The sequence below is a fragment of the Paraburkholderia sp. CNPSo 3076 genome (assembly GCF_026343935.1).
In the GTDB taxonomy this organism is placed as follows: Bacteria; Pseudomonadota; Gammaproteobacteria; order Burkholderiales; family Burkholderiaceae; genus Paraburkholderia; species Paraburkholderia nodosa.
In genome coordinates this window covers 169,300-284,642 of record NZ_JAPMAL010000001.1, presented here as the reverse complement: position 1 = coordinate 284,642, position 115,343 = coordinate 169,300, and the positions used below count along the sequence as shown (strand labels likewise).

Genomic DNA, 115,343 nt, shown 5'->3' with positions numbered 1-115,343 from the left:
TGCATCTTGCCTTCGCGCATCAGCGTCACGAGTTCGCGCAGCTCGGGCAGCGTGCCCACGTAGCTGCCCTCGATCTTCAGCGGCCGCATCGGGATGATGGGCAGCGAGAACGTGAGGTCGCCGCCCATCAGCCCGACGATCACCACGTGGCCGCCGCGCGCGCAGGAGTCGAGCGCGAGCTTGACGGTGGGCGTCGCGCCCACGAGGTCGAGCACCGCGCGTGCGCCGCCGCCCGTTGCCGCGAAGACCTGCTGCACGGCGTCGTCCGAGCGCGCGTCGATGGCCGCGAGCGCGCCCGCCGCCAGCGCGGCTTCGCGCTTGGCGGGGTCCACGTCCACGACGATCGCGCCTTGTGCGCCCATCGCCTTGAGCACTTCGAGCGCCATCATGCCGAGGCCGCCCGCGCCGATCACGACCACGGGGCCTTCGTGGATGCGCGCGCCGAACTTCTTCACGGCCGAATACGTCGTCACGCCCGCGCAGGCAAGCGGCGCGGCCTTCACGGGATCGAGGCCGGCGAGATCCACGAGATAGCGCGGATGCGGCACAATCACGTAATCCGCAAAGCCGCCGTCACGCAGCACGCCGAGCGACTGCGGCTTCGCGCAGATATTTTCTTCGCCGCGCTGGCAGGCCGCGCATTCGCCGCAGCCGATCCACGGATGCACGACTGCCGCCGTGCCCGCCGCGAGCGCCTCCGGCGCGCCTTGCGCGTCGGGGCCGAGCGCCACGACCTCGCCGCAGATTTCATGGCTCGGCGTGAGCGGCAGCTTGATGCCGCGGTCGGCGAGCGAGAGCTTCTTGCCGCCGCCCAGGTCGTAATAGCCTTCCCAGATGTGCAGATCGGAATGGCACAGGCCCGCGGCCTTCACGCGCAGCAATACCTCCGTGCCTTTGGGCTCGGGCACGTCGCGCTCGACCAGTTCGAGCGGCTTGCCGTGATGGATAACGCAGTAACAGCGCATTTGCATCGATGTCTCCGTGAGTGTTGTGTACGGCGGCCAGACACAGCCAGGCGAAAAGCGGCGTCTTTGCATCATAGCCGATGCGATTTAAATTCGTCCGGTCGTTCTATTTTTGCTGCTGTGCGCTTGATTCGTCAGCAGGCAGACGTGTGCATTCGGTGCAGATCGTTGCATAGCTAACTATATTGGGTTACCCTGTGCGCATGTTCGATCATTGCCTTTACTTCAACACCACGGCGCTCGCGCGGCGCCTCGAGCGCGAATGGGCGCAAGCCTTCGAGCGCTTCGAGCTAACGCCGCCGCAGGGGTTCATGTTGCGCGCCGTGCTGGAGCGTCCCGGTTTGCCGCAGCGCGAACTGGCCGATCTGCTCTCCATCGCGCGGCCCACGGCCACGCGCGTGCTCGACGGCCTGGAGGCGCGCGGCTACGTGGAGCGCCAGCGCACGGCGGGCGACGGCCGCGAAGTGGCGATCGTGCCCACGGCGCAGGCCGTGGCGATTCGCGAGGCGCTCAATGCCGCGAGCGCGACGGTCGCGAGCCGCCTGAAGCGCACGCTCGGCGGGGAGGCGTTCGTGGATACGGTGTCGCGCCTGCGCACGGCGCGGGCCACGTTGTGCTGAAAGCGCGCGGCGCGCGTTATGCGCAGCCACGCTTCAGAAGGGCATTAAAGAGTAGGGAGTTGCATCATGCGGCGCATCGGCGCTTTCTGTCTTTCAACCTGGCTTGCGGCCGCGGTTCTTTTTCTCGGGCGCCATTCGGTGCCGTTGATTGCGCTCAGCGGTGTGATCGTGTTCGCCGGATTCGACCTCTTTCGTCCTGATTCGGCCGACCAGTAACGCCATGCTGCGAGCGCCGCGCGTAGCACGCGGCGCTCGCGGTCCTTCACATTACATCTCTTCGGCCCACGACATGTTTTCGCGCGCGAGCAGCGCCGACGATGCCGCCGGCCCGAACGTGCCTGCCGTGTAGGTGCGTGGGCGGTCGTTCAGTTCTTTCCAGCCGTTGAGAATCGGCTCGACCCACGTCCATGCGGCTTCCAGTTCGTCGCGGCGCATGAAGTGCGTGAGGCGGCCGCGGATTACGTCGATCAGCAAGCGCTCATAGGCTTCGGCGCGGCGCTCGGGAATGGCCTGCTGCAGATCGAGATTCAGGCTCACGGGCAGCATATTCATGCCGCTGCCCGGCTCCTTCGCGAGCATTTGCAACTGGATCGACTCTTCCGGCTGAAGCTGGATCACGAGACGGTTGCCGTAGTGGCGCGGGCCGCTCGGGAAGATCGAGAACGGCAGGTCCGCGAATTCGATCACGATTTCCGACTGGCGGTTCTGCATGCGCTTGCCCGTGCGCAGGAAGAACGGCACGTTGGCCCAGCGCCAGTTGTTGATGTGCGCGCGCAGCGACACGAACGTTTCCGCCTTGCTGTCGGGCGGCACGTTGTCTTCCTGCAGATAACCCTTCACCGGCTGGCCGTCCACGGCGCCCGCCGCGTACTGGCCGCGCACGGTGTCGCGCGCGATATCGGCGAGCGACATGGGGCGCAGCGAGCGCAGCACCTTGAGCTTTTCGTCGCGCACGGCGTCCGGGTCGAGCGAGACGGGCGGCTCCATCGCCACGATGCACAGCAGTTGCAGCAGGTGGTTCTGCACCATGTCGCGCAGCGCGCCCGTGTGATCGTAGAAGCCCGCACGGCTGCCGACGCCCACCGTTTCCGCCACCGTGATCTGCACGCTGCGGATATACGGCGCCTGCCACAACGGCCCGAAGATCGGATTGCCGAAGCGCAGCACCATCAGGTTCTGCACCGTTTCCTTGCCCAGATAGTGGTCGATCCGGTAAATCTGCGATTCGGAGAAATGCCGGCCCACCGACTCGTTGATCTCCTTGGCCGAGGCGAGATCGTGGCCGAGCGGCTTTTCGAGCACCACGCGCGAGCTGCCGTCGATCAGACCGCCCGCCGTGAGGTTGTCGCAAATCGTCGTAAACAGTTCCGGCGAAGTCGAGAGATAGAACACGCGCAGGGCATGCTCGCGCGACGCCGCCTTCAGGTTCGCGTAATTGACGGGATCGTTCACGTCGATGATCACGTACTGGAACAGGTTCAGAAAGCGGTCCCACGCTTGCGCGTCGAACGCTTTCGCGTCGATGAACGGACGCGACTGCTCTTCCATGAACTTGCGATAGTCGTCGATCGTCCAGTTCTTGCGGCCCACGGCGATGATGCGCGTTTCCGGCGGCAGGTTGCCATGCAGGTGCGCCATGTAGAGCGCCGGCAGCAGTTTGCGCGCGGCCAGGTCGCCTCCGCCGCCGAAAATGATCATGTCGACGGGCTGTTCGGGCAAGGCTTGGGCAGGCTGATTCGTCATGGCAGGTCGGAGGTGACGCGCGCTCGGGCAGCGTGGTTGAGCACGACCACTAGCGCGCGGTTGCAAAACCCGCACCGGTCGCAAGAGCGGGGCGCGGCGAAAACACTAATGGTGCATGGTTTCGCGCGAGTTTGCACGCATGGCGCGAACGAGGCGTTGCGCGAGACGTCTTCGTCGATAAACCGACCGGCCGTTCATGCATGCATCGCGTGGCATTGCGCCGATCTTTACCCGAGCCCCGGCACCGCCACGCCGAGGGTCGTGAGCACCAGCACGACATTGAGCGAGAGCACCGCGGCCGCGCCCGCCAGGGCTCCCGCAGCCGTGAGCGCGCGGTTACGATGGGGACCCATCACGTCGCCGCGGCACGTGAACCACACGAGCGCGGCCATCGGGAACGGCAGGGCGAGACTCAGCACGACCTGGCTCATGACGAGCGCGTCGGTGGCGTTTACGCCCAGCGCCACCACGATGAAACTCGGCACCATCGTCACCGCGCGGCGCAGCCACAGCGGAATGCGGAAGTTCACGAAGCCTTGCATGATCATCTGCCCCGCGAGCGTGCCGACCACCGAACTCGAAATGCCCGAGGCGATCAGCGAGACGAGGAAGATGCTGGCGGCCGCCGCGCCAAGCAGCGGCGCGAGCGTGCGGTAGGCGGTCTCGATTTCGGCGACATCCGCGTAGCCCTGGTGGAACGCGCCGGAGGCCATCACCACCATCGCCATGTTGATGAGCCCGGCCACCGAAAGCGCGACCACGACCTCGACGTTAGAAAACTTCACGAGGCGTTTGCGCTCGGCGTCGTTGCGCGCGAGCACCCGCGCCTGGGTGAGCCCCGAGTGCAGAAAGAGTGCATGCGGCATGACCGTTGCGCCAATGATGCCCACCGCGATCGTCACGGCTTGCGCGTCGGGCAGGCGCGGCGTGGCGAGGTGGCGCAGCAGGCTTTGCCACTCGATCGGCGTGATGAAAAGCTCCAGAACATAGCAAATGCCGATCACACCCACGAGCGCGCCGATCAGCAGTTCGAGCGGCCGGAAGCCCGCGCGCTGGAGAAACAGCAGCGCGTAGGTCACGACGGCCGTCACCGCCATGCCGGCGAGCAGCGGCAAATGAAAGAGCAGCGCAAGGCCGATCGCGCCGCCGAGGAATTCGGCGAGATCGGTGGCCATGGCCGCGATCTCGCTCACGATCCACATGAGCCACACGAGCGGCGCGGGCAGGCTGTCGCGGCACAGTTCGGCGAGATTGCGCCCGGTGGCGATGCCGAGTTTCGCGGAAAGTCCCTGAAACAGCATGGCGATGACGTTGGCCAGCAGCACGACCCATAGCAGCGCGTAGCCGTAGCGGGCACCGGCCTGGATGTTGGTCGCGATATTGCCGGGGTCGATATAGGCCACCGAGACGACCACGGCCGGACCCGCGAGCGGCAGCAGAAGGGCGACGCCGCGGCGGCGTCCTTCGAGCGCTTCGCGCACCGCGGCGGCCGTGTTGCGGGTGAGGCCGTCGGGGGCGCGCTGCGCCTCGTCATCGCGGGTGCGATGATCCATGCAACTTCTCGCGCGATCCGGGGTCTGTAGGCGCAGCCCATCGCCCTATGGCACGCATCGAACATTTGCGAATACGTTGAAAGTGCGTCATCGGAATCGGGCCCTCACGCGTTAAGCAGGCAATCCGCGCGCCTGCCTTGGCACTATCTCAGCACAAACCGGCGCGGCGCGCCTTCGCTGCTCTCTTTCCCTTACGAAATGCCTGAATTCCCGATCTTTTCGTTTACACCGGCTCACATGAAAAAAACGCTCGCGACGGCGCTGCTGATGAGCGGCCCCGCATGGGGCACGCTCGCCCACGCCGACGACAAGGTCATCGTGCTCGACTCGGGCGAGGCGAAGCTCTCGCTCATCGACCAGGCAAGCCGCACCGTGGTCGGCACCGAGCCCACGGGCAAGGAACCGCATCACCTGATGATCACGCCCGATGGCAAGTCCCTCATCGTCGCCGATTCGGTGTCGAACGACCTGCTGTTCCTCGACCCGCATACGGGGCAGATACAGCGCCGCCTGGAAGGCATTGAAGATCCGTATCAGCTTGGCTTCTCGCCCGACCACAAATGGTTCGTGACCGCGGGCCTGCGGCTCGACCGCGTGGACGTCTATCGCTACGACGGCCAGAACCTCGCGATCGCAAAGCGCATTCCGCTCGGGAAAACGCCGAGCCACATCACGTTCGCCTCCGACAACAAAACGGCGTTCGTCACGCTGCAGGACACGGGCGAAGTGGCCGCCATCGACCTGCCGACGCAAACGGTGCTCTGGAAGCTGCAAGTGGGCAACACGCCCGCCGGCCTGTGGATGACCCCGGGCGACAAGTACCTGCTGGTGGGCATGACGGGCGAGGACAACGTGGCCGTGGTGGACTGGCACAACCGCACGGTCGTGAAAAAGATCCAGACCGGCCGCGGCGCGCACAACTTCCGCAACCTGGACGATGGCAAACATATCGCCGTGTCGAATCGCGTGGAGAGCACGATCAGCATTCTCGACTACACGACGCTCACGAAAGTCGCCGACATCACGGGCCTGCGCCCAGGTCCCGACGACATGGAACTTTCGGCGGACAAGCGTTACCTTTGGGTGACGTTCCGTTTCGCGAAGCATGTGGGCATCATCGACCTGAACACGCGCAAGCTGATCGATACGATCGCAGTGGGCCGCTCGCCGCACGGCATCTACTTCGCGAACAGCGCGCCGGTATACGCGCCGAACCCGGATTGATTGAGGAGTCCCGATGCTCGATACGCTGATTTCGCAGGCCGACAACCTCGTTTCGTGGCTGCAGACGCTCGTCTACGTGGACGTGGTGCAGCCGATCTTCTACAAGGTCGGCCTGATGGGCTACGACGAGGACACCTACGACGCGCTCTACTGGGTAATCGTCGGCGCGCTTCAGATCTGCGCCTCGTATGTGCTGCTGCGCCCGCTCGAAGCGCTGCGGCCCGCGGAAGACTGGGGCAATCGCCGCGCGCTGCGCGCCGACGTCTGGTACACGTGGATCGCGAAACTCGGCATTCTGAACATCGCGTTCTTCTTCCTGCTCACGCCATTGTTCAATCACTGGCAGAGCCTGATGGCGATCTACAGCGTGCCGAACATCGACGTGGACAGCCTCTGGCCCGGCGTGACCGACAAGCCGCTCGTGTCGTTCCTGATCTATCTCGTCGTGCTCGACTTCGCGGGCTACTGGTATCACCGCTGGCAGCACCGCTTCGGCGTGTGGTGGGAACTGCACGCCGTGCATCACAGCCAGCAGCAGATGTCGCTGTGGTGTGACGATCGCAACCATTTCCTCGACGACATCGTTCAGGCTGCGTTCTTTGCGGGTATTTCGCTCTTTATCGGCGTGCCGCCCGCGCAGTTCGTCGTGCTCGTGGCCGTGAGCAACTTCATGCAGAGCGTGCAACACGTGAACGCGCGGCTCGACTTCGGCTGGCTGCTCGAGCGCATCGTCGTGAGCCCGGCGTTTCATCGCCGCCATCATGCGATCGGCTATGGCCACGAAGGCACGCGCTATGGCTGCAACTTCGGCGTGCTGTTTCCGTGGTGGGACGTGATGTTCCGCACGGCGTCGTGGAACAAGGAGCATGAGCCTACCGGCATTCGCGACCAGTTGCCCGCGCCGCACGGCCGGGGCGCGAACTATGGCGAAGGCCTGCTCGCGCAGCAATGGTTTGCCCTTGTGCGCATCGCGCGGCGCCTCGCGGGCAAGGGGTATCCGCTGGGGGACGCGGCGCGCTGAGCTTCGCTGCGTTCGTTGTCGTTCCTCATGCGAGGCGGTCTTCGGGCCGCCTCGTTTCGTTTGAGGCTGACGTTTCGGGGTGCGGCCGGCGCGCCGGATGCGATAATCGCGCATTCATCCCCCACACATGCATGATGCGCGCGTCAAAAGCGCAGTTGGAGAACATCTTGAGCCGTATCGATAATCCGCAGCACGACCAGGAAGTCGGCGTGGCCGACGCCACCCAGGACACGACCCGCATCGACGACACGCGCATCGGCGCCGTGCGCCCGCTCATCTCGCCCGCGCTGCTGCTCGACGAGCTGCCGGTGCCGCAGGAGACGCAAACGCTCGTCGAAACGAGCCGCGGCGAGATCGCCGAAGTGCTCGCGCAGCGCGACGACCGGCTCGTGGTGGTGGTGGGCCCGTGCTCGATCCACGACCACGACCAGGCGATCGAATACGCGAAGCTGCTCAAGGCGAAGGCCGATACGCTCGAGGACGACCTGCTGATCGTCATGCGCGTGTACTTCGAGAAGCCGCGCACGACGGTGGGCTGGAAGGGCTATATCAACGACCCGCGTCTCGATGGCAGCTTCCGCATCAACGAGGGCCTGCGCGCCGCACGCCAGCTGCTGCTCGACATCAACGCGCTCGGGCTGCCCACAGCCACGGAATTCCTCGATCTGCTGAGCCCGCAATTCATCGCCGACCTCGTGGCGTGGGGCGCGATCGGCGCGCGCACGACCGAAAGCCAGAGCCACCGGCAGCTTGCCTCGGGCCTCTCATGCCCGATCGGCTTCAAGAACGGCACCGACGGCGGCGTGCAGGTGGCCGCCGACGCCATCGTCGCGGCGCGCGCGAGCCACGCGTTCATGGGCATGACGAAGATGGGCATGGCCGCGATCTTCGAAACGCGCGGCAACGACGACTGCCACGTGATCCTGCGCGGCGGCAAGAGCGGGCCGAACTACGATGCGGCTTCCGTGGCGGCGTGTTGCGCGTCGCTTGCGAAGGCGGGGCTGCGCGAGCAGGTCATGATCGACTGCTCGCATGCGAACTCGAACAAGGCGCATCAGCGCCAGATCGACGTGGCGCGCGATATCGGCGAGCAGCTGGCGGGCGGCGACAAGCGCATTGTCGGCGTGATGATCGAGAGCCATCTCGAAGAGGGGCGCCAGGACCAGAAGCCGGGCGTGCCGCTCAAGCACGGCGTGTCGATCACCGACGCGTGCATTAGCTGGGCACAGACGGCGCCGGTGCTGGACGGGCTGGCGCAGGCGGTGCGGGAGCGCCGCAAGGCGGGGTGAGGGCGCTAACGCCCCTTGCGCGCCCCTTTTTTCGCTGATGTTGCCCGCGGCGCCTCCCTCACCGGCGCCGCAACCCCCACACTCGCATTCAACTGCTCGAGCCACGAAAGCGCATCGGCATAGGCGAGAAATTGCTGCAGATACCCCGGCGACACTTCGCGCATGAGCGAGAGCGCGCGATGCACGAGGCTGCTCGAATTGAGCGGCCCCGCGTTTCTGGGCACCTGGTCCAATGACTGCCGCAGCTGCTTTTCGGAGCGCACGCGCGACCACGTTTGCCGGAAGTATTCGACCAGTTCCGGGTCTGGCTCGTGCCGCACGCGCGTCGCCGGTTGTGCCGGTTCCGGCCGCGCTAGCGAATCGACGAGGCGGCCCAGTTCGCTTCTCGCCGTCTCGTCGCCGAGCCCGTGCGTGATGTTCGATGTCTCGCGCGCGAGGTCGTCGGCGAAGGCGTCGAGCAGTTGTGCGAGTCGCGCGTCGATGAGCCGGCGCGCTTCGCCTGCGTGTGCGGCGGCGCGGCGTTCCAGCGCCTCGATGAAGTGAAAGCGCACCGGGTCGAGCTGGTCCGCGCCGCGGGCGCGCCAGGCGTCGAGCAGGGCGCGGGCGTCAGGCGCGGCGGCTGGTGCGGCTGCTTGCGAGAACCGCGGGCCCGCATCATTGACCATGCTTGCCCTCGCCGACGGTCGGCCGCGGCACCGGCGCGATCTCCACGCGGCGGTTCTTCGCGCGGCCGGCCTCGTCCGTGTTGGCGCTCACCGGCTGCTCGGAGCCGAACGCCGCCGCGAACACCGACGACGCGGGAACGCCGGCGTCGATGAACGAGCGCGTGACCGTCAGCGCGCGTTCGGCCGAAAGCTCCCAGTTGTCGGCGAAGCGGCGGTTGCCTGCGTGCACCTGCTGGTCGTCGGCGAATCCGCTCACCATCAGGATTTCGTCGCGGCTCTTCAGATACGCCGTGAGCGGCCCGGCGAGGCTCTTGAGCAGATCGCGGCCTTGCGGCGTCAACTGGTCCGAGTTCAGCGCGAACAGCACGCTGCCGCTAATGCCGATGCGTCCATTCACGAGCGTCACGCGGCCCGCCGCGAGCGGGCCCGCGAGCGCCTCTTCGAGCGTCTTGCGGCGCTCGGTTTCCGCCTTGCGCTGCTTCACCTCGTTCGCGAGCCGGCTCGACAGTTCGAGCTGCATGCCGACCACGCCCACGAGGATCAGCAGGAACGCGCCCAGCAACACCGACATCATGTCGGCGAATGCGGGCCAGACCGGCGCAGCGGGGGCCGCGCCGCCGTCGATTTCGTCGTTCATGCCGCGTCCGCTCCGGCGGTGGCGCGCTGGTTCGCGAGCTGCTGCAGATTCTCGACGATCTGCTTCTGCGACAGCATGCTCAGGTCGATGACCTCACGCGCCTGCGCCACGTAGTAGGCGAGCTGGTCGTCGCTGCGCGCAAGCGACTTGTCGAGCGCGGCCTCGATGCGCTCCAGATGCGCCACGAGCTTGTCGTTCGATTCGCCAAACACGAGCACGGCCGCGCCGAACGCGTCGCCGAGGCTCGCCACTTCCACGGCGCTGCCGCTCACCTGCGCGGCGATCGCGCCGAGCTTGCCGCTCCCGGCTTCGACGTTCGCGCTGAACTGGCCGCCCACGCGCTCGAGCAGATCCGACGATGTGGAGACGAGCGCGTCGATCGCCGAGCGCTGGTCGGTGGAGGCGCGGTTCACGGCGTCGAGCAGTGTTTCGAGCGTGGCGAGCAGGCGGTTGCGCTCGTCGAGCATCGCGGTGTCGCGGACCATGCTGTCCGACAGTTTCTGGCGCAGCTCGGCGATGACTTCGGCTGCTGCCTGCGGTGCGACCGACGCGGCCTGCACGAGGCTGCCGATTTCGGCGATCGTGCTGGCGTTGTGCGCCTGCGACTGCGTGGTGATGTCGTTGGCGGTTTGGGCGAGCGTTGCGCAGATTTCCTGCTGGCGCTGCGCGGTGGCCGCGCTCGTGGTTTCCCATTCCTCGCGCAAGGCCGCCGACATCGTGGCAAGCGACGCGCTCCATGCTTCGAGGCGTTGCTCGTCGCGCGAAGAGATTTCCGCGTGCAGGTTTGCTGCGGCCTTTGGAGCCTCGGCGGCCGCTTCGACCAGACGATCGATCTCGGCAATCGTCTTGCTGGCGTGCTGTTGCGACTGCGCAGCGATATCGTTCGCGGTTTGCGTGAGCGTCGCGCAGATTTCCTGCTGACGTTGCGCCGTGTGAGCGCTCGTTGCTTCCCACTCTTGACGCAGCCCGGCGGCCATCGTCGCGAGCGATGCGGTCCATGTTTCGATGCGTTGCTCGTCGCGCGCGGAGATTTCCGCGTGCAGGTTTGCTGCGGCCTTCGGCGCTTCCGAAGCGGCATCGACGAGGCGATCGATCTCGGCGATCGTCTTGCTCGCGTGCTGCTGCGACTGCGCGGCGATATCGTTCGCGGTCTGCGCGAGCGTCGCGCAGATTTCCTGCTGACGTTGGGCCGAAACCGCGCTGGTCGCTTCCCATTCCGTGCGCAAGGTGGCGGCCATCGCCGCGAGCGCATCGGCCCAGCTTGCGAGCCGCGCTTCGTCGCGCGCGCCGAGCTTCGTCTGCAGCTCCGCGTGGGATGCATCGACCGCGCGCAGCAGCGACGCCGAGTGCTGCTCGAACGTCGCCGCCGCCGTGGCGAGCGCTTGCTGGTTGCCCGCGGCGAGCTTTTCGCCGGCGCGCGCTTGTTGTTCGAGCGCCGCCTGCCATGCCTGCGACATCGTTCCTGATGCGCTCTCGAAGCGCGTCGACACGCCATCGAGCAGGCCCGAGGCACGCTGCTCGAAGCTTGCGTTGAAGCGCTCCAGCGCGCCGCCCAGGTCGGCGGCAAGCGCCTCGTTGGTCTGGCGGTGCTGCGCGAGCGCGCGGTTCCAGATGTCCGCGACGTTTGCCGTCGAGGCCTCGAAGCCGCGCGAGAGCCCTTCGAGCTGTTGCTGCACCGCCTGCGTGAGCGCGCCCTGCATCGACGCCGATTCGCGCGCGAGGCCCGCCATGGTCGCTTCGACGACGGGCTGCAGCGCCGCGCCCGCGGCGCGCGCGCTTTCGGCGGCGCTCGACTTGAGCGACTGGCCCACGGAAGCCGCGAGGCGGCTCCAGGCGGCTTCGGCGTTCGCGGCAAAGGTCTGTTGGGTCGCGATCTGCTGTTCGTGCTGCGCGGCGCCCTGGCGTTCGATCAGTGTCATCAGCGCGCCAAGCTTGTCGACCAGCGCGGGCATGGCGTCGGCCTGGCGCTGCAGCAGCTTGAACGAGGCTTCGCGCTGATGAACCGGCGAGAAGGCGCGCAGCGTCGTCGCGATCTTCACGTCGAGCTGCTGCGCGGCTTCGATGCGTTCACGGCGGCAAAGCGCGGAGAGCAGGCCGAGCATCGCGGAGGTGGCCACACCCGCGATCGAAGTGCCGAACGCGAAGCCGAGGCCGTTCACCGGCGCGGCGAGCGAGGCGCGGATGGCATCGAGGTCGGTGGCGCTTTCCAGCGCCGCGCCCGTGCCCTTGAGCGTGACGACCATGCCGAGCAGCGTGCCGAGCATGCCGAGCAGCACGAGCAGGCCCGTGAGGTAGGGCGCGAGTGCCGGGCCCGGCAGGGCCACACGCTCGCCTTCGATGCGCGCGCGCACGGCATTGCGCAGGCCCGGATGCAGCGTGTCGAGCCAGCCGGCCAGGCGCGCGGGCGGCGTGTTCAGTTGCGCGACGGCCTGGGCGAGCGTGGTCGTGGCCTGCTGGAAGCGATACAGCTCCCACGCGCCTGTGACATAGCACGCGCCGATCAGCAGCGTGACGGCGCTCGCAAGCGGGTTCGTGACCGCGTAGCCGGCGCCGATCCAGCACACGGCGGCGAGACCCACGACGAAGACAACAGATTCAATGCGAAATCGGGACATAGCGCGGGACATAGCGTTTGGGTTAGCTGGTGCGAAGGGCAGCAAGCAGCCCCTCCACCGGTTGAAACCGAATCTCAAGTTCGGCGAGCAACACGCTCTGCATATCTTTGCGAAAGCCGGCGAGCCAGGCGTGAGGCGCGGCGCTTTCTCCGGCGGACTGCGCCGCGGCCGCTGCGCGCTGCCGCTCGAAATGCGCCCCGAGCAGCGCGGGCACGCCGGCGAGCAGGCTGCGCTCGCGCGCGCCGAGCGCCTGCTCCATCACGGCGTCCACCGTCGCGAGGCGCGCGAGCGCAGGCGCACGGGCGGCCAGCGCGGCACGCAGACGGGCGCGCAGCGTGGCGATGTCGGTCTCCATCGCCTGCTGCAGGGCGACGTAGCGCTGGCGGAAATCCGCGAAATCGGGTTCCACATCGGCTGGCTGGCTGGCGGCCTGCGTGCGTCGTCCGTCGCGCCGCGCAGGCCCGCCTTCGCCCGCAATGGCCTTTCTCAGCGCCGCGCGCACGCGCTCGCTCTGGCTTTGTTCGGAACTGGCGCCCACGCGCGTGGCTGGCTCGCCGCCCGGCGTCTGCACGCTCAGCGCCGTTGAAAGCGCGATGGCGTCCGTCCAGCCGAGCCACTGGCTCAGATGGTCCGAGATCGATTGCCGGGATTCGGGCACTTCGGCATCGCCGAAGCGGGCAAGTAAGCGCACGAGCGTCGGGCCGCTCAACGCAAGGCGTTGCGGGGCTAGCACTTTTCCACCTGGGCAAAAAACCCGCTAGTTTACACGCCCGCGAGGGGGCGGCCGGCATCGGCCGTCTGCCGGGCGCCTGAACGACGGCGCGGCGGCCCGTGAAAGCGGAGTATTCGCGGGCGCGAGGCCGCGCCGCGCGGGGGCTTCAGATGCCTGAGCCGTTCAGGCCTTGGCGCTCTCGGCCAGGATTTGCTGGATCGCCTGCTTGAAGGTTTCGACGGGCTGGCCGCCGCTGACCAGATACTGCTGGTTGAAGATGATCGCTGGGACCGACTGGACACCGGCCGACTGGTATTCGTGCTCTTCGGCGCGCACTTCGTCGGCATACTGGCCACTTTCCAGGACTGCACGCGCTTTATCCGCGTCGAGCCCCACGGACTGCGCCGCCGCGACGAGCACCGCGTGGTCGCTCGTGTCCTTGCCCTCGCCGTGATACGCACGCAGCAGCGCCAGCTTGAGCGGCAACTGCTTGCCCTCGATGCCGGCCCAGTGCAGCAGACGATGCGCGTCGAAGGTGTTGTAGATGTGCTCGCGCGGCCCGAACGCGAAACCGACGCTCGCGCCGCGCTCGCGGATCATGGCCTGCGTTTCGGCGATCTGCTCGGGCGTGCGGCCGTACTTCTTGCTGAGATACTCGACCACGGATTCGCCGCCCGGGCCCATCTGCGGATTCAGTTCGAAGGGGTGCACGACGATCTGCGCATCGACGGTGTCGCGCAGCCGTTCGAGCGCGAGGTTCAGCGACGAGAGGCCGATTGCGCACCACGGGCACGCGATGTCGGAGACGAAATCGATTCTGAGCGGTTGTTTCATGGCTTTCCTGATCCGGTTGAACGCGGGGTAACTGAGGCGCGGTGCAGCGCGGGCGCGCAAGTCGCGTGCGCACCCGGCGTGGATGATTCGTCAGTTCATTCGTCCATCATGCGGGCCTTGACCTTCTTGCCCTTGACCTTGCCCGCATTGAGCTTGCGCAGCGCGTCGCGCGCGATGCTGCGCTCCACGGCCACGTAGGTCGAAAAATCGGTCACGTTGATCTTGCCGATCTGTGCGCCGCTGAAGCCGGCTTCGCCGGTGAGCGCGCCCAGCACGTCGCCGGGGCGGATCTTTTCCTTGCGGCCGCCCAGGATTTGCAGCGTTTCCATCGGCGGCAACAGCGGCGCGTTGCTGGCGGACTTGAGTTCCGCGAGGGGGCTCCATTCGACTTCGCGCTTGAGCGCCTGCTCGATGCCGCCCACCCGGCCCATCTCGTCCATGCTCGCGAGGCTGAGCGCCCAGCCGTCCTGGTCGGCGCGGCCCGTGCGGCCGATGCGGTGCACGTACACCTCCGGGTCGGGCGTGACGTCCACGTTGATCACGGCTTCGAGCTGCGCGATGTCGAGGCCGCGCGCGGCCACGTCGGTCGCCACGAGCACCGAGCAGCTGCGGTTGGCGAACTGGATCAGCACCTGGTCGCGCTCGCGCTGGTCGAGCTCGCCGTGCAGCGCAAGCGCGTGAAAGCCCTGCGCGCGCAGCACGTCGAGCAGGTCGCGGCATTGCTGCTTGGTGTTGCAGAACGCGAGCGTGCTCACGGGACGGTAGTGGTTGAGCAGCATGCCCACGGCGTGCAGGCGCTCGTCTTCCGTCACTTCATAGAAGCGCTGGCGGATCTTGCTGTCGTCGTGATGCTCTTCGAGCTTGACTTCCTTCGGATTGCGCAGGAATTGCTGGCTCAGCTTCGTAATGCCTTCGGGATAGGTCGCCGAAAAGAGCAGCGTCTGGCGCTCCTTGGGGCATTGGCGCACCACGGTGGCAATGTCGTCGAAAAAGCCCATGTCGAGCATGCGGTCGGCTTCGTCGAGCACGAGCGTATTGAGCGCGCCGAGCGCGAGGTTGCCGCGCTCCAGATGGTCCATGATGCGGCCCGGCGTGCCCACGACGATATGCGCGCCGTGTTCGAGGCTCGCCGCCTGCGGCCGCATGGGCGTGCCGCCGCACAGCGTCAGCACCTTGATGTTCTCTTCCGCGCGCGCGAGACGGCGAATTTCCTGCGTGACCTGGTCGGCCAGCTCGCGCGTGGGGCAGAGGATCATGGCCTGCACGTCCTGACGACGCGGGTCGAGACGCGAGAGCAGCGCGAGCGAGAAGGCCGCTGTTTTGCCGCTGCCGGTCTTGGCCTGGGCGATCAGGTCGTGGCCCGCGAAAGCGATGGGCAGGCTCGCGGCCTGGATCGGCGTCATGTCGACGTAGCCGAGGCGCGTGAGGTTGGCGAGCATGGCGGGCGCGAGCGGCAGCTCGCTGAAGGGCTGGGCGTGCGTAGGAGTGGCTTTGTTTGTCATGACGGGGTCTCGCGCCGGACGGGTGAGGGCGACGCGGCCGTTCGGTAGAAGTGGCGTCGATGCGGGTGGTGCGCGCGCAGTGCGCGCGCGTTCCGGGATTTTAACGGATGCGCGCGCCCGCGCCTGCGCGCGTGCCGCGCGAGGGGCGATGTCGAGCGCCACGGAGGAGGCCGAAAATCATTCGCTTGTTAATCGCGATTTCACGCAATAATAATAGCTGTATATAGCAATAATGCACGCGCGCGATAGGACTAACATCATGGTCATAAAGTTTCATCGACCCGGAAATTTTAATCGCGTGATATCGCCCGCAATTAATCCACTTTCCACAATAATCGAATTGCCGCGCTGATCCGGGCGTCGCGTGTTTGCCACACGGCCTATTCGGGCCGATCGATGTATTACTCCATATTTCCCATTGAAGACAAGGACTTACGGATTATTATTCTGATATTTCCAGATTCAGCAAATAACTGTTACAGCAATTGCCAAGGCGATTTAAAGCCTTTGACACGTAGACTTCGCCCGGGATTGCCGGTGTGGCTCCAATACCCGGAGCCGCGTCAGTGCGGTCTGAATGTCATAAGGAAAGTCATGAAGAATACTTTGATTATCGCGGGCGTCCTCGGCGCATTCGCAGCCTCCGCTCACGCACAAAGCAGCGTTACTCTCTACGGCGCACTGGATGCGGGTATCGTCTACGCGAACAATGCAGGCGGCCACGCCGCATGGAACCAGGGTAGCGGCACCGTTGGCGACACGTACTTCGGCCTGAAGGGCAGCGAAGACCTGGGCAGCGGTCTGCATGCGATCTTCACGTTGGAAAACGGCTTCAACCTGAACAACGGCAAGGACACCGAGAGCGGCACGATGTTCAACCGCCAGGCGTTCGTCGGTCTGCAGAGCGACCGCTTCGGTACGTTGACGCTCGGCCGCCAGTATGACTCGATGGTCGACTACCTCGGCCCGCTTTCGGAAACGGGCTCGGGCTACGGCAACAACCTCGCCGCTCACCCGTTCGACAACGACAACCTCGACCACTCGTTCTCGATCAAGAACGCGGTCAAGTACCAGAGCGTCAACTACCAGGGCTTCAAGTTCGGCGGCATGTACGGCTTCAGCAACGACGCTGGCCAGTTCGCGAACAACCGCGCATGGAGCGCTGGCGCATCGTACGGCAACGGCCCGCTGAACTTCGCGGCTGCCTACCTGCAGATGAACAACTCGCCGACGAACACGAACAGCAACGGCGCGAATTCGGCATCGAACGGCAATAACTTCAATCTGTCGGCACAAACGCAGCGCACCTTCGGCGCAGGCGTGAACTACAACTACGGCCCGGCAACGGTCGGCTTCGTGTGGACGCACACGCAGTACGAAAACCTGATCGCTGGCGGCCAGGGCGGCAACACGTTCTCGATCCCGTCGGGCACGAACCTGCACATGGACAACTTCGAGCTGAACGGCGCCTACGCGCTCACGCCGGCTCTCGCCCTGAACGCGTCGTACACGTTCACGGACGGCAAGGTCACGGGTTCGAACGGTTCGGGCGATCCGAAGTGGCACACCGTCTCGCTGACGGCTGACTACTCGCTCTCGAAGCGCACCGATGTCTACGCCGGCGCCGTGTACCAGCACGCTTCGGGCGAACTCGGCGACGCCGGCGCGAACGTTGCGATGATCAACACGCTGTCGCCGTCGACCTCGCAGAACCAGGTCGCCGCAACGGTGGGTCTGCGTCACCGCTTCTAAGCATCAATGGCTCGCTCCCTCGTGGAGCGACGCCGCGCGAGCACCCGATCGGCCGGTCGGGTCCCGCGCTGCACGCGGGCAAGCTACACGAGGCCCGCGGTTTCATCCGCTTTCTACCTGAAGCACGACCGGTTCGCGGTGCGTGGCACGCTCATGAGGCGCGCCAGGCCTGCGAACCGGTTTTTCTTTTGCGGCTCAGGATTGCGTAGCCGCAGTCGTAGGCGCTGTGCCCGCAGGCGCGGCCACGTCACTCGACACGTCTTCCGACGCGCCCCGCACCCGCGAAACCCACAGCACCGCCACGCACGTGAGCGCCGCGGCGATCCAGCCGTTCTGCCCGAAGCCGATGATCGCGCCGTTCGCGCCATTCGTAAGCCACTGGCCGCCCAGCCACGCGCCGATGCCCGTGCCGAGCGCCTGCACCGCGCTGTTGGCGCTCAGGAACGCGCCGCGCCGCGCGGGCTCGGGAATCGTCGTGAGCAATGCCTGCATCGGCACCATGCGGCCCGACATCGAGATCATGAACAGTGCGAAGAACGCCACGAGCGCGAGGAAAGGCAACGCAGGCAGATGCGTGACGAACAGCACCGGCACGAGCGAAACGAGCGCCATCACGCGGAACACGCGGCGCTTGCCGTAGCGGTCCGCGAGACGGCCCACCGCGCGCGAGGTCATGAACGTCGCCGCACCGCCCGCCATATAGAGCCAGGAGAGCTGCTGCGGTGCGATGCCATGATTGCCGACGAGCATCGGCGCGATGAACGGGATTACGAGCATGTGGCCGGCCATCATCGTGAAGGTGAGCGCAAAGGCCTTCAGGTGACGCGGCAGCGTGAGCAGTCGCCAAAGGTTTGGCAGCACTTGCGCGAGCGGCGTGCGCTGGCCGAGATGTCCGGTGAGCGAGGGCACGAGGCGCGAGCCCGCGAGCCAGATCGCCACGGAGAGCACGACGAGCAGCATGAACGGCGCGCTCCAGCCGTAGTGCGCGCCGAGCAGCACGCCGGCCGGCACGCCCGCGATGGCGGCGATGGAGAACGCAGTCATGATGACGCCCGTGGCCCCGCCGCGCCGTGCGGCGGGAATCACGTCGCTCACGATCGCCATCACGATCGAGCCGAGCACGCCGCCGGTGAGACCCGCGAATGCACGCGCGGCGAGCAGCAGATGAAAGTTCGTGGCGAGCGCGCAGGCGAGATTGGAGAGCGCGAACAGTGCGTAGGCCACTTGCAGCAGGCGGCGGCGATCGAAACGGTCGATATACGTCGCTGCAAGGAGTCCTGATAGACCCGAACAGAGCGAATATGCGGAAACAGCCGTCGCGAACGCGGCGGGCGTGATCGCGAACGCGTGCATGATCTGCGGGCCGAGCGGCATCATCACCATGAAATCCATGATGACGGTGAACTGCGTGAGCGCCAGCAGCCAGAGCAGCGTGCGTTCGCGCAGCGGTGTGAGAGAAGGGATCATGTATGGGCTTGGAGCCTGAAAGTAAAAAGGCGCGGCAGTGTTGCCGCGCCAGCGAGATCGATCAGTCGTCGATCGTTTCGTGGGCCGCCTGCGCGCCTCGCCGCCAGTAGGCGGAAGCGCGAATGCGCTTCTTGTCGACGCCGCGCTCGTTGCACAAATGCGCGCGCACCGCGCGGATCGCCGAGGCTTCGCCGGCGGCCCAGACGTAGCCTTCGCCCGGCGGCAGCCATACTTCGGACACGCCGTCTACGAGCGGCTGCTCCGATTCGCTTTCGTCGCGATAGCACCACGTGGCGTAAAGATCGGCTTCGGTGGGCAACGCGATGCGGGCTGCGCGATTCGCCACTTCCACGACCACGGCCACGCGCGCGCCGGCCGGCAGCTCCGTGAGGCGCCGCTGAATGGCGGGCAGCGCCGTTTCGTCGCCGATCAGCAGCTGCCAGTCGAAGCCCGTGGGAATCACCATGGAGCCTCGCGGGCCGCCTACGCCGAGATACTGGCCGGGCTGCGCCTGTGCCGCCCATGCCGTGGCCGGGCCGGCTTCGTGCAGCGCGAATTCCAGATCGAGCTCGTTCGCTTGCGTATCGAAGCGGCGCGGCGTGTAATCGCGCGCGGCGGGGCGCTCGACGCCTTCGGAGAACACGACGCCGTCTGGACCGAAAGTTGGCAGTACTGGCTTTTCCTCACCGGCGGCGGGAAAGAACACCTTGATGTGATCGTCGAACGACGCCGAGACGAAGTCGCCCAGATTACCCGTGAGCGTGACGCGGACGAGCGAGGGCGAGAGCGCCGTGACGCGCGCCACACGCAACAGTCGGAATTTCAGCGGGTGACGCACACGGACGACTTCGAGTTGGGACGGGTTCTGCATGTATGGCTCCGATGATGTTGGGGTGGCGCGGCACGGGCCGCCGCGTGGCGCGCGGAAGCGGGTTGTCAAACCTCGCTGTCGTCGCTGCCGTTTTCGATTTCCTGGGTGGCGCGCGCAAGAATCGCGGCGATGCGGCGCTGCTCCTCCGGCGCGGCGTCGGTGCGGCGCAGGAGCGCGCGCTTGAGCGCGCGGCGCGCCTCGATCAGCTCGCGCACCCAGGCGCTGCCTTCGGCCGGATCTTCGCCGGCCATGGCGCGGCGCATGACTTCCATCTTGCGGCCGAAGTGCGTGAGTTTCGCGAGGATCAGGTCCGCGCGTTCGCGGTTGGTCTCGAGGTACGCGCGGCCTTCGGGCGAGAGCTCGTAGCGCTTGCGGTTGCCTTCGAGCGTCACGCTCACATAGCCCAGTTCTTCCAGGTACGTGAGGGCCGGATAGACCATGCCGGGGCTCGGGCTGTAGAAGCCGTTCGAACGCGCGTCGAGCGCCTTGATGAGTTCGTAGCCGTGGCTCGGGCGCTCGGCGAGCAGCACGAGCAGCATGAGTTGCAGGTCTTCGGACGTGAACTTGCGGCCACGGCCAAAACCGTCGCCGTCGCCGAAACCGCCGAAGCCGCGGCCGAAACCTTCGCCGAAGCGATCGCCAAAGTCGCCGGGACCTTCGCCGCCACGATGGCGGCCCATGGCGTGGCGCAGCGCATGCAGCGCCTGCATGGCCGGGTGGCGGCCGCTGGGGAAGTCGCGCGGATCGCGCGCGGCGTGGCCGTGACGGCCGGTGTGACCAAAGTGCGGATGGTGGCGCATAGGGCCTCCTTGTCTGGTGAGTGTCTTAAAACATGTCTTAAGATATATATCGTAAGAGTGTTTGTCAAAGGGAATATTTGGGGTAACGGGAGACAACAAAGTGTGCGGGAACGCAAAAATTGCGTTTCGGAGACAACAAAGTGTGCGGGAACCGCGAAATTTGATGTGCAGTGCACAATTTTTCTCTGACTTTGCTATCGAGAGATAATTTTGATAGCGTCGAGGTGCGGTGCAATCACACGTAGATTGAGCGCACCGCGGAGCATGGACGCGCATCTTCGCTGGTCCAAAATATAGGGTCGTATCAGCATTTGCCGTCTAGCGCGTTGGGGGCGGCGACTTTCGGCCTTCGGGTTCGCTGGCTGTACGCCATGGCGCGCGTCGAACCGAAGCGATGACGAACAGAAACGCCTTGAAGGTGTTCGCGCAGCTATCGAGAGCGGAAGATTTCCAGGTTTGAAGGAGACGCTGCCCATCCACGTTCCGAAGGGGAAGGGCTCCTGTAAGCATCCCCGACAAGCTAAAGACGACGGAAAGGAGGCTCCTGTCTGGAGCCAGGCCTTCGAAAAGAGCGACTACTGGAAATTCCACGGCGCGACGAAGGAGCATCGCTTCTTCGTCACGCAAAAAGTGCTACCACCGCTCAGGCTGCGACTGGCGTAAAACAGGCTTCGATTGTCTGTGCTGAATGGTCTTCGCTGGGAAGTTCATAACACACGCGTTGCGACAGAAGCCCTAGCGCAACGCAATGAGTGCGCTATGTACGCTGGGGCATAGTAGAGACGCGCAGCGCAGCGACATCTGGAGTGCATAGTGTTAGTACGCCCGATTCGTACCAACATTGCTCATCCCTTACTAGCCATGGTGTCTCGGCACACACGCTCGGATTTTCGGTACGGGGTTTCAGAACACACGTTGTGTAATAAGGGCAGACATTACGGCGCGTCACGGGAATTTCCGATGTGGCGAGAAGTTTCCCTCCTGGACCGGCGTGCAACGCGACGAAGCGGAAAGCTGCGTGCATTCTCCGCCGACCGTCACGGAGTAGCTCATCGTCGTTTTCTGGTAGAACGAACTCTACGAGTATGTCTCGTCCAACGTCGTCTTCAAAACCGTCCCGTTGCTGCTGAACAGTACAGTCTCCAAACACTTTGATGATTTCAGTCAAGTTGTTGACGTCTGCTTTGATAACATCGACTAGCCAAAATTCAACAAGTGGGTTTTTGCGGCGATGGGCGAAATTTCTCCGGAAGACCTCTACTGTGCTTTTTATCGCGCGACCCATTGGTTCGTCGTTGGGGAACCGACTCTCTAGTTCCACGAGGCGCTCTTCAACCCAATCTTTCGAGTCAGATAGGAGACGGATGAGCGTCTCGTTTATCAAATGCATCACATCCTCTCCCGCAGAGCACGCTTGTTCTGCGCGTTTAAGAATGTCGACGAGAACTGTGGGCGGGTCGGATTCTTGCAATGCGGCTAGTCCACATGCAAGAACGCATTCGTCGGTGATGGATGGGGCAATTTTTTTTGCCAACGCCCTGAGAAGATGATACGGCGCAAATTCTAGTGGTCTCGGCTCCGCACCGAGCTTACGCGTCAGTCGCTCTTCAAGCATGCAAGCAACTGACTCGACTATTTCATGTGGCCCAACTTCTACACTCATGTCGAAAAACTCGCCGCTTTCATTTTCGATTTTGAGTTCTGCTTTGATGATTTGTGTTGTGACGGTCAGCTCTGGCAGCGGAAATTCCAGAAGTTCCACTTTCGTCACAGTCACATTTTCAAAGATGATGTTCCCTGGAGCATTATTCTGACGCTGCGAACGTTCCGCTCTAGAAAACGCGAACTTTTGATGAAGCCAGGTGTTCTCTTGGTTCGAAATTGAGGGCGCGCCGCGGCAGAGCCCGTCTTCCCCCATGGCGTAACGTGCATGGCCCCATAGGTGGACCAGATTCGCGAATGCGGACAAGCCGTGAATCGTCGATACGTTGTGAAAGAAGTGAATCCACTCGTGAAAGAAGTAGCCGATTTCATGAGGTCCGACCAGTCCACGCGGATTCTTGTAGTCATTGAAGGCGGGGAGGTCCTTCCCGAGCTTAATCACTAAGAGGTCGGGGAGATAAGACGCGATTGCTTGGTTTGTCATTTTAAGCGTGGGTAGCGGTGGTCTCGAATTGGGTGTGGGCGCTGGGCTCGAGCGCGGTAGGGTCTCGCACGTGCAGCCGCCGTCCGCAACGATAGCAGGAGCACGCGAATCCCATGTTCGACACACACATCTCGTCCGGGGCGTCTGTGTGCAGTGCCTGTTCTCTAGGACGCGTCCATTGCGAGGTCCTGGATAGGGAGGACGGTGTGCGCCGGGCTGCGGGGTGCGGTCGATAACTCTCAACCCGTCAAATTGATTGGATTTGTAGCATATTTGACGCGCTGTGCGCCGTTGGGGTTGGTGGAAATGCCTAGAATTTCTCGCTCGTCAACGAGCCATCGAGCCTGAAATCCACACCTACCGACCCCATGAAAGTATTCAGCCACAGCTTCGTCGACGGTCGAGTTATCCCCGGCGAGTTTGCGTTCGCGGTCGCAGATGCGACGTCGCATATTGCGCTCTCCTCGAACCGGAATCCGCACCTCGCATGGACCGACGCGCCCGAGGGCACGCAGTCGTTCGTTGTCGTCTGCCACGACCCGGATGTGCCGAGCAAGGGCGATGAGTTGAACAAGGAAGGGCGGGCTGCAAAATCCAATGAAAGCGGTGTCGATGACTACGTCAACAGGCTGCTCCGCGCGTCTCAGCCAGGCACTAGCCGCCAGACGTGCGTCCGCGCATCCAGCTACTGACGTTAGCTTCAACTTCATCGGCTGCGGCTAGCGCGCGCTTGATGACTTTGCAGAGTTGCTCATCTGCGAGACCGACGACGGAAGGGTGCCAGATTTCGTCGACGATGCCATCGCCGAGCACGTCATCGAATTCGTACGTAACGAACATGACCTCAAACTCATCCCAGTTCAACGTAGGGCAAAGCTTGAGTTCGAAGCGGTTACCAATCCGCTTTCCGAATGCCAGCTGGAGCCAGCCTCCGGATTCAGCCTTGCCGAGGCCCGGCTCTCCTACGATGTAGCGGAATCGCTGCTCGAGGGCCGTCGACTGGAGGGCAAGGTATAAATCAGCACGCAGTGAAGATTCGCTTTCTCTGCATTCGACGTAGTTCTCGCGGCGCGTTGACCGCTGACGTTCTGCATGTTCCCCGTTATGTGCCCGCCAGACTTGCTCCGGCCAGCAGCATCCGAAGCGTTCCACCCATGTCACCACTGGGATTTCCGATAGCGACCGTTGATAGGATTCAGACCGACGTTCATTGTCTAGGCCGGCGGAAAGCGCACGCGTTCCGCGTGGGTCGAGTTCGGCGGCCAACGAGTTCCAATCGTTGAAGCCACGAAGGCGTGCTACCGCTTCTTGAGCTGTGGAAAGAGAAATGTCGAGTTCTTTCGACTGGAGGAAGCGGCGAAGGATATAAGCGGCATTGCTGGGTGTCGGTTCGATGTTTTTCAATTCTCGCTCCATCGTTAGGGCGGGGGCTTTGCGCATGTTGTCCTCATTACACGCATCCCTCGCACGTACGATTTGCGATGAACTGAAAATCAATAGCCCCGATTCACCATGCCCTTTTCAGGGGGAGGACGGCGCGCTGGAGCGGCGCACCTAGATTATACGTGTGCCGCTCACATCGGCCAACACTGGGTGCGGGGAATACAACGTGGATGCCATTGCGACAGAGGCTGCTTGCGGAGGCGAGCAGGCGTCTATATAGCTACGATGCTGCGACGGCAGTCTACGCGGATAACTTTGCCTGGGTTCGTTCTTCCGGTAGACAAGGACACGGCGCTGGTCATTAGAGAACGCCTGCAGATACGCCTTCGGCACGTAGTGATTTCGCTTCTTGATAGTCATCGCCAGAAACGTATATCGTTGCGGAGTCGACAGTTACCGAACCATCAAGGATATGAGAGTCAATCACTTCACCCGACCGACTGTAGCTGCGGCTGTCGGCGTGCTCGACGCCTCCCTCACCCAGGCGAAATTCGACCAGGTGGTATTCAGGCTGGGATTGGAGGCCAGTATACCGTTCGACACCAGTCTGAGCGTATCGAAGAAGGCAGCGCTGCTCGCACGTGAGGTGGCGAAAGCCCATGAGGAACTTGTCCGGACTGCAGACGGCGTTGTCACGTTGGCTGAAGCGGTTGTCCGAGAGGCGGTGTCGACAATGACTCCGTCCACGCATTCAGAAGGGCAGGAACGGCTGATGCGCGCTCTGGCTCTCGACGGCTTTGTCATACAGTGGAGTGAAGCGTCCAGGGGGCGCGCCGCTCCTTCGCTGCGTGCGGCGCTACCTGACGAGGTAGACCTGCCAGAAACTGACGACGAAGTCCACCAACTCTTGAACCACTACGGCTTCATAGAAAGCAAGGGGCATCTCGACCAAGCCATTGAGGCACATACGCGTGGTGATTGGGCCGCAGCGAACAGCCAGACGCGAACGTTCATGGAAAGCCTGTTCGACGCGATAGCCCGTAACATCGACGACGGCCCGGGTTCTGAAGGGACGTCCGAGAACCGTCGGGCAATGCTTGCGAAGCGCGAGTTCTTATCCGTTCAGCGCAACGAATGGGCAGGCGACGGTAAGGGGTACATCAACGGCCTTTTCAAGATGCTGCACACGGAGGGTTCACACCCTGGGCTTTCCGACGAGGATAGGAGCACCTTCCGTCTGCATCTCGCATTGGTGACCGCGCGAACGTTCCTTCGGCGACTCAAGAACGGCGGATAGCGCTATCGAGTCGCCCCGGGGCTGTTACGACGACCGGCGCGAGCGGAGTCTTGCCGACTTCAAGAATGCTGCTCTCGTCTGCATCCAGGATTTGCAACGGGCGAGAAAACTCACTCTCGTTGGTGTCGGCGCTTGAGGTGGTTGCCATGCGGCGACGGGGCCAACGTGAACGTCTATACCGTACGCGAAAGCCGCTTGATTTTCGGGCGATTCAAGATAGAGAATTGCGGCGCAGCTTTGCGCAAGTTCGCGGTAAATCTCATTGTCGGTCGCGCAGCTGAACAGCAGACCGAAGTGCATCTCTGCGTCTCCGCTTCTGGCGATGACTTTCATCTGGAGGGCCTGTTCGTCCGGTTCACCGACCTCGACCGCCCAGCCAGAGTTTCGGAGCGGGCGTACGAGGTCCTTGATGCACTCCTGCTTCAAATGTGCCTTTCGCAGCCCGACGCCATTGTCGGTCGGCATCGGAGGGACTAACTGACCATATTTTTGGTAGTTCTTCTGCTCCACCATTTTCAGCAGAGTCTGCCCCTGCGCTTGAAGGAGAGCCTGCTGCCATAGTAGGCGGCTGTCGTTGTTCATCTCCGGAAGCATCAGCGGAACGGCGTTCGTCTCATCATGCCAGGACTCGATGACTCCGAAGGTCGCCAATGCGACGACTAGCCGTCGGAAGTTTCCGCCATTCGCCCAATCTGTTGAGGTACCGTGTGCAAAGACGTGCCGATTCAGCCACGTTACGCCATCGTACTTGTCGGTCTGGCGATAGAAGACCTCTTTTAGCCACCGACGGAACGTTTGAAATGCAAAGACTCTCTCGTCTAGCCCATATAGATACTCTTTGGTGCTGTATTCGCCTGGCACCCAGTTATGGTCAAAATGGATGCGGGCTGCGAGCGCGCACGCGCGGTCAATGACGCGGTCAATTTGGTCGGTCACCGACAGGTTGCCGTTCTCCTCCGAGATGCGTTGAAGCGCGCCCTCCATAACAGGAATGAGCGCCGCAATGCTCGATGCGCGATGACCTGCAAAGAAGGCGAGATATGCCTCGCGGGCAATCGGGTAGAACGTGGAAAGGGTGCGCGATTTCGAAATGAACTGCGCGACGCAGATGGCCTGGAACGGGAGCGTGTATATCGTGGAAGTGTGGTAGTCGAAGCGGGCTATAGCTTCTTCCTTCGACCGGTGCTCAATGTCCGCCAATAGCGGCCCGGTCTGACCTCGGGCGACCCATAGAGGCGCAAACCATTCCACTTTCGACCACAGGGCTGCCTCGCGCTCGCGCGCCTTCATGTTCGCGAGCCAGGATGGGTCGTCGGAAGCGGAGACCGTGGGGAAATATGCAGTTTTGCCAGCGACAGTCAGGACCACCGCAGGTATCGGCCGGAAGGCGCCGACCTTCCGTTCAGCCACTTCTTGAACGACGACCCCAGCGTCTTTCGCCCACAGCGAGATTGTTTCGGCGTTGAGGTCGCTCAAACTGGGCAGCTTGCGAGCGCGACACCATAGCCCGGCAAACTTTTTATCCAGCTTCGCGTCACTGTCAATCGGGTTGCCCGCCATATATTCGTCCATTCAACTCAGCTGGGTGAAGTAGTTCGTTCGCGCTCAGGCGAGGTTCGTTTCCCGAGATGACAGAGCACGCTTGGAATTACGCATTTCGTAGCCAACTTCTAACAAATTGCTCGTTCGCATCTCCTCGATTCTCATTCAACTGGCCGAAATGTCAAAGCCACTTGCATCGTGGTGCGCGGGCCGACGAGCGTCTTCGGAACCACGGCCGCTTGAGGCGCCCGGTCGTTGCCCCATGAGTTCAGGGTTTACGTTAGCTTGAACGATGGGTGGCGGCCCGTATTTGCGTTCGTAGCGTCCGGGGGTCTGGGCGCAATAATTGGGCAAAAGAGGACGTCAAATGGCTAGGTTTACCACGCGGGTAGAGTTGCACAGCGCAGTCAGCACAGACTACGACAAGTTGCACGACGAGATGGAGTCCGAGGGTTTCACGAGAACGTGGAAGGCCGACGGCGGCACGGTCTACCAGCTTCCTACGGCGGAATACGACTACCGAGGAGAGAAGACCCGGTTGCAGGTGCTCGAACTCGCAAAGAAAGCGGCGAAACGAGTCAAGTCCAGCTACGAAATCTTCGTCACGGAATCTGCTGGTCGTAGCCACTACAACCTGACGGAGGCTTGACCCTCCGCTTCCTCTTGCGACGGGCCGGTACTGCGCCGGCTTCCCGGCCACGAAGCTGTCTAAGCCGTACGCGTTGCCGAGGGCGCTGACCGTCGCTCGGACGCACCTGGAGGTGCAACTCCCGTCGGTGACGCATGGCTGTTGTAGCAGCGCAGTTTCGCTCGGGTAGGCCGAAAGTCTACGGCGGCGATATTCGGAGCGTCCGGTTCCTCGACGGGTAAGCGCGGGAAGGGCGCTCTGGCCCGTCGAAGGTGACGGCGACGTCGGGATGCCGCAACTGGACAGCTTGCCCGGATTGGCTATCGAAAGCCGGTCGTCCAGGAGATTCACTACCTCTGCGCTACGTACCTTTCCTGAGACTCGAGTTTTACGTAAGCGGCCAGCACTTACTGGGCCGCGGCCGTCGCGCTCATCCACAGGGCGAAACTGGTTGCTTACGGCGACACGAAGCTTTTCGTCGCCTGCGAGGAGAGTTAGTCGGTAAAATCGCAAACCACTAGGAAAAATACACGGGCTCTGGGGACCTCCACGACCGCAGTGCCGCCAAAAATCGGCCCGTGAGATTTGGGGTATGCCAAATGGATGTCTTTGAGTTTCGCGAAAAACTCGTCGCCGATTACGCGACCTTTACGCGCAGTTTTGCGCGTATCCAGTCACCAGACATCAAGGCCTTTGTCGACAAGGCCTATGACTCGGAGCGTTATTGGCCCGCTCCACTCGTTCAGGTCAACCCCAATTTCAAGACGGGGCAGACCGTAGAGTCACTCGCGACGTCGGGCAAATTGCATGCCGATTGCGCCGGGATATTCCGGGCTGGAAAGTCGGCGTCGAGCCCTGGAACTTCGCTCACCCTTTTCCAGCATCAGGAAGAAGCCATCGGGTTGGCTCAGCGCGGCGAAAGCTACGTTCTGACGACGGGGACCGGTTCTGGCAAGTCGCTCTCCTATTTCATTCCGATGGTCGACGCCATCCTGAAAGCGAAGGCCGTCGACAGCGCGCCACGCACTCGGGCCATCGTCATCTACCCGATGAACGCGCTTGCCAACAGCCAGCTCGAAGAACTCGGCAAATTCCTCGACGACTATGGCGACCATCCCCCAGTGACATTTGGTCGATATACCGGACAGGAGGATGACAAGGAGCGCCAAACGCTGGCCTCGAATCCTCCCGACATCCTGCTGACGAACTTCATGATGCTTGAGTTGCTCATGACGCGTCAGGACGACAAGGACAAGGCGGTCATCCGCAATGCCCACGGGCTTCGATTCCTGGTGCTCGACGAACTGCACACGTACCGGGGCCGGCAGGGCGCTGACGTTGCGTTGCTGGTCCGCCGCGTTCGCGAGGCGCTGGCTGACGACCTTCAATGCATCGGCACCTCGGCCACCATGGCTACCGCCGGCTCCGAGCAGGAGCGGAACGAGAAGGTGGCCGAGGTCGCAGGTCGCCTCTTTGGAACCCCCATCGGCGCCGCGAACGTCGTCACGGAGACGCTGCAGCGCGTCACGCCCGAGCACCGGCTGGTTGAACATATCCGGGGCGACCTTGGCAACGCGATTCGGGCAGGGCTTCCGGCCAACCCGTCATTTCCGTCGCTGGCCGCCCATCCGCTCGCCATTTGGGCGGAGTTGAACCTCGGACTGACGCGCGATGAGGGGAAGTGGCGTCGGGCCCGCCCCAGCACGCTCGAGGACGCCAGCAAGCAACTCGCCGCCGATGCCGATGTCCCGCTGGACCTCGCGCGCGCCACGCTGACCGAATTCCTACTGCTGGCCTACCGGACGACCGACAAGCCGGTCAATGAAGGCGGGCGAAGCCTCTTTGCATTCAAGCTGCATCAGTTCATCTCCGGCGGCAGCAAGGTGTTCGGGACTCTGGAGCCGGCAGGCAAGCGCTATCTGACACTGGATGGCAGTCAGTTCGTTCCCGGAGAGCGCCATCGCCGGCTGTTCGCCCTGCATTTTTGCCGGGAGTGCGGCCAGGAGTACGTGCCGGTCTGGGACGAAAGCGCCTCAGGCAGCCGGGTGTTCAATCCGCGAAGCATCGACGAGCGTACACACGACGACGAGGATATCAAGAGCGGCTATTTCATGCCAGATACCACGGGAATCTGGGATGACACGGAAGACCGTTATCCCGAGTCCTGGGTGGAGCAAAAGAAAAACGGTGACAAGAAAAACGGTGACCTCAAGGTCAAATCCACCTACAAGCAGCGGAAGCCACAGCATGTTCATGTTGATACGGAAGGCCGTCACGTTTCCGACGGCACAGCGGGTTGGTACATTCCAGGCAGCTTCGGTTTCTGCCTGAGTTGCGGCGTGGTGCATCAAGCGGCGGGCAAGGAGTCGCTGCGGCTGACCGGCCTGTCGGGCGAAGGGCGTAGCTCCGCCACGACGATGCTTACGCTCTCGGCGCTACGCTATCTCTATGAAGAAGATGCGCACATCAAGGACGAGGCGAAGAAGGTCCTCGGCTTCACCGACAATCGCCAGGACGCCGCCTTGCAGGTCGGTCACTTTAACGACTTCCTGCAGGTTCTGTTGCAGCGGGCGGCATTGCTTTCCTCGATTGAAAAGTCTGGCGGACAGCTCGACGAGGCTGCCGTGTCGCACGCCGTTTTCACCTCGCTGGGATTCGACCGCGATGACCCGGGTGTGCGTGCCGAGTACATGCAGGAACCGGACCTCAAAGGCAATCCGAGGCGCTTGGTGCAGGACGTCATGCGAGCCATGCTCGGGTATCGCGTGTTCGTTGACTTGCGTCGCGGCTGGCGATTTAACAATCCGAATCTCGAACAACTCGGCCTCGTCCGCATCGAGTACCTGGACATTGACGAACTCGCGGCCGATGAAAGCGCATGGGTGAAAGCGGAAGCGCCAGAGGTGCTTCTGGCAGCGTCTCCCGCTGTACGAAAGAGGCTTCTGATTCGGCTTTTCGATACGATGCGCCAGGGTCTGTGCCTGTCGTCCCGCTACCTGGACCCGACGGAACTCGACAAAGTCAACACAGCGAGTTTTAAATCTTTGCGTGAACCGTGGGGCTTCACCGAAAACGAAGCTCCGGTGACCGCCAGCTGGTTCATCACCACGGGCAAGCCGCGCGACGAGGACCCTCGCAACGTCGAGTATCTGGTCTCGGGTAGTGCGCGGTCACGCCTGGGTAAGGAAATCAAGCAGGCGAGCATGTGGCGCGAGACCGACGCGCAGGGCAGCAAGTTTGATAGTAAGCACGCCACCAAACTCAAGGACGACGACTACCAACTGATTGTCACAGCGCTGCTGAAGGCTGCCGAAAAGGGTGGCTATGGGCAGGTCATCTCGGAAGAGACCGAGTTTGGCATGACGGGATACCAGCTCAACAGCTCGAGTTTGGTGTGGAAGCTGGGAGACGGAGTAAGTGGCCGCAGTTCGGACGACAATGCCTTCTTCCGCTCGCTCTACGCCAATATTGCCGGCCTGCTCGGCAATCCCGTGCATCGTCTTTTCGATTTCGAGGCCCGCGAACACACCGCGCAGGTCGAACAGGATGACCGGCTCGAGCGTGAGGCGCGTTTTCGCTTCACGCAGAAAGACCGAGACGACTGGCTTCGCTCGAAGGGCAAACCACTCGAGTGGCTCCCGGTGTTGTTCTGCTCGCCGACGATGGAGTTGGGCGTCGACATATCGTCCCTCAACACCGTCTACATGCGCAATGTGCCGCCTACGCCGGCCAATTATGCCCAGCGCAGTGGACGGGCGGGGCGTGCGGGCCAGCCGGCACTGGTCATTACCTATTGTGCGGCCCAGTCACCACACGACCAGTATTTTTTCCGGGACCCGGTCCGCATGGTGCACGGCCAAGTTAACCCACCGGCGCTGGACCTCGCGAACCGTGAACTCATTGAGAGCCATCTGCACGCTATCTGGCTCGCAGAGACCGGCAAGAAGCTCGACAAAAGCGTGCGCGGGTTGCTCGATATGAGTGACCCTGATGCGCCGCTCACCGATGACTATCGGCAAGTGATGGATGCGGATGCGCCGCAAAAGCGCGCGCATCGACGCGGATTGCGTGTGCTTGCGATGTTGTCAACGGAACTCACCGATGACAAGGCGCCGTGGCTCACCGCGAATTTTGCAGACCACGTGTTTCGTGGAGCGTTCGCGTCGTTTGACAAGGCACTTAAAAGATGGCGCGACCTTTTTGCCGCCACCAAGCGGCAGATGGAAATCAACCAGGCGGTCATGAACCAGCCGTCGGCGTCCGAGCGTGAGCGTCGCGATGCCAAGCAGCGTCACGACGAGGCGTTTCGCCAGCAGTCGCTGCTGCTGCAGGAGTCGGGCTCAACGAACTCCGACTTTTACACATATCGATACTTGGCGAGTCAGGGATTTCTGCCTGGCTATAACTTCCCGCGCCTGCCGTTAATGGCCTACATCCCGGCTCGCAAGGGCAAGATTGGGCGCGAGAACTTCCTGTCTCGCCCGCGCTTTCTTGCTCTATCGGAGTTTGGACCGTACAGCATCATCTATCACGAAGGCAGCCAATACCGGGTTACCCGCGCGATGCTCTCAGTCGCTGCAGAAGACCAAGTTTCCGTTGGCGCTCGCCTCACGACTGAGGTCGCGCGCGTATGCCCGGCGTGCGGCTATGGACATTTCCGCGGTCAGCGAGACGCGGACCGCTGTCTCTCGTGCAACAGCTTGCTCCCTGATGCCGATGTGGTCCAGAACCTCTACCGCATCGAGAATGTCTCAACGCGCCGTGCTGACCGCATTACGGCCAATGAGGAGGAGCGGGTGCGGCAAGGCTACGAAATGCAGACTACGCTCCAGTTTGCCGAGGAAGACGGCCGGTTGCAGGTCAGACATGCGGTCATGGAGGATGCCAACGGTGTCGTGCTTGAGCTTCAGTACGGAGCCTCCGCGACCGTATGGCGCATGAACCTCGGATGGAGACGCCGCAAGAAAAAGTCTCTGAAGGGCTTCAAGATTAACCCGGTGACCGGTCACTGGATGGGCGGTGTAGATGATGCAGGTGAGGCCGAGCCGGATACGGCTGCCGACAAGACGCCGCCTCAGGACATCGTCCCCTACGTTGAAGACCGACGCAATGTCCTCATTGTCCGGCCGCAGGAGAACTTGGACCTGAAGACCATGGCGACACTGCAGTACGCGCTCAAGCGTGGCATCGAGGCCATCTATCAGCTCGAAGAAAGCGAACTGATGGTGGAGCCGCTGCCCAAGGCGGACCTGCGCCGCTCTATCCTGCTCTATGAATCGGCAGAAGGCGGTGCCGGGGTGCTTACCCGGATTGCGACCGAGCCGGGCGCGTTGGCCCGTGTCGCTGCAGAAGCACTGCGCATCATGCATTTCATTCCGCCCGAAGACGGTAACTGGCAGGCACCGCCGACGCAGGAAGTGGACAAGGATGGCAAGCCAGTATGCGAAGCCGGCTGCTACCGGTGCCTGCTCTCCTACTATAACCAGCCAGACCACGTGAACGTCGACCGCCAGGACGTGGACAACGATGGCAAGGTACTAGATATTTTGTGCCGCCTGACCCATTGCCAGGGCTCCGTCGGTTCGTTCGGCCGAACCCCTGACGCCCAGATGGGGGAACTGCAGCGCATTTCCGGCAGCTCCCTTGAGCAGGCGTGGCTCGAGTACGTCCAAACACATGGCTACCGCATGCCGGACCGCGGACAGGAGAGCATCGCCCGCTGCAATACAATGGCGGACTTTTTTTACGAGGATTGGAAGGCAGCCATCTTTATCGATGGGCCCCACCACGAGACGTCTAAGCAGCTCGAGGCAGATGCGGCAATCAACCAATGCCTGGACGGCGCCGGTTTTTTCGTGGTGCGCTTTCCGAAAGATGCCGCGCGCTGGCCAGACATCTTTGCGGCACACGCTGACCTCTTTGGACCTGGAATTCACAGACAATGACCGCTCAGCCCTCGTTTCAGCCCGGCAGCCTCGTTTCCGCGCGGGGCCGCGAATGGGTCGTCCTGCCCCAGTCAACGGATGACACGCTACATCTTCGCCCCCTCGGGGCAAGCGAAGAGGATGCGACGCTTATCTACCTGCCTATCGAGCCGAATCCTGTCGGACCTGCGACTTTTCCGTGGCCCACTGTCGACCAGGCGTCGAATTTTGCAGCGGGCAAATTGCTACGCGACGCGCTGCAGCTGAAGTTGCGCATGGGCGCCGGGCCATTCCGCAGTTTCGGCAATATCGCCGTCGAGCCGCGAGCGTACCAGTTGGTGCCGCTGCTAATGGCGCTCAAGCAGGACGTGGTGCGCCTGCTCATCGCGGACGATGTGGGTATCGGCAAGACAATCGAGGCAGCTCTCATCGTCCGTGAACTCCTTGACCGGGGTGAGATTTCGCGCCTGTCGATACTGTGTCCGCCGCACCTATGCGAGCAATGGCAACGCGAGCTGAAAGAGCGCTTTCACATCAACGCGGTGGTCGTGCGCGACACCACAGCGGGGCGCCTCGAGCGTGGCTTGCCGGCTAACCAGTCGGTCTTCGAGGCCTACCCATTCACGGTCGTCAGTCTCGATTACATCAAGTCGGACCGACGTCGCGATGAATTCCAGCGCGCCTGCCCGGAGTGTGTGATTGTCGATGAGGCCCACACCTGCACGCACAGCGGGCAGGGCAAGCAGCAGCGCTATCGGCTTTTGAAGGGGCTGGTGGAGAACCCGAATCGGCACATGGTTCTCCTTACCGCGACGCCACACTCGGGGGATGAAGAGGCGTTCTATAACCTTCTTGGTCTGCTCAAGCCTGAATTCCGCACGTTGATGGACACCCCTTCCGATAGCCGGAAGGCGCTGCGTGAGGACCTGGCGAACCACTTCGTCCAGCGCCGCAGGCCTGACATTGAGGAGTGGCATGACGGCGAGCTGTTTCCCGAGCGCTTGAGTGCCGAAATCACCTACCACTTGACCGGCGACTGGGGCAAGCTTTTCGATGACGTGCTGGAGTACGCCCGTGAACTCGTTGCACGGGCCGAGGGTCAGGGGGCGTTACACCAGCGCATGAGTTGGTGGGCGGCCTTGGCGCTGCTGCGTTGTATCTCCTCATCACCGGCTGCGGCCGTCAACGCATTGCGGACACGCCTGGAAGGGCGAACGCTTCCCGGGCAGGAGCTAGCGGTAGATTTGACGCTCGAGGAGGCTGATGAACAGGGGCGGGAGCGCGTGCTCGACGGCGTCGAAGATGACCTGACCACCCAGGACATCGAGCCGGGCGCAAGAACAGAAGATGACGCGCTCCTCGAGGAACTCGTCGCCCGAGCCGAGCGTCTTTCTGGCGCAGCGCGAGACCCCAAGCTCAAACGCCTTATCGAACAATTGAAGGAACTGACCGGGGCGGGTTTTCAGTCCGTCGTGTTTTGCCGCTACATCGCGACGGCTCACTATGTCGCCGAGCACCTGCGCGCCGCCTTTCCGCGCCATCAGATTCAGGCAGTGACCGGAGAATTCACACCTGCCGAACGCGAAGCGGCTGTCGAAGCAATGGGCACCGCGGACACGCGCATCCTAGTGGCCACCGATTGCCTCTCCGAAGGCATCAACCTGCAGAATCTCTTCACCGCGGTTGTCCACTACGACCTTTCATGGAACCCGACCCGTCACGAGCAGCGCGAAGGCCGCGTTGACCGCTTCGGTCAGAAAGCGCGTGAGGTTAGGATGACGATGCTTTACGGTCAGGATAACCCGGTTGATGGCGCGGTGCTGCAAGTCATTCTTCGAAAGGCCGAGAGCATCCGTAAGGAACTCGGGGTGCTTGTGCCCATGCCTGATGATGACGGTAAGCTTACCCAGGCACTGGTGGGCGCGGTGCTACTGCGAAAGGGGACTACGACCACGAGAATGCCACAGCTCGGTTTGGATTTCGGCGCGCCAGAAGAAGCTATCGATACGGCATGGACGTCCGCACGTGAAAAGGCCTCACGGAACCGGACGCTCTTTGCGCAGCGCCGACTCAAACCGGAAGATGTGCTGCCTGAGTGGCAAAAGACGCTCGCGGTGGTAGGTGGCGAGGCGGATGTCGAACGCTTCGTCAATCGAGCTGCTGTGCAGCTCGGGGCGCCGCTTGAGCAGAGCAGCCAAGGGGGCGCCGCGCATTGGAAACTCCACGCCGCTAGCATGCCGCTGGGGGTACGTGACCGGCTGGAGCGGGAGGGAATGGAGGGGTCGTTGCACATTAGCTTCCGTCAGCCGCCCGCACCGCGTGCCCAGTTCATCCATCGCACCCATCCCTTGGTGTCTGCGCTGGCCGATTATCTCCTCGAGACTGCGCTGGACGGCGGTCGGGACGCCGTCCAGCCGGGCGCGGAGGCTATCGCCCGCGTGGGCGCCATCTTCACGGAAAGGGTGGTGACGCGGACCACGGTGCTTCTGATTCGTTTGCGCCATCAGTTGACTGTCGCACACCGAGGTAAGACTCGGCTGTTGCTCTGCGAGGAAACGTTGGCCGTCGGCATGCAGGCGGACGATGTGGAGAATCTGCTCGATGACGCATCCGCGCGTGCGCTCATGGCGGCCGAGCCCAGCCGTAACATGCCGCCCCCGCTGCGAAATCAGCATATCCAGCGTGCGCTCGACCAGTTGTCCAGCTGGGCCCCCGTGCTCGAGAACCTTGCCCGCTTACGTGCGCAATTGCTGCTGGAGGACCATCGACGCGTTCGCACTGCATCCGACGCCCGAGGCGAGTATCGCGTTACGCCTAGTCTTCCTGTCGACGTGATTGGCGTCTTCGTTCTTATTCCGGCCTGAGGCCAGTCACAAGTTTCAATCAAAATGGCTCGACGTCTCCAACACGAACTCGCCTTTCCCGCGCTTGCCATCGAAGGTGGCTTGCTGGCACCGGATTTTCTGAACAAGATAGCGCGCTTGGAAGCGCCGGAGCAAACCGAATCAGACTACGACGCCCCGCGCGGGCTCAAGCTGCGTGATGAAATCGGCCGGTACTGGAAAATTGCCCAGAATATTTGGCAGGACTTCCAGGTCATGCGCAAACGGACGGATGTCGACGCGTACGCGGTGACAGAGCGAGACTTCCTCGAACCATTCTGCCGCCAGGTGCTCGGATTCGTGGACCTGCGACCAGTTGGCCAGGTGGTCCTCGATGAACGTATCTTCCCCATCGGATTCAGCGCAAGCGACGGTCGTGTTCCGCTGGTGTTCTCGTCCCATGACCAGCCGCTGGATAAACCGGGCAGCCGTCATGGCGACGGCGTGCGCCGACGTTCCCCATTTCTGCTGGCACAGGAGTACCTGAACGCCAGTGACCGGTCAATGTGGGCTGTGGTCAGTAACGGACTAGAGCTTCGCATTTTGCGGGACAACCCAAGTCTCACTCGTCCCGCATACGTTGCAGTTGACCTCGAGGCCATATTTCAAGAGGGGCTTTACCCGGACTTCACAGCCCTGTGGTTGCTCGCCCACGCGACCCGTTTTGGCAAGGTAGGAGCCGAGTCCTCCGACTGCCCGCTGGAGCGATGGCGAAATGCGGCCCAGGAAGAGGGTGTTCGCGCTCGGGACCGGTTGCGGATTGGTGTCACCGAAGCACTGCGGGCACTCGGAACCGGATTCATCGCGCACCCTGAAAACTCGGAGCTCCGACAGCGAATCCAGGCCGGGCAGCTTTCCACACAGGCATTTTTCGAGCAGTTGCTGCGGCTGGTTTACCGATTTATCTTCCTAGCCACTATCGAAGACCGTGAACTTGTGCACACACCTGACGCGGACGCTGAGGCAAAGAACCGCTACATGCAGGGCTACAGCATTCACCGATTGCGCAAACTTGCCGCGCTTCGGCGCAGCTATGACCGGCACAGCGACCTGTGGAAAGCGTTCGCCATTACTTCGTCTGGCTTGGGAGTGGGGCAGCCTGCGTTGGGACTACCTGCACTAGGAGGCTTGTTCGAAGCAGAACAATGTCCCGACCTTGACGACGCCGCTCTTGAAAACCAGGCACTACTCGAGGCGCTGTTTAGTCTGTGCTTCTCTCGGGACGGCGCGGCGCTCTCACGTGTGAACTACCGGGACATGGACTCGGAGGAGCTAGGTAGCATATATGAGAGCCTGCTTGAACTGGTTCCGGTTGCCACCTTGGTTGGAGGTGCGCGCACGTTCGGGTTCGTAGGCGATAGTGACAAGGGTAGCACCAGGGGTAACGCACGCAAGCTCTCGGGTTCCTATTACACGCCCGACAGTCTCGTGCAGGAACTTATCAAAAGCGCATTGGACCCTGTCATCGAGCAGACGTTGACCGCGAACCCGCAGGAGCCTGTCAAGGCGTTGCTTGGATTGACGGTTTGCGACCCCGCATGTGGTTCCGGGCACTTCCTGCTCGCCGCCGCGCGCAGGATTGCGGAGGAGGTCGCGCGTCTCAACGCTTCTGATGGCAATCCTCTTCCCGCGGATTACCGTCATGCGTTGCGGGATGTGGTGGCCCATTGCATTTACGGTGTTGACAAGAACCCCATGGCATTGGAACTGGCGCGGACCGCACTGTGGCTGGAGGCGTATACGCCTGACCGTCCATTGACCTTCCTTGACCATCACTTGCGATGCGGCGACGCATTGCTCGGAGTGCTTGACCCCGTAATTCTGGAAAGTGGTATTCCGGACAAAACTTTCAGCGAACTGTCCGGTGACGACAAGGGTGTCGTTAAAGCGATTAAGAAAGCGAATCGCGAGGCGCTGAAGGCCATTGAGAAGGCTCGTCAACAATCGCAGCACATGCTCAGTCTTGGGTTCGAGGCCGATAGCGCACTTGCTGCACTCGAAGCGCTGCCCGATGACACCTTGGCCGCATTGGATGCAAAGCGCTCGGCCTACCGCGATGTGGAGGCGCGCATCGCGACCTCGCGCGGACGGCTCGCCGCAGACATTTTTGTCGCTGCATTCGTTATGCCGAAAACGGCTGAGACGGAGCGTAGCGTGCCGACCAGCCAGGACTTGTGGCTCGTGTTGAATGGCAGTGACCCTCGCCCTGGCGTGACCGTGGCCGCGACGGAAGCAGCGCGCATCGCGCAGGCATTTCACTGGTGGCAGGCGTTTCCGCAGGTCAAGGCAAAGGGTGGCTTCGACGTTCTGTTAGGCAATCCGCCCTGGGAGCGTATCAAACTGCAGCAAGAGGAGTTCTTTGCTCCCCGTAGCACACTGGTAGCCGAGGCTCCCCACAAGGCAGAGCGGGAACGGCGTATTGCATTGCTCGCGGAGGGCATGCTTTTACATTCGCTCTACCCCGATGTCGAAGCGGCACAGGGGCTTGTACCTCCAAACCATGTGGAACAGCAACTCTATGCAGACTTTATGGCCGCGCGCCGCAGAGCAGAGGCCGCGAGTGTGTTTGCACACGATGCCGGTCGCTACCCATTGACCGGGGTGGGCGACGTCAATACTTACGCACTTTTCGCTGAGACTTTCGCGCAGCTTATGAGTGAGACCGGGAGAGCTGGTTTCATCGTGCCTACCGGCGTCGCGACCGACGCTACCACCAAGGCCTATTTCGCGGATATATCCCAGCGAGGACGCTTGGCTAGCATCATCGGGTTTTGGGAGATTCGCAGGCACTTCCCCGATACAGATAGTAGGGACCCGTTCTGTCTACTCACTCTTGGTCAGTCCCAGGACGTCGAGTTCGTATTTCAGGCTAAAACCATTAGTGATACATACGATGCTCGCCGGCGATTTTCTCTTACGCCGGACGATTTTCGCCTTATCAATCCTAATACGCTGACGTGCCCTGTATTTCGAAGCGAGCGCGATGCCGGACTGACAAAGAAAATCTACAAGTCCAATTCCGTGCTCAAGGGAAATGGGAGCGCTTCCGGGTGGAACGTGACACTCCGAACGATGTTTCACAAATCCGCTGACTCGGAGGCTTTCATCGAGAGCGAGGCAGCGGCTGTGGTTAACGCATTACCTCTATACGAAGGGGGATTCGGGCATCAGTTCAATTACCGATATTCCGAGTTTCAGGATGGGAAAGAGGTCGCGGTCGATAAGGCCCGTTTGAGGCAAATCGACTTCTTCCCGAATACGGAGTGGTACGTAAGTGTCGAAGACTTTTCACGCAAGTCAGAATCGATGCGCCTCGATGTGTTGGCGCCGTGTAAGTCTGCGTTTCTTGGCTTCAGACGCGTCGCGAGAGGCACGGATGAAAGAACTGCCATCGCTTGCATTTTTCCGTGGCTACCTGCGTCAAATGGTTGGATATTGACCCTCGGAGTCGACGCGCGCCGGATGGCGGTCCTATGTGCCGCCTACAATAGCCTTGTGTTTGATTACCTTTTACGAACATCGTTGAGCCAGCCCAGTATTCCTCAAGGGACGTTTGAGCAAGTTGCTGTGCCTGCGATTGACCGCTTCACCGATGCCGACTTCGCATTCATAGAGTCGCGGGTCCTTGAACTTTCTTATAACACTCGTGCCCTTGAGCCATGGGCCCAAGAAATTGGCTACAAGGGAGAACCGTTCCCTTGGGACAATGCCCGGCGTGCAGTCCTGCGTGCGGAGCTGGACGCCTACTACGCCCGCCTCTACGGGCTGTCCCGAGATGAGCTTCGATATATTCTTGACCCCGCTGACGTAATGGGAGAGGACTACCCATCCGAAACTTTTCGCGTTCTGAAGAACAACGAAATTCGTGAATTCGGAGAATACCGGACCCAGAGGTTAGTGCTCGAAGCTTGGGACCAGCAGAGTGCAATGTCATTACAAGATACGCCGCCCGTTCCAGCCGCGCCGGTGCAATATTCCGAGCAAGGCTTGATTCGAAACGCAGAGGAGGCGAAGCTTGCGGGGCTCATCGCTGCGATGGTGGCGCTTTGTGCAGATGGCTGCTCAGTCTCGGAACTCCAATCTCTAATTGCACGCTCGGCTGCTGCGGCAAACCATCTGGAGCCGGTCGATGGACAGTTCCTTGTGTCGCTAATGAACACGCACGGGGTCTCGAACGCCTTCCAACTGCTGGAACGTGTGCGTCCAATCGTTCAGCGACTCGAAGCTGCAGCCGTACTTGAGCGTCAAACGAATGGTGAGGAGTCTACGTTCAAGCGGGGAACCGGAACACTCCCACGAGATGTCAGCCAGGTTGCGGAGTTCGCGGACATCGCTCGCTTGCTGTTGACTGCGGAGTCACGAAGGCTCGCGACAGAACGTGCAGCGACCGAGAGCATTTCGAAAACTTCGAAATCGACTGGTACAAAATAGGAGGCGTGATGACGCGCTGGCTCGACGGATACGAACCGATACGCAAGCTACCCCGGCTATGGGTCGAAACTGTTTGGTTGGTCGAATCTCGCGAGCCCTTCGTGCTGACTCGTGCTATCGAATTGCACCCAGGCCTGAACATCGTGTGGGCCAAGGAGCCGACTTCAAAAGAGTCCTCCGGTCTCTCCAGCGCGGGTCACGGGGTTGGAAAGACTTCCCTGTGCCTGCTCATGCGATATGTGCTGGGTGACGATGCGCCGGCCATCGCAACGTTGCGCGAGAAGGCAGCGGGTAGCTTTCCAAAGGGAGGTGTAGCGGCAAAAGTTCATATTGAAGGCGCTACATGGTTGGTCTTTCGTCCTTATGGTGCCTACAGTCACTCGTTAGCTTCGCAGTGCGACGAACTGGAGCAGCTCCTTCAAGGGGACGTCCCGAAGGATTTCTCGCAATACATCAATGCACTGGAGCAGTTTTCGATAGGCCGCCTTACTGTGCAGTCGTTGCCCGGCACGAACCAAGCGTTCAAATGGCGCCATCTGCTCGCTTGGTGCATTAGGGACCAGAGGACACGCTTCGACGGGTTCTACCACTGGCGAGACGGCGAAGGCCTTGGCTTCACACGCCCGAGGCGTGACCCTCCGATGTTCGTTGGCTCCGTACTAGGACTCGTGGAGGCAGGATTGGACCGACTGCTTCGTGAGGTTGAATCGAAGCAAATCCAACTTGACCAGGTCAAGGAACGAATTCCTGAATTAGAGCGTGCACCAGCGTTCGCGCTCGCTCATGCCGAACGTCAGCTCCGCATGCGCCTTGGCGCCGGAGAGGATGAGTCGTTGTACGAATCGACCGTTGCTTGGTCCCTCGAATCCCGCGTGCGTGCCGCTGTGGCAGATGCGAAGCAGGAAGAAGCCGGCTTGGAGGTCGATGGCGAGCAAGCCGAAGAGCAACTTGCTCAAGAACAAATTCAACTCGCGAACCTGAATAAAGTGTTGCAGTTGGTAGAGGTCGAAGTAGGCATCGCGAAGTCACTCGTTGAAACGAATCGCGCCGATTTCGAACGATTAACCACGCTGCGTGACCAGTTAGAGGGGCTTGATGGCGGCCGATGTGAACACGGTGACGTAGAGTTCTCGGCGTGTCAGCACATTCAGAATCGGAAGAGTGCGGTTAGCATGACATGGCATCGAGACGGAAGGGAAGCGCGTGCAAACGCTCCAGAATTTGCACGGCAACTTGCCAGCCGAGAATCTCAATTGCTTAGTGCGGCAGCGGCCGTATCCCAACAATCGCAACGAATTTCGACCAAAAAGGCTGAACTGCGCCGGTTACGTGTTCGAATTGCAACGAGCGAAAGCTCTCGCGCCCTGCTGCAGAAGTCGTGGGATGAACTTCAACTTTTGCACTCGCAAAGAGCGCATGGTCTCGATTCCGCAGAATTGGTGCAAGCACGGAAACGACTCCAGGCGCTTGATTCGCAGCTAAATAACCTCAGAGCGTCGGTCGTGGGCCGACGCTCGCACCAATCCTCGAGGGAAGATGCAATCAAAACCTTGACTACGTCGGTATCGACTCGGCTGCTCGGGGCTGTTGGTCACGCCAAATTCGTGCCGGGCCATGAAATTCGGCCGTTTGAAGTTTCGCGTGGTGGCGAAGCGTACCAAGTGCTAGAGGTGCTCTTGGGCGACATTGTTTGCTTGCTCGACTCGGCCTTGTCAGAAACAAGTAACCATCCGGGCTTCTTGGTCCATGACTGTCCTCGTGAAGCCGACATGAGCGAACGACTGTACCGAGAATTCTTTCTTGTTGCATCGGAAGCAGCCGAGCAACTCGGGGAGGATGGCTCTGTTCCGTTTCAGTTCATTGTGACGACGACTTCACCGCCGCCCGAAGATGTTCACGGGGAGCCATACGTCGTACTGATGTTGGCGCCGGGTTCTGATGAAAAACTTTTGTTTAAGCGCGAGCTTGTTCCTGAATTGCCTGGCTTTGAGTAGGTCTCTTCGTCAAAAAAATACTGTATCTCTTGCGGCATCGTCGCCCTGTCTGACTTGCATCTCCCGCTGCTCTCGGAGGATGTGTGGTATCTATGGCATGAGTCCGCCGTCAGCGCACGTTGAGAAATTGGACCCATTGCAGTTGAGGTACGGCACGCTGAAGAATGGCGCACGCGAGACGTACATGCGCGATAACACGAAGGCTGTCTTTGCAGACCGGGAGGTCGACGCGAAAGAGTTGCGCCGCGCCCTGCGTGAGGTGCAGGAGAGCTTGAGGACGACGACGCCCATCTGAGGAGGGAGCAGCGCGGACGTCGAAACGTGACGCGTGCGGCGCGCGGGCTTCGCGCGAGTCCCGATTCACTGGCAGCAAGCGCGGCAGGTGCTTCGACAATTGGCCGTGAAATTATCCTCGGAAACGCATTGGCGATAGACTGAGGCATTCGCACTCCGTCACGGGAGCATGAGCATGACGTCACAAACCTGCAACCGCATCGACCTCGCGCTCGAGCAATTGGAGATGGCGCTCGACGCGTTCCTGGTGCGCCATTGTTTTGCGTCAGCCATCACGCTCGCCAGCGCGGCCGAACGTGTGCTTGGGCAGGCGTTGCGGCACGCCGGCAAGCCTGCGGTGCTGGACTGGAAATTCGAGGCGACAGACCTGGTGCACACGGCACTGCATGGCGAGTCGCTGGACAAGGGCGCATTCACGGATGCCGAAAATCGGGTTAGCAACGCGCTGCGGCACTTTGACAAGGCCGATGCGCCGGACTTCGAAGCCGACCTTGAGGAGGCCGCGTGCTGGATGCTAGTGCGTACTTGTGAGAATGCACATCGACTCGGGCTGACCGTGCGAGGCTTTGGCGCGTTCAACGACTGGTTCTACGAATACGTCGTCGGCGTGTGACAGCGCGATGCCAAGGATGAAGCGATGGCGGAAATAGTGGCTATGTGACGGCCTACGCCCGCCCCTTGACCTGCGTCTTGCCTCATTGCAGTTCGCGGGTCCTGCCGTGGCACCGACATTCCGTCACCGTCGCTCCCACTTCTATGTGCGCGAACTACGCAGCGGCGCGCCGCGACCGCCCTTTCAAGCAGTTCGGTGTCGAACCACGCAATAGCCCATGGCGAGACGAGGTATGCAAGGGCTATCCGGCACCAATTGTCAGGCGCCTGGGTGATGCTGAGAGAGCAGACGTCGCTACGTTCGGGATGGTGCCACGCGAGCACATCCCGCCCGGTGTCTGCGTCTTCTGCACGATGAACGCGCTTGCGGAACCGGTGAGCGAGAAGCGTAGCTTCAGTGGCGCGTGGAAGCTGCTGCAGTTGTGCCTTATCGCGTGCGAAGCGTTCTACGGGCCCAATTACGAAAGCGGTAAAGCTGTGCGACGGCGCATCAATATGGTCTCCGGCGAACCGTTCGCCATTGGGCTATGGCGCGAGTGGGATGACGGTGCCGTACGCAAGGCGCTGTCGTTCACGATGCTGACCGTCAATTCAAGCGAGCATCCGGTCATGAGACGGTTCCACAAGCCTGGTATATAGATTCATCGGTTACTCCGCCGCGAGTTCGAGCGCAGGCAAGATTTTGCCCAGACACGAGCCGAATCCGACGTCGGTAGGCATCGCCCTGGCACCAGGTAGCGCTCGTCGCGCTGCGAGTATCAGGCGTGCGCCGCCTAGCACCCCTTCCTTGGTCAGCAGCATTTTGAGCCGGTGTTCGCTTCACCTGATGCCGGCCCCCAATAGATGTGTAAACCATATGTAAATTGGCTTTCCCTTATCGAGGCCTGATGCACATTACGTTGCACCAGGACTTCCTCGCCAGAGGAACTGGAACATTTGGAGCAATCTCATGCAGCAACTTTTCCTGAGCAGTCTTTGCCTGACTTTGATGTATCGGCTTTTGGCGCGTGCGCTTAAGCAGGATGGCACAGTGTTTTTCGTGCGTGCGGTGTTGATGCTGGGCGCTGCGGCGCTGTGTAAATAGGGAGTCGGCCGTCTTCGGACGGCCGTTTCCGCAGGATGAGCTTCAGGACCTACCGGTTGTGCCGCCTTGCGCGGTCAAATGACGTCGCGAGGAGCCTATTCCGTACGCGGAAGAGTCGGCTAGAGGCATCAATGGGGCGTCATCGCATTTCCTGCCGACGGGGGGATACGAGTTGAGCCGATGAGTGCCGCCGGCATACGAGGCAGTTCCACACGTTGACCCTCGAGGCCAGCGTGAACTGAAAGTGCGATTCCGCTACGTCGCTGACCCTCGAGTGTCAATACGTGGCCCTACTCGAACATGGTGCGAGAACAACAACAACGTTAACGCGACCGCCATTCGCCGTCAAATTTCGCTTCCTACACACTCGACTGGAGACAAATATGCCGCGCCGCCCGACGCCGGAGATTATCTGCGCCCGCCTGCAGAAGGCCATCGACGAGGTCGCCATGCCCGACGTTCCGCTCGATGACCGGTACGTCCGAACCTATCCCGAGATGCTGAGTGATTTCGCGCAGGCGACAAAGAACGGATGGACGGCCGAGCGCGTCGCGGAGTGCGTCAAGCTCGTTTACACGTGGATACCGGCGCGCGGCGAGCTGCGTATTAACATGGATGTCGCCGAACAAATCGCGACCGAGTTGAATATCGGAACCAATACTGGCCGCCTGATTAAGCTGGCCAGTGAACTCGCGAAAAACTCCATGGTGAGCGGCTCGAAGTTTTTGCACTTTTACGACCCAGCCCGTTTCCCCATTACGGACAGCTGGTTGCAGGAGCTCAGCGGCAAGCCCGACATTCTATCTCATCAGGGCCGGCTGGCACTACGATGCGACTGCATGGGCGTGAGCGAATCGAACTCTATCGTAGCTGTTGCGCAGGCGTCCGCGCGTAACCCGCAGTTAATTCGCGTCCCCGTGTTGTCTCCAGGACTTCAATTTGGACAACACTCGCGCACCCGAATCTAGATGGCGCGTTTTGAGATAGTTGGCCTAGAGCGATTCGCCGCTGCGAACGAATGCGAAGAACTGTCCGGCAGTGAGGAAGGTGACCGGCTCTGCTCTCGTTTAATCATCCAGATTGCTGATTTATCCGAGTTTTCTTTCGGAACCACCGCATCGCTCTTCGATACGCTTGGCGGGGCCGGGCACGCTTCGGCATGCATCAAATCCGCTGGGAACAGGTTGAGAAATGAGCAGGCCTCATCCATCGAGCAGCTGGTGAGCCAGCCCTGGTTGTCGGTCGGTTGCACGATGACGACCGAACGGTTCTCATCACCAGGCTTATGGAAGCGCTGCATCAGCGGGTAACCGCGACGGTGGCCCTTACGCGCCCCTGCCAAGCGTAAAATCTCGAAAGATTTTGCCGTAACGAAAGCTTCTTTCCCGAACATGGGAATGAACAAGTGTGAGAGACCATGCGGACTGCGCCGCCGAGCGAAGCCGCCCGAGGACCGGGGTTATGCAAAAAACATTGTTATCGCTTATCCAGGAGGCGAAGCCGCGTCGCGCGCTCTTCACCACCTATACGTTTAGCGTCTTCTGGTTTGAGACGTTCGTGCTGCCGACACTACGTAACTGTGGGTGCGAGCAGATTGACGTGCTGATTGATTCACGTGAGGCGCAGCGCTCGACGGAAGAGGCAACCAGCTTGTACGCGGGGACCGCGTATCGCGTCATCCCGGTGGAAATGCAGGGGAGTGCCGTGTTCCACCCGAAGCTCGCGTATCTGCAAGGGGATGCGTATGACAGCTTGGTGGTAGGGAGCGGCAACCTGACGCTGGCTGGATACGGCAAGAACCTGGAGGTGCTTGATGCCGTCAGCTCGCAGACGTCGCCGGGGGTGTTTGCAGAGTTTGGGGCGTTCATCGGCGCACTCCAGGCGGCGCAGGACTTCTCGCCCCAAAACAACAAGGTACTCGACGGGTACCGCCAACGCGCCCAGTCGGTGCATGAACGCTCTCTCGGGCGCGATAACGGGCCTCGGAGCGTCTGGCTCGTTCACACGATGGAGGTGCCGGCAGCCGACCAGTTCGCGGTGCTCGCGGAGCACATCCGCAACCCGGAACGACTGACCGTCCTTTCGCCTTACCACAGTCCGTCTGGCGCGCCGGTCCAGAACCTCGCTGACGTGGTAGGCGCCGTCAGCGTGCGCATCGGCGTGCACGCCAAAACGCGCGTAGTCCCCCTCGACGAGAACAAGATGGTGTTCACCGCCGACGTAGGATACGTCGCGGCAGATACGACAGACCCGTATCGGTTCCCCCATGCGAAGTGCTTCGAGCTGGAAGGCGAGAATGGCGCGCTGGTGATGGCTGGTTCGGTCAACGCGACTTCGCAAAGCCTGGAGTCCACCGAAAACGTCGAGGTTTCGCTCGTTCGTTTTCTGAAAAAGTCGCCTTTCGAGTGGATGGATGTGGAGCCGACTGGGTTTGAGGCGTGCGACTTCTCGCAGGTCGGCCACAGCGGAAAAGCGTACTCACTGCAAGCGACGTGGACCTCCGGCCAGCATATCGTGGGTGCGATTGCGCCAGCGCCCGGTGCGATGGTTGTGGAGTTGTCCATCTGGGATGGCCCGAGATGCCTCGAGGTGATACCTGGCGTAGAGCTCGCGGAGAACGGTGCTTTCCGCGTGCGGATGAAAGATTACTTCGAAACGGAGCGCGCGCTGAGACTGGTGTTGCGCGTCGACGGGATTGAAGCCGCAACCTGGTTGAATCTAGACTTCGCGCTCACGGCCGACGAATCCGAGCGTGCGTTGTTGCGAGCGGCGAACCGGATGCGCGCGGGCGATTACCATCTCGATGACATCGAGGCGATATTCAAATGGCTCCAGGGGCTGCAGACGAAGTTTCACGCACCTCCATTCGCCAGCGGTGGCCCTACAGCAGGGGATTCCCGGGAGAAGGCGGAATCTGCACCACAGCCCCAACTCAGTTACGAAGATTGGCGAAACAGCGTCGAACAGTTCGGCGCGTTCGCGCGGTCGGCGGACGTCGCGCGCGTGTCACTGGAGGCAGCGTTTCGCTGGCTGAATCGGGACCTGGACGCGCTGGCGAGCGACGCTGCGGACGAAAGCGGGGCGTCGCAGTCCGGCAAAGCAAAGCAAAAGTCAGCGCCACTGACGAAAGGGCGTCGTATGACGCTGCTGACGTCTGACCGTGCCGAGTACGAAGATGAAGGTGATGAACCAGGCGAAGAGGAGCAACGCGCGGCAGCCGAGGAAGAGGGTAAGTCGCTGTTCCAGCACCTCATCGAAAACCTGCCGCTCGCCCTGGCGCGTGATGCACAGTCGCCCATCGTTCCGATGATGGTTGAGTTGGCGGGGTGTGCGGTGCTCAAGCGCGCATTCGCGCATCGCAACGCGGTCAAAGGTGTGCTTCCGCCGGTCGAGCCGCTCGTTATCGACGTGTGGCTCCAGCAGTACGCTGCTTTCCCCTACAGCCCAGATAACCGGGAGCGTTTGCTGCCGTTTTTCTGTGCAATGGCGTGTTGCGCGGCACATTACCACGACAAATCCGAATGGCCTTCGCTGAAGGAGGCGATTGAGCGTCTGGCGGGCCGCGTCCTCGCGGTGGGAGAGATGGAAGCACTCGCGCGCCTTGCACTCGCGTCGCCGCGCTTCCTGCGGGTGCCAGCCGAGGACCGGGAGGCTATCGCGACGAGCGCGGCGGCCGTACAGGACTGCACAACGCTGAGCGCACACCTGATGTCGCTCCTCATCCGGCTTTGCAATGGTGAGCAACCGCTTCCTCGACTCGACGCGCCCTATGTCGAGGTATTCAGGGCGCTTCGACGCGCGTTAGACCACCGGAACAAGCCATTCCCGTTTGCCATCCTTCGAGGAACGGTCAGCCATTGTTTGTGCGGATTCACACTGCAATATGGTGATGCAAGCGCACTTCGCCAATCCCGCGTTTGGGTCTGCGGGTCGTGTAGCCGGCCGCTCTTCTATGAGCTGGACGCTGCCCATCTCGAACAGAATGGCCTCGCGGGCCGCTTCAAGGAGGTTCGCAATGCTTAATCAGCCCGTATTCACGCAGTACATCGACGACACCCAGTCCGTCGACCCGCTGGGCACGGCAACCTCCGTTGAGGCGCTCTACCGTTCCATCTTTCCGGGCATCAATAATGCCGTCGAGTACATCCGGGTCTACTCGGCAATCTGCTGGATGGTTCGCCAGATTGACCTCGCTGCCCGCAACGCACGAAACCCCGATATCCCGGCGCTGTCGGCAGCCGGATTGGAGAAAATCCAGTTGTTGCTCACCTGGTACAACGTGACCGAGAGAGTTAGCGGACTGGCTGGCGCTGACCGGACGTGGCCGGACGATAACAGTCGAGTGACGCTAAATTTCGAGTCCATCCCCGGCACACAAACGGCAAAGCGGCTGGCCGTTGACCCCGACTATGAGGTGCGTGACGGTGGCGCACATTTCCTCACCGCACCGCAATATCGCCCGAGCCTGGTGCGAGGCATGCGGTTTATGGAGGAGGTGCCAGCGGCGCCCGGCACGTACCGATTGACCTTCGCAGGGGAGGCGCTTGCCGAGGCCTACGAGGAAGCAATCAAGCATCACCCCCGACGGGATTGGCTCGCGAGCGTCACGCAGCTCAGCATCCGGCGCGATGAAATGCTGCTGCTCGGCGATTTGCTTGACCTGCGCGAGCCGACAGAAGGCGAAATGGCGGCGTTTGTAAGTCAGTTCTATCCCGATGAGGGTGATGAGGTGGCGGGTGTGCGGTGGGAAAACCGGTGGGCGGGCCTGACGCTGGCCCTTCGCGCGTTGCAAGCTGAGCTGCCGACTGCGAGAGCGGAAGGCTGGCGCGGCGTCCCCTTGAACGCAGTGCGCTTCACGATGGCCCGTGGAATCAGTCTCGCCGGAATGCCGCTGAATCTCAATGAAATTGAAGAAGTGCAGGGATGGTGGGGGAATCTGCAACTTCGCCAGTATGTCCGCCTGGCGATGGAGACGCTCGGCCGCCTGGTGCAGTATTGGATTCACGACGCGGTGGTGAACGAGAAACCGCGAGATATTGCAGACTGCGCGGATAGCCTCGGCGTGCGGCTGAACGAAATCCTGCGCGCGGACCGTCGCGATGGCAATGTGAACGTGCTGGCGACCGAGCTTGTAGCGCTTCAGGGCGCGCACAGCAGCTTCTTTGAAGCTTCACCGCACGTCAAGGAACTTCGGCTTGAGGACATGCTCGAGCGCCTGTTGGCGGTGTGCAATTTCAGGCCGGGCACAGAGGACGCGAAGCTCGCTTTGCGCGAAGTCTATATTGCGCTCGTTTACAGCGCCGTCGAAGCTGAGAATTTGCTGACGAATCAGTTCGTCGAGCAAGAGTTCGATAACGACCGGATTTCGCTGACGGCACTCCGCGAAGTCTTGGCGCAATATCGCGACAACACACCGGCCGCGTTCCTCGCTCACATGGTGTGTTACTACGTCATCCTGCTCCACTTCTCCGTGGTTCGGGAGCGCACTTACGACGGCCGCAACAGGTTCTTCTTCATGCTCGGAGATAACGGGCTGGAGCGCGTGACGTCTAAGGGCGATGTGGGCGGCGTTGGGCTGATGCAGGACCGTCTCTACCACGCCATGCTGCTGCTCGCGCAGTGCGGCCTCGTCACATGGTTCGAGGACGACACTTGGGGGCTGACGGAGACGGGGCGCCGAACGCTGCGCGGCACGGAAAGCGCCGCGCGGGCCGCCTGATGGTGGAAGTGTGGTCTGCCGTTTCACGTAGACCGCTCCGAAGCCGGCAGAGAAAGCTCTAAGAAGAGCCTCTATGGCCAAAGCCTGTTTACTATCCTGTCAACCTCTGGGTGCATGCAGTGGCAATTTCATTTCTGAGTTTTGATGTTTGGGTCGAGAAGGCAATTGAAACGTACAAGTTAGCAGTGACTGCTCGAGACTATGCAGATTTAGACGGTGCAAAATCGCCGATTTTTAGATGTCGGACCTACCTTTGTGGGGCTACAATTTCTGCGGTAGCAAGCTTTGCATTTTTGCTGTTCACGCTGAACCTGAATGCTCTGAATATTGAGCGTGCACCGTCGAGAAGCGATGGCTTGTCTGACACTACGATGTATTTTGTTGAAAATATTGCGGCGGCGTTTCCGCCGCCATCAATACACAATCTTGTATTCTCGAGGCAGTTCGAGGTATTGGCCCTGCCGGTCATTGCGTCATTGATTGCTGCGGCCGCAGCGTGCAGCCTCTTGAGCTTCAACGCTGTGCCAGGATATGGTCGGCGAAGACAGTTCGCATTTGCTTCGCTGACCGTGTCCGTCGGGCTTATACATCTCGGCGTGGCGTGTGGGGTGCTGGCTGTTCTAATTATGCTTGGCCGCATGGGCGGTCATGAACTGCCAGCAAGCGATATGGTCCCTACAGCAGTCATTGGCCTGGCGATACTTCTGGTTCCAATTACCACTCATCTCGTGCACAGGTGGAGTCGCAATTCCCCGATGAATGGGCTTGGTATAGTTCGAAGTCCGGCTCCCTATTCTGCCATCGCGCCTTTGGCAGTGGTGTTCATGTTGATACTCATCGCCGGGTGGGTCAACGACAGGTTCAAACCAGAACTCACACTGTTGTTGTCCGGTCATTGCGCTCAACCTGAAAAGGGGGCATGTGTTGCTACAGTCAAGCCAAAAGACATTGATGGCAAAGTTGCACTGCAATCCATCAGTGCTCAGCTTGTGCTTGGATATGCGGATGAAGCAAATATAGTTGGGCCGCGACGCCTGGCGACTTCTGCCGTGACGTTCGACGTTATCCAAGACCCAGATACTCCGCTACCGATACAGTTGACCACAGATGTGGAAGAGGGCGTGACCCAAAAGGTCGAGTTTCAGTGTCCGAAGCAATTCGCTGGTCGCCCGCGAAAGCTCGTCATTGTCAGCTCAAGTGCATCGGCGCAGACTCGGCTTCTAGAAGGTCCGAGTTTTGGAAACTATGCGTTTATACCCGTTCACTTTGCAATAGGTGGCGAACTCAATCAGCTGCTGAGAGGCCACCCGGATAGGTGTCGATTCTTTCCCTAAGTAATCTTCAGGGCAGACAAGTAACACGGCGGCGCCTCGTGCTCCTGTTTTCTTGTCATTGAGCTGATATTGTCGCTCGCGAAAATCACGCTAGAGTTGGCCGAGCTTAGAGAGCCTGGCGCTGTCCAGTCCTGGTCCAGCCTGTGTGAAAACGTGTTGGTCGCCTAAACTGAATCAACGCACTGAGATCTGGGTGACTCATGAAGCGATTCGTTGAAGGCGATGACCGCAAACAGGTCGCACTACTTCCCGAATGTGTCGATGACTACATCGGCGCAGATAACTCAGTCAGAGTCATAGACGCCTTCGTCGACGAGTTGGACCTCGCGGAACTGGGCTTCACCGGCATCAAGCCGGCGACCACCGGTCGTCCCTCCTATCACCCCGGTGCGATGCTCAAGATCTACATATACGGCTATCTGAACCGGATACCGTCCAGCCGGCGCCTGGAGCGCGAGTGTCAGCGCAATGTCGAGCTAATGTGGCTAACAGGCCGTCTCGCTCCGGACTTCAAGACAATCGCAGATTTTCGCCGTGACAGCGGCACGGCCATTCGCAATACATGTCGGCGTTTCATCGAACTGTGTCGCGGACTAAAGCTGCTATCCAGCGACATGGTAGCCATCGACGGCAGCAAGTTCAAGGCATCAAATAGCCGGGACCTGAATTACACAACGGGCAAGCTCGACAAGCGCCAGCGGCAGATCGAGGAGAGTGTGCAGCGACACCTCGACCTGATCGAAACGGCAGACAGAACCAGCGCAACAGGTTTCGCTCCAAAGACCGTTCGACTGTACGAGAAGATCGCCCGTTTGCGCCTGCAGATGCGTGCACAGATCAGGAAGCAGCTAGAGACGTCGCGAGTACAACAAAGCAGTCATCGACAGTTGCTTCTCCGGTTGCTTAGCGAAATTCGGTCAACTGGTACTTCTCTAACCGCAAACGCGCAGAATCTCATCACCGATATAAATACTCAATTTGGCGGCCGAATGTCTGACAGCATCGACAAACTGGTTGGAGCCGAACGAGACCTCGCGAATAGTGCCCTGCTCCTTACGAGACAGGTAAAGGAAGCGACACTGCAAGTCGAAAATAGCGCTGGGCGACAAGCACAAATTGCTTTGGAAGACGCAGACATTACTGCGTACGATGCGAGCTATTCGTTGCCTTGCCGTACGCTCACTCCGCGAGCGATGTATGTTGACCCGCCGAGTATGCGCAAAGGAGTAAATACGCCCTATCTAAAGATTCGGGGGAATTTTTTGGACCTGGGTTCCGCTGCAGCTGCGGAAGTTATGGGTGTCTCCGCCAACGTCATCTCTCGCTCACGCGACGAAGCGACAATTCAGGTACCAGCCGCAGTGCTCGCTCAAGTGACTGACGTACGGCCTGTTTCAGTGACACTTGCCGTACCACAATTGGTTCGCACTAACCTGTGGCTAGTATGCCCGGAGCACTATGAAACGTTGCCCGCGCCGCCCAGTGAATCAGTCGAAATCCGCCCGCCACTGTCTTATGACGTATTAGTTACTATCAGTGGAACCATGAAGCAATCTCAATCGTGGTCTCAAGATTTTCATTACTCAAAGAGCGATAACAACTGCGACGCCAGTTATGAAGACGACCAAGAGTTTTGCGCTCCGGAAAACTATCGACTTGATCCGTCTAAAGACTTGAGTAAAACGATTGCAATCCACAGCGCAAACTGCAATTCCCAAGTTGGTGCGCCTCAGATCGCTGGTCAGCGATGCGTCAAGGTCCCCGCACATTTAGGGGGTTGTGGGACCGACAAGATCTTGTTTCAGAAAGTAAATTGCAGAGGACGGGGCTGGTTCGACTATGACGTCACAGTTTTCGCATTAACAGACGGAGTAACCGCCATCGATGCAGTTACTATTGACGCGAAATCTCCTGACGGCTCGCAAACGAGCTTTCAAGCGACCCACCCACGAGCAAACGATGTAATGACGGACCCCGCGTGGAAATATGACGTAACCGTAACGGAAACTGAAGGAGATAAGGTCGTACGCAAAATATCCGCCGGGAGCGGGAACCCAAATCCGGAAGGGCTGGATACACGCATCTCTAACGGAACGGTATACGTGAACATCGATACCGGTGGTTGATAGCTAAATGGCGCATAGCTATCACTGCTGACCCGCCTATCGCTTCGAATAAAGGCAAAAACCTGATTCGTAACACGTTGATTGTGCAAAGCTATTTGCCGCCGTCGTCGAGGTCGATAGGCTGTGCGACTGGCCCATAGCAAACGCGGGAGATGTCGCCCGCCTTCTTTCGTGGCAGGAGGATTCAGAGATGAACTTGCGCTTGGCCGAAAGCGTGCCTGCGAGCCTGCGCGCACCGGCCAGACGTGTGGCCTTTATCGTTCTTCTGATCTGTTCCACGATGAAGGCGGGTCTGTGCGAGCAACCCCATGTCGTCACCGTTCAACCTGGGGCGACCGAGGAACTGTTCTTCCAGGTCAACCTCTCGGGAAATATATATGTCCGGCTCGGCACCGAGGACGGCAGCGAGCCCTGTGCGGACTTCTGGTGGATCACTTGGCCTCTCGGCACTGTCGAGTCGCTTGGACGCCATTGCGGATTCGCGACCTTCTCGATTCCCGGATGGTCGAAGCTCGCAGTGTCGTCGAAACTTCGCGTCGGCCGTACGAAGTCCGTGACCAAGATCGCGGTCTTTGAAAACTCCTCCGTAGCGCATTCATGGAAGTTCAGTTTCTAACGGCCTTCCTATCGGGAGATTTCACGACTCTTTAAGAGGCGGGCGCTGCAGTGACGATGGACTGAAAGGCAGTTCACATTCGCTGGCTATAAGCGCGACGTTTGAGATCGGCGCAATCCGAACGGTAGAAGAGCAACTAAGGCTGCCTCGCGAGTGAGCGTCCGTTAGGTGTTAGGTCCGCATTGTGCGCATAGTTCGTCCGTCACGTTACGGAGCAATGCAGCCGTTCCAACGGCAGGATTGCCCCTCGCCGAACGGCGGGTTGTCGCCGCTTCTTGCCCGACGCGGTCGGCCGGAGTCGACTGCGGATTCAACCGGTCGATGCAACACAGTCGAAGGGCTATCGGCCTGATCGGCGGCTCGACTTTCGGCGTTGACGCGTATTCAATGTTGGTAGCTCGACCTTTTCGGGGCTCGGCGTCTTCTTGTAAATCCGGATTCAACGTCATTCGAGTCACCAATTCCACGGACAGGGCTGTTGGACCGCTTCACAGTGTACGGCGCGTTGTATGGCCCGAAACGGCAGAGATAAAGTTGCCTCTTAGGGTCGTTCGATGCCTTCCCAAAACTACTATGTGCGGTAGCGCACAGAGTATTAAAGTCGGCCGTAGTGATTGGGACTACCCCTAATGCGAAGCGACTATACTCAAATTCGACGACAAATAGAGATCAATTACGCGAGCCGAATGAGAATCCGGCCGGTTGATCAGTAGTGTCCCATAGCCGATTCCATATATCGAGCGCCGTAAGCTTGCAAAATTGCTAGAGGTTTAACGTCCTTTGGCCGCTGTCAACCTCTGCGCTTGATTGACGGGGGATGAAAATATGGCAACACCGGAAGAATATGTGGGGATGTCTTTTGGCGCATTCGAAATCCTCCACCAGCTTGGGCATGGAGCGGAGGCCGAAGCGTACCTCTGCTACGACAAACGGACTTTAAGGGGTTACGTACTGCGTTTGTCTGTTGCAGATGACGATATCTGGGATGGCCCACCGATGAGACCGCCGCATAACAGAACTGTTGAGGCGCCAAATGCACGAGGGTCATGGCATGGCAAACTTGGATATGAGGCCAGCTTAAAGGAACGAATCGCAAAACTAAAAAAGAAACGCAGAAAAGCATTCATCAGAAAAATTCTGCCGCATCTAAAAAAGAGAGAAAAATTCGACATCGTAATCAAGGTGCCGACAGTGTATGGAATCCGTTCCGAAATGTATCTCATACCGTTGTCAGACCCATACCATCTTTCCAACTCAATTCGAGTAGATGACCTTTTGAGAATCGCTCCTGCCGACGATCTCGACTATTTTGAACTTTGGGAGGATTTTGCTCTAAAACTTCTAGGGGAGGCTCATGCAATGCTCCATGGCGACATCCCAGAAAATCAGTGGAAATCCAGATGGGAAAAGCTTGCTCATGGAAGAATTCTTAAAGAGGCGCTCAAAAGATATATGGCAAATGGTAATCTCGGAGCGGAAGAACAAGAACAAATATTTAACAAAATTCCAGAACGAAGCGCTGACTATCCAGAATTTGCAGAAGGTCTGGTTTTACGATTGATCGGATGCGTAAGTCGCGGTCGCTGTACCCTTCAAGCAGCCGCAACAACCGCCCGATGCAAATACTTCCGCCAAAACATCGGCTGGACAGAGCTTGACCAACTCGTTACTGTTTATGATTTACTTAGCAATGACAGGTTCGGCATAAAATCATCATCACTTCCAATTCTTGGGCATATACTGCTGGAACTTGGTAAGCCCGTGATTGATATCGATAAGAATCCAGAAATGTTCTCGTTAATTAATGATCAATTGAATTTTGATGAATATTCCTTATTTTTCCAAGATTTTGTCGGTGAGAATCGCCCATACCCCACGCTAGAAATAACAATGGAGAATTAGTGCGATGGAAAATTATTGGTATATATCCGACGCGAAACTTGAAATATTAAGACAAACGCTTCCGCGGACATGGAGTCAGGATCTTATTATAAAATTAAAATTCAAGTCACCTTGGTTTGAGGCGGAGGTTGGTCATCGTGACGTCAAAGCAGCAGTCGCTAATACGAAAATAATTTACGAGACACTTTTAAAAAGTGGCGATCTCCTCGATTTTTCTGCGCTTTCCGAATTTGATTCACCCCAATTTTTTAGTTTCCGTGGTCATGCGAGTCGAATGATTTCAAACGAAGGATATTGGATTGCACTTCATCGGGAATCCTCCGCCCTGCTTTTGGGCGGCTCGGCCAAGCATGCAATCGGCGCTTCGGGAACACCCGAGGGGTCAATTAGTCCGTCCATAAATCCACTAGGGGCGGCGACTTCGCTCTCGACGCAGGAATCGGCAGAATCAATCTCCGAGAAAATCTCGTATGTATGGCAGGAGGTGTATCGCACGGGCGGTGCGTCCGCCCCGGGTGTTGTACCGCAAGTGGAGGGGGTTGCACTATTTGCGGGTCGATTTCCGGCGTCGAAGCGTCAATTACGGCGCGCCGGAAAGTTACCGATAAGTAATGTGGTGGTCGGCACGCCCATATTCGTTAAACAAGTAGCATCGTAAGCGCGACGTAGCGGACTGTCCTCAGATCGCATTCCAAGTTTCCGTTGGAACGTACAGTTCGTGAATGCACACCGTACGATTGCGATTGACGCTTACAAAGTGCGAACGTGCGCGGTGGTAGAGGACTACGGAACGTTTGCTGCCGAGGGTGGTACGTCCGTTACCTGAAAGGAGACGACGCTCGAAAGTCAGTGCGGTAATGCACGCCAATGTCTGTAGTTGGCCCGAACCCGGTCCGACACGTCCGGCTCAACTCGACGGCAGTCGTTCGACCCTGAGCGCTTACGGCGACGGTTTCCGACGTATAACGCCAGCCAGGCGGCGTTGTTTGATTCCGTTGGGTCAGCATGAAATTGCGGAGCACGCGGTATTTGCATGCCATCAAACGCAATGCCGCTAATACGAGTTAGCGGCATTGAAGCGTTAACAGACAAACCCGGCTTCCGCCGGGTTTGGTTTTTTCTCGCCGCTTCAGCGCCATCACCGGCTCACCGCCAAGCACCGCGGCCGGTTCCAGAGGCGAACTTTTTTGGCTGCGGGGCAGGGCATCGGTTGGAATCGGCAGGCGCCGCCCCAATACTCCGCGTATCGGGGTTGAAATTTGGATCGTCGCCCTCAAGCGCTAGCAGCCCCAGGTCGTGGCTGTTGCAATCCAGAGATTCGCCCCGATTCGGAGAACGGCGATCTGGGGAGGCGAAATCGGAATACTCTGTTCCTGCAAGCTCGCTTCGAGGAGGATCGTGCTGGCCCCTGCGGGGGGAAGGGATCGTGCCGCCGTCATGTAGGGACGGCGGCACGGGATGGGCAGTTGACTGGGAGACTATCGTGTACTTCGATCCCCAAATCATCGAGCGCGTGTTGCGGATCCTGCTCGAGATCATCCAACTGTGGATCCGTCTGCACTGAAGTGCCCGGGTCCGCCGCTGCGCTAACAGCGGTGGACCTCCTCAATCATATACTAGCCTGCCGCGAGCGGGCTGGTGCTGTTCGATTGCCCAATATCTCCCTGACCCTGGGCCGTACGTTAGTGCCCATTCTCGTCGCATGTCGGACGCCGGACCGTAACGAGCCGCCTCACGACAGGACGGAGGTGGCCGTCGTCATTCAAAACGACGGGGGAGTTTTGCCAGTCAGCTCGCGCATCTTCCGCGGCACACGCCGCCCTGTTTCGCCAACATAATGGGAAAGGTCGCGAGCCCTCGCTATCACCATTCGGCCGCGCTTGGATTCCGTCGCCTCTACAGGACGACGAAATGAGGAGGGAACATGGACTTCGACACATTCGAGAGCCGCGCGCAGGACCTCGGGTTTCCCTATGACGCCTTCGTCCTCGGCACAGGAATAGGCTTACCCACCGGCAGAGTAGATATCGAAAAATCTCTGTCGCACTGGTACGAGTCCGGACACTGGCTACAAGCCCAAATGCGGGAAATCGATGAATCGTTTCTCGTCGAGTACAAGGACAAAGCGCCGTACGACGTTGTTGGCCAGCTATTCGCAGCCTATCCCAGCCTCGTGCAAGTCGTATCAGTTTACGAATACGACGAGCTTAAAGCAGAAGCCGATAAGAGGGGGGAAGAGTGGCCGGCACGCTGGGCAGGAACTTGCCAAATACCTGAGGCAATTCGGAATCGCGCATTTGATGCTCTGCGGAGTCGACAGCGCGGTCGGGCTCGACTGGATCACGTTTTATCGCCGGGATCCTCCGCCGTCCGATGCATCGCGTTCATATTCGGAGAAGGAAGCCGCGGCAGCCAAAGTGAGGTATAGATTCAAGGATGACGAAGCCGAAATCGCACGGTACAAGGTACCGGCCCTGCTGTATGAGTGGCAGCAGGGCCGAACCAGAGCGCGGAAGGCTTTACGCCGAGAGATTTTCTCCCGCTGACATTCCGTGAGATGCGCGTTGCCATTCTGGCGTCAAGGGGTATGGCAAATAAGTCGATCGCACGTGAGATGGACATCGAAGAGAGCACCGTGAGGACGTATCTTCGGAACATCGGTGACAAATTGCATGTAGTGCCAGGTGCGCAGACGCTCATCGACGCCATCTTGGGCGCCCAACAAAACCGTAGGAAGGTCGCCAGCGTTTCCCGGCGACTTTATTCATTCCGTGGATAGTGTGCCCGGTCTAGATTGCGCAAACTGCGTCACAGGTTTCCCCTGATGAGGTGACGTATGAAAGTAAGCGCCTCAGCTGGACCGTTCGTCCATTCGCGTGCGCGTAAAGCATGATTGTGAACTGGAGCTACCGGTCAGGTAGAGGGCTGTGGCGGACTGGCTGGCTTGTGCAACTTGTCGGCCACACGCCAAGGCAGGAGTTCGTCGATGCGATTGATTTTGTGATCGCCGATATGGGTTAGCACATAGTCGAGGTAGGCACGCGGATCGATGTCATTCAGTGCGCAAGTGCCAATCAGTGCATACATCGCAGCTGCCCGTTCGCCGCCGCTGTCTGAGCCGGCGAATAAAAAATTCTTCCGGCCCAGGCTTACACAACGCAGCGCGTTCTCTGCGATGTTGTTGTCAATCTCGAGCGTACCGTCTTCGCAATACAACGTCAGTGCGCTCCACTGGTTCAGCGTGTAGTTGATCGCCTTGGCCGTATCGGACTTCGACGACAGCGTTTCGAGCTTTGCCCTGAGCCACGCTTCGTAGATTTGAAGCAGTGGTCTGGCTTTCTCCTGCCGTATTCGCAGCCGTTCGGCGACGGGCCTGCCGCGAATGGAGGCCTCGATGTCGTAGAGCCCGCCAATATATTCGAGTGCTTTTTGTGTTGTGTCAGATGGCGTGCGCACGTGGATGTCGTAGAACTTTCTCCTCGCGTGGGCATGGCATGCCGCCTCGCGTATCGAGCCATCGCGGAACAATTCGTCGAAGCCTGCGTAAGCGTCCGCTTGCAGAATCCCTTTGAAGCTGGCGAGATGGGTTTGAGGATGGATGCCTTGCCGGTTCGGTGAGTACGCGAACCAGACCGAAGCCGGTTGCGTCGAGCCCGAGCGACGATCGTCGCGCACGTAGACCCATAGCCGGCCGGTACGGGTCTTCCTGTTGCCCGGTGAGAGAACCGGGATCGGCGTGTCATCGGCGTGCAGCTTGGTGGCCGACACCGTATAGCGGCGCAGCGCCTCTGTTAGCGGTGCGCACAGCGCCTCGCACTGGCCGACCCAGCGGCCCATGCTGGCCCGGTCAAGCGTCACGCCGTCGCGCGCCGCGATCGCGGATTGCCGGTACAACGGCTGGTGGTCTGCATACTTCGAGACGAGGATGTCTGCCAGCAAGCTCGGATGGGCGATACTCCGCTCGATCGGCAGCCCAGGCATCGGCGGCTGCGTGATCGTGCTGCAGCACGGGCAAACCAGCTTGCGCCGGATCGTGCGAATGACCTTGAACGCCGCTGCAACCCGGGCGAGTTGTTCGGATGAGTCCTCGCCGAGCGCCCGCATTGGTTGACCGCAATCCGGGCAGCTTGATTCAGGCTCGAGCACATAATCCTGGCGCGGCAGATGCGCGGCAAGCGCTTGCCTGGAAGCCGCTTCGTCCGTCGTTGTGTTCGAGGTGGACGCACTTGCCCCACGGGCCTGCGCACGCTGCACATCCACAACGCCGCGCCCGGCGGCCAGATCCTCAAGTTGAGTCTCGAGCGTCTCGATTTGCCGCTGCAGCTGCTCGGACTTGCGACCGAACTGCATGCGCCTGAGCTTGTCGATCTGCGCCTTGAGCTGCTCAATCTCGACATCGCGTTCGGCAAGCAGACTACGGGCCTCGACCAGCAAGGCCTTCAGCAGTTCGATATCGTCAGGGAGATCGGCGCCGTTCGACATGCGCCGTAGTTTACGAGTCTGCCGCGCGGTTTACAACATTGATAGTGCGGCGGTGCGACGGGGCTGCCGCCAGTCGATGCCCTCAAGCAGCATCGACAGTTGCGCAGAGCTCAGATGGACCTTGCCACCGTCAGCTTTGGGCCATATAAAACGGCCTCGTTCAAGTCGCTTGTAACATACCTCGAAATGCAGGCTCTGGGGCTGCCACAGAACATCTTGTCCGCATCACCCACCCGTTCCACCCGTTCAGCGGACAGCAACTTCTTTGTGTCGGTGAGCGCTATAACCGGTCTGGCCGGCGTCTCCTGCTGCGCATCGACGACAAGAGTTATTGCTCCGTTCCTCCGAAATGGACCGATATGAGCGAGCCTGATCCCGAGATCTCTATGGGACGAGAGCGCGCGTTGTTCACGGTCAACGACTTGATGGAGCTTGTGCTACTCGTGAGACGTCTTTCGTACAGGCGTGCCGGGAGCGGTACTTGACCGTAAAGAGATTTTTGCCGCAAATGTAAGGTAATTAACGCCGCTGAATCCGAAGCTGCGTCATAGATCGTGGGTATATAGCTACACTATGAAGGTTAGAAACTGAACGTCCTAGAGCTTGACAAAGCCTGTTGCGCGGCATAATTTAATTACAGTGAACTGCAGCCATTTGGAGTGAATGTGCCGCCCAATGAACGCAAGCGCTCGAAGACGGATGTCCTCGCGGAGGACGGTACGCTGAATCCAACGCCGTCGAACGTTCTCGATGCCAAGTTCCACGAGGGTGGATTCTTCGATCCCCATGACGCTGTGCAGGTCAAGTATGAGATGTTGCGTCGCGTTTCTGTTGAGAAGGCCTCCATAACGCAGATCTCCGACGAATATGGTGTTTCGCGGCCAACCTTCTATCAGGCGCGAGCGGACTTCGAGCAAGGAGGAATCGCAGGACTGGTTCCAAGGAAACGAGGGCCGCATGGTCCGCACAAGATCCAGGGCGAGGTGTTGGCGTTCCTCAAGTTACAACACACGCCCGGAGAACCACTTCGGGCGCGCGAACTGGCAAAGCTAGTTCGCAAAGAATTTGGTCTGGATGTACACCCGAGAACGATCGAGCGAGCGTTCGGTGTAAAAAAAACGGTGGAATAGAGGGATGCTGTGCCTGGCCGTCGGCCGTGTCGGCGCCGATCACCGCGCAATACGAGCTGATGCGTTCCGCCGCTCTTGGCCAGGCCTTGCCTGTGGAAGCCCGGCGCGGACTCAGCGTCTTCCTTGCGCGAGGGATGTGGGCGTGGGCACGCATGATGGTTCCGGGGCGTGCACCGCCCGAACCAAATGTTACCCGGTCATCGTCGAACGCTCAGCCCATCGAGCGTCAAGGCTTTATCTACGTACTCGCAGGCATGGCTGTGACGGTCAATGAGCGGAGAACATCGTGAACGCGTCCCTTAAAGTTCAGCCTCACCACCTCGAACGGAGCGCTTACCTCTACGTCCGGCAGTCGTCGATGCGGCAAGTCCTCGAGAACGTCGAGAGCACAAAGCGACAATATGCCCTGCGTGGACGCGCGACGGCGCTCGGCTGGCGTGACGCGCAGATCGTCACTATCGATAGCGACCAGGGGGAGTCTGGAGCATCGGCGTCCTGGCGGGAGGGGTTTCAACGATTGGTCACTGACGTGGGCATGGGCCGCGCAGGCATCGTCATGGGCCTGGAGGTGTCGCGCCTGGCCCGAAACAATGCTGACTGGCATCGGCTTCTGGAAATCTGCGCGCTCGCTGATACGCTGATTCTCGACGAAGACGGGATATACGATCCAGCAAGCTTCAATGACCGGCTCCTGCTTGGGCTCAAAGGAACAATGAGTGAAGCGGAGCTTCATGTTCTCAAAGCGCGCCTACGAGGCGGCATTCTGAACAAGGTGAATCGAGGCAAGTATCGGTGCGTGCTACCGACCGGCTTCGTATATGACGACCTTGGCAACGTAGTGCTTGACCCAGATTCCCAGGTCAGAGAGACCATCACGTATTTCTTTGAGACGTTCTTGCGAGTCGGCTCTGCCAGCCAGACAGTCAAGGTCTTCAAGAAGGAAGGCCTCCTGTTTCCATCCCGTATGCGCAACGCGAAGTTCCTGGTCTTCCAGCACCTCACCGCGTCGACGGCACTTCGCATGTTGAACAATCCGCGCTACGCAGGCGCTTACGCCTACGGCCGGAGGCACTATCGCAAACTCGCAGACGGGCGGAAAGTGCCGAAAAAGCGTGACCGCAATGACTGGCTTGCTTGCATTCCGGACGCCCATCCTGGATACATTACCTGGGAGCAGTATCAGCAGAACCTTGCTGTTCTGGAGACGAATGGTCGCGGGTATAAAGTCGCGCGATCATCGCCACCTCGCGAGGGAGCTGCTCTTCTGCAGGGACGCGCCATCTGCGGTCGTTGTGGTCGGTATCTCCGGCTCCGGTACGCTACGCGACGCGCACGACAGGAAGCCTGGTACGTCTGCGATCGAGCACAAGGCGCTCGTGGAGAACCTTGCTGCCAGTCAATTGCCGGAGCGCCGATTGATGAAGCAGTTGGCGCATTGATCGTCGCGTCGATGACTCCGGCTGCCGTTGAGTTGGCATGGGAGATACGTAAGGAAATCGAAGCGCGCCACGATGATGCCGATCGTTTACGCCTGCGCGCTATCGAACGCGCCCGGTTCGATGCAGATCTTGCGCAACGACGCTTCATGCTGGTCGACCCAAGTAACCGACTGGTCGCCGACACACTCGAGCAAGAATGGAACGACAAGCTGCGCATATTGGCCGACGCGAGAGAACAAAGGGAGCGTAGCCAGCAGCAGGAGCGTCTCATACTCGACGATGCGATCCGCGAGCGGCTCATCGCAATGACAGCGGACTTCAAAGCACTTTGGCGTGATCCATCGCTGGCGAATCGAGAGCGAAAGCGGCTGCTGGCCTACATCGTCGAGGACGTCACTCTGGTCAAACTTCCAGACGAAGGGACAACAAAGATTCACGTTCGCTTCAAGGCCGGCAAGACTGAAACGCTCACGGCGCAGAATCCCAAAACATCTGCACAACAGGTCAAAACCCAGCCAGAGGTCCTCGAGCTCATCGACAAGCTTCTCGATGACCATACATGCTCTCAGATTGCGCAGCACCTTAATGATCGTGGCATCCGTCCCGGCGGTTGTGTCCGTCCGGGTAAGAGCAACATTCGGTTCGACGCTCTGCGCGTCTCATACATCGCACAGCGAAACGGACTTCGATCCCGCCGCGACAGACTGCGCGACCGCGGCATGCTCACAAAACTGGAAGCTGCAGCTCGACTCGGCGTCCACGAAGCAACACTCACCAGGTGGGTCGAATACGGCCTTGTCAAACGACACGCCTATAACGATTATGCGTTCCTCTATGAAGTCCCGGATTCCCACCCGCCTGTGAAGCACAGCAGCAGATGGGATCGACTCACTGACCGTGCGAAAGCGGCGCACAGCGAGCGTAGCATCTAAAACCCTCTGAGCCGCGAATAGGAGTTGCAGTATGAATCCAGCTAGTTCGCGAGCAGCCAGATTCCGTCCTCCGTAGCCCAGAGAATCTTTACCAGATCGCCCCGACGGCCCCGGAAGATGTAGACGTTGCCGGCCAGCGGATTCTCCTCAAGCGCGGTTTGCACCTTCGCAGCCAACCCCTGGAACCCGCATCGCATATCAGTGACGCCCGCAGCGATCCAGATGCGCGTGCCTGCCGGTAGGGAGATCATGAGCGCAGACTGCCCAGCACGATCCGCAGCATATCGGCATCTACCAGGCCGTCCACTTTAACCACCGCACGACCGATCCTGATCTCGATCGTGCCGACAGGTGGTACAGGCTTCGCGCTCTGCACTTGCGCTTCTGCCGGGGCTGACGCGATGACCTCCGTCGGCGTGTCGCTTAGCAATACGACCGGAATGAGCCCGGCAGATCGAGCTTGCTGATCGGCCAGATATCGCCGTCGCCAGGTGAACAGCATGTTCGCGTTGATGCCATTCTCCCGAGCCAGCTTTGCGACTGATACGCCCGGCTCGCAAGCGGCCGCTGCCAGTCGCTCACGAAGCTCCCGGGGGTAATTCGGGCGCCCCGTTCGTGTACCCGGCTTCTTCTCTGCAGACTGTGTCAAAGTGATGCCCATCAGATCGGAAATGATGGGCACCACTTTGATGCCGCCCTCAGCCACCGTCTATAACGGCCGGAACGAGTCGCTTACGTATGAAACGCAATCTGACTCGATTCGCCCCGCTGTTGATCACGCTGCTGGTATGCATCGATACCCCGCTTGCACACGCCCAGGCGCAAAATCCGCCGAATGACGGCACGACGGTGAGCGCCAGCGAACAGCGCTTCGAGCAAAGTTTCCGTGTGCCGATCGTGATGCAGCAGGACGCGCAGATCGAAAATTCGGCGATCAAGCTTGTGGCGCGGTCGGCCGCGGACAACGCCGTGTTGCTCGTCTACAGTGGACGCGTCGTTCCGTACCGATCGCAGATATCAGGCGAATGGCTGACTTTGCTATGCCAGGCGGCTGACGGCACCATCATCGGGAAATCGCGGCTTTTGAAGGTGCCGGCCGACGCGCGCAACCGTGACTACGAGGGCGAATCGGGCTGGCTGACATTGCTGCCAACCTATTCGGCTCGAGACATCGTAATGGTCCGACCCTGGATCATCGGGTAAAGGCAGTGGGTGCTGCCGCGTCCCGTCAAGGTCCTGGGTGCGTGGCACAAAGGAGGAAGATGCCCGTCAGGCGGGCCTCTGATCCTGTTCCGCACTGATGATCTAATCACTGGTCGTCAACGATCGCGCGACCGTCTACCGGCAGACCCTCCATGTTCAGGCATTGGAACTTCGGCCGTCTCGACGCCGAACGATTACGGGTGCGCGCGCCGGGTGAACGGTTACGCCTTCGACGCCGACGGTCATACGAGTTAGCGGCTTTGAGGCGGTTTGCAAACCGGCATGGCGGCCGACGCTCAGCCACGCGCTCGGAGACTTCAACGACTTGAGGTACGCGTTCATTTCGTCGCGGGCACAATGAAGCTGCTCGAGAAGGCCAATGCGGGCCGTCAGAACAAGTCGTAGGTTGGCATAGGCGGGCTCAAGAACAAAGTCTGACCGGTCCTTCCGAACCTGGTCCAGAAGTTCCGCAACCTTCCATGCCACAGAAGCGACGTGTTCCATGATGTCCTGCCATTCCTGGCGCCTGTACCGCAACGCCAAATGCGGCGCCTCTTCCCCGCTAACCGCGGCGCACCGTCGTTATCTGGCGTATCACCGCTCGGCAATCTTTCGAAAAGCCACAACGGGTGCGAAGTAAAGCACCCGCTGTTACCCCTTCAGGTCGGTCACACTACGGACAACTCGGCACAGCGAGGTTCTGCACCAGTGGCGGGTCGGACCTGATCTGCGCCGCAGCGAAGTCCTGTGGATAAACGCTGTTTACCCAGACCGGGTCGAAGCCGTTGCCGTTGGCGTCCACTTGCGACGTCTGGACGAAAACGTACTGACCGTTCTGGTTCAGCGGCGGGGTGCATTGCCAGCCGACCCTCCACGCGTCACTGGCATTGGTGCAATACGACACGACATGGCGAGACACGTGATTGGAGTCGCCCTGGATCGATGAGCCTGGTTGATCGTTAGGATCAGTGTCTGCATTGTTGGTTATCGCGTTGAACGAGACTGGGTTTTGCGGCGCCGTGAAGTTGGCATTTGCCGACACGTCAAGTGCGTACATCCCCAACGCAGAAGGCGGATTCCAATACTGTCCATAGACGACAACGACGCGGCCAGTCGCGGTCAGCAGGCCAGAATAAGCTGGAACGCTATTTCCCAGATTTACGACCAGCATCGTCGGATCGAAGTGGAAAGGACCTGTGGTGTGATTCTCGATGCAGGTGACCGAGATGAAAGGAACCGTACTGCCTTGTCCAGTTTCCAGCGCATTGCCATTGGGATTGAGCGGATCCCAATAGTTTTGAAAATCGAATGGCTCTCGATAGTAAATGACGACGGTGTTCGCCGGCCCGGGGGGGATAGGACACCCGGAGCAACCCAGGACGCCGGCTAGCGCCAACAGGTTCCTCGCCGCAAAGAGATATCTTTTCATTTGAGGCTCCCAGTCGGAAAGGTCAAAAGCGCGAGGTGGCACTCGCACGCAATTGGCTCCTGTACTAAGGCTAAGCGATGCGAATCGCTACAGCCTCCATCGTTTGATGGAGAACGCGCACGGAACGAACTTCGGCGATCCGTGGCGGGAATCCAGGCGTGTACTCGATGGGCCTGCAACGAAGGTGGGCTAAAGCAGCCGCCGGTGCACTGCGGCCTCAGGCGATGAACATTTTCGGTATTCGCAGCACACTGACCTGCCGCTCGTGTCCCAGCTGGTGAAAAAGTTCAACGAGCTTAACGCCCAGTTTCACTTGCTGCGGCGTCCGCCATTCCTGAGCGCCCACCGCTGGGGTTCGACCAGCCGTTCAGGATCCGCGCCCACTCACCGCGGCACACCGTCGCGCTGGCGGACCAAATCGGCAGCCCGAGCTTTGAAGCCGATAGACCCCCGGAGCTAGCTCAGCGCGGATATCCAGAGGGGGTAGCCGAAGATGATGAAATTGTGGTTGTGAGATCCACTGCCGACCTCGCGAATTCGATAAAGCGTCTCGATTTCTCTCGGCGCGGAAACGAAACAACCCCATTGCGCTAGCGTCTGTTCCGGGTCGACGTCGAATTCATCTGTCCTCTCGAAGCAGAGATCGGGCGAGACCCTGTGATCTTCAGCTTTCTGCCAGAAATTGAGGAAGTCAGCTTTGTCCCAGACCAAGTCTGAAAAGCGGGAGGCGAGCGCGCTATCAGCGATCTTGGCGTGTGCGTGATAGTAGAGCGACTGAAGCGCAGAGTATGCCGACATCCGCAGGCCGCCGCCCCATACTGGCTGATCGTCCTTGACATCCACATCCTCCAGCAGGCACAAAAGGCTGTACTCGTATATCGCACTCACGTCCCGTTCCGATCTGGATAACCAGAGGACAAATCCCGGAGAGTCCTTACCGGAGATATTGGAAGGCACCACCACACGCGATGCTCGACTTTGTTCGATAACGAACTTCACATTCCCCTTACCCGACTTGGAGTCAAAGGCACGCTCTTCTGGTCGCCCCTCGTGGACGCCCCCATTGGCCCGCAGGTAATCAAGCGTGAGCTTTGCCTTCTCGTCCTGGGTCATCGCGCGCGCGCGCTCACCCTGTTTCGCCTCTGCCTTTGGCCCTGTGAGGCTCAGGCCCGCCGTCCACTCCTTGGTTTTCTCGATCACCGTGAGCGAGGGATTGATCTGGCTGGCGTATTCGTCCAGGCGATGATCGTCGCGGAACAGGTATTCGGTAAGCATGGCGCGGGCCCTCATTCGCGTAGGTGCAGCCGTTCCAGGTGCGCGGGTTGCCGTCTCCGGGATGATCGACCTTCTGACGAGACAGCATCACATCAGCGCAATCGATGCATACCTGGTGTGCAGCGTTTGCGCCGATCTGCGTATCAGCGAGGTAGTCGACCAGCCTAACTGGATTGTCTCCCTCTGCATCCCGCGGATCGTATTCGAGTGAATTCTCAAAAGCGGATCTCCGTCTCTCGCCAGCCCTGTCCAATACGGCGGCGGGCCGTAAGCGCGGTGCACGGCCGACTCGTTGGTTGGCCGTGCTAGGCATGCTATGCGCCGCAGCCTATTCTCGCATGAGGCGAGCGGCCGGTTGTCAACGACGCTTGCGACTATCCCCCTGTGGCAAGCTGGCCAAGTTCATCACTAGTGACCGAAAGTGCGCTTTCGATGCTGACGTCAACCGATGCGCCGTCAAGGCTGGCGTAGTGGTGCAACACGCGCGGACTGAAACGTGCGATGCCGTCATCGAAGTCAAGCAGACCACGATCGTACAGGGTGTGAAGATCGCGCCGGAGCAGGATTCCATCAGTTGCCTCATTATGCCCCTCTCGCCAGTTGCGACCAGCGAGGTGAGCGGCCTCGAGTGCCTCCGGAACGTCACAACCCGAAACCGCGCACCGGCCGTCGTAGGCTTCGAAAACGGCCTTTCGGAATGCGGGCTGCTGCTGCCGAACCTCGACAGTCATAAAGCGAGCGACGCGCTTGTCAAGTTCGGTTTGTTGCCCCGGCTCCGGGTCTGTCGTCTCCGCATCTGCGGCAGCCACATTTTGCGGCTGTGGTCCGGGCACTGACGCCAGCTCGGCGCCACTCCAGTAGTCGTAGCACCGCTCACGTTCTGCTGCGTCATTTTCAATCCCGAACACCTTCCGGAATCCATCCGAGCATCGCCCAGTATCTTTCTGCACAACGAGGGATGTAATCACCGGCTCGCCGGCAGCAACGCATTCCTCGCCAAGCGACTTCAGCGCCGTGAAAAGCGTCCCATACCATAGGTCAAACCCGTTCATGAGCTCAGCGTATTTGACCGCTGATCGCCGCCGGGCGACATCGATCAGCCAGGTCCTGATGTACGGCAGTTTCGCTTGTGTGTTTGACGACGACAGACCGGTTTCCTGCGATCCGTCGATCGGGAAGTCGCCATTGCCGGCATCGGTCAGATGGCTCTCGGCGTGAGTGGGGAAGTCGCGCGCTGAGACCCATTTCGAAGCGCACTGCGCGAACAGGGTACCGTCATCGTCAACCTCGATCGATGCGATGGGAAAGGGGTCATCGCGATAAGACGCGATAGACCGTTGGCTGGCGACTGGATCCACGGCAGTCGCCACAATCGTGTAAGCGGCTATTCCCCCCTGCCAGATCTTCTTCAGCTGCCGCACGCGTTCGTCGCGACCCGCCGAAGCGCTTTCAACCAGTGTTTGAATATGCAGCACGCCAACTCGGCGAGTTTTCAAGTCGTATTCATCCGCCCACGCGCGAAGAATAATGACGTTCCCCCGCTCCGCACCCCAAGACCAGCGGTCATTGTGCAGGGGCATCCCGATGTCCGCAAAAAAGCGGCTGATTGACTTGGCCATTTCTATCCCTCAAATATGAAGCGTTCACACGGCCGAGTTTGTACAAAAAACAACGGTCGCGATACAACCCGGTGTTCAGTTTGTTCGCGTCGAGGCGATGAGCCTTATTCGTCTTCCAGACGCGTGTACGTGTAGGCATCCGCCCCAACATTTGAAGCGACCGGCAGGAACGCGCCACCCCCAGTGTCGTCGCCGGCGGCCCCCCTGTACGGGAACCAGTTGACGCTTGATGTCACTTGTCCGATGAAGCCCGTCACCCACATGCGGTTCAGGTAGTCGCGGTACCGAATGTATCCATAGAGCCACATGGGTTCTCCGTTGTTGCAGGCTCTCGCTTGCGTCTCGGTTAGGCCAATGTGTCCCGTGATCGGGAGCCTGATTTGATGGATCCAGGCTGCCCGCACGGTGTTGCCAAAGCTGCTGGCGTCAACCACGTCTGCGCCCCCATAGTCCGGTTCCGGGGAGATCTTGCCGAAGGCTGTCTTCACTGCAGTGCTGACGACTTCAGCATCTGACCTGCCTATGTTTTTCAGGTCGACAGTCAAGACCCCCGTATACCCGGAGTTCGCCCGGGCTATGGCGTTGAGCTGCATGCCCATCCCGGCAACAATCCACCGTGCGCTCTCCCGGGCGATCATCGCGTTCACCATCTCGCCCGCGACCCTTGCGCTCTCGAGCGCCGCGGTAGCAGACTTTTCTGCGGTCAATCCGGCGGACCTCGCCTCTTTAAAAAGTCCCCAGGTCGCAAGCCACAGGGCGAACGTGAAAACCGCGAGCAGCAACGTAACCAACACCATCGCCAAGTCGCTCACCTTCACGTACAGACCCGAAATCGTGAACCCTTCTTTGCCTTCAGCTGCAGTCCGATCCGAAGTGCTTGCGTTGCCTTCGCGCGGGTTCACTGCGGGGCTGTTCGGGACCGCAGCAGTCGATGCGGCAGCCGAAGCGACATTCTGGACAGCCCGATTGGCACCCTCTGCCGTGGCCTCGGCCCGAGACGTGTTCTGAGCCGTGCCGGACGCGGTTGGCTCATGGCGTGCATCAGCGAGGGCCCGCGAGTGCTCAGGCTTGGCATTGTCGACTGCCGGGGCGGCAAACGAGGAGGATGCAGCAATTGCGAAGGCAACCAGAAAGAACTTCGGCATGGCGCGGGCGTGCGGGAAGAAACCGGCCATCGTACCCGAAAGGCATGCGAGCCGGAATTGTCCGCACGGTAACGCACCGCCCTTGGGCGCTGCGCAGGTGGGAGAAACCGGTTCATGTCGGTCTGCGTTGTGACTTGCTTTTCACCACTGAAGCCCCTCTTGGAAACATAGCGTTGGTTGATATCAGCGAACGATTCGCGCTGGCTCAGCGCGTCATCTGCTTTCAGCTACATGACTTGTCTGTAGGTCCGTACCTCCGTTTCGCTATGATGTCTGAGGAGGTTCAGGAGCGGTTGTCCGCTGCAGCATCTGGAATGACCGCGACAGGTATCAAGGCGTCACGTCTCAAAGAACTACCTATCCCGATCCCGCCGTTAGCCGAGCAGCGTCGCATCGTCGCCAAAGTTGGCGAGCTGATGCGACTGTGTGACGAACTCGAAACGCGCGGTCGGCTAGAGGCCGAGCAGCATGCGAGGCTGACCGCGACACTGTTCACTGCGCTGGCCGCGAGCGAGTCGGCGCACGCGCTCGCCGAAAGCTGGGATCGTGTTGCCGCCCATTTCGATCTGCTGCTAGATCGAACCGAGGCAGTGGATGTGCTTGAGGGAACCATTGTGCAGCTCGCTGTACGCGGGTTGCTGGTACAGGCCGACCCGAATGATGAACCTGTAGACGCATTGCTGAACCGCATTCGTTCAGAAAAGGAGCCCCTAGCTACCGCTGGGAAAATCAAGCGGAGCACGGTTTCCGCGGAGACAGGAGAGGATGATCAACCGTTTGAGGCGCCTAAGCACTGGGCGTGGTGTTCACTCGGTGAGCTGATACTCAAAGGACCGAACAATGGATATTCCCCGAAACCGTCACCTACTGAGACCGACGTACGTTGCTTGAGCCTCAGCGCAACTACGCAGGGCTACTTTAAAGAAGACTGCTTCAAGTTTGTGGACATCCCAGTGCCGACGGCGGAGCAGTATTTTCTAAAGAGCGGAGATTTGTTGATACAGCGAGCGAACTCTCTGGATTACGTCGGCATTGCTGCCATCTACGATCGGGAAGACGATCTTTTCATGTATCCAGACTTGATGATGCGGTTACGCCTTTCCACCAGCGTCAACGTTCGCTATATCCATGCATACCTGATTTCCTACTTCGGCCGTCAATACTTCAAGGGAAAGGCGACGGGCACCCAAGGGAACATGCCAAAGATAAACCAAGGCGTGGTTGTCAACATGCCGATTCCTATTCCGCCGGCCGCCGAGCAAGCTCGCATCGTCGCGGGACTCGACCAACTCCGGGGACTGTGCACAGATCTACGTCAGCGCCTAGCCGAACGGCGGACCCGCCAAGCACGCTTGGCTGAAGCGATGGTTGAGCAGGCCACGACCGCTGCTCGATTTGTGGCGCACTCGGACGACCTCGCAGCAGCCTGACGGATTGGCGTCGGCCGGACGCCGCATCGCGACAGGTGGCGGGCGCGTGCCGGCCGACATCCGCCCGCCGGCTACGGCGAGGTCGCTCCGGAGCGGTCCAACAGCTATTGATAAAACCGGTAATCGATAGCCGGCGCCAAGGGTTCACCGATAGCCGCATCTTCCCAGAAGGCAACCTTCGGGTCAGTTCTCTTTCGGAACGCCGGTGTGACCGATGACGCGACGAACAGAGTTTTGGGGAACATCGCACCAGAGCGGCGCGAGCAGTTTGCCGGGCAGGCCGCGGCGCTCGCCAATGAGCCGTCCGCGAGCGGCAGCCCCGAAGGCCTGCTCAACGGTCCGCAAATCAACCCGGAAGGCAAGGCGGACGTGGTGCAGGACCAGTCACAGGTCGAGGATCTCCTGGCGCCGCTTGGGTTCGACTGAGCAAGATGCCCCAACCATGGCTACGAGGTTGGGGGCTACTCATCGCCCGAACGCGGGAAACTCGTCTCGCATCCCTTCGGGGGCGCTTTGCTCGTGCACTCCGCAAGGCGCTGGAAGATTGACTATTGCGCTCGTGCATCGGTGTCGATTTCCGCCGACAGCCTCATTCAGCAGCCTTCCGAATCAACCGGGCATCTTCCGGGGCAGGGACAGTGCTCCCGAAAACTGCTTCATTTTTTATTGGCTGTTTCCGACGTTGGAGCGGAACCAGACGCTGGCGCGGGAGCAGACGCCTGAACCGGAGCAGACACCTGAGCAGCAACAGAGGCCGGAACGGGAACAGCAAAATCGGGAACCGCCAGACGGAACGGGAACAAAAGGCGCGGAAGGGGAACACGAACCGCCGGAACGGGAGCAACGGGGTAGGGGCACGCACGCGGTTCGCCGTTGTCATCGAGCGGCGGCGGCTTGAAGTAGTCGCTCGTCGAATAAGCGGCAAGCCCGACTACCACAGCGGCCCAGATGGCAAGCGCCAGCTGCGCTCCATATTTGAAGGTCTCCAGACTATCCGCGTTTCGATGAGGGGGGAAGAAAAAAAACCAGTGCCACCACCAGAATATTGGAGGCACCACCCCCCATAAGATTGCAGCGACGATCACCGAATCGGGCCGATCGCACGGAGGGGCGGACAACGCCACCCACACTGTGATCGCAAGCAAAAACAATGAGGCGAGCCCGCCAGACCAAAACCAAAACTGCCCCTGGCGCCACCACGCGTCTGGCGCCCGAGACCAGAACTTTCCGTGAAGCGGCGGATAAACATTGAAGCGAGTAAAGTCGAGGGCCGGCGGGATCGCCTGACCAAGTGCTAGGTTGGCCGCTAGCTCCAATTGTTCGACCGGGGCTTTAATATCCCTAAGCCGCTGTTTAAACTCCTCTACCCGGAGCAACTTTTCAAGTGCATCGTCTGCAGCCGCCAATTGAGGAACAACGGCCTGAAGGTCCCCAACCTTATCCTGAAAGACCTGGGGCGCTCCGGGAGGTTGAGTAGCGTTCGCCGCCAAGTCGCCGATATCGGTTGTAATCGCCGTAACCTTGTTTCGAAATCTGGTTACCGGATCGCGTGGCGCCCCAACACCTGCAGGGACTGGGGCCTCCAATTCACCAACAATGGCTCCAAGTTCTCTCACCTTGTTTGTCAAGCCGTCTACTGGCGCGGCTAACGGGTGCTGCGCCGCGGTAGCTGGTGGGGCGGGCACCACCTGATGAAGTGCCGCGGCCGCGGCCTCCAATCGATCGAAAACAGCTCGAATGTCTCTGACTTGGCTTTGAAAGTCGGCTACCAGCGGGGTGGCGGGCATGTTTTTGTTCCTTTCGACCCTGGTCGCAATCAGTGTAGGCGACGTACCCACGCGTTTTTCCCTGTCTGTACGGTGCCCCACCCTTCGTCCGTCAAAAAGCTGCGGCTTGATCCGCCGCGCATCTACGCGCTTAAATCGAACCCCCACAAACCCTGACCTTTGGACGGGCTTTTCCTACCTAGCACGACCCCACTCAAACAACACGGCTGCGCTCATGTGCGGGCGCAGCCGTGTTTCACCTTCCGGACGCGGTGCTTACCACGCCCACTGCACGCCAGCCTGACCGCCGTAGTCGTGGGTGCGGTTACCCTCCTCCACGGTGAACTTGCCGTAGACCGTGGTTCCCTTCGACACCGACCACAGTGTACCGACACTGGCGCGCAACGCATCGCGGTCGGCTGGCGTGGCGAAGACTTCTCAGCTGTTGCCAGGGCTCGTCTGCAGCGCTGCGCTCACCGACTTGCTGGTGTCATTGAGCCGGTGATGCCACGCGATGTCGGCATCGAGGTGAACCGGATGGCCTGAACGCACCCGCGAAGAGGGCGATCTGATTGATGCGGTCGGCGGAACTCGACCCGACTCGGTCGTTTTCGGCTTTGGCCTCCCAAGGGCGAAATGTAGACGGGAAGCGGACGTACAGACCATACAGCCGCCATCATCGACCGCTCACAAATCCGTAGCCTGCTATCGCTCGCGAAACCACAGCGTGGCCAGCCACTTCTCACCAGCAAGCACGGGCTGCCCACAGTGAAGAGAGCCAGGGTGCGGTGTAACTCTATCGTCTAGGCAATTGTCAAATATTAGAACCGAACCAGCGCGCGGAAATACAGTCAACGCGAGCTTTGGAAAGGCAGTCTCTCCGCCAGAAAATCCATCATTTAGATAGAGCAATGCCGAAAGCATGCGCTGACCGCGGGTCAGCGTGCAGCGCTGTCCGCGTGTAGTCTTCAAATCGTAGCTGTCGAAATGGGCGCGGTATTCACCGCCTTCTCGATATCTGACGACGTGCAGTTTTTCAGCACGCTGCGCACTTATGCCTGCGATGCTTGATACGACTCCAACAACGCGGCGCGTTGCACCATTCAGGTCGTGTGTCAACCATGTTGATTCAGCGTACCGCGCTCGATCTACCAGACCACCCGCTTCGCCGCTCAACAAGGCTGGAGTTAATCCTGGCAGCGCCGCCGAGATGATGGCGAAAGCAGTGTCGACCGTTATTGCGTTGTGGTGTAAGACAACGCGAGGGCTATCGGATAGAACCTCCATCCGAACGCTAGCGTCGGTATCAATCGCACTCATATTCGTCACCCGGATGAGTATGCGCTGGAATACTCAGCGGGAATGCGACCTAGTGTGCGCCGCATACCCGCTACACCAAGCTATTTGGGTTGAGGAATCTCCGATGTTCCGCCACCTGCCCACGCGAAATTTAGAGATACTTTCCACAACTTGATTGTACGCGTTCCATCAGGGTTAATTTGGATTCCTATCTGCCCAGAAAAATAGACCCCATTTGGCGCGCTCGGAACCTGGTTCTTCGGCACATTTCCGAGGTAGTAGCCGGGGACTGTTGCCGGGGCAGTGTCCAATAAGGCGGAAAACTCCTCTCCGTCGCCGGGGTCTGGTTCGGGCGCTGGTTCGGGTGCAGGTTCGGGTGCAGGTTCGGGCGCTGGTTCGGGTGCAGGTTCGGGTGCAGGTTCGGGTGCAGGTTCCGGCGCCGGCTCGGGCTCAGGCTCAGGCTCAGGCTCGGGCTCAGGCTCAGGCTCAGGCTCAGGCTCAGGCTCAGGCTCAGGCTCAGGCTCAGGCTCAGGCTCAGGCTCAGGCTCAGGCTCAGGCTCAGGCTGCGGGAACGGGTTAAGATCCGGCGGCGGGTACGGCCCTGGAGTTGGATCTGGCGGGAAACCAACAATTGGCGGTAGTGGCGGCGGAACGGGGTCGGTCTGCCGAGGCCCAATGGTGAACGTGATAGTCGGGTTAGAAACCGAAGGGGTCCCATCCCGCGCTATCCCCAGTGTGAACCCTCCCTGTATCGAAACGTCTGGCAGGCCAGGTATAGGGATTGAAGGCAGAGTGACCTTGCCTGAGCCAGCAGATGGTACATGTGCCATATTGCTCACCTGTTATTCTGTCATTAAGTAGGAGCGAGGACTCGATGCCGAATAAACTTAAGCGCCAGCCCATTTTCGGCAATCCGATACCATTGAAGCGGAAATCGAGAAAATAAAAATCGGAATGAACTTTCATTTAAACACGTCAGCTTGTCTCCTCGTCGATTGTCAAAGTTGATTATTTGTTATTGCTATGATTAGCAACGTATGCATAATACCCTCCGAAACTTTAAAAAACTCTCTGAATTTACAAAAGAGGAATAATTGCTGCTCGGCAGGAGTGTTAGCCCATTAAATGTGCTTGCAAACGAATAACCCTACGTAACCTTCGGTTCGATACTTCCTCGAGTGCAGCGCAAGTCCGAAACTGAGGACCATCAAAATGTGCACCAAAATTCTGACAAATTTCTTACTTAATGTGCGCTAGGTCACAATGCGGAGAATAATATGCAATATACATATAGGACTCCAGCGCAATGCGGCGGATTCACGGAGCGAATCAATCATGTGAATTTCAAGGCGCTCGCCAAATTGAGAGTCGCTTTGTGGCCCGACCACGGCCCGACGTAGACCGGCGGCCGTGGTCGCCCATAGATCGGCCGCGTCGGACAGCAGTCGACCCCCACATCGGCCGTCCATTCTGCGCTACTGATCGGCAGGTTCCGGAATACAGCAGTCACCCGGTTAAAGCGGTGTCAAGCGGGCGACCGCGCCGGAAGAGACAGTTCAATGTCGACCGCAAAGATACAACGGCCATCAGGCTATCTGTCGCGCTGGCGCGTATTCGGTCTTTGCGCGTAGCCCTGAGACCCGCAAACTACCGCTTCGAGTAGGCGATTTCTATTTTTCGATACATTGCGCTTGGTGCGCTAAGGCAAAAATGCGCGGCACTGACCGTGCTTGAATTTGTCGCGTAATCCCGTGCGCGTCCTTTGTCGAAAAGGTGCGACGTCATTTCGGGCGGTCTTCCCTGTTCTGCGCGTGGAGCCATCAATACGGCCATTCGGCTCGCTGACCATCCGGGTTGACGATGATGAAGAATCGCTTATGCATTGAGTCTGTTGCAGACACAGAAACACTGGGAGGTGTTGGTGATGACTTGGGAGGAGCCGACGGCGGCGCATAGCTCTCAACTGTCGCATTTTCTGGCGGATTCGACATCGTTACGGTCAGTTTCTTGAACAGAGTCGGGTCCGTGTCCGGGCTCGCCGGATCAGCCTTTGCAACCGCACCAAGTAGCGGCTTTTCTTCAAAGCCAGTGGCTGATGCCAACTTCAAAGCAAAGGTGGCATTTTGTGCGAGACCACTACCGACGAGTGTCCAAGTAATCGTATTCGCGACCGTATCCACTGTTTTCTGCACATTGGCGAGAATGGGGCCGGCCTTACGCACCAGCTTTCCGCCGACATAACCCGCCGCGCTTATCCCCGCCAGTTGCAAGAACCCATTGGGGAGTGTTGGAAGATTCTGGATGCTCGCGGGGTCCAGCGCCACGGTGTACACCAGGAAACCCACAGCGCCTACCAGTGTCCACAGGAAAAACTGGAAACGCTCCGGTGCGATGATGCCGCCAACCGACCAGAGGTCACTTATCGATGGCGAAAAGGGCCCGGCCGATTTTCCACCCCTAATGGCAGAGACTCCGCCGACGGCGACACTCGTCCCAACCGAAACAACGAGAACACCAGGCAACCCGTCCGGGATGTCGGAGAACGTCACCATCCCCTGAACGAAGCTCCGGGCGACGCTCAAATAAACCCATCCAAACAGCGCGACAAACGTCCAGATAACAAGCTGTACTCTCGATAGACTGTACGTGTTTGAGTCGAAGTCAATGAAGATGGTTTTCCATCGCGGAATTCGCGCGGAAGGTGTCTCCACGACCCCCTCCGGTATGGTCACTTTCCTGCGATTCAGCAAAAAGAGCAAAAGCACTACCCCTGCCAAGACACCGCCTGCCGAAACACGCGGCATGTAGGGTGCGCATCCCGACAATAGCAGAGGAACCTGATTCGAGATCTGGTTCGCAACCACGACGTCCAGTGTCGCAGGGCCTTCAACAGTTCGGGGCATTCCCGTCACGGTAATCGCGGTGTCATTGCCCTGAACGATTAGATTCCCGTCACAGACGGCGCCGGCCGGCGGGGCGGGCGTGCATGGAACCAGTGGGACGCCATTGATTCGAATGGTGTTGACTTCGTTGTTTTTTGGACTTGCAAATGCACTACCGAAAATTGTTAGCTGGTCGTACAACGGGTTGAAGGTGTTGCGCGGATAAAGCGTCTTTGTAGACAGTGAAGCAATAGCGGGAGGCGCTCGTTTGACGTTGAGCTGAATGGAGCTATAGCGGTAGACGTTTAACCCTTTGTCGAGTTGGATACGGACGCGATACCACCCAGGTGAGACGAACGCTGGCACGTGAAACTTGATTCCATTGCTCGTTGATTCGTCATCTGCCAAAACATAAGGCTGGCTACATGATACGTCGCTCTCGCGACATAGCTCGACGCTCGATACGATAGGGAGAATTTCCCCCGCAATTGAAACCTGAGCACCCCCCACAATTTCCGCAGGGACGAGCGTCCCCAAGTGAACGTTATCGAAGCGGGAGATGTCGGAGCCCGCGTCTGCGGCGAACGCCGCCGCTGGAGACAAGAACATCAGAAGCGCCGCGACCGAAGTTAGCGTTCCCATGATGCCCTCCAATTCCAGAATCTCCAGAGGGTACACCTCGACTATTGGTCGTCTGCGTGCTGGCACACAGACAACGAGAATCTTCAGACTGACGAGTTGCCTAGCCTTCCTGGAAGGCTTGTGGGACAGTACCGTCCTGGGATCTTGCCGTCAGTTTTACGGGTACGGCAGATAGGCGCGAATGATGCCAATTCCCGCGCTTCAGCGAGGGGTGCCGGTCTCGGCGACAGCGTGACGTTCTTGCTGAAGGCTAGAGGGTCGCCGGTCACCATAGACGGGCGCCTGTTGAAAAAGTCCGTGCGCTTCTGGGCCAAGCTCGATGACGTGAACCGCATCGAAGTCTGGGAAGCGACGTCCTAAATTGCTGAGAACCCGGGCGACACAAGTGCCCCCGGGCGAAGGCTAGTCTGATTAGAAATGCGGCCAGTCGATGTGGACCGGAGGAAGCGCAGGAAGCGGCAGGACCGGGATGATACCCGTGATCGTCTTGATTACCTGATTCACAACGTCCGTTGTAGCGTGGACTGGATCAGTTATTGCCTTGAACAGGTCGCTTCCCGGCGCAATTCCGAGTGCATTGAGAACGCTGCCGCGCACCTGGTTGATGACGCTGTTGTCGCCGCCGAGCGGGTGGCCGCTCAGGATTTCGGCGACGTCGATGTGCGTCATGTATTGCGGCAACAGGTCGGAGATTCCGCCGGTGATGACGGAGACCGTGAAGTCCATGCCCTGCTGTAGGAATGCCACCTTGTCCGCTGAGTCTTGGCATTCGTCGGCCTTCGTGTTTACCTCGTTCAGCTTCTGAGTTTTGAGATCTCCAAGTGCCTTGAGGTATGCGACGAGATCAACGAATTGGTCGTGCGCAGCGTCGTAATACTTCGTTGGATCGAGTCCCTTGTCCTGCATGTGTTTGACGATTACACCTGCGTCCTGCATTAGTGGATCGACGGCCTTGTCTACAGCGTCCGTCATTTGCTTACGTGCGTCGTCACAGACTGACATCCTCGTTCTCCTTTCTTGTGGGACTTCGGGTGTTACAGGAAGACTGCACGCGCGCGCGGGTGTGGCGGCAAGTGTAGGCATGCAGTATGGCTAGCGCAAGGCGTTACGTGCGCTGGCCCACATAGATGACGTCTGCAAACTCCAGAACTCGCTACCTACACTAAGTAGCAGGTTATTCAATTTCAGGGGGAAAATAGTGCCAAATTTGATTGCAGGAACCGACATCGAGACCACTGGCCTCGAATGGAAAGAGGGGTACCGCATCATCGAAGTCGCCGCCGTCATCTACGACCTGGACACCGAGCGTCGTCTGGGCCAATACGTGCATCGCATCGATCCGCAGCGTCCGATCGATCCTGGTGCGCAGAAGGTGCACGGGCTCACGTTCAAGCAACTGGCGGCCGAGCCGGTCTGGGGGAACAGGTCGCCGCGAACTTCGCGATAGTGCTGAGCAAGTGCCAATACCAAGCGGGCCACAACGGCAAGGACTTCGACTTCGCGTTCATTACGCACGAGATCCAGCGCGCGTGCATCGCGGTGCCGCAGTTCAACGTCATCGACACGATGCACGATGTGCCTTTGACTTTCGTGCAGGGTTCCGCTTAGCCACACCTACGCCACACCGGGTAACAGGGCTGGCCATCGACCTCTACCGTGAACAGTCGATTGGCGCGGGTGGCCGCGCTGACAGCCTGTAGCTATCTGCAGCGCGGCGCGAAATTGCGTCGGATCCAACAGTTGTCCGTCAGAAACCAGGCGGCGGCGGGGCTACCAGAGCCTGCTCGGCTAGCGCCGTTTTCGAGCGCGGTAGTTCGACTGCCACAGGCAAACTCCCCATGCGCGAGCCGTCCCGATTTCGGGCATCTATCACGATATATCACGGGGTTTGATAGAAGTCGGCTGCGGAGACAACAATTCTCGCGTGCGCTTCATTGTCCAGGCGACTTCTGCGGCGGAAAACTCCCATCTGCCACCTGTAACCTTGCGCAGCACGCTCTTCTCGACACGCCCCAGCGCGTCGTCCAACAACCAACCGAGCTCGGAGATTTTTTGCGCGGTGTATACCGCGAGCTGACGCGCAAGGTCTTCACACGCTTCATATCGCGTCGACAGTTCACACTCAGTGAGACCCGCGACATACCGGCCGTCTTTCTCGCGCCGCGCTAGGACCTTCGGCTGATAACCGGATACGGTTCCCAGCCACAGCTCTCTCGGAAAATCATCAGGAACCGCACGGTTGTCGCTCATCGTCTGCTCCCAGATTCGACGTTCACGTTCGCCTGGACCTCCCTGTCGTCATCACGCGCGCTACAGAGGGATTCGCCTGTCCAAGTTGCTCCATCTCCACCCGGTACCCATATACGTGATGGAGCCCCAATGCAATGGCACATGACCGTGAGTAGCCCCCCTCGCAGTGCACAACAATCGATACGATTTCCTCAGGCATGTCATTGACGAAGGACCAAATCGCCTGCGCTTGCTCCGCTGTGAACGCATCGCCGAGCTTTTCCGCAGCTCTTCTGGACAGGCTCGGGTTGAGGAAGTCAACGTCCGCAAAGCTCAGGCGCAGCACATGCTCGAAGCCATCGAGATCTGCAGGAGGCCGCTCAGGTGCAGTAATAGAGATGACTGCGATCGAGGGCAGCCGCGGCAGTTTCTCTGCATCAGCTCGAGACAGCGCAAACACCTGACGTGTGCCGGCCGCCGGCTTGTAGAGCTTGCCAACCACGTCCTGTAATCGCTGCGTCAAGGCTCCTCCGGCCCACCCTCGTCGTCGGTCTTCTGCGACTGCCGCCGCAGGCGCCCGATGCCCGACTCGATATCGGACCGAGACCATTTGTTGTCCCGTTTCCAGTCCGACTGCACGAGTCCGAGCTGACGGGCCGTCGCTGCCGGCAGGCGCAGCAGGACGGTGCCAGCACGCGACCACGGGCCGTCAATCATCGTGACATCGGCCTTAACACCGTCGAGCTCGAGGTAGATAACGTCGTCGGCCTCGAGCAACTCTTCGTACAAGTGCCAGCTGGGCAGCTCGCCTTCCTTGTCCTTGAACCGCAATGTGACTTTCGTGCTCATGGGCTACACCCTGGGTCGTAAACGAGCTTCGCTAGTTCGCTAGAGCGTCTTGAATGTCGTAAACGCGCTTCGCTAGCATCAGATTTGTCGTTTTCCAGCTTTTCTATACTCGCTTGCGCTTATCGGCGCGTCCGCAGCCAAAGCGCCGCAACGGTAAGGCCAACGCCAGTAGCGACAACAATGGCAAGTGCGTAGATCAGTCCGGTTTCAAGCGCCATTATTCCAGTCTCCGTTTTCCTGTTCGGGCCTAGCCGTGCACGGGACCCACCACGTGATCTTTCGCGGCGTCGACTACGGCCGCGGCGTTCGTGGCCGGTACCTCGCGCGGGCGCCGGCCACGAAGCAGGCTGTTGGCCGACTCGAACCAGGAGGCGATGCGAAACGGCTTGTGGCCCTCGAAGACTTTCAGGACCTCCGCGACTTCAGCGATCGGGTTGCCGAGTTCGTCGAAGATGTACCGGGGGTAGAGGTTCTGGCCGGCGCGCTCGATCGCAAACACGCGGCCCTCTGTCTGCCAGCTCTGCACGAGCGGCGGTGACGTCAACCAGTGCGTGCCATTGAGCACCGCTTCGACTGCTTTCACCTCCTCGGCGCCCAGTTCGGGACTAATTGTCTGCTCCTTTGTTGGCGTCCATCGGAAGAAATCTAACCCCGAGCCCGGCGAGCGCGGTTTGCTGTCGCTGCGGGCGACGGACCACGAGCACTAGTTCGGCAGCAACTCAAAAGACGAAGCGCGCCGAATCCTGAATCTCTCTTTGGCCGAGCCGATGCATGCCGAGGCGTGCCTCGCGCCGGCGTGTTTGGTAGGAGCGGCTCATTACCCAGGAAGCGAAGCCCACACGCTGGGAAGCGCCGTTGAAGAAATCTCCAGGTCAAAATCGAGTGGGTAGTGCCGCAAAAGTCGTATCGCCTCCTCTTGCACCTTCTGATGGTTGACCGGGGCGTCACCGGAAGCGAGCTTCTCTAGGAACTCGCGAGTTTGGACTACCGTCCGAGTTCGTTCGTATGGCGTGGTCATTTCCAAACGGGCCTTAGGTGAGGTAGCCGCAGGCCTCAGTCGTTTTCGTGCTGGGGACAGCGCGTCTGTATCCAGCCGTTTCGAATCACTTTGCCGCGATTGCCGCACACCTCACAGAGGCGCTTGCTCATCGTTTCCGCAAGTCCGATCATGGCCGCCTGTTCGCCATCTGGTCCATTCGCGTAAAAGCGAAGTCCGCCGAATTTCTCTTTCACTTGACTGGCGACAATCTGTGGCGCGCCGTTCTTCGTTGCGTGCTGCAGGTTCAAACAGAGGACGTCTATCAGGTCATACCATCCGTCGCCGCACTCGAAACCCCGCATCGCAAATGGCGAAGGCACAGGAGGCACGTCGGAATCGTCGGGATCGACAGTCGGTTCGACGGTAAAGATCAGGGGGTAGTCGGAGCGCAATTTGGCATCCAGTTCAGGCTTCATTGTTTTTTTCCGTTGTTGGCACATTCGTACAAGCCGACGGAGGCGAGCGTCTCGTCGGCTTCTTTGAGCGCGGTGTCGAACTTCCGGCGTTCCAATCTCGGGAGCGTGACGCGCGCGCCCGCCACGAAGCAGTCTTGACTACGATCGCTATTCATGTCGGGATCCCATGTAGGATTCGCCCCAACATAGCTTCAACTTGTTCGGCGCCGGCGGCGTTAGTCACCATAGCTTCATAGGGCGTCCTGCCGTCGAGCTCAGGATGCGGGTAGCGCATCCAGGCGTCTGCGTCGGTGGCGTCATCCCAGACATACATTGCGAGGCGGAGGATCCGCCACGCGAGGCTCGGTTTCTCACGCGACGCTTTCGTGCCATTCACAGACACAACGTTGACTGACGACCTCACGCAGCCAGCTGGATCCGTGATCGACTTGGTGTCCTGCAACTGCTCGTTCGCTTCGAGGGGCAGCCCATTCCTCTCGACGAACTCGTCGGTAGCTTTGAAAAACGCACGAAGGAGATCGAAGTGGGGAGCATCGGCGACGGATTTGCGCGATGACGTGGCTTCGGCCAACACCAAGCCGCGCAAATCGTGTGGACCGTCGCCCCGGTCCCGGCGCGTAACCCGGAACCACTCGCCCAGGATGGCTTTCACGCAGTGCTGACAGAGATCGAGATCGAACTCGACGCGGTGACCATAGACTGAAGCACAGCCGCCGCGCCACGTGAGCGACATCCTTTCCTGCCATTCGCCGTCGCTGGCATCCGGCCTCATCAGCCGCCCGCACCCGTCGCAGATGCAGGCAGCTGTCTCGAGGACAGCGTTCTGACGGTATTCGAGCATGCGCTACTCCTCCGGGTGACCAGACACGTCTTATGCAGGCTCCAACGCCTGCTCCAAGGGGGCCTCTGGCACAAGGCAGTCATCGCAATACACACGACGCCAGTAGGATTCGCGAAACTTGCCGGACCTGCCGCAGCTTTCGCAGATATAGCGAGAACTCGCTACTGCATTGTCTACGTAAGTGCGAATACGTTCCGCAACATCCGCCGGGCACATGGACCCATACTGAAACTCCACTTTGAGTTCACCATCGACTTGCGAGATGTCTGTGCAGTAGGGAAGGACTGGGAAGGTCGCGCGGCCGGTTGCGAGTGCATATTCCAAGGCTGCGATCTGGTCCGGACGGTGGAATTGTTCGCGCCACAATGCACGCAGCTCGGATTCGACGTCACGCGCTAGCGCTTCAATAGTCGGATACCAGCCGACCCCACACAGAATTCCAAAGTGCGAAATGTTCGTCGGGTATGACCAGGGATAAAGGGCTGCGCGGAAGAAGAGCGGGTAATTCAGCATCCATACGCGGGGTTGCGGGTGTTTAGCCATCTTGGTCATCCGGCGCACGGCTGCCAAATCTTCGATCAACCGTGTGCGATGCTGAGCTCGAGGAGCAGTCACCAATAAATCTCCGTCATCAAACCTCCGCGCAGTCGCGCGGGTCTCTCGCAGTGAGCGATAGTGAAAATGAAGTCTGTTACCGACGCATGCGTTGTCTGGGGTTCAGCTCTGACGTCAGCGTGGCATATCAATGGGCAGTTACCGCTGGGGCAAGTCCTTTCATCTAGCACCGCTTGCAAATAGTCTATTTTGGACTATTCCAAAACAGGATGCAACCTTGCGGCTCTTCTCCTTGAGCCGCAAATGGAAAAATCTATCTACTCCCACCGGTACGGGTTGTTCGCTCAGCTGCTTCGCGCAGCCCGAGAAGAGGCTGGATTTACACAAGAAGAAGTCGCTACTCGCCTTGAGACAACACAGACCTTCATCAGCAAATGCGAGCGCGGGGAACGCCGGCTGGACGTTGTCGAACTCTGTAGCTGGTGTGAGGCTCTGGGCATTCCAGCTGGGGAGTTCGTGGCCGAACTTGAGAAGAAGCTGTAACCGAGCGATTGCGGTCGTCGAGAGCGTGGGGCATCACCCTCGATGAGGTCTCACGATCCGTAGACTATTGTCGCGACGCTGTTCAATGAAACGGAGAGGGTTGCGCCGGGCGTGGATTACGAGCGCGCCCCTGTCCGTCCGAAAACGGCGCCGACCTGTTGTGCGCGCCGCGCATCGTCGACGTGAAGATAGGTCGACGTGGTCGAAACCGACGCGTGCCGCAGATTGTCGCGCACGGCAACAAGCGGCACGCCACCAGCCAGCGCATGGGAGGCGTGCGTATGACGCAGCCAGTGCGGGCTGGCCTGTTGCAGGCGTGCCGCAAATTCGGGGTTCTTATCGAGAAACACCCCGGCGGCGAGCCCGAAAAAGACATCCAGCAGCTGGCGCAGTCGCACACTCGTAATTGCGTCCCTGCCGTGAACGGTCAGACCCAGCGACGCCACGACCGGCGCGGATGGCTCCCATCGGCGGCGCGTCACCGGGAGTCCACGCTGCCGGAGGTACCGCTCGAGTGCTTCGCGCGCAAGCGGCGGGAGTGCCACCGTACCGGCTCGCGCGCCCTTGCCGGTGACGCGTAGCCACCATTTTCCCCTGGCATCGATGTGCACGTCGCCCAGCGTCGCACCGACCAGTTCATGGGCCCGCAGCCCCGTCGCGTACAGAAAATCCAGCAGGAAGCGCAGCCGCTGCGCCGCAGGCGCTCGCCAGCCGTGAGAGCCCTCGAGCCGGTTCGCAAGGTTACGCACCGCCCGCCATTCACTGCGGGTAAGTGCGCGCGCCGTATCGAAGGGCGCGGTGCGCTGTCCGCCACGCACCGTCAGCCCGGCGAACGGATTGCCGAGCACGTAGCGCTGCTCGACCAGCCAGCGGAACAGGGCGTTGAGCACGGCGAGCGCATATCCGGCCGAGCGGGGCGACAGGCTGCGTGCGAACGGGCGCCATTCGACGGAGTCGCGTGGCCGCGGCGGACCCGTCCAGCGCGTCCGCGGCGCGGGATGACGCAGGAACGCGCGGTAGGCGACGGCATCCTCGGTGGAGAGCGACGAGAGCGGTTGCTGCCGCTCGACGATGGCCCACAGCATCAGCCGCTCGGCCTCTCGGCGATACGCGCGCGCGGTGTGCGGTGCCTCGTGCAGCGCCAGCCACGCCTGCACGCCCTCGTAGTCGTTGCGGGCATTGAGCAGGCAGGCGCGGCGCGGGGCCCGGAAGCGCCCGTGTGAACCGTCGAGGTCCGGTGCCGGTTGCAGGTGCTCCCAGGGCGCAATGCCGTCCTCCCGTGATGGCTGAAGCCGTTCGACGAGGGCCCACGCCTGGCCGGTCAGTGCGGGGTGCGCCGCGAACAGCGCCTCGACCTGATGCGCACCGGTGCGCCCGAGCCCGGGAATGCTGCGCCACCACAGGCGCCGCCGCGGGACGCGCAGCGTCAGTTCGGCGAGCGTCCTCATGCGGACGGTGCACAACACCTGCGCGATACGCGGTGGCAGCCATGCGCCGACGCCGTCGGTCAGCCGCGGTTGCGGCACAGCGGTGCGTCGCAGGATGTCAATCGCGTGGGCAACGGCTGCCGCGTGGCGGCCGCGGCGGCCGGCGGGCAGGGTGAAGAGCGGGATCAGGTCGTCGCGCTGGCGGGCGTGGGCGCACGCCGCGAGCTGCCGGCGGATGCGGGTGATCACGCCGCGCGACGACTGGCGGTCGGCCCGCGGGTCATCGAGGTAGCGGGTGACGGCCGCGCGCGCCGTGAGCCCCTCGTGCCAGGCGCGCAGTGCGGCGAGCGAGGCGAGCTCTGGGAGGTCGGGGAGGTCGGGCAATGCCGCGGGCGGGGCAGCGGGCGTTCCGGCGGAAAGTCCGTTCCCCGGCCCGGTGACCGGTTGGACGCGGACAGGGACGGTTCTCATGCAACCAGTTTAGGCCGCTGCGGCGCCACTGGCGATAAGGTCATTTATCGCAATTGGTCGCCGGTGAATGTCACTTCAGACAGGGGGCACGGGTGCCCGACTGCGCTCTGGCAGGGTTATGCAGTTGATCACATGGCATGCGAAAGCGGTGAGGACCTGGTTGCCGATGCTGTTGCTGTCGTTCGAAGACGACGGCGGGCTGCCGGATTGCAGCGCTCTTCCGGGGGGGCGGTCTTCGCCGGACGCATAAAAAAAGCATCGCGGCGCAAGATTATTTTTCCGTGGTGCAGCAAGGGTGATTGCATCGCCTTGCGGGACGGTGGCATTCACGTCCTATAAAAGTCGTACAACTACACATTGCCCCAAGCATGAAAATGACATGCGACTTCATGGTTGACCATGAAATGGCGCAATGCGCAAGATGTCATGCCGCGCAGACGGTCATCGAAGTGCAGCATCGAGGTGGAACATCCGGTGAGCCTGGTGAGGCATTGGTGTCATGTGAAATGCCAGTCCTGCAATTTTCATAAGTTGTGCTAACTGATCGGAGACGGCCGCCCGGCCTGGCTCGACGGAAATTCCGACATTGTTTGTCATATCATGTGCCGACAAAAACAGTTTCACATGAAATGAGCTGCATTTAAGCATCTACGTTCGGCGTTCGTCCCTCGTCCTTGTAGCGGCTGGTTAGCTTCATTGACGAAGTAAAGAAGTCGCGCCAGTAACGTGAAATTTCAACTATGGACCGTCGGTGATCTGGAGCGAACAGGGCCGCGGACGTGAGGTCCCTCTCACGGGACGCTGTCTCCGGAGCGCACGCAGCATTCGTGAGGCTTGAATTTCACAAAGGGCTGCCTAGACTCGGATCCGCGGAGGACGCGGGCTCATCCGCCCGGAAATGCCCATGACGCGACTGGCGGACTGTTGATGTGGGCCAGACGTGTGGCAGATCCGGACCTTACCAACGCTGAGGGATGGGAGGCGTCGCCGCCGCAGAAATCGGGCCGCGCAGCGCTTTGGCCCGAAGTCCGACGCGCGGTCTGCGTGAGACTCTGGAAGTTCGTCTCAGAGGGCCGAAATGCCATATCGTGCAGTTCAACAGCGGAGGCACCTGGCCATGAAACAAGGGCCGTAAAGAAAAGCGGACAGCAAAAAACGGAACGGGCACCCGGTTTGCCGACCGGGTGCCCGCTCTTCCCGGCCTGATAGCCAGAGTGGACAACTGACAACGTCATACTCTGCCCAATCCGGCCTCGTGTCAAGAGCCTGAACAGCGGAGGCAGGAATGGACTCGTCCATGCATTCCCGGCGGTGGGGAAGACCAGCGCAAACTCGACCCATCGTCGGAGACAACCGAGCCGACATCAGACCGGAAAGGGTGGCAGCCCGGATCCCCGTGCAGCGGCAGGCAACGCGGCCGGAGACGGCGCGGGAAGATCTATCGGCGTTTTATTCACGAATGCGGGTTTATGCGCAACATAGGCTGGAGGCCAGGATGGCGGCCTGGGGCGGTCCGATTCCGGGGCCGGCTGAAACCTCGAGCCTTCAGGGGCACCGGACCATCCGATTCCTGGACGGACCGGACTCAGACATGCGCAGGGACGCCTTGTGGGCGCGCCTCAGACAGCTAGCTGCTTACGATAAGCAAGTGCTGATGGTTCAGCGCAAACCAGGCGAACTTCGCGTCCAACTATTCGAGCGAGTCGCCGGTCTGGTAGCAGCGCTGCGCACGGTTTTCCCGGAGCGACCGGTCCTTGTCGGCATCGACGGAGTCGACCAGCACGTGACTTCATCCACTGGCGACGCGATTGAGTTGCACGGGTTAGCCAACCTGTGCGCCGGAATTGTTTGCGCCGTCGACGGGAGATACGGTGACGAGCGGCTGCTGAGGTTTAACCTGCGCTTGCTGGGCGTCACGGTGCTTCGCGAGCCACTCTTTCCGGAGAGCCGTGCGGGAGGCACTGCCGCACATTGGACGTCCTATTTCCCTACGGCTGCGAAGTCTCGGGCAAGAGTACGGCGCCCAGCCAGTCACGTCTTTGATTTCCTTTATGTCGACCAGGGAAAGGAATTTAGCGGCAAGACACACTCGCTCATTCGCCGGTTCGTGGTTGAGGTCTGGTATGCGCCAGCCTTTCGTCCTGACCTTCGAAGCGTAATCGAACGACACTTTGGTACCGTTCCCGGATTCTGGAACTCGCTCGACGCTAACGCCGGTGTGCAGGGCAGTGCGGGCTGCGTACGCCGTCGAAGTCCCAAAAGCCGGTAATCAATTCAAGCGACGCAATGTGACCGGGCGGCCGGCCCGAAGCGGTCCTGCCTCAGCGAACGGGCGGAGCCTTTCGCTTCAGCCGGATGCGAGAGAGCCGAATCCGCAGATGCCGATCGGAAAGGGCTTGGCGTGACTCGCATTCTGCTGGATCGGACGAGCCGGTAGTCAAGCAGGGCAATCACAGATATGGCGGGTAGTAAATAAGGATTCCGGATTGAATTATGTAATGTGATCTCTGCAGCGATGGCGTTCCGTCGAACCGCTGAGGAACTGTGACGCATGAAGCACGCGGATCAGCGGTAGCGTTCCGCCCGCCGGCCCGGTAGCACGAAAGGAGGAAGCGGGCTAAAGACTGTCTCATGGCGAATCCGTTGCTCCGGACGGCAATGTCAGTCATTACGCGAATCGCGGAAAGGATTCGGTGCGGCCAGAAAATCAGCACAAAGAAAAAGCGGATGCCCCGTGGACACACGGGACCTCCCGTTTTTGTCGGCTCGAACGGCGCCGCCGGTTCTGCTTCCGGGCGGAACTCGGGGTCTGCGCCGACGAGGCCATTTGTCGACCATTCTCCGAAGGAGAAAGGCAATGCTTTCGTCTAATACTTGTGGGCAACTACGCAGTCAGACCGGCCTCGGCAGGCGGGATGCGGTGCGACCGCTGGAAGCGCCGCCCGGATATGAATCCTGGCCGCTTGAACTGCCGTCTGAAATCGCGCAGCAGGTTGAAACTGCCGGGAGCAACGTACGGGGTGTCGCGCCGGACGCTGAATGTTTCGCTGACAGCCCGGCCGAGGTTCTCCTGTTGAATGGCCCCCGGTCCCGAAATCGTCAGGCTGAGCTGATCAGCATCGCGTGCCGGGAAGCAGGGCGCGTATGGCTTGATGAGGGGGCGTACCCGCGACCGTGCGTGCTACAAAGCAGCCTGTCAGACAGTCTTGACGGTGCGTTGCAAAGGATCGTGAAGAGAGTCCCAGACCGTGACGCGAGGGTCATCGGACTGGATGCACCCGATCAGGATTGTCAGAACCTGGTCTCGGCGGCGGTCCTGATTGCGAACATCGTCGCTTGCGGAGGCTACGTCATCTGCGCGGTTGATCCCAGGCGGGAGCGGGCCGGGATCTTCAAGTTAGCCTTGACGAGTTGCGGACTCAGGCTGAAGCAGCTCACCCTGGATAGTCGGCTGAGCGAATACACGGCCAACACAGGTCAGAGACTACGAAGGTACGCAAATCTTCAGACAAGGTATGCAGGACTCCTTTGAGTAATCAGCCTGTCAGCGGAGTTTTGCGTCGGAATTTTCGCATGCTCCTGGATTGTCTGGAGCCGCAAAAGCGCAGCATCGCTTCAAAGCACATTGGTCGGGAAGTGCCCGCTCCCGCCCTGGACGTCAAGTCGTCCGGCATTTCCCGCCTCAAGAACGTGACATATGCGGAAGCACGCGAGGTTCGCGGCGAACGGGTGGGCGGCACGAGTGTGCAAGGTCCTCATGCTGCACGCAGAGCCGATGGCGAGGCGGCACAGCGGGTCGCATGTGCCGCTGCATACCGTAACGAATATGCCATCGCGCGACTGCTGAGAGAGTGTCGCCTGCGCTAACCGTCGTGGTCTCACCAGACTGCTGGCCAGGCGTCGAATAGCCGCTGCTTCGCTGCGCCAGCGGTCCATTGTGGGCTGGCTGTATGTCCAATTTGCGCCGGATGTGCCGTGGCACGCCTTCCCGCGCAGTCCATTCTGGAGGCTGACATGAAGAAGCGAACCCGGGACATGAAAAAGGCAACGCGTGCGCGCAAGCTGAAAGAGCAGGCGGAGGCCCGCAGCAAAGGACTTCACTACCGGTGGCTGCACACGCGAGAGATGCCCGGATCCGGGACCAGGACAAGACTGGCTTGCGAGAAGGCGGCGCTTGATGAGCTTCACTTGATGTCCGAAGCGGAGCACGCGGAATTCCTGGAAGGGTGGTACCGGTCTGACGTGAAGCTGATCCTCGAACGGGTTGCCCTTGACCGAGACAAAACGCGACGCGCGGCGGCATCAATCGGTGTTCACCACCCGACCTATCGGGACCTTGATGAGGCAGCGGTTCTCAGCACAGACCTGGTCTACTTCACGGAGCGAGGAACGACTCATAACCGGGAGGCGAGGTCGGTCAGGTCGAGGCGCAGTGGCCCCAAAGGCAAACTGACGCCCTCGCAGCGGATTGAGCAGAAAACCTGGGAAAACGAAGGAGTTCCATACTCGGTAGTCCGGGCTGATGGCATGCACGCACCTCGTTCAAAGAATCTGGCCTGGATTTTTCGGGCGCACAACGACACGGTCGGGCGCAAGCTGTCTGGCGCCGAGATAACGGCGCAGCGCGAGATGCTTCGCCTCGTCCGACGACAGAAAGAGCTGCGGGTCGTCGACGCCGGCAGACTCGCTGACCTGACGCTTGGTCTTCCCTCTGGATCGGGCGTGCGCGCCTTCCGGCAACTCGCGGGTGCCAGGCGGTTGGCCTTTGACCTTGACGTTCGGGATCCGCTCGACCTACGCCTGGAGGAGATCTGGTGGCCACGCTGTAACGAGGAACGTTCCTAATACGCCAACCCTTAGCGGAGGCTCGAATGTCGATGCAATCGAATTGCCCACGCGAAGTCGCCGTTTGCGAGGTCCTAAAAGAGCGCAATGGTGAGCGCATCTACATCGTATTGAAAACAGGGAAGAACTCGAGGTGGACCCATCTGATAGACATCGAGCATAAAGCAAAGTCAGCGGCCTGTCGCAGGGCATTGCCGTTCAAGCTCAAGACGGATGAGTTGCTTCGCCGACTGTCGACTAATGTCGAGCCTGAGCTCGCACTCGAAAAACTGCCAAAGCTTCCGGGCAATGTATCTGAGCGAAGACGCGTCCTGCCTTTCTCGTTGTACCGGAGGTCTGAAAAATATCGCGAGATCGCGGAGGACCCGACCAAGTCAAGCGGATGGCAGATTATTGCGGGACTGTTGACCTTTGACCTACCGCCCCGAGCTGACGGAAAGTTGGCTGAGCCGTCGTTTCTTGGCGATGAGTTTGAGGAGCTGCTTCATAAGGAAACCCGCAGGAAGAGAATTTTGAGGTATTGCGCAGTCTCCCGAATATCGGAAGACACTGTTTATGGGACGCTTCGCCGTTTTTGCCAGCAGGGAATGACCCCCGCAGCGGCCTCCGATGACTACGACCGATGTGGTGGCAAAGGCAAAACACGTAACTGGAAAAATACGCCAGGTAGGAATCCTCACCGAAGGACGCGAAAGGCATCAGCTCGGAACGAGGACGTGCAGCAATTGTTGGCGCAGGCTGCTGATTACTATGCATCGTTTGCGTACTCGAAGGGACGGAGGTCACAGAAGACCCTGGAGCAGGCGTTGAACTGGCTACGGCGAACGTATCTACGGGACAGGGCTGTCTACAATGACAGGGGGGAAATGGTCGAACTGAAGTTCGGCGATAGTATCGTCCTGACGAAGCGGCAACTGCAATACTATATCCAGCAAAACTACTCCTATGAAGAACGGCGCATACATCGCGTTGGCCTTCGACGTTATCTACTTCACGAGCGCCCACTGACCGGTCGGCTCCGGACGTCGATGGGGCCGGGCGAGCGCTTTCACATTGACGCGACCATCGCCGACATTTACCTCGTGAGTCAAGTCTTGCGGACCAAGGTCATCGGCAGGCCCACGCTGTATCTTGTCGTCGACGACTATTCGGCAATGGTGGTTGGGTTCTATGTGACGTTCGATTCCCCGAATTGGGATGGGGCGATGTTAGCGCTCGCCAACGCGATCAGTCCAAAGGTCGCATTTTGCCGGTCGCTCGATATCTGCATCGACGAGAGACGGTGGCCCGCTGCTCGCTTGTGCGAAGTTCTGTATGCGGACCAGGGGGAGGTAAGCAGCGTACACAAGGCACACGCTCTCATCCAGCATTTCCGGGTTGAAGTGGCGAATGCGCCGGCTTTTCGACCTGACCTCCGCAGCGTAATGGAGCGGCGATTTGGCATCATCCCTGCAATCTGGAACGCACTTGTCCCTGGAATTGTGGAGAAAGGGTCGTTCGACCGTGGTGTTGGCCATCCCGCATATGATGCGGCGCTTGATATTAAGGAATTCCGTCGGGTCGTCTGCTACGCGGTGCTCAACTACAACCAACGCATCATCCGTGGCTATCCCACCCCTCCAGACATGGTGGAACGTGGACTTGCTCCGACGCCTTTGAACCTGTGGGCGTATGGCACTGAGATCAATGGTGGCGGAAGACATGTCGACGTGGCTGAGTTTCGTGCAAGAGTGATGCCGAAAGTGACGGTCCCAATCGATGGCGACGGAATATTCCACAACGGACTGCACTATGCCTGTCCTACGCCTTCGCTCCTCGAGCGTCAGGCCATGTTCCGAGGACAGAAGGTCGAGTCACTCGTCGAAATTGGTTACGACTCTTCTGACAACAGTGCCATCCAGCTATATGGCTTGGGCGAGCCGATCTCCTGCCCGTTGTCTGATCGCGAGAACGAGAAGCTGCGCGGACTGACGTACCAGGAGCAGGCTCTATGGGCCGATATCGACGCGACGAATCGCGGCATGGCGGAAGAAGCGGGCGAGCCTGACCGTGCGATGACAGACCATAACATCGCAAAGATCGGCCAAGAGGCGGCATCAAAGACTTCACGGGCCTTGAAGGAGGCGGGTATGACCCGACCGGACATCAGCGATATGGATGAAATGCGCCAAATGGAGCGGTCTGTCGGGGCGGGGACGCGAGACCTGGATGGCCCGCAGAAAACGCGGAAACGCAGGAAAACTGGGGCGTCGTTCAAGAAATTTATGAAGACCTTGCAAGCAAAGGGTAGCACGAATGCGGCGCCACAGAACCGGTATGACGTGGAAGGAGATGCTTATAGAGAGTCGGTAAATCAGGGCAGTGTGCCGTCAGGCGATGCTGGCCAAATGACCACGAAAGAGCTTCGTGAAAAGCGTGCCCGCCAGTGGCTTGTGCAAACGGACGAATAGGAGAGAATTATGGCCATTCTGAACTCTGTAAAGAAAATACTATCGGGTGCAAAAGCGCGTGAACCCGTTCCCGTGAGGCAATGTGTCGAGGCAGTCGAGGCACAGTATTACGATGGCGACGATCTGTTGCCAGAATACCGGGGCAATCTGCTGAACTCGGCCTTGGGACCAATCTGGGATAACAAGTCGATCGTCCGGGCGCTCGACGTGCCCGTTGCCTTTTCTGAGACCGAGCGAAAAAGGAGCGAAGAGTACCGGTTGCACGCAATCGGGCGTCTTTCCAATCTTGTCGTCGCGTTTCCAGCCCATCTTGATGTCGTGACCACGACGCAACTCATGATTCGCCAGCACTACGTCGGAGGAGATATTCGGGGAGATGCAGCTCAAGATATTTGGGATCGTTACAGGGAGAATTGCGACGGGAGGCTTGTTCCCATTTACCCGCATCAGCGGTCCCATGCACATTGCTTCGGGCTCTTCGGGCTTTCGGGGGGCGGTAAGACTACAGCGCTGCACTCAGCACTAAGGCTGTTCCCCAAGGTGATCCATCATAAGGAGTACGGTGTCAACCAGGTGGTATGGGTCAAGATAGACTGTCCACGGAGTGCGAGTCTCAAGGACACACTCAAGCTTCTCATTTTGACCTTTGACGACCTGCTTGGGACCGACTACATGGCGGAGATCGGACGGAAGGCTACGCTGGCGGACTACGCAAACAAACTGCATCGGGTTACCCGGCTTCACCACACAGGTCTCATTGTTCTTGACGAGATGCAGAACGCCCTCTATGCGGTCGCCAAGAACGATCCGCTCTTTGATTTTTTTGTCAATCTCACCAACGTGGTCGGGATTCCCGTCATTGTCAGCGGAACCCCGAACGCGGCTCAGCTTTTCCGGAAGACGTTACGGTCTGCGCGGCGTATTAGCAGCCACGGCGTGACTACCTGGAGCGGAATTGGCGAGAAAGACTGGGGGCGGTTCTGTAACCAGCTGCAAAAATATCAGTGGCTTGCTAATGCGGCTCCTCTATCCGAGAGCGTGCGGAAGTATCTGTATTCCCTGACACAAGGTCTGCCTGGAATTGCGATTCCGCTGTTCCAGTTGGCGCAGTATGCCGCAATCTATTCCGAGGCCGAGAGACTGTCGCAACAGATCTTCTGTGATGTCTTCGACGAAAAGATGGAATCGCTCCGGCCGATGCTGGCCGCGGTCCGGTCCGGTAACAAGGCACGGATGGTTGAGTACGATGACCTGCTGGGCGACACGCTGGACGACATCGTGGGGACCATGGAGGCGGAGGCAAAGCGGCACCTCTACTATGAGGCCGCTATGGACCATGACAAAACTGAGTCAGCAATCGATGCTGTGTCCCGCCTCATGCTCCTTGGAGTACCCCAGCAACTGGCGTCGTCGCTTGTGGGCATTGTACAACGGGAATATCCAGCTGCGTCCTCGCAGGAGTTGAGCAATGAGGCGGCGCGCCGTTTCTACCAACAGAAGGCGCCCTCGGATTCGTTAAGGAAGCCCGCAACGAAGTCCAGGGAGGAGGTCATCAAATAGCGGCGAAAATCTAAGGCGGCCTCGGCCGCCTACAGTTTATTTTTAGCCTCCCAATGCGGAGTGATGCTCCTATGCTCCTTCATGCCAGGTGCCGTGAGCCCGCGAGCTCTGCCTGTCGTCGTCGCCTCGATCAGACCGGCAGATCCTGAGGAGAAGGCTTGTGGGTATACGAATGAAAATAGATTGAGACGTGAATTTTCGGAAGCTATGCAGTGTTTCGATTCATTTCGGGCCAGGGAGAGATGCTATGGCAATCGCACTGTTTTCTCTTTGTGATGGGGAGACCATTGGCAGTAATCTGGGGCGCTATGGAGACTCCGTTGGTCTTGGGACCACGTTAATGCTGAGGCGGCGACTATTCGGTCATCCCTGTCGACCCAATGCCAAACTTCCTGGCGGAGTTCGCCATCTTGCCGAGGAGACCAGAGACTATTGGAACCTGGATGCAAAAGAAATTATAGAAGGCCACACCGAGTTCCATTACGCGACCCTGACATTATCCGAGGCACAAAGAAATCGGATGTTTTTGGACATGCTTGATCAGCCTGCGGGAAGATGTTCGCGGAGGAGCGCGTGCGGATGGATGGGGGAGCGTGTGACAAGATTTCGCTATTGCGAAGAATGTCTGTCGGCGTGGCGAGCGAAGGCCATACCACCCTACTGGATGGTGAATCATCAACTGCCCGGCGTGTACGTCTGTTCGCAGCATTCGAGGATGCTAAGAGCAGTAACCACGCCGCCGCCTTCGGAAAATATTCGGGACTTGACGGTCGTGACTCTGAAGGAAAGCTCTGACCAAGAGATATTGACGTCAGCATCATTGACGGAGTGGTCTGCCATTGAGGATGTGGCCAGACGTAGTGCTCAGTACAGCGCGGGGAGCAAAACCTTCCCTCCGGCGACGAAGTATCGTGAATGGCTTCAGGTTGCAGGGTTCGTATGGCCAAACGGAAGGGTGGACCATCACGGCCTAGTTGCATCTCTATTGAGACATTTCGGTAAGGAATACTGCGAACTTGCGGGCCTGACCAGACAGAGATTGACGAGTTGGTTGCGCAACATCATGGACCCGGCGAGAGCTTGCGAGCCAGGTCATCCGTTTTTGTTTATCGCAATCGGATCACTACTGGCACAGCGATGCGCCTTACCGGGATCGTTTGTACCTGCGATGCCGAACGGCACTGCAGTTCTGAAGATGGAGTCTTCCAAGAGCGACGAGAAGAAAAGCGATCTAAATATAACCGAGCTTTCGTGCATCGGAGTTCTTCATCGGCCCAATGACCGGTGGAGAGATTGCGCGCGGGAGGGGAACGGATGGAGGCTCGCCTGCTCCTGTGGAGTGTCATATCAAACGTCCTATGCGTTGGGAGCCAGAAGGGCGGAACTCGCCGTGGAGGCTTATGGCGTGCGGTATCAAAACCACATTTGCAGGATGCTCGCGAATGGTGTCAGTGTCGAAGACGTCTCGCGAGAGCTTCGTCTGTCAGTTGAAGCGTTGTTGCGTTTGGCGCATTGGCCCGGATTCGCGAAGCACAAGGCATTGTCGCAGGCAGAGATCCAGCGCATGCGCGACCGCTGGCGTTCCATCGTTCGAAGCGCTCCGCCGGAAAAGCGAATTACCTCAGCCTATCGCGTCGATTCAAAACTATATAGGACATTGTGTCGATACGACCGCGAATGGTTTTCGGCGTTCAACCTAGCGAATCGGACACCTCCTAAGCGTTCTTCGTTCACCGACTTGGGAAAAAATTCGACAAATCATTAGTTAATCACAAGAACATTTGATCCGCGCTAGCGAACATACAAAGGAATCTTTTGTCGAGATGGATAGCTGACGATCGCTTGATTGTCGCCAGACTACGAACTGCTAATGTACGGCTTCGAGGCCTTTTTGCTACGGGTGCCGGAGTGCCACATTCCGACCGGTGTTTAAATCGCTGAGCCAGCTCGAACGTTCGACCGACACCAATCATGAGGGATTTCACGATGGCTACTTCTTTATTTCCGCTTCAGGATGGGGAAACGCTCGAAAACAACATCATCCGTTACGCCGAATATATGGGGTTAGCGTCGACCCAAGATCTTCGCCGGCGACTCTTTGGATATCCTTGCCGAGCTGGGACGAGATTTCCATGTGGCATCTCTCATTTAGCGCTGCAGACGCGAGACTATTGGGGTTTAGATGCCGATCAAATTATCGAGCATAATACCGAGTTCAATTACATGACTATGATGGCATCATCGGCGCTACGGTCGAGCATGCGCGCGATCATGCAGAATCCTCCTGGCGTGGGCGTACTGCGGATGAAGCGAAAATTGACATTGGAGCGTGACTCGAGGCCGCGATATTGCGACGAATGTTTGGCTGACTGGAATCGCTCGGGGATAGCGCCTTACTGCAAAATTAGCCATCAGCTTCCCGGAACGTATTACTGTGATGTTCACCTTACCCCACTGAAGGCAGCGGGCGAATCACGGGGCGATGTAGTGCTAGCCGCGATGTTACAACCACTTGTTCGTAAGAGCGACTCGGCCGCTATCTCGGACGTTACCGCAGCCGAAGCGAAGGCAATCAAAAGCGTTGCGATCAAAAGTGCGCGGCAGCAAACAAATGGGGACACCAGGGAGCGAGTCCACTATCTTAGCTTGGTACGCGATGCAGGGTTTCTGATGCCAGATGGCCGTCTGAGGAAGGGGGCCTTGGCTAATGATTTACGTGTGTTTTTTGGCGTAACTTACTGTCGTTTGACAGGGCTGGACGAACGGAAAATAGCGGCGTGGTGGAATGTTGTCCGCGGGCAAACAAACGCGAATAGTCTTCGCAATCCGTTCGTATTTTTGGCAGCGGAATCCCTACTGGAATCCCGCATTTCTTGTCCCGGAACACATTTGCCACTCATTCCAAGTGTATCTATTGATGAAATTTTGCCAATATTGCCGAAATGTGCGGGTGCTTTGCACCGAGATTGCGACTCGTACGGTGCCATGGTTCGGGGCAGGACGGCGCAACGCTGGAAAGTTACGTGCTCGTGTGGAATGACTTATAAGATTTTAACCAATCCCGACGATTCTGCCGTGCATATTGTGCCGTTAGAATATGGGGAGCGTTACAAACAACATTTCGATGTATTGCTGTCCACTGATTGCGGTCTTGGCTTTGCCGCGCACGAGATCGGAATAAGTTTGGGTACTGCTGTTGCGTGGAAAAGGATAAAGGCTTCGCCAGGAGGTACTAAAGCAGTTCCAAAGAAACGACTTCCTCAAGCTGAGATCAAGGAGCTGAGGGGAAAATGGCGGGCGCTGGTCCTGTCTGCTCCACCAAAAGGTCGAATTAGATCTGCTTATAGTAAGGGAGCTGCAATATACAGAAAGCTTGCACTACATGATCATGAATGGTTGATCAAGTTTAATAAAAGTCAAAGTGCGCCGTCCAAGGGTATGATTCATCGTTCAAGGAATCAATTAACCGAAGCAAGATTGCAGCATGTCCGCGAAGCGTACGATGATTTGATTCGCACGGAACCACCGGTTCATATCACTAGGTCGGCTATCGTTCGGAAAGCGGGATTTACATCTGCCGTTGAGCACAATGGAAGCTGGAAGGGAGTGTTTTCACAGTTGTCCGAAACGAAAACTGCCTACGTAGAGCGAGTTTGTACTTGGTTTTGCGAATTGCCGAGAGCCCGAAGGCCGAGGAATTGTAGGGAATTCGAGCGTCTAACACACTGTGATTGGCAGTCTCTAAGCGATGAGCAAAGGCACAGGGTTCGAACCGGCTTTTCGTCAGCTAGGTCATGATGTCCGAGGGTTTGCTCGCCGCGTAGACAGGCCCTCTGATGCTCTGGTGCGTCGGAGTTTCGATTCCTCCCTTTTATGTTCTGCCATTGGGACGCCCTTGCACTGTGAATGCAGCAAACTTTGCATTTGCGCGATCGAACGTGTAGCGACGTCTGCTCAGATTGCCATCGGATTCCACATTTTTCTCGTCCGCCAATTGCGACGATGAACATCGCGGCCGCAATTCGCTCACAGAGTGTGATGCTCGCAGAAAAAATGGCTGTTCGAGAGAGATTTGGCACGATGCAGCATTTCTTCGATGCATCCCTTTTTACTGGCGGCTTCGGATGTCTTGTCGGAAGGCGCTCCCGCAGAGTTTCTGTATTTGGAAACGGGGCGAACTTGAGAAGCAGCGGTTGCTGCCGCAGACTTTGGCCATTTGTCATGGTGGGAGCATCAACAGTGATACTGGCCTTCTGAGCATTTTTTCCCGCAGACTTTGATGTCTCCCCATATGGGGTGTGAGTGCGCGACGAGGGTCTGTTGGGACGAGGACGAGCGGTTTCAGGCGATTGACGCGTCGGATATTTCCGACGTATTCTGTGCGAATGACTACGACCGATGTCTTTGGGGCGATTGCGAACCCGACGCGCAGACGCATCCTCGAAATGCTGCGCAGTGGCCCGCGTGCAGCCGGGGAGATCGCGTCCGCGTTCGCCGTGAACCGCCCGGCGGTTTCCGAGCATTTGCAGGTCTTGCGCCTTGCTGGCCTGGTCACGGAACAGGCGCGTGGACGTCAGCGCCTTTATGGATTGAACGCAGGCAGGCTGAGGGAGCTCGCGGAGTGGCTGCATCCGTTCGAGCAGTATTGGGCGCAGCGCCTGGATGCACTCACTGAAATACTCGACAAGGACACGCGATGACAGCACCCGGACTCATCCAGCTCACCCGCTTCATTCCGCACTCGCCGGCCAGGGTCTGGACTGCCCTGACCGACCCTGCCATTCACGCCAGATGGTGGGCGGCTGGCGATGTGCGCGCGGTCGTCGGGCATCGCTTCACGCTGGATATGGGGCCGTGGGGCCTGCAGCCCTGTGAGGTCGTCGCCGTCGAGCATGAACGGCTGCTGTCCTATTCGTTCGCACCCGGCACGTTGAACACGACGATCACCTGGCGGCTCGCAGCCGAAGGGAGCGGTACCCGCCTGTCACTCGAGCACAAGGGCTTCGATCTCGATTCGCCGCTCGGCAAGGCAGCCTTTCAGGGTATGGGCAAGGGATGGCCGGACGTCATTCAGCGGCTTCAGGACCTGCAGGGCGTGTGAGGCGCGATGGCGCGGGTGCTTGCCTCTAGCGCAACGGCCGTTACTGGCGCTGCGTATTACCTGGCAGTCCTGTAAAACTGCTTGATCGGCCCCATCGGATACCGCCTGATGGGTCCGACCGTAGTCGACCCCGGGCGGACGTTCAGCGTGGCGCGGAGCCGAAGTACAAATGACAGCATTCGCCTGCCGAGCATGCAAACCACCGAATGTCCTTTCCCGCGCATGGGTTGATCGCGATCGCGAACCGGATTCTCCTAAGATAACGGCGAGACCGATCACGAAGGAGCCGTCTATGCCGCTCAGTCCAGCATCGTCATTGCAACCGTCCGCCGATGCCGCGCTCGCCGAGCGTGTCGATGCGGTGCTTTCGCGGGCGATCGCCGCGCAGAGTCTCGTCGGTGCCGTAGTGCTGGTCGCGCGCGCCGATGCGCGAGGACACGCTGTTCAGGCTCGCGTCGGTGACGAAGCCGATCGTCTCGACGGCTGCAATGGTGCTCGTGGCGCAACGCAAGCTGTCGCTCGACGATGATGTTACCCGCTGGCTGCCCGATTTCCGCCCGGCGCTCCCTGACGGCCGCGTGCCCGTGATCACGGTGCGTCAGCTGCTTACGCATAGCGCGGGCCTTGGTTACCGCTTTGCGGAAGCCGATGCGAACGGCCCCTATGCGCTCGCCGGCGTATCGGACGGGCTCGACGGGACAGCCGTCACGCTAGGCGAAAACGTACGCCGGATCGCGAGCGCGCCACTGCTATATGCGCCCGGAACGAGCTGGAACTATTCAGTCGCGCTTGACGTGACGGGCGCGCTGATCGAGGCCGTCTGTGGCATGCCACTCGGCGATGCAGTCAGTGCGCTGGTGCTTCGTCCGCTTGGCGCCCGCGACACGGCATTCGTCGCGCTCGATCCCGCGAGGCTCGCGACACCGTACGTGAACGACACGCCACAGCCGCACCGGCTTGCCGAGAACGAGACCGTGCCTGTAGTGGAAGGAACGGTTGGGGTGACATATTCAACAGCTCGCGCGCTCGACGCGCATGCTTTCGCATCTGGTGGCGCCGGGATGGTAGGCACCGCGGGCGACGTGCTGAAGGTGCTGGACACGCTGCGCGCGGGCGGTGGGGCATTGCTTCCATCTGCGCTCGTGGACGAGATGGGGCGCGTGCAGACCGGCGACTTCGATTTGCCGGACAGGCCCGGCGTTGGCTTCGGGATCGGCTTTTCGCTGCTGCGGGATCCCCGCGCAGCGGCATCGCCGGAATCGCCAGGGACGTGGCGCTGGGGCGGAGTCTACGGCCACTGGTGGTTCGTCGACCGCGCACGTGGACTGACGGTCGTCTCGCTGTCGAACGCGCTGTACGAGGGCATGAATGGCCAATACACAATCGATTTGTGCGATGCCGTTTACGGCGCCGGACAACGTGCAGGCCTCGATTGCTCCGTCGTTTGACCGGCAATGTAGTCACCCTTTCCGGGGAGCGTCACAGCGGATCGTCGTGGCATTGGCTTTTTCCACCGTCAGGTTGATCGAGCGTGCGCCGCCAGGACGAGTGCGGTGGCGCACGCCTGCGGGGACGGTCAGCAGCTGACCCGCGCGCAACTCCGTTGCCCCTTCTTCAAAATCAATGATCAATACGCCTTCGATTCCGATGAACGTCTCATCGGAATCGGGATGGAAATGCCAGAAGTACGGCACTTCCATCACGCTGACGTGAATGTCGTGATTGTTGACCGTCGTGACGACCTCATTGCGATAACCGTCGCGTAAGGCAGCTGTCATGGCCAGAAAGTCAGTAGCTTCAATCATGCGCTCGCTCCTACCTATGGGCTGATAAAACGGCACGCATCGAACGTTCCTGCTCGATGGCCGTAGCCTGATCGATTTGGACGTCGTCCAGCCGAGTTCACTCATGCGATCCGAATAACCGGTTCGGGCACTTTTAGCGCAATTGCGCGCCTGCATGAAAATCTGACACGCATGAACTCGGTCGTCTTCGTCGTGAACATGCTCGTACATGTTGGACCGATTATGCGAATCGCCTAACACGCGAAGTTTCGTCATGAATTCGCTTGTTTAGTAATTTCTGATAAACACAAAACGCCAATAGATAATCAATTGACGCCATTCAAATGTCTCGTATAGCATGACTTCGAGCCACATGCCACATGCTACTTGAATAAACAGGATAACTAAACAAAACCAGATACGCGTAGTGATACTCAGGAGACAGCCATGATAGATTTACGCCGTCTTGCGGCCGCCATGATCATCATTGGTTCTTTGGCGGGTTGTGGAGGAGATAGTCCAGGCCAGTCCGGCTCCGCCGCTGTCGCGGCTGACCAGTTTCAGGGAACAACTCAGGGTAGTCCCAGTGCCGGTTCCAGCAATGCCAACGCGGCTGTCGCCGCCGAGCAAACTCCCGCTTCCGATCATGGCACCATGCAATTGACGCGGTATGTCAACCCGCTGATCGGCACGTTGGCCAGCAACTCTCCGAACCCCGTGCCAGCAGGGCAGGCTGGCAGTGTGGTGCCGGCAGCGGGACTGCCGAACGGCATGGTGCAGTGGGCACCCGATACGAATACCACCTCGGCTCCCTCGAACAGCGCGGAGCCCGGTTCGCCGGCCGGTTACTACTACGACATCGGCTCGATCCAGAGTTTCAGTCTCACCCATATGAGCGGCGCCGGTTGTTCCGGAAATGACGGCGAATTCCCCGTCATGCCGACGCTCGATGCCACCAGGCCGCTCACGCAGACGTTTAGCCATACCAACGAGAAGTCAGTAGCGGGAGCCTATTCCGTAGTGCTCGATAACCAGGTCAAGGTCGAGTTGACTGCAACCCTGCGTACCGGCTTTGGCCGCTTCACCTATCCTGACAATCAGCCTTCGACGCTCGTGCTCAACACGACGTATACAAACACGCAGACGAGCGTAGCCGGCTCGGTCACGCAGGTCGACGCGAGAACCATTTCGGGCAGTACCACGGGTGGCCATTTTTGCGGTAATTCAACGAATGTCCCGGTGTACTTTTATGCGGAGTTCGGTCAGCCATTTGTAAAGACTTCATCCTTCAACAATGGCGTTGCCGTGATGAATTTCGGCAAAGGCGCCACTGTCATGATGAAAATCGGTATTTCATATGTGAGCATCGCAAACGCCAAAAATAATCTCCAGGAAGAAAACCCCTCCTGGGATTTTGACGGTGTCAGGAAGGTTGCCGATGCGATATGGAATCAGCGCCTCAACACCATTCAGGTAAGCAGCAGTGATACCACAGCGTTGACAAAGTTCTACACGGCTTTCTATCACGCATCATGGGCACCGAGCGTATTCAGCGATGTGAACGGTCAATATATCGGCTTCGACCAGAAGGTTCATCAGGTCAGCGCTGGCCACGCTGCGCAGTACACCAGCTTTTCGGGGTGGGACATCTATCGTTCGCTGATACCGCTCAAAGCCACGCTATTTCCTGAGGAAACGAGCGATATGGCGCAGTCGCTCGTCAACGATGCGGATCAGTGCGGGGCAATTCCGCATTGGGTGAATGACAACGTCGAAGACGGCGTGATGCCGGGCGACGCCGGCTCGATTATCGTGGCGGGCGCATATGCTTTCGGTGCGCGCAAGTTTGATACTGCGGGCGCCTTGAGCCATATGATCCAGATGGCCAACATTCCCGGCACCGCGTGCAACGGCGTGACGACCAATGGCGGGCGCGCCAGCTATCTACAGTTCGGCTACATCACGAACGGTGAATGGGGGCAGGCTTCGTCCACGCTGGAGTACGGCAGCAGCGATTTCGCGATCTCACAGTTTGCCGGTGCACTAGGCAACACGGCGATCCAGAAAATGCTGCGTAGCCGCTCGGCCTACTGGCAGAACCTGCTCAACACTTCCTTGACGCTGCCTCTGATCGCCGCACGCAACTCCGACGGCACGTGGATTCCGGAGAACCAGGGCAGCACCGACAACTACGTGGAGGGCAACGCTGAGCAGTACACATGGATGGTGCCGTTCAACCCGACCGGGCTGTTCGCACAACTTGGCGGAAATACGGCGGTGGTGTCGCGGCTGAACACGTTCTTTACCGTGCTGAACGCGGGTACGACGCTGCCCAATTTCTATATGGGCAACGAGCCGACCTTCGAGGTGCCCTGGTTGTATAACTGGGCGGGTTCGCCGTCGGGTACGCAGAATGTCGTGCAGCAGATCATGGCGAGCGCCTTTGGCACGGGGCCGAACGGTTTGCCCGGCAATGACGACCTGGGCGCCGTGTCGGGCTGGTATGTGTGGGGCGCGCTGGGCCTCTATCCGGAGATCCCGGGTGTCGGGGGCTTTGCGATCGGCAGCCCGCAATTTTCCTCGATAGTCGTTCATCTCGGGAACGGCAAGACGTTGCGCATCAATGCACCCGGTGCGCCCAGCGCGAATTATGTGCAGGGGCTCACCGTCAATGGCAGGGCTCACAATAGTTCCTGGCTGGACGTTGACGCACTCGCCGACGGCGCGACGCTGAACTTTGCGATGGGTTCGTCACCTTCGCAGTGGGGCTCGAACCCGGCCGAGGCGCCTCCGACCTATGGGGTGCCGGTCGCGCGTAACGTGGCGGATGCTTTCAACAACCACGGCATCAGTGCCGACGGCAGCAGCGACACCGACGGCCTCGGTTCGGACTTCGACGGCTCTCTGTTCAGTTACTCGTCGACCGCCTTGGCGGCGGCCGGCGCGGCGCCGGGCAAACCTCTCGTCGTCGGCGGAGCAAGCTTCGTTCTGTCCAGTGGACCGCTCGACAACGCGGTCGCGGTAGGACAGACGATTGCGATGCCGCCCGGCACGGCCGGTCATTCGCTGGTTCTGCTGGGTTCGGCCAACAACGGCCCCGGATCGGGCGCCGCGCTCGTGACCTATGCCGACGGCACGACCACGCCGTTCACGCTTGCCTTCGACGACTGGACCCTCAATGGCGGCAGCGCGGCTCCGGTGGACCCGATCGCGTTGACCACCGCGTATCGCAATGCCGGCAACGGTTCGACCGACGGCGTCAAGACCTATCTGTTTGCGCAGTCGGTGCCGCTGACGCCCGGCAAGCTGGTGGCGAGCGTCACATTGCCGAGGCAGTCCAACGAAGGCAAGTTGCACGTGTTCGGAATCGCGGCAGCGCCTTGAATACGTTGGGCGCCGCGCAGGCGCCGCCCAACGTGCGGCTTGGTACCACAGCAAGGGCATCCATCACCCGATATCGTCGATGCAGGCTGGTGGGCAAGCGCATAATCGGGAGCTAACTGACTACAGGAGTCCGGAAATGGTGGATGCAGTGAATCTTCCAGATGTCTGGTCGCCGTTCGGTGCGTTCTCGATGGCGGTTATCCAGGGCGACGGCCAGGTGGTTCATTTGAAGGGCCAGGTATCGCTCGACCGGGAAGGGCGAGTCGTTGGACCCAACGACATGCGAGTACAGGTGCGCAAAGTCCTCGAGAATATTCGCGACGTGATGGCGGCGATGGGAGGGCAAATGACTGACGTGATTTCCCTCGTTCACTACGCGACGGATATCGACGCATTCATGGCTGCTGGAGACATTCGAAGTGAATTCTTCGATGCACCTTATCCGGTTACGACTACCGTTCAGGTCGAGCGCCTGTACCGTCCGGAATTGATGATTGAGATCACTGCGATTGCAGAAATCCCGCGCTCCCGATTTCGCCGTCCGGGGTCGGGCAACTGACACTCACCATTGGTCATCATGACATTATCGGCAGCGGAGACCGCAATGTGGCGGCTCGTGCAACGCTATACAGGGCGAGTCGGATACCGGCGGGGCGCAAAGGTCGAAGGGCTGTTGGAGAACCCTCCAGTCATCGACTGTTCCGGGTGGACTGGCCTGCTGCTTACAGAAGCCATGTGCGCGGAGAATAATGCGGCTGGCCATGTCATGTTTACTGATACTGATATTCGAGCTATGCAAGCGTGGTCGGATCGCATCATTCAGGAAATCGCAGTTCGGACGGGATATATTCTTGCGGGATCCGAGATCAATGCATGCAGCCTTCCTCGATGCGCCACCATCGGGTTGAAGATGGGAGCGCCAGGTTGGGCGGCAAACCATCCACGGGTTCGCGGTGTCACCCACATTATTCAGATCGTTCGTCATCCGGAAGACGATGTGCCGTTCGTTTCGGAATCGTTCGGCGACCCTGTGCGGCCAGGAATCAGCCTGACGTCGCTTGCCGATTGGCTCGTGCGTTCGCAACCGTTTCTCCAGACCGACGCATTGTGGGCCGTCGATGCTTTTCGCCTGGCGTCGGCAAATTAAGCGAGCGCACTGAAGGTCGGAACGTGCCGATTGCTGCGCGATGCGGCCGGCAGACATCGACCCACAACGGCCTGTCACCACGCTCCGAAGCGGACGCTCAGTGCGACATTCGCGCTGCGCGGGTTTCCATTTACGAGTTAAGACTTACTTTGTGAAGGTCGCATGAATCAGCTTCCCGCTCTTCAGGTCAATCTCGCAATCGAATCCATTCCAAGAGGCGCATTTAACGCTATGGTCGCCTGACATACGCACTGGATTTGCATACGAATCGCCATCCATGGCTCGTTCGGAAAACCACAGTAGCGTGCCCTGAGAGTCGACCATATACAGATTCGATTCCGATTCGGGGTATCCGCAGTAGTCCTCCCGCACCAACACACCGTATCGCGTTTTAAGAATTTCCACAACTTTTGTGTGGCGTGCCTCAATGTCCATTGGCAATTAACGTTGTAGGTAAGGGGCGTGCTTGCTGGCCGTCCAGCGTCCGAAGCGAGCGACCTTGACCGGAATGTTAGGCGTATTCGCTAGCACTTGGCTGCAACCATAGCTCCGATCTTGGTATCTATATATTGCTCCAGCCAATTCCGCGGGTCGCCGAGATAAGTGTATTCGAGGTCCGGGTAATCGGCCGCGTACTTCCGTCCCAGCGGGTTCTTTAGCCAAACATTCACGGTCGGCATCGGCCAGTCACTACTTATCTCGACCATAACATTCCCGACAGAAAGCTCGGCGTCGAGTATCTCGCGGAGATCACCGGTGAGGCGAGGCAAGATGACCGAAAGGTCGTAGTCGTGGATCATGGAGTCCGGCTGCGTGGGCGTTGAACCAGGGGCTCATTGTCAACGATCTACGTAGCGCCGTCGACCGTCCCGTCGTGGCCGACTACTGCGCGACACAGTGCGGACGGCGACCCGAACTGGCCACGTAGTTTAGCAACAGGGCACGGCGCGCTCAGAGGAAGTTCCTGAATAGCATCGTCACCCACCACCAGGCACCCCCGCAGCCAGCGGCCCGGCAGCGCGCATCGGGATCCGCCAGAAGGCGGCCATTGGCGTCGCTCACCGAACTTGAGTTGCGCAGGAAGTACGCCACGCTGTCTTGCAAGGGATCGAGCCCGTCGTCAGGGATATCTATCCACAGGCCGTTTTCGGTATTCAGGCGGGCCGACAGCGAATCGAAATTGAAACTGCCGAGATAATATCGATGGCCGTCGATGAGGACCAGCTTGGCGTGCATCATGCGGTTCTCCTGGTCGGAATATTCGCGCACCTCGATCCCGGCATTCACCAAGCCGGGCAGATCGTCGGCATAGGCGCGCCCGACTGCGGGGAATTCCTGCGTGATGCTCGCCAGCGAGGCGCTCACCAGGATCACGTGGACACCTTCGCGCCGCTTGCGCTCAAGCGCCTCGCGCAGTTCCGGCACCAGGATCAGGTAGGGGTTGATGATCAGGATTTCGTGCTGCGCCGTATCGAATGCTTGTAGCATGTCCTGCAACGTGCCTGGCGAGCGCTTGTCGGGCCAGTCGTGGACATAGTGCAGGCGCTCGCAGGCGATCGGCATCCAGGCGGGATCAAAATACGCCCCGGGAGCGGGCGGAGCGGCGGGATCATTGGGCGTATCGGAGGCAGTTGGTGTATCGGTAACGTCCAGGTCTGTCGCCCGGGCTGCTGAATCGAGCGGAGCCAGCAGCCATTCGCGCCAATAATGGATGCGCGCCGGGTCCAGCGTCGCATAACCCTCGGAGACGCGATAAGGACTTGCGACTTTGAGGAATTTTTCCGGCTCGGGGCGAACCACTTGCGGGCTATTCCAGAACAGGGCGAAATGCTGGTACATGGCGTGCAGGGAGGAAGCATCCTGGCCGGCGTCGCCCGACACCATCAGATCGCGCTCGCTGAGCCAGTTACGGAAGCTCGCATCCCAGATCGAGGTACTGCCGATCACGGCCGTGTCGCCAACCAGGAACAGTTTGTCGTGCATGCGATGCGAAATCTCGACGAGATCGGATCGTGGATGGAAGATTCGGAGTTCAATGCCGGGAGCCACCTCGTGCAGGGCGACGATGAACTCGTCCTCGAACGGGTAGTGCGGCTCGGGGCCGATGCCGTCGATCAGCAGCTTGACCGGCACGCCTCGGCGCGCCGCCTCGACCAGATGACGCAACAGCAGGCCGCCGGTCTGATCGATTTCGAAGATGTAGGCGAGGATGCGGATCTGCTCGGTAGGCGTGGCACGGTCGACCAGCGCAATCCGCGACTGCATCAACTGACCGTCGTCAAGACTGGCGACCAGGTCGACACATTGCGCGTGGCCTTGCTGAGAAGAGGCAAACACGCATGCCAGAATGAGCGCCAGGCTTCTTGTTGTGGTCATGATGTGGCGAACTGGTTCGATGTGTCTCCGGCCCTACGTCCTTGAAGGTCTGGAAGGCTTCCCGGCCTCGATAAATGCCTGTTCCAACGTATCAATGCGCAGATAAACCGCGGTGAGTTTGCGAGCAAGTGTTTGCGCTATGGTTGTTTTTCCGGTGCCCAGTAGTCCTCCGAAGGCAATCAGCATTTTCGACGCTCTCCCTATTCGAATGTTGGCTGATTGTCGCAGGATTCCTGTCGCGACTTCCAGTGACCGCTCCTGGGCGCATAGAGTCGCACGCCGAGTGCGTCTCGGGCGCGCACTGTCATGAAAAAAGCATAGGTCGCCAGCAGTGACACTGACAATCCAAATCTCCGGACACTTCAAACGGATCCAGTCGAGTCGTCATCTGGAGCGCGGCGCAAACGCAATGTCGAGTTGATATTGCCCACGGCCTCGCGCTGTACTTGCGTTCAGCGCGCATCGCGGCGCAATTCACGCACGCTCACTTGACGCGCAAATCCTGAAAGTACGACAGAGGCGATTTGCCGAGCACCGACTCGATACGACGCTGCAGGGTTCGCTTGCTCGTCGCCGGAGCGTCGGCCGCCGATTCCAGCGAAAAGCCTTCTGCGAGCCGCGAACGTGCCCAGCGCTCGAACCGTTCGACAAGTGGATCCGCGCGCGCCAGGTGCTCCGGGATCATGTGCGTCGCCTGCGACGGCCGCCTGTCTACCAGCATATAACGCGCGACAAGAGCGGAAAGCTCGGGGCTCGACTGACGTATCAACTACAGTGCGAGGTCGAGATGCCCCATTGCGGCTCCCGCAGTAACGAAGTCACCCGAGGGAACCAGCATTCTCGATTCGTCGAGACGTACGTCCGGATAGCGCTGGCGGAACAGGGGACTCAGCCACCATGTCGTCGTGGCATCGTGGTCCTGCAGCAGCTGCGATTCCGCCAGCACGAACGTGCTGATGCATGACGCCGCAATGCGCGAGCCACCGGCATGCCAGGCACGCAATCCGCGAGCGAGGACGGCTCATCGCAATGGCAGGTGAGCGCATGCACATCGACGGTTACGTCGAGATAAGCGCTGTTTGCGTGCATAACGAGCATCGCGGCAAGGGCTTTGCAGGGCGACTTGAGGGCGGCGAACTATCGAGTTCGCGCCGTGCGACGAGTTTCCGGCTCTCGAGTTCACGGAGTCGAATGCTAAGCACGCGCGCGGAAATGGTATCGCAATTGAACTCGAACGGGTGGACATTGAGTCAAAGCGCACACAAACCGGAGTCGACTTTCTCACCATCAACCCGAAGGGAAACGTACCCGTACTCGAACTGGACGACAAGGATTTGCTTACGGAAGGCCCTGCAATCATGCAGTATCTTGCAGACTTGAAGCCAGAATGCGAACTCGCGCCCCGGAACGGGACGATGGCGCGCTACCGCCTGCAGGAATGGCTCGGTTTCGTTAATTCAGACTTGCACAAGAGTTACTCCCCGCTCTTCAATCACTCGACGCCCGCACCAGTCCGTGCCGGAAGGCAAGAGGCACTCTTCAAAAATTACGCATTACTGGAGCGGTCCCTTACGGCCCGACAGTGGTTGCTGGGAGAGCGTTTCTCGGCAGCAGACGCCTATCTCTTCACGGTGACAATCTGGGCGCCGCACGTTGGCCTGGATATATCGCGGTTACCTGCTATCACAGCGTTTCAGCAACGCGTGGCTAGCCGACCGCGAGTTCAGGAAGCACTAATAGCGGAAGGGTTGCTGCGGGGCTAGTCAGGTAAGCGGTCTTGTGACCGCTTTTCGCAACGCAAGGCGCCAGGTGCCGAGTCAATTCGCAATTCATGGGAGTCAGCGTTCGGTCGCAAGCAGCGAAAACAAACGTTGATTTTCTGATCGCTGACGATATGAAAGGCTACGATGGGTGTCGGCACCTGCGGTGTTGAATCAGTTGTCGTCGCTTCTGGACGGGAGATGCTCGTGAGGCTCGGGCTCTGCCGCATCGGCGTCGGGAAGGTCGTCTGCGGCAGGATTTTGCCGGCCCTTCGGATCGGGCTGGCCAGTCGTGCTGGTGGAAGTTTGCGCGGGGTCGAGGGAGGTGCCGGTCGGCTCACTGGATGGATTCGACGTCATGATGTGCTCCTGCGCTGAAGAATGCAGCTTCCCATCATGATAGTCTGCTTTGTCGCCTTACGCCGATAACCCGATTACGATTGGGCTTCCTGGCTGCACAGCTAAACTCCTGGTAACTCTCCGCTCGCCGCTGGACCTGCGGTAACGCACCGGGCACACAATGGTTCCCTCAGCCCCAAAGTCGCGGCAGTTCGCCCTAAAGGAAGTCGAGCAAAGTGCAGGATTGCGACAACGAACAATCATGCTAACTGAGCAGCGGTTCGATACAAGGCCGCACCAACACCGGATACCAGCCGCTCAACATTCTCGTCCTTGAGTTTCCCTTCGACATCGAATGCCTGATGCGCGTGGCTCAACGCAAACGACTCGGGAATGACCAGCATGCCGAGTTTGTCGAGCACCGCACGCATGCCTGTCTGCGAGCGAACGCCGCCAAGCTGTCCCGGTGACGCAGAGACGAGCGCCGCGACTTTTCCAGTCAGCAACGCGACGCCCGATGAGCCGTCATTGCACGGTCGGCTGATCCAGTCGATCGCGTTTTTCAACAACGCAGTGTAGCCGCCGTTGTATTCGGGCGTCGCGATAAGCATCGCATCGTGCTTCGCGACAAGCGCCTGGAGCGCATGTGCTCCGTCAGGCAGTCCATATTCGGCCTCAAGGTCGCCGTCGTACAGTGGCAATGAGTAGTCTGCGAGCGGGATCGGTGTCACTTCGGCGCCGGCGATTCTTGCGCCGACCACGGCAACGTCCAGCAATATCTGATTGAGCGAGTCGCGGCGAGAACTGCCGTTGACGGCGAGAATCCGGATGCTCATGACGGTTCCCAACAAAAGTCTGACAAACGCGCAGCAGGTGCACTCACGCGGCTGGCGGCGTACGATATTCGATCTCTCCGCCGGGCAGAAAATAGAGCATGAGCGCGTTGCCGGTCACAGTCGGAAAGTGTTCGCTAAGTGGCGGGAAAACGCGCCACCCGACGCGTGGCCACAGAATTTCGCCCCTTCTTCGAGCGGGACGATCATGTTGATCTCCCCGTTCGTGTGACAGTGGTACTGACCTTTCACGTCGCGCAGCAGTCCGCTCTCTACGCTCATTTGCGCTGTTTCACTCGACGGATCTGCAATCCGGCCTCGGCGATAATCCCCGCCCTCGACCTTGACATAGGCGGCCCAACGTTCCTGAACGCCGAGCTTCAGGAGGCGTGCAAGCTCGGCATACGATTCGGTTCCCGGGCCGAACGCCTGGTTCAGTTGCGCCTCGAGATCAGCATCGAGCGGGCGGTCCCGAATGTCGTCGCACAGGCGGCGCACGGCCTGCAACATCTCTTCCTTGTGTGTTCCAGATGGCAACATGATTTTCGCTGTCTCCGTTCCAATCGCACGAGCATCGACTACTGACCGCCCAGCGAGCTAAAGGACCTTGCGCGTTCTCACGGGATAAGGCCGTCTTGCTTGCCGGGTCAAACCGGAATACCAGTCGATCAGACACCAGCTAGTCTAGGCGGCCGCGTGACGGCCGGATAATCAAAAGTTGCGATGGCCGTATTCCCGATTCGAATACCAGGACTTTCGAGGTGAGTCTGGACGGAGCCAATGAAGAACGGGTCTCCATCCGCGCCTGGACTCGAAAATCCGCGCGATTACCGTCCTGCCGAGCCGTTACACCGTAGCTGAGGCACGGGGGTGCTGGACGATCTGGTTGTCCTTACCCTGGACCAGCGGCGTGAGCGTGAGGTTGAACTCGATGTCCTTGTACGTATCGGCCTTCACGCCGAGCGCGGTGCCACCGGTCATTTCCGTCACGGGCGGAATCAGCTCTTCGCGCGTTGCGTAGGCGAAGTCGTCCCAGATCAGCGGGTCGCCTTCGATGTTGAACTGTGTGGTCAGCTTGCGATGATCGTCACTTGTGACGAAGAAGTGCACGTGCGCCGGGCGGTTCCCATGACGGCCCAACCCGTTCAACAGTTGCTGAGTCGCGCCTTGCGGCGGGCAGCCATAGCCGACCGGCATGAGCGTGCGGAATTCGTATGTCGAGGCCGGTGACCGTGCCGTGAATGACGAGCGGCCCAGCATCGGCGTCGGCGTTGAGGTCGATGCGCGAGACGCTCTCGCGCACCGGCGCGCCTGCAACATACAGCGGCCCTTCGATCGTGCGCGGCGTGCCGCCTTCGAGACCCACCGCCTTGTCTGCGGCGTCCATGCGGATGTCGAGGTACTTCTCGAGACCGAGACCGGCAGCCAGCAGCGCCGCTTCGCCGTCCTGGCCGAGCTTGTTCAGATAGTTCACGCCGGCCCAGACTTCATCGGGCGTGATGTCGAGATCGTCGATGGCCTTGAACAGGTCGCCCAGCAGTCGATAAACGATCTCTGGAAACGGGCGTTGCCGCTGCCGCCGTTCAGATTCGCAGCGGCCTTCAGCAGGTCCTGCACTTCCTCGCAGCAGGTTCGACAACTGAGCCGAAATGCACCAGGAATTGCAGCACTAGGTCAGCGTGACTCTGTGCCTCGGTGTCGCCGGTATTCCAGCGTGGAATACCGCAAACGGAAACTTTGATTATTCGGGGTCCCGCGCGCTGCCTAGACTGACGAGCGCGAGATGATGCTTTGAACGGCTCAGCTCCGATGGCAAAACGTATGACGATAGGACAGTCGAATGAACCAGACAATTGAACACCGCGTGGTCGAAGGCAAGGCCAAGCCGCGCGGGCGCTTTCCCCATATCGTTCGCGCCGGCGATTTTCTGTTCGTCTCGGGCACGAGTTCACGACGCGCCGACAACACGTTCGCTGGGGCGACGGCGGACGGCTTCGGCACGGCTACGGTCGATATCCGGGAGCAGACACGCACGGTCATTGAAAACATCCGCGATATCCTCCGTACGGAGGCAGCGGACCTGATCAACGTCGTCGAAATCACGGCGTTCCTCGTCAACATGAACGATTTCGGCGGCTACAACGAAGTCTATGCCGAGTACTTCGACGAGACTGGTCCGACCCGCACAACGGTGGCCGTTCACCAGTTGCCACACCCGCTGCTGACCATCGAGATCAAGGCGATCGCCTACGCGCCGCGCGACGGTGCGGTCCAATAGTCCAGCAAAACCGCGGCCATATTCAGCAATAGACAGGAAGGGGACAACCATGGCGCATTACGCCAAGCCGTTCAACTTTGCTCGCTGGATCGACGAGCATGAGCATTTGTTGAAACCGCCTGTCGGCAACCAGCAAGTCTGGCAAGACAGCGATCTGATCGTGACCGTCGTTGGAGGTCCGAATCATCGGACTGATTTCCACGACGATCCGCACGAAGAGTTCTTCTATCAGCTGCGCGGCAATGCGTACCTGAATCTG

Annotated in this window: 91 protein-coding genes and 8 pseudogenes (2 of these 99 only partly in view); 52 read left to right on the top strand and 47 right to left on the bottom strand. The window is 59.7% G+C overall.

Annotated elements, in window-relative coordinates; genetic code table 11:
* A protein-coding gene (locus M3A49_RS01300; RefSeq protein WP_266227336.1) for an alcohol dehydrogenase crosses the window boundary here: on the bottom strand, positions 1-965 show its 5' portion. 100 nt of this gene lie to the left of the window's left edge; only the first 965 of its 1,065 coding nucleotides appear in the window; it begins with the start codon at positions 963-965; the stop codon falls past the left edge of the window.
* Between the two features lie 203 nt (positions 966-1,168).
* Here M3A49_RS01300 and M3A49_RS01295 point away from each other — a divergent pair, with 203 nt between their 5' ends.
* Both M3A49_RS01295 and M3A49_RS01290 read left to right on the top strand, forming a co-directional pair.
* Positions 1,169-1,585, top strand: coding sequence for a MarR family winged helix-turn-helix transcriptional regulator (locus M3A49_RS01295; protein ID WP_266227176.1), 417 nt, complete (start codon positions 1,169-1,171; stop codon positions 1,583-1,585).
* 66 nt (positions 1,586-1,651) lie between these two features.
* Positions 1,652-1,801 carry a hypothetical protein gene (locus M3A49_RS01290; protein ID WP_254356745.1) on the top strand — a complete coding sequence of 50 codons (150 nt, stop codon included), beginning with the start codon at positions 1,652-1,654 and terminating at the stop codon, positions 1,799-1,801.
* 51 nt (positions 1,802-1,852) lie between these two features.
* Here M3A49_RS01290 and zwf read toward each other — a convergent pair whose 3' ends face one another.
* Positions 1,853-3,328: a glucose-6-phosphate dehydrogenase gene (zwf, locus tag M3A49_RS01285; protein WP_266227175.1), complete on the bottom strand. Its 1,476-nt coding sequence runs from the start codon at positions 3,326-3,328 to the stop codon at positions 1,853-1,855.
* A gap of 227 nt (positions 3,329-3,555) precedes the next feature.
* Positions 3,556-4,881 (bottom strand): Nramp family divalent metal transporter, encoded by a 1,326-nt coding sequence (locus M3A49_RS01280; protein WP_266227174.1) that lies wholly within the window; start codon positions 4,879-4,881, stop codon positions 3,556-3,558.
* Between the two features lie 237 nt (positions 4,882-5,118).
* On the opposite strand from M3A49_RS01280, the gene M3A49_RS01275 reads away from it, so the two are divergent.
* The 3 genes from M3A49_RS01275 (at position 5,119) to M3A49_RS01265 (ending at position 8,415) form a co-directional block, all read left to right on the top strand.
* The gene (locus tag M3A49_RS01275) at positions 5,119-6,105 is read left to right on the top strand and encodes a beta-propeller fold lactonase family protein (RefSeq protein ID WP_266227173.1); all 987 of its coding nucleotides are present in this window, start codon (positions 5,119-5,121) and stop codon (positions 6,103-6,105) included.
* A 13-nt stretch (positions 6,106-6,118) separates the two neighbouring features.
* Positions 6,119-7,126, top strand: coding sequence for a sterol desaturase family protein (locus M3A49_RS01270; protein ID WP_254356742.1), 1,008 nt, complete (start codon positions 6,119-6,121; stop codon positions 7,124-7,126).
* A 167-nt stretch (positions 7,127-7,293) separates the two neighbouring features.
* On the top strand, positions 7,294-8,415 hold the full coding sequence (locus tag M3A49_RS01265; protein ID WP_266227172.1) for a 3-deoxy-7-phosphoheptulonate synthase: 1,122 nt from the start codon (positions 7,294-7,296) through the stop codon (positions 8,413-8,415).
* A 5-nt stretch (positions 8,416-8,420) separates the two neighbouring features.
* Here the strand turns inward: M3A49_RS01265 and M3A49_RS01260 are convergent, their stop codons facing one another.
* The 6 genes from M3A49_RS01260 to dbpA form a co-directional block, all read right to left on the bottom strand.
* Complete coding sequence (locus M3A49_RS01260; protein WP_266227171.1) at positions 8,421-9,080, bottom strand: DUF2894 domain-containing protein; 660 nt, start codon at positions 9,078-9,080, stop codon at positions 8,421-8,423.
* Positions 9,070-9,717, bottom strand: a complete 648-nt coding sequence (locus M3A49_RS01255; RefSeq protein WP_266227170.1) for an OmpA family protein — start codon at positions 9,715-9,717, stop codon at positions 9,070-9,072. The genes M3A49_RS01260 and M3A49_RS01255 overlap by 11 nt, the downstream gene beginning before the upstream one ends.
* The gene (locus M3A49_RS01250; protein WP_266227169.1) at positions 9,714-12,332 is read right to left on the bottom strand and encodes a DUF802 domain-containing protein; all 2,619 of its coding nucleotides are present in this window, start codon (positions 12,330-12,332) and stop codon (positions 9,714-9,716) included. The genes M3A49_RS01255 and M3A49_RS01250 overlap by 4 nt, the downstream gene beginning before the upstream one ends.
* A 22-nt stretch (positions 12,333-12,354) precedes the next feature.
* Positions 12,355-13,065, bottom strand: a complete 711-nt coding sequence (locus tag M3A49_RS01245) for a DUF3348 domain-containing protein (protein ID WP_254356738.1) — start codon at positions 13,063-13,065, stop codon at positions 12,355-12,357.
* A gap of 162 nt (positions 13,066-13,227) precedes the next feature.
* The gene (locus M3A49_RS01240) at positions 13,228-13,878 is read right to left on the bottom strand and encodes a DsbA family oxidoreductase (RefSeq protein ID WP_266227168.1); all 651 of its coding nucleotides are present in this window, start codon (positions 13,876-13,878) and stop codon (positions 13,228-13,230) included.
* Between the two features lie 95 nt (positions 13,879-13,973).
* Positions 13,974-15,380 (bottom strand): ATP-dependent RNA helicase DbpA, encoded by a 1,407-nt coding sequence (gene dbpA, locus M3A49_RS01235; RefSeq protein WP_266227167.1) that lies wholly within the window; start codon positions 15,378-15,380, stop codon positions 13,974-13,976.
* Positions 15,381-15,974: 594 nt separating this feature from the next.
* Here dbpA and M3A49_RS01230 point away from each other — a divergent pair.
* A complete protein-coding gene (locus M3A49_RS01230; protein ID WP_254356735.1) occupies positions 15,975-17,132 on the top strand; it encodes a porin in 1,158 nt (385 codons plus the stop codon).
* Positions 17,133-17,327: 195 nt separating this feature from the next.
* Here the strand turns inward: M3A49_RS01230 and M3A49_RS01225 are convergent, their stop codons facing one another.
* The 4 genes from M3A49_RS01225 to M3A49_RS01210 form a co-directional block, all read right to left on the bottom strand.
* Positions 17,328-18,599 (bottom strand): MFS transporter, encoded by a 1,272-nt coding sequence (locus M3A49_RS01225; protein WP_266227166.1) that lies wholly within the window; start codon positions 18,597-18,599, stop codon positions 17,328-17,330.
* Positions 18,600-18,660: 61 nt separating this feature from the next.
* The gene (locus tag M3A49_RS01220; RefSeq protein WP_266227165.1) at positions 18,661-19,470 is read right to left on the bottom strand and encodes a siderophore-interacting protein; all 810 of its coding nucleotides are present in this window, start codon (positions 19,468-19,470) and stop codon (positions 18,661-18,663) included.
* Between the two features lie 65 nt (positions 19,471-19,535).
* Positions 19,536-20,270: a helix-turn-helix transcriptional regulator gene (locus M3A49_RS01215; protein ID WP_416338896.1), complete on the bottom strand. Its 735-nt coding sequence runs from the start codon at positions 20,268-20,270 to the stop codon at positions 19,536-19,538.
* A gap of 757 nt (positions 20,271-21,027) precedes the next feature.
* A complete protein-coding gene (locus tag M3A49_RS01210; protein ID WP_266227164.1) occupies positions 21,028-22,416 on the bottom strand; it encodes a hypothetical protein in 1,389 nt (462 codons plus the stop codon).
* Positions 22,417-22,784: 368 nt separating this feature from the next.
* Between M3A49_RS01210 and M3A49_RS01205 the strand changes: the two are divergent.
* Positions 22,785-23,030, top strand: a pseudogene (locus tag M3A49_RS01205) (YbhB/YbcL family Raf kinase inhibitor-like protein); the annotation flags it as partial.
* Between the two features lie 40 nt (positions 23,031-23,070).
* Here the strand turns inward: M3A49_RS01205 and M3A49_RS01200 are convergent.
* Positions 23,071-23,820 carry a glyoxalase superfamily protein gene (locus M3A49_RS01200; RefSeq protein WP_266227163.1) on the bottom strand — a complete coding sequence of 250 codons (750 nt, stop codon included), beginning with the start codon at positions 23,818-23,820 and terminating at the stop codon, positions 23,071-23,073.
* 451 nt (positions 23,821-24,271) lie between these two features.
* Between M3A49_RS01200 and M3A49_RS01195 the strand changes: the two genes are divergently transcribed.
* Positions 24,272-25,096, top strand: a complete 825-nt coding sequence (locus M3A49_RS01195; protein ID WP_266227162.1) for a hypothetical protein — start codon at positions 24,272-24,274, stop codon at positions 25,094-25,096.
* Between the two features lie 24 nt (positions 25,097-25,120).
* On the opposite strand, the gene M3A49_RS01190 is transcribed toward M3A49_RS01195, so the two are convergent.
* Positions 25,121-26,668, bottom strand: coding sequence for a hypothetical protein (locus M3A49_RS01190; protein WP_266227161.1), 1,548 nt, complete (start codon positions 26,666-26,668; stop codon positions 25,121-25,123).
* Positions 26,669-27,005: 337 nt separating this feature from the next.
* On the opposite strand from M3A49_RS01190, the gene M3A49_RS01185 reads away from it, so the two are divergent.
* The 9 genes from M3A49_RS01185 to M3A49_RS01145 all read left to right on the top strand — a co-directional run bounded on the left by M3A49_RS01185 (position 27,006) and on the right by M3A49_RS01145 (position 45,455).
* The gene (locus M3A49_RS01185) at positions 27,006-27,287 is read left to right on the top strand and encodes a hypothetical protein (RefSeq protein WP_266227160.1); all 282 of its coding nucleotides are present in this window, start codon (positions 27,006-27,008) and stop codon (positions 27,285-27,287) included.
* Between the two features lie 578 nt (positions 27,288-27,865).
* Positions 27,866-33,211 (top strand): DEAD/DEAH box helicase, encoded by a 5,346-nt coding sequence (locus M3A49_RS01180; RefSeq protein WP_266227159.1) that lies wholly within the window; start codon positions 27,866-27,868, stop codon positions 33,209-33,211.
* On the top strand, positions 33,208-36,054 hold the full coding sequence (locus tag M3A49_RS01175) for a helicase-related protein (RefSeq protein WP_266227158.1): 2,847 nt from the start codon (positions 33,208-33,210) through the stop codon (positions 36,052-36,054). Before M3A49_RS01180 ends, M3A49_RS01175 begins: the two co-directional genes overlap by 4 nt.
* 24 nt (positions 36,055-36,078) lie before the next feature.
* Positions 36,079-40,503, top strand: coding sequence for an Eco57I restriction-modification methylase domain-containing protein (locus tag M3A49_RS01170; RefSeq protein ID WP_266227157.1), 4,425 nt, complete (start codon positions 36,079-36,081; stop codon positions 40,501-40,503).
* Positions 40,504-40,511: 8 nt separating this feature from the next.
* The gene (locus M3A49_RS01165) at positions 40,512-42,497 is read left to right on the top strand and encodes a hypothetical protein (protein WP_266227156.1); all 1,986 of its coding nucleotides are present in this window, start codon (positions 40,512-40,514) and stop codon (positions 42,495-42,497) included.
* A 469-nt stretch (positions 42,498-42,966) separates the two neighbouring features.
* On the top strand, positions 42,967-43,404 hold the full coding sequence (locus M3A49_RS01160; RefSeq protein WP_266227155.1) for a hypothetical protein: 438 nt from the start codon (positions 42,967-42,969) through the stop codon (positions 43,402-43,404).
* A 143-nt stretch (positions 43,405-43,547) separates the two neighbouring features.
* Positions 43,548-44,042, top strand: a complete 495-nt coding sequence (locus M3A49_RS01155; RefSeq protein WP_266227154.1) for an SOS response-associated peptidase family protein — start codon at positions 43,548-43,550, stop codon at positions 44,040-44,042.
* 310 nt (positions 44,043-44,352) lie between these two features.
* Entirely contained in the window at positions 44,353-44,487 is a 135-nt protein-coding gene (locus tag M3A49_RS01150) for a hypothetical protein (protein ID WP_266227153.1), read from the top strand.
* A gap of 383 nt (positions 44,488-44,870) precedes the next feature.
* Positions 44,871-45,455, top strand: a complete 585-nt coding sequence (locus M3A49_RS01145; RefSeq protein WP_266227152.1) for a hypothetical protein — start codon at positions 44,871-44,873, stop codon at positions 45,453-45,455.
* Here the strand turns inward: M3A49_RS01145 and M3A49_RS01140 are convergent.
* Positions 45,452-45,892 carry a hypothetical protein gene (locus tag M3A49_RS01140; protein ID WP_266227151.1) on the bottom strand — a complete coding sequence of 147 codons (441 nt, stop codon included), beginning with the start codon at positions 45,890-45,892 and terminating at the stop codon, positions 45,452-45,454. The two genes, M3A49_RS01145 and M3A49_RS01140, sit on opposite strands and share 4 nt — an antisense overlap.
* 56 nt (positions 45,893-45,948) lie before the next feature.
* On the opposite strand from M3A49_RS01140, the gene M3A49_RS01135 reads away from it, so the two are divergent.
* The 9 genes and pseudogenes from M3A49_RS01135 (at position 45,949) to M3A49_RS42585 (ending at position 58,963) form a co-directional block, all read left to right on the top strand.
* Positions 45,949-48,510, top strand: a complete 2,562-nt coding sequence (locus M3A49_RS01135) for a hypothetical protein (protein ID WP_266227150.1) — start codon at positions 45,949-45,951, stop codon at positions 48,508-48,510.
* Positions 48,503-50,206 carry a hypothetical protein gene (locus M3A49_RS01130; RefSeq protein ID WP_266227149.1) on the top strand — a complete coding sequence of 568 codons (1,704 nt, stop codon included), beginning with the start codon at positions 48,503-48,505 and terminating at the stop codon, positions 50,204-50,206. The genes M3A49_RS01135 and M3A49_RS01130 overlap by 8 nt, the downstream gene beginning before the upstream one ends.
* Before the next feature lie 119 nt (positions 50,207-50,325).
* Entirely contained in the window at positions 50,326-51,540 is a 1,215-nt protein-coding gene (locus tag M3A49_RS01125) for a hypothetical protein (protein WP_266227148.1), read from the top strand.
* A 200-nt stretch (positions 51,541-51,740) separates the two neighbouring features.
* Positions 51,741-52,418: pseudogene (locus M3A49_RS01120) on the top strand (transposase); the annotation flags it as partial.
* Positions 52,419-53,856: 1,438 nt separating this feature from the next.
* Entirely contained in the window at positions 53,857-54,282 is a 426-nt protein-coding gene (locus M3A49_RS01115; RefSeq protein WP_266227147.1) for a hypothetical protein, read from the top strand.
* A gap of 825 nt (positions 54,283-55,107) precedes the next feature.
* The gene (locus M3A49_RS01110) at positions 55,108-56,184 is read left to right on the top strand and encodes a hypothetical protein (RefSeq protein WP_266227146.1); all 1,077 of its coding nucleotides are present in this window, start codon (positions 55,108-55,110) and stop codon (positions 56,182-56,184) included.
* 4 nt (positions 56,185-56,188) lie between these two features.
* The gene (locus M3A49_RS01105; protein ID WP_266227145.1) at positions 56,189-56,842 is read left to right on the top strand and encodes a DUF7019 family protein; all 654 of its coding nucleotides are present in this window, start codon (positions 56,189-56,191) and stop codon (positions 56,840-56,842) included.
* A gap of 1,266 nt (positions 56,843-58,108) precedes the next feature.
* The gene (locus M3A49_RS01100) at positions 58,109-58,612 is read left to right on the top strand and encodes a hypothetical protein (RefSeq protein ID WP_266227144.1); all 504 of its coding nucleotides are present in this window, start codon (positions 58,109-58,111) and stop codon (positions 58,610-58,612) included.
* Between the two features lie 57 nt (positions 58,613-58,669).
* Positions 58,670-58,963 (top strand): helix-turn-helix domain-containing protein, encoded by a 294-nt coding sequence (locus M3A49_RS42585; protein WP_416338895.1) that lies wholly within the window; start codon positions 58,670-58,672, stop codon positions 58,961-58,963.
* Between the two features lie 134 nt (positions 58,964-59,097).
* Here M3A49_RS42585 and tnpC read toward each other — a convergent pair whose 3' ends face one another.
* Both tnpC and tnpB (M3A49_RS01090) read right to left on the bottom strand, forming a co-directional pair.
* Complete coding sequence (gene tnpC / locus M3A49_RS01095) at positions 59,098-60,666, bottom strand: IS66 family transposase (RefSeq protein WP_254358493.1); 1,569 nt, start codon at positions 60,664-60,666, stop codon at positions 59,098-59,100.
* A gap of 30 nt (positions 60,667-60,696) precedes the next feature.
* Positions 60,697-60,858, bottom strand: a complete 162-nt coding sequence (gene tnpB / locus M3A49_RS01090) for an IS66 family insertion sequence element accessory protein TnpB (RefSeq protein ID WP_416338905.1) — start codon at positions 60,856-60,858, stop codon at positions 60,697-60,699.
* On the opposite strand from tnpB (M3A49_RS01090), the gene M3A49_RS42580 reads away from it, so the two are divergent.
* From M3A49_RS42580 to M3A49_RS01080, 3 genes are all read left to right on the top strand, one after another.
* Positions 60,843-61,151 (top strand): DUF5372 family protein, encoded by a 309-nt coding sequence (locus M3A49_RS42580; protein WP_416338904.1) that lies wholly within the window; start codon positions 60,843-60,845, stop codon positions 61,149-61,151. The two genes, tnpB (M3A49_RS01090) and M3A49_RS42580, sit on opposite strands and share 16 nt — an antisense overlap.
* A 174-nt stretch (positions 61,152-61,325) precedes the next feature.
* Positions 61,326-61,796, top strand: a complete 471-nt coding sequence (locus M3A49_RS01085) for a helix-turn-helix domain-containing protein (RefSeq protein WP_266227143.1) — start codon at positions 61,326-61,328, stop codon at positions 61,794-61,796.
* Between the two features lie 286 nt (positions 61,797-62,082).
* Positions 62,083-64,167 carry a recombinase family protein gene (locus M3A49_RS01080; RefSeq protein WP_266227142.1) on the top strand — a complete coding sequence of 695 codons (2,085 nt, stop codon included), beginning with the start codon at positions 62,083-62,085 and terminating at the stop codon, positions 64,165-64,167.
* A gap of 41 nt (positions 64,168-64,208) precedes the next feature.
* Here M3A49_RS01080 and tnpB (M3A49_RS01075) read toward each other — a convergent pair whose 3' ends face one another.
* Together tnpB (M3A49_RS01075) and tnpA are read right to left on the bottom strand one after the other, a co-directional pair.
* Positions 64,209-64,418 carry an IS66 family insertion sequence element accessory protein TnpB gene (tnpB, locus tag M3A49_RS01075; protein WP_133191258.1) on the bottom strand — a complete coding sequence of 70 codons (210 nt, stop codon included), beginning with the start codon at positions 64,416-64,418 and terminating at the stop codon, positions 64,209-64,211.
* Positions 64,415-64,873 (bottom strand): IS66-like element accessory protein TnpA, encoded by a 459-nt coding sequence (tnpA, locus tag M3A49_RS01070; RefSeq protein WP_266227141.1) that lies wholly within the window; start codon positions 64,871-64,873, stop codon positions 64,415-64,417. Before tnpA ends, tnpB (M3A49_RS01075) begins: the two co-directional genes overlap by 4 nt.
* Positions 64,874-64,905: 32 nt before the next feature.
* Between tnpA and M3A49_RS01065 the strand changes: the two genes are divergently transcribed.
* Positions 64,906-65,370 carry a hypothetical protein gene (locus tag M3A49_RS01065; RefSeq protein ID WP_266227140.1) on the top strand — a complete coding sequence of 155 codons (465 nt, stop codon included), beginning with the start codon at positions 64,906-64,908 and terminating at the stop codon, positions 65,368-65,370.
* A gap of 156 nt (positions 65,371-65,526) precedes the next feature.
* Here the strand turns inward: M3A49_RS01065 and M3A49_RS01060 are convergent, their stop codons facing one another.
* The 3 genes from M3A49_RS01060 to M3A49_RS01050 all read right to left on the bottom strand — a co-directional run bounded on the left by M3A49_RS01060 (position 65,527) and on the right by M3A49_RS01050 (position 68,074).
* A complete protein-coding gene (locus M3A49_RS01060; RefSeq protein ID WP_266227139.1) occupies positions 65,527-65,874 on the bottom strand; it encodes a hypothetical protein in 348 nt (115 codons plus the stop codon).
* Positions 65,875-66,043: 169 nt separating this feature from the next.
* Positions 66,044-66,799, bottom strand: coding sequence for a hypothetical protein (locus M3A49_RS01055; protein WP_266227138.1), 756 nt, complete (start codon positions 66,797-66,799; stop codon positions 66,044-66,046).
* 456 nt (positions 66,800-67,255) lie between these two features.
* The gene (locus tag M3A49_RS01050) at positions 67,256-68,074 is read right to left on the bottom strand and encodes a hypothetical protein (RefSeq protein ID WP_266227137.1); all 819 of its coding nucleotides are present in this window, start codon (positions 68,072-68,074) and stop codon (positions 67,256-67,258) included.
* Here M3A49_RS01050 and M3A49_RS01045 point away from each other — a divergent pair.
* On the top strand, positions 68,073-68,285 hold the full coding sequence (locus M3A49_RS01045; RefSeq protein ID WP_266227136.1) for an acetamidase/formamidase family protein: 213 nt from the start codon (positions 68,073-68,075) through the stop codon (positions 68,283-68,285). The two genes, M3A49_RS01050 and M3A49_RS01045, sit on opposite strands and share 2 nt — an antisense overlap.
* Positions 68,286-68,448: 163 nt before the next feature.
* Here the strand turns inward: M3A49_RS01045 and M3A49_RS01040 are convergent, their stop codons facing one another.
* Both M3A49_RS01040 and M3A49_RS01035 read right to left on the bottom strand, forming a co-directional pair.
* The gene (locus tag M3A49_RS01040; protein ID WP_266227135.1) at positions 68,449-69,693 is read right to left on the bottom strand and encodes an HNH endonuclease; all 1,245 of its coding nucleotides are present in this window, start codon (positions 69,691-69,693) and stop codon (positions 68,449-68,451) included.
* A gap of 104 nt (positions 69,694-69,797) precedes the next feature.
* The gene (locus M3A49_RS01035) at positions 69,798-70,868 is read right to left on the bottom strand and encodes a hypothetical protein (RefSeq protein ID WP_266227134.1); all 1,071 of its coding nucleotides are present in this window, start codon (positions 70,866-70,868) and stop codon (positions 69,798-69,800) included.
* Here M3A49_RS01035 and M3A49_RS01030 point away from each other — a divergent pair.
* Together M3A49_RS01030 and M3A49_RS01025 are read left to right on the top strand one after the other, a co-directional pair.
* Entirely contained in the window at positions 70,799-72,268 is a 1,470-nt protein-coding gene (locus M3A49_RS01030) for a restriction endonuclease subunit S (protein ID WP_323182915.1), read from the top strand. The two genes, M3A49_RS01035 and M3A49_RS01030, sit on opposite strands and share 70 nt — an antisense overlap.
* 240 nt (positions 72,269-72,508) lie before the next feature.
* A pseudogene (locus M3A49_RS01025) lies at positions 72,509-72,694 on the top strand (protein phosphatase CheZ); the annotation flags it as partial.
* 230 nt (positions 72,695-72,924) lie between these two features.
* Here the strand turns inward: M3A49_RS01025 and M3A49_RS01020 are convergent.
* The 4 genes from M3A49_RS01020 to M3A49_RS01005 all read right to left on the bottom strand — a co-directional run bounded on the left by M3A49_RS01020 (position 72,925) and on the right by M3A49_RS01005 (position 79,859).
* Complete coding sequence (locus M3A49_RS01020) at positions 72,925-74,055, bottom strand: hypothetical protein (RefSeq protein WP_266227132.1); 1,131 nt, start codon at positions 74,053-74,055, stop codon at positions 72,925-72,927.
* 684 nt (positions 74,056-74,739) lie between these two features.
* Positions 74,740-75,354, bottom strand: a complete 615-nt coding sequence (locus M3A49_RS01015) for a prolyl hydroxylase family protein (protein WP_266227131.1) — start codon at positions 75,352-75,354, stop codon at positions 74,740-74,742.
* A gap of 1,799 nt (positions 75,355-77,153) precedes the next feature.
* Complete coding sequence (locus tag M3A49_RS01010) at positions 77,154-78,857, bottom strand: hypothetical protein (RefSeq protein WP_266227130.1); 1,704 nt, start codon at positions 78,855-78,857, stop codon at positions 77,154-77,156.
* Positions 78,858-79,268: 411 nt separating this feature from the next.
* Entirely contained in the window at positions 79,269-79,859 is a 591-nt protein-coding gene (locus M3A49_RS01005; protein ID WP_266227129.1) for a hypothetical protein, read from the bottom strand.
* Positions 79,860-80,055: 196 nt separating this feature from the next.
* Here M3A49_RS01005 and M3A49_RS01000 point away from each other — a divergent pair, with 196 nt between their 5' ends.
* Both M3A49_RS01000 and M3A49_RS00995 read left to right on the top strand, forming a co-directional pair.
* Positions 80,056-80,304 carry an exonuclease domain-containing protein gene (locus M3A49_RS01000; RefSeq protein ID WP_266227128.1) on the top strand — a complete coding sequence of 83 codons (249 nt, stop codon included), beginning with the start codon at positions 80,056-80,058 and terminating at the stop codon, positions 80,302-80,304.
* The gene (locus M3A49_RS00995; RefSeq protein ID WP_266227127.1) at positions 80,304-80,465 is read left to right on the top strand and encodes a hypothetical protein; all 162 of its coding nucleotides are present in this window, start codon (positions 80,304-80,306) and stop codon (positions 80,463-80,465) included. The genes M3A49_RS01000 and M3A49_RS00995 overlap by 1 nt, the downstream gene beginning before the upstream one ends.
* 261 nt (positions 80,466-80,726) lie before the next feature.
* Here the strand turns inward: M3A49_RS00995 and M3A49_RS00990 are convergent, their stop codons facing one another.
* The 9 genes from M3A49_RS00990 to M3A49_RS00955 all read right to left on the bottom strand — a co-directional run bounded on the left by M3A49_RS00990 (position 80,727) and on the right by M3A49_RS00955 (position 84,813).
* Positions 80,727-81,107, bottom strand: a complete 381-nt coding sequence (locus tag M3A49_RS00990; protein ID WP_266227126.1) for a hypothetical protein — start codon at positions 81,105-81,107, stop codon at positions 80,727-80,729.
* A gap of 22 nt (positions 81,108-81,129) precedes the next feature.
* Positions 81,130-81,609 (bottom strand): hypothetical protein, encoded by a 480-nt coding sequence (locus M3A49_RS00985; protein ID WP_254340866.1) that lies wholly within the window; start codon positions 81,607-81,609, stop codon positions 81,130-81,132.
* Positions 81,606-81,935, bottom strand: a complete 330-nt coding sequence (locus M3A49_RS00980) for a hypothetical protein (protein WP_266227125.1) — start codon at positions 81,933-81,935, stop codon at positions 81,606-81,608. The genes M3A49_RS00985 and M3A49_RS00980 overlap by 4 nt, the downstream gene beginning before the upstream one ends.
* 247 nt (positions 81,936-82,182) lie before the next feature.
* Positions 82,183-82,518, bottom strand: a complete 336-nt coding sequence (locus M3A49_RS00975; protein ID WP_266227124.1) for a hypothetical protein — start codon at positions 82,516-82,518, stop codon at positions 82,183-82,185.
* Between the two features lie 234 nt (positions 82,519-82,752).
* The gene (locus tag M3A49_RS42480; RefSeq protein WP_323182914.1) at positions 82,753-82,953 is read right to left on the bottom strand and encodes a BPSL0761 family protein; all 201 of its coding nucleotides are present in this window, start codon (positions 82,951-82,953) and stop codon (positions 82,753-82,755) included.
* Between the two features lie 35 nt (positions 82,954-82,988).
* Positions 82,989-83,390, bottom strand: coding sequence for a hypothetical protein (locus tag M3A49_RS00970; RefSeq protein ID WP_266227123.1), 402 nt, complete (start codon positions 83,388-83,390; stop codon positions 82,989-82,991).
* Positions 83,387-83,545 carry a hypothetical protein gene (locus M3A49_RS00965; protein WP_266227122.1) on the bottom strand — a complete coding sequence of 53 codons (159 nt, stop codon included), beginning with the start codon at positions 83,543-83,545 and terminating at the stop codon, positions 83,387-83,389. The genes M3A49_RS00970 and M3A49_RS00965 overlap by 4 nt, the downstream gene beginning before the upstream one ends.
* Entirely contained in the window at positions 83,542-84,231 is a 690-nt protein-coding gene (locus M3A49_RS00960) for an MbcA/ParS/Xre antitoxin family protein (RefSeq protein ID WP_266227121.1), read from the bottom strand. The genes M3A49_RS00965 and M3A49_RS00960 overlap by 4 nt, the downstream gene beginning before the upstream one ends.
* Positions 84,232-84,261: 30 nt before the next feature.
* Positions 84,262-84,813, bottom strand: coding sequence for a hypothetical protein (locus tag M3A49_RS00955; protein WP_266227120.1), 552 nt, complete (start codon positions 84,811-84,813; stop codon positions 84,262-84,264).
* Positions 84,814-85,089: 276 nt separating this feature from the next.
* Between M3A49_RS00955 and M3A49_RS00950 the strand changes: the two genes are divergently transcribed.
* Positions 85,090-85,329, top strand: a complete 240-nt coding sequence (locus tag M3A49_RS00950) for a helix-turn-helix domain-containing protein (protein WP_266227119.1) — start codon at positions 85,090-85,092, stop codon at positions 85,327-85,329.
* A gap of 116 nt (positions 85,330-85,445) precedes the next feature.
* On the opposite strand, the gene M3A49_RS00945 is transcribed toward M3A49_RS00950, so the two are convergent.
* A complete protein-coding gene (locus M3A49_RS00945) occupies positions 85,446-87,227 on the bottom strand; it encodes a phage integrase family protein (RefSeq protein ID WP_266227118.1) in 1,782 nt (593 codons plus the stop codon).
* Between the two features lie 1,648 nt (positions 87,228-88,875).
* On the opposite strand from M3A49_RS00945, the gene M3A49_RS00940 reads away from it, so the two are divergent.
* From M3A49_RS00940 to M3A49_RS00900, 9 genes and pseudogenes are all read left to right on the top strand, one after another.
* Entirely contained in the window at positions 88,876-89,496 is a 621-nt protein-coding gene (locus M3A49_RS00940) for a hypothetical protein (protein WP_266227117.1), read from the top strand.
* 1,745 nt (positions 89,497-91,241) lie between these two features.
* A complete protein-coding gene (locus M3A49_RS00935) occupies positions 91,242-92,072 on the top strand; it encodes a heteromeric transposase endonuclease subunit TnsA (RefSeq protein ID WP_266227116.1) in 831 nt (276 codons plus the stop codon).
* A gap of 26 nt (positions 92,073-92,098) precedes the next feature.
* Entirely contained in the window at positions 92,099-94,522 is a 2,424-nt protein-coding gene (locus M3A49_RS00930; protein ID WP_266227115.1) for an integrase, read from the top strand.
* Between the two features lie 9 nt (positions 94,523-94,531).
* Positions 94,532-96,082 (top strand): AAA family ATPase, encoded by a 1,551-nt coding sequence (locus M3A49_RS00925; protein WP_266227114.1) that lies wholly within the window; start codon positions 94,532-94,534, stop codon positions 96,080-96,082.
* Between the two features lie 247 nt (positions 96,083-96,329).
* The gene (locus M3A49_RS00920; RefSeq protein ID WP_266227113.1) at positions 96,330-97,847 is read left to right on the top strand and encodes a TnsD family Tn7-like transposition protein; all 1,518 of its coding nucleotides are present in this window, start codon (positions 96,330-96,332) and stop codon (positions 97,845-97,847) included.
* A 221-nt stretch (positions 97,848-98,068) separates the two neighbouring features.
* A complete protein-coding gene (locus M3A49_RS00915; RefSeq protein WP_266227112.1) occupies positions 98,069-99,880 on the top strand; it encodes a TnsD family Tn7-like transposition protein in 1,812 nt (603 codons plus the stop codon).
* A 587-nt stretch (positions 99,881-100,467) separates the two neighbouring features.
* A complete protein-coding gene (locus M3A49_RS00910) occupies positions 100,468-100,782 on the top strand; it encodes a metalloregulator ArsR/SmtB family transcription factor (protein WP_266227111.1) in 315 nt (104 codons plus the stop codon).
* Entirely contained in the window at positions 100,779-101,183 is a 405-nt protein-coding gene (locus M3A49_RS00905; RefSeq protein WP_266227110.1) for an SRPBCC family protein, read from the top strand. Before M3A49_RS00910 ends, M3A49_RS00905 begins: the two co-directional genes overlap by 4 nt.
* Before the next feature lie 292 nt (positions 101,184-101,475).
* A pseudogene (locus tag M3A49_RS00900) lies at positions 101,476-102,631 on the top strand (serine hydrolase domain-containing protein).
* A 12-nt stretch (positions 102,632-102,643) separates the two neighbouring features.
* On the opposite strand, the gene M3A49_RS00895 reads toward M3A49_RS00900, so the two are convergent.
* A complete protein-coding gene (locus M3A49_RS00895; protein ID WP_266227109.1) occupies positions 102,644-102,988 on the bottom strand; it encodes a cupin domain-containing protein in 345 nt (114 codons plus the stop codon).
* Between the two features lie 426 nt (positions 102,989-103,414).
* Here M3A49_RS00895 and M3A49_RS00890 point away from each other — a divergent pair, with 426 nt between their 5' ends.
* From M3A49_RS00890 to M3A49_RS00880, 3 genes are all read left to right on the top strand, one after another.
* On the top strand, positions 103,415-106,351 hold the full coding sequence (locus M3A49_RS00890; RefSeq protein WP_266227108.1) for a GH92 family glycosyl hydrolase: 2,937 nt from the start codon (positions 103,415-103,417) through the stop codon (positions 106,349-106,351).
* Positions 106,352-106,487: 136 nt separating this feature from the next.
* A complete protein-coding gene (locus M3A49_RS00885; RefSeq protein ID WP_254356728.1) occupies positions 106,488-106,910 on the top strand; it encodes a RidA family protein in 423 nt (140 codons plus the stop codon).
* Positions 106,911-106,955: 45 nt separating this feature from the next.
* Positions 106,956-107,498 carry a hypothetical protein gene (locus M3A49_RS00880; RefSeq protein WP_266227107.1) on the top strand — a complete coding sequence of 181 codons (543 nt, stop codon included), beginning with the start codon at positions 106,956-106,958 and terminating at the stop codon, positions 107,496-107,498.
* A gap of 524 nt (positions 107,499-108,022) precedes the next feature.
* Here the strand turns inward: M3A49_RS00880 and M3A49_RS00875 are convergent.
* The 3 genes and pseudogenes from M3A49_RS00875 to M3A49_RS00860 form a co-directional block, all read right to left on the bottom strand.
* Complete coding sequence (locus M3A49_RS00875) at positions 108,023-108,298, bottom strand: hypothetical protein (RefSeq protein ID WP_266227106.1); 276 nt, start codon at positions 108,296-108,298, stop codon at positions 108,023-108,025.
* A 151-nt stretch (positions 108,299-108,449) separates the two neighbouring features.
* Positions 108,450-109,874 (bottom strand): phospholipase D-like domain-containing protein, encoded by a 1,425-nt coding sequence (locus tag M3A49_RS00870; RefSeq protein ID WP_266227105.1) that lies wholly within the window; start codon positions 109,872-109,874, stop codon positions 108,450-108,452.
* A gap of 487 nt (positions 109,875-110,361) precedes the next feature.
* Positions 110,362-110,856, bottom strand: a pseudogene (locus M3A49_RS00860) (AraC family transcriptional regulator); the annotation flags it as partial.
* 20 nt (positions 110,857-110,876) lie between these two features.
* Here M3A49_RS00860 and M3A49_RS00855 point away from each other — a divergent pair.
* A pseudogene (locus M3A49_RS00855) lies at positions 110,877-110,999 on the top strand (GNAT family N-acetyltransferase); the annotation flags it as partial.
* Between the two features lie 113 nt (positions 111,000-111,112).
* Positions 111,113-111,637, top strand: a complete 525-nt coding sequence (gene gstA, locus M3A49_RS00850; protein WP_416338894.1) for a glutathione transferase GstA — start codon at positions 111,113-111,115, stop codon at positions 111,635-111,637.
* Between the two features lie 171 nt (positions 111,638-111,808).
* Here gstA and M3A49_RS00845 read toward each other — a convergent pair whose 3' ends face one another.
* From M3A49_RS00845 to M3A49_RS00830, 4 genes and pseudogenes are all read right to left on the bottom strand, one after another.
* Positions 111,809-111,994, bottom strand: coding sequence for a hypothetical protein (locus M3A49_RS00845; protein WP_266227104.1), 186 nt, complete (start codon positions 111,992-111,994; stop codon positions 111,809-111,811).
* Between the two features lie 239 nt (positions 111,995-112,233).
* The gene (locus M3A49_RS00840) at positions 112,234-112,809 is read right to left on the bottom strand and encodes an NADPH-dependent FMN reductase (protein WP_266227103.1); all 576 of its coding nucleotides are present in this window, start codon (positions 112,807-112,809) and stop codon (positions 112,234-112,236) included.
* Between the two features lie 43 nt (positions 112,810-112,852).
* Positions 112,853-113,316 (bottom strand): annotated as a pseudogene (locus M3A49_RS00835) (DUF4863 family protein).
* Positions 113,317-113,652: 336 nt separating this feature from the next.
* Positions 113,653-114,468, bottom strand: a pseudogene (locus M3A49_RS00830) (dioxygenase).
* Positions 114,469-114,646: 178 nt separating this feature from the next.
* Between M3A49_RS00830 and M3A49_RS00825 the strand changes: the two are divergent.
* Both M3A49_RS00825 and M3A49_RS00820 read left to right on the top strand, forming a co-directional pair.
* A complete protein-coding gene (locus M3A49_RS00825) occupies positions 114,647-115,084 on the top strand; it encodes a RidA family protein (RefSeq protein ID WP_266227101.1) in 438 nt (145 codons plus the stop codon).
* Positions 115,085-115,133: 49 nt separating this feature from the next.
* On the top strand, positions 115,134-115,343 hold the start of the coding sequence (locus tag M3A49_RS00820; RefSeq protein WP_266227100.1) for a 3-hydroxyanthranilate 3,4-dioxygenase. It continues 318 nt past the right edge of the window; the window shows 210 of its 528 coding nt (coding positions 1-210); it begins with the start codon at positions 115,134-115,136; its stop codon lies beyond the right edge, outside the window.

Bases quoted from the DNA above. Each gene is read 5' to 3' on its own strand.
- M3A49_RS01295 (WP_266227176.1), top strand. From the start codon at position 1,169: ATGTTCGATCATTGCCTTTACTTCAACACCACGGCGCTCGCGCGGCGC.
- M3A49_RS01290 (WP_254356745.1), top strand. From the start codon at position 1,652: ATGCGGCGCATCGGCGCTTTCTGTCTTTCAACCTGGCTTGCGGCCGCG.
- zwf (WP_266227175.1), bottom strand. From the start codon at position 3,328: ATGACGAATCAGCCTGCCCAAGCCTTGCCCGAACAGCCCGTCGACATG.
- M3A49_RS01280 (WP_266227174.1), bottom strand. From the start codon at position 4,881: ATGGATCATCGCACCCGCGATGACGAGGCGCAGCGCGCCCCCGACGGC.
- M3A49_RS01275 (WP_266227173.1), top strand. From the start codon at position 5,119: ATGAAAAAAACGCTCGCGACGGCGCTGCTGATGAGCGGCCCCGCATGG.
- M3A49_RS01270 (WP_254356742.1), top strand. From the start codon at position 6,119: ATGCTCGATACGCTGATTTCGCAGGCCGACAACCTCGTTTCGTGGCTG.
- M3A49_RS01260 (WP_266227171.1), bottom strand. From the start codon at position 9,080: ATGGTCAATGATGCGGGCCCGCGGTTCTCGCAAGCAGCCGCACCAGCC.
- M3A49_RS01255 (WP_266227170.1), bottom strand. From the start codon at position 9,717: ATGAACGACGAAATCGACGGCGGCGCGGCCCCCGCTGCGCCGGTCTGG.
- M3A49_RS01250 (WP_266227169.1), bottom strand. From the start codon at position 12,332: ATGTCCCGATTTCGCATTGAATCTGTTGTCTTCGTCGTGGGTCTCGCC.
- M3A49_RS01240 (WP_266227168.1), bottom strand. From the start codon at position 13,878: ATGAAACAACCGCTCAGAATCGATTTCGTCTCCGACATCGCGTGCCCG.
- dbpA (WP_266227167.1), bottom strand. From the start codon at position 15,380: ATGACAAACAAAGCCACTCCTACGCACGCCCAGCCCTTCAGCGAGCTG.
- M3A49_RS01230 (WP_254356735.1), top strand. From the start codon at position 15,975: ATGAAGAATACTTTGATTATCGCGGGCGTCCTCGGCGCATTCGCAGCC.
- M3A49_RS01225 (WP_266227166.1), bottom strand. From the start codon at position 18,599: ATGATCCCTTCTCTCACACCGCTGCGCGAACGCACGCTGCTCTGGCTG.
- M3A49_RS01220 (WP_266227165.1), bottom strand. From the start codon at position 19,470: ATGCAGAACCCGTCCCAACTCGAAGTCGTCCGTGTGCGTCACCCGCTG.
- M3A49_RS01215 (WP_416338896.1), bottom strand. From the start codon at position 20,270: ATGCGCCACCATCCGCACTTTGGTCACACCGGCCGTCACGGCCACGCC.
- M3A49_RS01210 (WP_266227164.1), bottom strand. From the start codon at position 22,416: ATGACAAACCAAGCAATCGCGTCTTATCTCCCCGACCTCTTAGTGATT.
- M3A49_RS01195 (WP_266227162.1), top strand. From the start codon at position 24,272: ATGAGAGTCAATCACTTCACCCGACCGACTGTAGCTGCGGCTGTCGGC.
- M3A49_RS01190 (WP_266227161.1), bottom strand. From the start codon at position 26,668: ATGGACGAATATATGGCGGGCAACCCGATTGACAGTGACGCGAAGCTG.
- M3A49_RS01185 (WP_266227160.1), top strand. From the start codon at position 27,006: ATGGCTAGGTTTACCACGCGGGTAGAGTTGCACAGCGCAGTCAGCACA.
- M3A49_RS01180 (WP_266227159.1), top strand. From the start codon at position 27,866: ATGGATGTCTTTGAGTTTCGCGAAAAACTCGTCGCCGATTACGCGACC.
- M3A49_RS01175 (WP_266227158.1), top strand. From the start codon at position 33,208: ATGACCGCTCAGCCCTCGTTTCAGCCCGGCAGCCTCGTTTCCGCGCGG.
- M3A49_RS01170 (WP_266227157.1), top strand. From the start codon at position 36,079: ATGGCTCGACGTCTCCAACACGAACTCGCCTTTCCCGCGCTTGCCATC.
- M3A49_RS01165 (WP_266227156.1), top strand. From the start codon at position 40,512: ATGACGCGCTGGCTCGACGGATACGAACCGATACGCAAGCTACCCCGG.
- M3A49_RS01160 (WP_266227155.1), top strand. From the start codon at position 42,967: ATGACGTCACAAACCTGCAACCGCATCGACCTCGCGCTCGAGCAATTG.
- M3A49_RS01155 (WP_266227154.1), top strand. From the start codon at position 43,548: ATGTGCGCGAACTACGCAGCGGCGCGCCGCGACCGCCCTTTCAAGCAG.
- M3A49_RS01150 (WP_266227153.1), top strand. From the start codon at position 44,353: ATGCAGCAACTTTTCCTGAGCAGTCTTTGCCTGACTTTGATGTATCGG.
- M3A49_RS01145 (WP_266227152.1), top strand. From the start codon at position 44,871: ATGCCGCGCCGCCCGACGCCGGAGATTATCTGCGCCCGCCTGCAGAAG.
- M3A49_RS01135 (WP_266227150.1), top strand. From the start codon at position 45,949: ATGCAAAAAACATTGTTATCGCTTATCCAGGAGGCGAAGCCGCGTCGC.
- M3A49_RS01130 (WP_266227149.1), top strand. From the start codon at position 48,503: ATGCTTAATCAGCCCGTATTCACGCAGTACATCGACGACACCCAGTCC.
- M3A49_RS01115 (WP_266227147.1), top strand. From the start codon at position 53,857: ATGAACTTGCGCTTGGCCGAAAGCGTGCCTGCGAGCCTGCGCGCACCG.
- M3A49_RS01110 (WP_266227146.1), top strand. From the start codon at position 55,108: ATGGCAACACCGGAAGAATATGTGGGGATGTCTTTTGGCGCATTCGAA.
- M3A49_RS01105 (WP_266227145.1), top strand. From the start codon at position 56,189: ATGGAAAATTATTGGTATATATCCGACGCGAAACTTGAAATATTAAGA.
- M3A49_RS01100 (WP_266227144.1), top strand. From the start codon at position 58,109: ATGGACTTCGACACATTCGAGAGCCGCGCGCAGGACCTCGGGTTTCCC.
- tnpC (WP_254358493.1), bottom strand. From the start codon at position 60,666: ATGTCGAACGGCGCCGATCTCCCTGACGATATCGAACTGCTGAAGGCC.
- tnpB (WP_133191258.1), bottom strand. From the start codon at position 64,418: ATGATCTCCCTACCGGCAGGCACGCGCATCTGGATCGCTGCGGGCGTC.
- M3A49_RS01065 (WP_266227140.1), top strand. From the start codon at position 64,906: ATGAAACGCAATCTGACTCGATTCGCCCCGCTGTTGATCACGCTGCTG.
- M3A49_RS01060 (WP_266227139.1), bottom strand. From the start codon at position 65,874: ATGGAACACGTCGCTTCTGTGGCATGGAAGGTTGCGGAACTTCTGGAC.
- M3A49_RS01055 (WP_266227138.1), bottom strand. From the start codon at position 66,799: ATGAAAAGATATCTCTTTGCGGCGAGGAACCTGTTGGCGCTAGCCGGC.
- M3A49_RS01045 (WP_266227136.1), top strand. From the start codon at position 68,073: ATGGCGCGGGCCCTCATTCGCGTAGGTGCAGCCGTTCCAGGTGCGCGG.
- M3A49_RS01050 (WP_266227137.1), bottom strand. From the start codon at position 68,074: ATGCTTACCGAATACCTGTTCCGCGACGATCATCGCCTGGACGAATAC.
- M3A49_RS01040 (WP_266227135.1), bottom strand. From the start codon at position 69,693: ATGGCCAAGTCAATCAGCCGCTTTTTTGCGGACATCGGGATGCCCCTG.
- M3A49_RS01030 (WP_323182915.1), top strand. From the start codon at position 70,799: ATGCAGCAATTGCGAAGGCAACCAGAAAGAACTTCGGCATGGCGCGGG.
- M3A49_RS01035 (WP_266227134.1), bottom strand. From the start codon at position 70,868: ATGGCCGGTTTCTTCCCGCACGCCCGCGCCATGCCGAAGTTCTTTCTG.
- M3A49_RS01020 (WP_266227132.1), bottom strand. From the start codon at position 74,055: ATGCCCGCCACCCCGCTGGTAGCCGACTTTCAAAGCCAAGTCAGAGAC.
- M3A49_RS01015 (WP_266227131.1), bottom strand. From the start codon at position 75,354: ATGAGTGCGATTGATACCGACGCTAGCGTTCGGATGGAGGTTCTATCC.
- M3A49_RS01010 (WP_266227130.1), bottom strand. From the start codon at position 78,857: ATGGGAACGCTAACTTCGGTCGCGGCGCTTCTGATGTTCTTGTCTCCA.
- M3A49_RS01005 (WP_266227129.1), bottom strand. From the start codon at position 79,859: ATGTCAGTCTGTGACGACGCACGTAAGCAAATGACGGACGCTGTAGAC.
- M3A49_RS00990 (WP_266227126.1), bottom strand. From the start codon at position 81,107: ATGAGCGACAACCGTGCGGTTCCTGATGATTTTCCGAGAGAGCTGTGG.
- M3A49_RS00980 (WP_266227125.1), bottom strand. From the start codon at position 81,935: ATGAGCACGAAAGTCACATTGCGGTTCAAGGACAAGGAAGGCGAGCTG.
- M3A49_RS42480 (WP_323182914.1), bottom strand. From the start codon at position 82,953: ATGACCACGCCATACGAACGAACTCGGACGGTAGTCCAAACTCGCGAG.
- M3A49_RS00970 (WP_266227123.1), bottom strand. From the start codon at position 83,390: ATGAAGCCTGAACTGGATGCCAAATTGCGCTCCGACTACCCCCTGATC.
- M3A49_RS00965 (WP_266227122.1), bottom strand. From the start codon at position 83,545: ATGAATAGCGATCGTAGTCAAGACTGCTTCGTGGCGGGCGCGCGCGTC.
- M3A49_RS00960 (WP_266227121.1), bottom strand. From the start codon at position 84,231: ATGCTCGAATACCGTCAGAACGCTGTCCTCGAGACAGCTGCCTGCATC.
- M3A49_RS00950 (WP_266227119.1), top strand. From the start codon at position 85,090: ATGGAAAAATCTATCTACTCCCACCGGTACGGGTTGTTCGCTCAGCTG.
- M3A49_RS00945 (WP_266227118.1), bottom strand. From the start codon at position 87,227: ATGAGAACCGTCCCTGTCCGCGTCCAACCGGTCACCGGGCCGGGGAAC.
- M3A49_RS00935 (WP_266227116.1), top strand. From the start codon at position 91,242: ATGAAGAAGCGAACCCGGGACATGAAAAAGGCAACGCGTGCGCGCAAG.
- M3A49_RS00930 (WP_266227115.1), top strand. From the start codon at position 92,099: ATGTCGATGCAATCGAATTGCCCACGCGAAGTCGCCGTTTGCGAGGTC.
- M3A49_RS00925 (WP_266227114.1), top strand. From the start codon at position 94,532: ATGGCCATTCTGAACTCTGTAAAGAAAATACTATCGGGTGCAAAAGCG.
- M3A49_RS00920 (WP_266227113.1), top strand. From the start codon at position 96,330: ATGGCAATCGCACTGTTTTCTCTTTGTGATGGGGAGACCATTGGCAGT.
- M3A49_RS00915 (WP_266227112.1), top strand. From the start codon at position 98,069: ATGGCTACTTCTTTATTTCCGCTTCAGGATGGGGAAACGCTCGAAAAC.
- M3A49_RS00910 (WP_266227111.1), top strand. From the start codon at position 100,468: ATGACTACGACCGATGTCTTTGGGGCGATTGCGAACCCGACGCGCAGA.
- M3A49_RS00905 (WP_266227110.1), top strand. From the start codon at position 100,779: ATGACAGCACCCGGACTCATCCAGCTCACCCGCTTCATTCCGCACTCG.
- M3A49_RS00895 (WP_266227109.1), bottom strand. From the start codon at position 102,988: ATGATTGAAGCTACTGACTTTCTGGCCATGACAGCTGCCTTACGCGAC.
- M3A49_RS00890 (WP_266227108.1), top strand. From the start codon at position 103,415: ATGATAGATTTACGCCGTCTTGCGGCCGCCATGATCATCATTGGTTCT.
- M3A49_RS00885 (WP_254356728.1), top strand. From the start codon at position 106,488: ATGGTGGATGCAGTGAATCTTCCAGATGTCTGGTCGCCGTTCGGTGCG.
- M3A49_RS00880 (WP_266227107.1), top strand. From the start codon at position 106,956: ATGTGGCGGCTCGTGCAACGCTATACAGGGCGAGTCGGATACCGGCGG.
- M3A49_RS00875 (WP_266227106.1), bottom strand. From the start codon at position 108,298: ATGATCCACGACTACGACCTTTCGGTCATCTTGCCTCGCCTCACCGGT.
- M3A49_RS00870 (WP_266227105.1), bottom strand. From the start codon at position 109,874: ATGACCACAACAAGAAGCCTGGCGCTCATTCTGGCATGCGTGTTTGCC.
- M3A49_RS00845 (WP_266227104.1), bottom strand. From the start codon at position 111,994: ATGACGTCGAATCCATCCAGTGAGCCGACCGGCACCTCCCTCGACCCC.
- M3A49_RS00840 (WP_266227103.1), bottom strand. From the start codon at position 112,809: ATGAGCATCCGGATTCTCGCCGTCAACGGCAGTTCTCGCCGCGACTCG.
- M3A49_RS00825 (WP_266227101.1), top strand. From the start codon at position 114,647: ATGAACCAGACAATTGAACACCGCGTGGTCGAAGGCAAGGCCAAGCCG.